Source organism: Chlamydiota bacterium, from assembly GCA_016178055.1.
GTDB lineage: Bacteria > Auribacterota > JACPWU01 > JACPWU01 > JACPWU01 > JACOUC01.
Window position 1 is genome coordinate 57,672 of record JACOUC010000035.1, and the last position, 115,343, is coordinate 173,014.

General features: G+C 42.0%; 120 protein-coding genes (2 of these 120 cut by a window edge). 17 read left to right on the forward strand and 103 right to left on the reverse strand.

The genetic code is table 11. The annotated features are described in order from the left end of the window. From HYS07_04765 to HYS07_05215, 91 genes are all read right to left on the reverse strand, one after another. Window positions 1–805, reverse strand: the 5' portion of a protein-coding gene (locus tag HYS07_04765; protein MBI1870489.1) for a glycosyltransferase family 4 protein. It extends 395 nt beyond the left edge of the window; 805 of the gene's 1,200 nt are visible here — the first part of the coding sequence; it begins with the start codon at window positions 803–805; the stop codon falls past the left edge of the window. A 1-nt stretch (window position 806) separates the two neighbouring features. Further along, window positions 807–2,177, reverse strand: a complete 1,371-nt coding sequence (locus tag HYS07_04770; protein ID MBI1870490.1) for a hypothetical protein — start codon at window positions 2,175–2,177, stop codon at window positions 807–809. A gap of 146 nt (window positions 2,178–2,323) precedes the next feature. Beyond that, window positions 2,324–3,478 (reverse strand): glycosyltransferase, encoded by a 1,155-nt coding sequence (locus HYS07_04775; protein ID MBI1870491.1) that lies wholly within the window; start codon window positions 3,476–3,478, stop codon window positions 2,324–2,326. Then, on the reverse strand, window positions 3,478–4,179 hold the full coding sequence (locus HYS07_04780) for a class I SAM-dependent methyltransferase (GenBank protein ID MBI1870492.1): 702 nt from the start codon (window positions 4,177–4,179) through the stop codon (window positions 3,478–3,480). The genes HYS07_04775 and HYS07_04780 overlap by 1 nt, the downstream gene beginning before the upstream one ends. Further along, entirely contained in the window at window positions 4,166–5,380 is a 1,215-nt protein-coding gene (locus HYS07_04785) for a glycosyltransferase family 4 protein (protein MBI1870493.1), read from the reverse strand. The genes HYS07_04780 and HYS07_04785 overlap by 14 nt, the downstream gene beginning before the upstream one ends. Beyond that, window positions 5,377–6,501 (reverse strand): SGNH/GDSL hydrolase family protein, encoded by a 1,125-nt coding sequence (locus HYS07_04790; protein ID MBI1870494.1) that lies wholly within the window; start codon window positions 6,499–6,501, stop codon window positions 5,377–5,379. Before HYS07_04790 ends, HYS07_04785 begins: the two co-directional genes overlap by 4 nt. Before the next feature lie 12 nt (window positions 6,502–6,513). Further along, window positions 6,514–7,512: a GDP-mannose 4,6-dehydratase gene (locus HYS07_04795; protein ID MBI1870495.1), complete on the reverse strand. Its 999-nt coding sequence runs from the start codon at window positions 7,510–7,512 to the stop codon at window positions 6,514–6,516. Window positions 7,513–7,725: 213 nt separating this feature from the next. Continuing rightward, on the reverse strand, window positions 7,726–8,700 hold the full coding sequence (locus tag HYS07_04800) for a class I SAM-dependent methyltransferase (GenBank protein MBI1870496.1): 975 nt from the start codon (window positions 8,698–8,700) through the stop codon (window positions 7,726–7,728). Then, a complete protein-coding gene (locus tag HYS07_04805; protein MBI1870497.1) occupies window positions 8,697–9,995 on the reverse strand; it encodes a hypothetical protein in 1,299 nt (432 codons plus the stop codon). The genes HYS07_04800 and HYS07_04805 overlap by 4 nt, the downstream gene beginning before the upstream one ends. Continuing rightward, entirely contained in the window at window positions 9,995–11,224 is a 1,230-nt protein-coding gene (locus tag HYS07_04810) for a glycosyltransferase (GenBank protein MBI1870498.1), read from the reverse strand. The genes HYS07_04805 and HYS07_04810 overlap by 1 nt, the downstream gene beginning before the upstream one ends. Before the next feature lie 40 nt (window positions 11,225–11,264). Beyond that, window positions 11,265–12,404 carry an SGNH/GDSL hydrolase family protein gene (locus tag HYS07_04815; protein MBI1870499.1) on the reverse strand — a complete coding sequence of 380 codons (1,140 nt, stop codon included), beginning with the start codon at window positions 12,402–12,404 and terminating at the stop codon, window positions 11,265–11,267. Continuing rightward, window positions 12,401–13,357 carry a glycosyltransferase gene (locus HYS07_04820; GenBank protein MBI1870500.1) on the reverse strand — a complete coding sequence of 319 codons (957 nt, stop codon included), beginning with the start codon at window positions 13,355–13,357 and terminating at the stop codon, window positions 12,401–12,403. The genes HYS07_04815 and HYS07_04820 overlap by 4 nt, the downstream gene beginning before the upstream one ends. A gap of 9 nt (window positions 13,358–13,366) precedes the next feature. Then, the gene (locus HYS07_04825; protein MBI1870501.1) at window positions 13,367–13,816 is read right to left on the reverse strand and encodes a dTDP-4-dehydrorhamnose 3,5-epimerase family protein; all 450 of its coding nucleotides are present in this window, start codon (window positions 13,814–13,816) and stop codon (window positions 13,367–13,369) included. A 4-nt stretch (window positions 13,817–13,820) separates the two neighbouring features. Then, window positions 13,821–14,843: an NAD(P)-dependent oxidoreductase gene (locus HYS07_04830; protein ID MBI1870502.1), complete on the reverse strand. Its 1,023-nt coding sequence runs from the start codon at window positions 14,841–14,843 to the stop codon at window positions 13,821–13,823. Further along, window positions 14,840–15,613 carry a glucose-1-phosphate cytidylyltransferase gene (gene rfbF, locus HYS07_04835; GenBank protein MBI1870503.1) on the reverse strand — a complete coding sequence of 258 codons (774 nt, stop codon included), beginning with the start codon at window positions 15,611–15,613 and terminating at the stop codon, window positions 14,840–14,842. The genes HYS07_04830 and rfbF overlap by 4 nt, the downstream gene beginning before the upstream one ends. Beyond that, window positions 15,610–16,734 carry a DegT/DnrJ/EryC1/StrS family aminotransferase gene (locus HYS07_04840; GenBank protein MBI1870504.1) on the reverse strand — a complete coding sequence of 375 codons (1,125 nt, stop codon included), beginning with the start codon at window positions 16,732–16,734 and terminating at the stop codon, window positions 15,610–15,612. The genes rfbF and HYS07_04840 overlap by 4 nt, the downstream gene beginning before the upstream one ends. A 12-nt stretch (window positions 16,735–16,746) precedes the next feature. Beyond that, the gene (locus HYS07_04845; protein MBI1870505.1) at window positions 16,747–17,901 is read right to left on the reverse strand and encodes a glycosyltransferase family 4 protein; all 1,155 of its coding nucleotides are present in this window, start codon (window positions 17,899–17,901) and stop codon (window positions 16,747–16,749) included. A gap of 2 nt (window positions 17,902–17,903) precedes the next feature. After that, entirely contained in the window at window positions 17,904–18,884 is a 981-nt protein-coding gene (locus HYS07_04850; protein ID MBI1870506.1) for a glycosyltransferase, read from the reverse strand. After that, the gene (locus tag HYS07_04855) at window positions 18,868–19,770 is read right to left on the reverse strand and encodes a class I SAM-dependent methyltransferase (protein MBI1870507.1); all 903 of its coding nucleotides are present in this window, start codon (window positions 19,768–19,770) and stop codon (window positions 18,868–18,870) included. Before HYS07_04855 ends, HYS07_04850 begins: the two co-directional genes overlap by 17 nt. Beyond that, window positions 19,767–21,674 carry a hypothetical protein gene (locus tag HYS07_04860; GenBank protein ID MBI1870508.1) on the reverse strand — a complete coding sequence of 636 codons (1,908 nt, stop codon included), beginning with the start codon at window positions 21,672–21,674 and terminating at the stop codon, window positions 19,767–19,769. Before HYS07_04860 ends, HYS07_04855 begins: the two co-directional genes overlap by 4 nt. Before the next feature lie 4 nt (window positions 21,675–21,678). Beyond that, on the reverse strand, window positions 21,679–22,521 hold the full coding sequence (locus HYS07_04865; protein ID MBI1870509.1) for a class I SAM-dependent methyltransferase: 843 nt from the start codon (window positions 22,519–22,521) through the stop codon (window positions 21,679–21,681). A 17-nt stretch (window positions 22,522–22,538) separates the two neighbouring features. Then, window positions 22,539–23,321, reverse strand: coding sequence for an aldolase (locus HYS07_04870; GenBank protein ID MBI1870510.1), 783 nt, complete (start codon window positions 23,319–23,321; stop codon window positions 22,539–22,541). Then, window positions 23,302–24,102, reverse strand: coding sequence for a 3-deoxy-manno-octulosonate cytidylyltransferase (locus HYS07_04875; protein MBI1870511.1), 801 nt, complete (start codon window positions 24,100–24,102; stop codon window positions 23,302–23,304). Before HYS07_04875 ends, HYS07_04870 begins: the two co-directional genes overlap by 20 nt. 16 nt (window positions 24,103–24,118) lie before the next feature. After that, on the reverse strand, window positions 24,119–25,063 hold the full coding sequence (locus HYS07_04880; protein ID MBI1870512.1) for an NAD-dependent epimerase/dehydratase family protein: 945 nt from the start codon (window positions 25,061–25,063) through the stop codon (window positions 24,119–24,121). Next, complete coding sequence (locus HYS07_04885; protein ID MBI1870513.1) at window positions 25,060–25,896, reverse strand: fumarylacetoacetate hydrolase family protein; 837 nt, start codon at window positions 25,894–25,896, stop codon at window positions 25,060–25,062. Before HYS07_04885 ends, HYS07_04880 begins: the two co-directional genes overlap by 4 nt. A gap of 34 nt (window positions 25,897–25,930) precedes the next feature. Continuing rightward, window positions 25,931–28,015, reverse strand: a complete 2,085-nt coding sequence (locus HYS07_04890) for a hypothetical protein (protein ID MBI1870514.1) — start codon at window positions 28,013–28,015, stop codon at window positions 25,931–25,933. Next, on the reverse strand, window positions 28,005–28,961 hold the full coding sequence (locus HYS07_04895) for a phosphoglycerate dehydrogenase (protein MBI1870515.1): 957 nt from the start codon (window positions 28,959–28,961) through the stop codon (window positions 28,005–28,007). Before HYS07_04895 ends, HYS07_04890 begins: the two co-directional genes overlap by 11 nt. Beyond that, on the reverse strand, window positions 28,958–30,013 hold the full coding sequence (locus tag HYS07_04900) for a 3-dehydroquinate synthase (protein MBI1870516.1): 1,056 nt from the start codon (window positions 30,011–30,013) through the stop codon (window positions 28,958–28,960). Before HYS07_04900 ends, HYS07_04895 begins: the two co-directional genes overlap by 4 nt. Before the next feature lie 4 nt (window positions 30,014–30,017). Beyond that, complete coding sequence (locus tag HYS07_04905; GenBank protein ID MBI1870517.1) at window positions 30,018–30,737, reverse strand: SDR family oxidoreductase; 720 nt, start codon at window positions 30,735–30,737, stop codon at window positions 30,018–30,020. Continuing rightward, window positions 30,713–31,786, reverse strand: coding sequence for a Gfo/Idh/MocA family oxidoreductase (locus tag HYS07_04910; GenBank protein ID MBI1870518.1), 1,074 nt, complete (start codon window positions 31,784–31,786; stop codon window positions 30,713–30,715). The genes HYS07_04905 and HYS07_04910 overlap by 25 nt, the downstream gene beginning before the upstream one ends. After that, on the reverse strand, window positions 31,783–32,565 hold the full coding sequence (gene kdsB, locus HYS07_04915; GenBank protein ID MBI1870519.1) for a 3-deoxy-manno-octulosonate cytidylyltransferase: 783 nt from the start codon (window positions 32,563–32,565) through the stop codon (window positions 31,783–31,785). The genes HYS07_04910 and kdsB overlap by 4 nt, the downstream gene beginning before the upstream one ends. 42 nt (window positions 32,566–32,607) lie before the next feature. Further along, complete coding sequence (locus tag HYS07_04920; GenBank protein MBI1870520.1) at window positions 32,608–33,417, reverse strand: FkbM family methyltransferase; 810 nt, start codon at window positions 33,415–33,417, stop codon at window positions 32,608–32,610. Between the two features lie 73 nt (window positions 33,418–33,490). Next, window positions 33,491–34,285: a 2,4-dihydroxyhept-2-ene-1,7-dioic acid aldolase gene (locus HYS07_04925; protein ID MBI1870521.1), complete on the reverse strand. Its 795-nt coding sequence runs from the start codon at window positions 34,283–34,285 to the stop codon at window positions 33,491–33,493. Window positions 34,286–34,292: 7 nt separating this feature from the next. Next, complete coding sequence (locus HYS07_04930; protein ID MBI1870522.1) at window positions 34,293–36,182, reverse strand: hypothetical protein; 1,890 nt, start codon at window positions 36,180–36,182, stop codon at window positions 34,293–34,295. Further along, window positions 36,183–37,019, reverse strand: coding sequence for an SDR family oxidoreductase (locus HYS07_04935; GenBank protein MBI1870523.1), 837 nt, complete (start codon window positions 37,017–37,019; stop codon window positions 36,183–36,185). It lies immediately after the preceding gene. Window position 37,020: 1 nt separating this feature from the next. Beyond that, a complete protein-coding gene (locus HYS07_04940; GenBank protein ID MBI1870524.1) occupies window positions 37,021–37,794 on the reverse strand; it encodes an SDR family oxidoreductase in 774 nt (257 codons plus the stop codon). Beyond that, a complete protein-coding gene (locus HYS07_04945; protein MBI1870525.1) occupies window positions 37,794–38,636 on the reverse strand; it encodes a TIM barrel protein in 843 nt (280 codons plus the stop codon). Before HYS07_04945 ends, HYS07_04940 begins: the two co-directional genes overlap by 1 nt. After that, window positions 38,636–39,625, reverse strand: coding sequence for an aminotransferase class IV (locus HYS07_04950; protein MBI1870526.1), 990 nt, complete (start codon window positions 39,623–39,625; stop codon window positions 38,636–38,638). The genes HYS07_04945 and HYS07_04950 overlap by 1 nt, the downstream gene beginning before the upstream one ends. Next, entirely contained in the window at window positions 39,622–39,933 is a 312-nt protein-coding gene (locus HYS07_04955; GenBank protein MBI1870527.1) for a hypothetical protein, read from the reverse strand. The genes HYS07_04950 and HYS07_04955 overlap by 4 nt, the downstream gene beginning before the upstream one ends. Next, the gene (locus HYS07_04960; protein ID MBI1870528.1) at window positions 39,930–40,673 is read right to left on the reverse strand and encodes a glycosyltransferase family protein; all 744 of its coding nucleotides are present in this window, start codon (window positions 40,671–40,673) and stop codon (window positions 39,930–39,932) included. The genes HYS07_04955 and HYS07_04960 overlap by 4 nt, the downstream gene beginning before the upstream one ends. 6 nt (window positions 40,674–40,679) lie before the next feature. Beyond that, complete coding sequence (locus HYS07_04965; GenBank protein ID MBI1870529.1) at window positions 40,680–41,618, reverse strand: N-acetylneuraminate synthase family protein; 939 nt, start codon at window positions 41,616–41,618, stop codon at window positions 40,680–40,682. Window positions 41,619–41,641: 23 nt separating this feature from the next. Beyond that, window positions 41,642–43,498, reverse strand: coding sequence for a cobalamin B12-binding domain-containing protein (locus HYS07_04970; protein ID MBI1870530.1), 1,857 nt, complete (start codon window positions 43,496–43,498; stop codon window positions 41,642–41,644). A gap of 1 nt (window position 43,499) precedes the next feature. Then, the gene (locus HYS07_04975; GenBank protein MBI1870531.1) at window positions 43,500–44,627 is read right to left on the reverse strand and encodes a hypothetical protein; all 1,128 of its coding nucleotides are present in this window, start codon (window positions 44,625–44,627) and stop codon (window positions 43,500–43,502) included. A 97-nt stretch (window positions 44,628–44,724) separates the two neighbouring features. Continuing rightward, window positions 44,725–45,765 (reverse strand): zinc-binding dehydrogenase, encoded by a 1,041-nt coding sequence (locus HYS07_04980; GenBank protein ID MBI1870532.1) that lies wholly within the window; start codon window positions 45,763–45,765, stop codon window positions 44,725–44,727. Window positions 45,766–45,847: 82 nt separating this feature from the next. Further along, window positions 45,848–46,507: a class I SAM-dependent methyltransferase gene (locus HYS07_04985; GenBank protein MBI1870533.1), complete on the reverse strand. Its 660-nt coding sequence runs from the start codon at window positions 46,505–46,507 to the stop codon at window positions 45,848–45,850. A gap of 69 nt (window positions 46,508–46,576) precedes the next feature. Next, window positions 46,577–47,632, reverse strand: coding sequence for a DUF1016 domain-containing protein (locus HYS07_04990; GenBank protein ID MBI1870534.1), 1,056 nt, complete (start codon window positions 47,630–47,632; stop codon window positions 46,577–46,579). A 279-nt stretch (window positions 47,633–47,911) separates the two neighbouring features. Beyond that, window positions 47,912–49,720: a thiamine pyrophosphate-binding protein gene (locus tag HYS07_04995; protein MBI1870535.1), complete on the reverse strand. Its 1,809-nt coding sequence runs from the start codon at window positions 49,718–49,720 to the stop codon at window positions 47,912–47,914. Next, window positions 49,707–50,603, reverse strand: coding sequence for an FkbM family methyltransferase (locus HYS07_05000; protein MBI1870536.1), 897 nt, complete (start codon window positions 50,601–50,603; stop codon window positions 49,707–49,709). The genes HYS07_04995 and HYS07_05000 overlap by 14 nt, the downstream gene beginning before the upstream one ends. Then, complete coding sequence (locus HYS07_05005) at window positions 50,593–51,441, reverse strand: SDR family oxidoreductase (protein ID MBI1870537.1); 849 nt, start codon at window positions 51,439–51,441, stop codon at window positions 50,593–50,595. Before HYS07_05005 ends, HYS07_05000 begins: the two co-directional genes overlap by 11 nt. A gap of 25 nt (window positions 51,442–51,466) precedes the next feature. Continuing rightward, entirely contained in the window at window positions 51,467–52,279 is an 813-nt protein-coding gene (locus tag HYS07_05010) for an SDR family oxidoreductase (GenBank protein MBI1870538.1), read from the reverse strand. A gap of 58 nt (window positions 52,280–52,337) precedes the next feature. Continuing rightward, complete coding sequence (locus tag HYS07_05015; GenBank protein ID MBI1870539.1) at window positions 52,338–54,401, reverse strand: radical SAM protein; 2,064 nt, start codon at window positions 54,399–54,401, stop codon at window positions 52,338–52,340. A gap of 12 nt (window positions 54,402–54,413) precedes the next feature. Further along, complete coding sequence (locus HYS07_05020; protein ID MBI1870540.1) at window positions 54,414–55,256, reverse strand: SDR family oxidoreductase; 843 nt, start codon at window positions 55,254–55,256, stop codon at window positions 54,414–54,416. After that, window positions 55,240–55,464, reverse strand: coding sequence for a hypothetical protein (locus HYS07_05025; protein MBI1870541.1), 225 nt, complete (start codon window positions 55,462–55,464; stop codon window positions 55,240–55,242). Before HYS07_05025 ends, HYS07_05020 begins: the two co-directional genes overlap by 17 nt. Then, window positions 55,461–56,273: a hypothetical protein gene (locus HYS07_05030; protein ID MBI1870542.1), complete on the reverse strand. Its 813-nt coding sequence runs from the start codon at window positions 56,271–56,273 to the stop codon at window positions 55,461–55,463. Before HYS07_05030 ends, HYS07_05025 begins: the two co-directional genes overlap by 4 nt. A 274-nt stretch (window positions 56,274–56,547) precedes the next feature. Then, the gene (locus tag HYS07_05035) at window positions 56,548–56,730 is read right to left on the reverse strand and encodes a hypothetical protein (GenBank protein MBI1870543.1); all 183 of its coding nucleotides are present in this window, start codon (window positions 56,728–56,730) and stop codon (window positions 56,548–56,550) included. Then, complete coding sequence (locus HYS07_05040) at window positions 56,727–57,761, reverse strand: DUF1016 domain-containing protein (protein MBI1870544.1); 1,035 nt, start codon at window positions 57,759–57,761, stop codon at window positions 56,727–56,729. The genes HYS07_05035 and HYS07_05040 overlap by 4 nt, the downstream gene beginning before the upstream one ends. Before the next feature lie 162 nt (window positions 57,762–57,923). Next, window positions 57,924–58,070 (reverse strand): hypothetical protein, encoded by a 147-nt coding sequence (locus tag HYS07_05045; GenBank protein ID MBI1870545.1) that lies wholly within the window; start codon window positions 58,068–58,070, stop codon window positions 57,924–57,926. Between the two features lie 7 nt (window positions 58,071–58,077). Next, window positions 58,078–58,593 (reverse strand): GDP-mannose 4,6-dehydratase, encoded by a 516-nt coding sequence (locus HYS07_05050; GenBank protein MBI1870546.1) that lies wholly within the window; start codon window positions 58,591–58,593, stop codon window positions 58,078–58,080. A gap of 2 nt (window positions 58,594–58,595) precedes the next feature. After that, on the reverse strand, window positions 58,596–59,441 hold the full coding sequence (locus HYS07_05055) for an alpha-ketoacid dehydrogenase subunit beta (protein ID MBI1870547.1): 846 nt from the start codon (window positions 59,439–59,441) through the stop codon (window positions 58,596–58,598). Next, window positions 59,434–60,399, reverse strand: a complete 966-nt coding sequence (locus tag HYS07_05060; GenBank protein ID MBI1870548.1) for a thiamine pyrophosphate-dependent dehydrogenase E1 component subunit alpha — start codon at window positions 60,397–60,399, stop codon at window positions 59,434–59,436. Before HYS07_05060 ends, HYS07_05055 begins: the two co-directional genes overlap by 8 nt. Window positions 60,400–60,460: 61 nt before the next feature. After that, on the reverse strand, window positions 60,461–61,450 hold the full coding sequence (locus HYS07_05065) for an SDR family oxidoreductase (GenBank protein MBI1870549.1): 990 nt from the start codon (window positions 61,448–61,450) through the stop codon (window positions 60,461–60,463). Window position 61,451: 1 nt separating this feature from the next. Beyond that, a complete protein-coding gene (locus HYS07_05070) occupies window positions 61,452–61,832 on the reverse strand; it encodes a clan AA aspartic protease (GenBank protein MBI1870550.1) in 381 nt (126 codons plus the stop codon). A gap of 78 nt (window positions 61,833–61,910) precedes the next feature. Then, window positions 61,911–63,443: an adenylyltransferase/cytidyltransferase family protein gene (locus tag HYS07_05075; GenBank protein MBI1870551.1), complete on the reverse strand. Its 1,533-nt coding sequence runs from the start codon at window positions 63,441–63,443 to the stop codon at window positions 61,911–61,913. After that, window positions 63,431–63,832: a HEPN domain-containing protein gene (locus HYS07_05080; protein ID MBI1870552.1), complete on the reverse strand. Its 402-nt coding sequence runs from the start codon at window positions 63,830–63,832 to the stop codon at window positions 63,431–63,433. The genes HYS07_05075 and HYS07_05080 overlap by 13 nt, the downstream gene beginning before the upstream one ends. Beyond that, complete coding sequence (locus HYS07_05085) at window positions 63,829–64,134, reverse strand: nucleotidyltransferase domain-containing protein (protein MBI1870553.1); 306 nt, start codon at window positions 64,132–64,134, stop codon at window positions 63,829–63,831. Before HYS07_05085 ends, HYS07_05080 begins: the two co-directional genes overlap by 4 nt. 62 nt (window positions 64,135–64,196) lie before the next feature. After that, entirely contained in the window at window positions 64,197–65,018 is an 822-nt protein-coding gene (locus tag HYS07_05090; GenBank protein MBI1870554.1) for a GDP-mannose 4,6-dehydratase, read from the reverse strand. Window positions 65,019–65,119: 101 nt separating this feature from the next. Next, a complete protein-coding gene (locus HYS07_05095; GenBank protein MBI1870555.1) occupies window positions 65,120–65,233 on the reverse strand; it encodes an NAD-dependent epimerase/dehydratase family protein in 114 nt (37 codons plus the stop codon). A gap of 1 nt (window position 65,234) precedes the next feature. Continuing rightward, window positions 65,235–66,593 carry an ABC transporter ATP-binding protein gene (locus HYS07_05100; protein MBI1870556.1) on the reverse strand — a complete coding sequence of 453 codons (1,359 nt, stop codon included), beginning with the start codon at window positions 66,591–66,593 and terminating at the stop codon, window positions 65,235–65,237. A 121-nt stretch (window positions 66,594–66,714) separates the two neighbouring features. Beyond that, window positions 66,715–66,942: a hypothetical protein gene (locus HYS07_05105; GenBank protein MBI1870557.1), complete on the reverse strand. Its 228-nt coding sequence runs from the start codon at window positions 66,940–66,942 to the stop codon at window positions 66,715–66,717. Between the two features lie 10 nt (window positions 66,943–66,952). Next, on the reverse strand, window positions 66,953–67,735 hold the full coding sequence (locus HYS07_05110) for a hypothetical protein (GenBank protein MBI1870558.1): 783 nt from the start codon (window positions 67,733–67,735) through the stop codon (window positions 66,953–66,955). Between the two features lie 34 nt (window positions 67,736–67,769). Next, on the reverse strand, window positions 67,770–68,192 hold the full coding sequence (locus HYS07_05115) for a type II toxin-antitoxin system VapC family toxin (protein MBI1870559.1): 423 nt from the start codon (window positions 68,190–68,192) through the stop codon (window positions 67,770–67,772). Next, window positions 68,192–68,425, reverse strand: a complete 234-nt coding sequence (locus HYS07_05120) for a type II toxin-antitoxin system prevent-host-death family antitoxin (GenBank protein MBI1870560.1) — start codon at window positions 68,423–68,425, stop codon at window positions 68,192–68,194. Before HYS07_05120 ends, HYS07_05115 begins: the two co-directional genes overlap by 1 nt. 144 nt (window positions 68,426–68,569) lie before the next feature. Further along, complete coding sequence (locus tag HYS07_05125) at window positions 68,570–68,932, reverse strand: hypothetical protein (protein ID MBI1870561.1); 363 nt, start codon at window positions 68,930–68,932, stop codon at window positions 68,570–68,572. 132 nt (window positions 68,933–69,064) lie between these two features. Continuing rightward, the gene (locus HYS07_05130) at window positions 69,065–69,304 is read right to left on the reverse strand and encodes a DUF2442 domain-containing protein (protein ID MBI1870562.1); all 240 of its coding nucleotides are present in this window, start codon (window positions 69,302–69,304) and stop codon (window positions 69,065–69,067) included. Between the two features lie 2 nt (window positions 69,305–69,306). Further along, a complete protein-coding gene (locus tag HYS07_05135) occupies window positions 69,307–69,411 on the reverse strand; it encodes a DUF4160 domain-containing protein (protein MBI1870563.1) in 105 nt (34 codons plus the stop codon). Window positions 69,412–69,657: 246 nt separating this feature from the next. Beyond that, the gene (locus HYS07_05140; GenBank protein MBI1870564.1) at window positions 69,658–70,512 is read right to left on the reverse strand and encodes an ABC transporter permease; all 855 of its coding nucleotides are present in this window, start codon (window positions 70,510–70,512) and stop codon (window positions 69,658–69,660) included. A gap of 31 nt (window positions 70,513–70,543) precedes the next feature. Then, window positions 70,544–72,949: a DEAD/DEAH box helicase gene (locus tag HYS07_05145; protein ID MBI1870565.1), complete on the reverse strand. Its 2,406-nt coding sequence runs from the start codon at window positions 72,947–72,949 to the stop codon at window positions 70,544–70,546. A 52-nt stretch (window positions 72,950–73,001) separates the two neighbouring features. Beyond that, window positions 73,002–73,592 carry a hypothetical protein gene (locus tag HYS07_05150; GenBank protein ID MBI1870566.1) on the reverse strand — a complete coding sequence of 197 codons (591 nt, stop codon included), beginning with the start codon at window positions 73,590–73,592 and terminating at the stop codon, window positions 73,002–73,004. Between the two features lie 272 nt (window positions 73,593–73,864). After that, window positions 73,865–74,440 (reverse strand): SIS domain-containing protein, encoded by a 576-nt coding sequence (locus HYS07_05155; protein ID MBI1870567.1) that lies wholly within the window; start codon window positions 74,438–74,440, stop codon window positions 73,865–73,867. Window positions 74,441–74,514: 74 nt separating this feature from the next. Beyond that, complete coding sequence (locus HYS07_05160; GenBank protein ID MBI1870568.1) at window positions 74,515–74,970, reverse strand: DUF86 domain-containing protein; 456 nt, start codon at window positions 74,968–74,970, stop codon at window positions 74,515–74,517. Then, a complete protein-coding gene (locus tag HYS07_05165; GenBank protein MBI1870569.1) occupies window positions 74,963–75,376 on the reverse strand; it encodes a nucleotidyltransferase domain-containing protein in 414 nt (137 codons plus the stop codon). Before HYS07_05165 ends, HYS07_05160 begins: the two co-directional genes overlap by 8 nt. Continuing rightward, on the reverse strand, window positions 75,376–76,617 hold the full coding sequence (gene lhgO, locus HYS07_05170) for an L-2-hydroxyglutarate oxidase (GenBank protein MBI1870570.1): 1,242 nt from the start codon (window positions 76,615–76,617) through the stop codon (window positions 75,376–75,378). The genes HYS07_05165 and lhgO overlap by 1 nt, the downstream gene beginning before the upstream one ends. Beyond that, window positions 76,614–77,003, reverse strand: coding sequence for a nucleotidyltransferase substrate binding protein (locus HYS07_05175; protein ID MBI1870571.1), 390 nt, complete (start codon window positions 77,001–77,003; stop codon window positions 76,614–76,616). The genes lhgO and HYS07_05175 overlap by 4 nt, the downstream gene beginning before the upstream one ends. Further along, complete coding sequence (locus tag HYS07_05180; GenBank protein ID MBI1870572.1) at window positions 76,991–77,290, reverse strand: nucleotidyltransferase domain-containing protein; 300 nt, start codon at window positions 77,288–77,290, stop codon at window positions 76,991–76,993. Before HYS07_05180 ends, HYS07_05175 begins: the two co-directional genes overlap by 13 nt. Before the next feature lie 191 nt (window positions 77,291–77,481). Beyond that, the gene (locus HYS07_05185) at window positions 77,482–78,114 is read right to left on the reverse strand and encodes a UpxY family transcription antiterminator (GenBank protein ID MBI1870573.1); all 633 of its coding nucleotides are present in this window, start codon (window positions 78,112–78,114) and stop codon (window positions 77,482–77,484) included. 367 nt (window positions 78,115–78,481) lie between these two features. Further along, on the reverse strand, window positions 78,482–79,693 hold the full coding sequence (locus HYS07_05190; GenBank protein MBI1870574.1) for an ABC transporter permease: 1,212 nt from the start codon (window positions 79,691–79,693) through the stop codon (window positions 78,482–78,484). Window positions 79,694–79,724: 31 nt separating this feature from the next. Then, window positions 79,725–80,459 carry an ABC transporter ATP-binding protein gene (locus tag HYS07_05195; GenBank protein MBI1870575.1) on the reverse strand — a complete coding sequence of 245 codons (735 nt, stop codon included), beginning with the start codon at window positions 80,457–80,459 and terminating at the stop codon, window positions 79,725–79,727. Window positions 80,460–80,540: 81 nt separating this feature from the next. Then, window positions 80,541–81,749, reverse strand: a complete 1,209-nt coding sequence (locus HYS07_05200) for an HlyD family efflux transporter periplasmic adaptor subunit (protein ID MBI1870576.1) — start codon at window positions 81,747–81,749, stop codon at window positions 80,541–80,543. Window positions 81,750–81,866: 117 nt separating this feature from the next. Beyond that, window positions 81,867–82,073 (reverse strand): DUF2281 domain-containing protein, encoded by a 207-nt coding sequence (locus HYS07_05205; protein MBI1870577.1) that lies wholly within the window; start codon window positions 82,071–82,073, stop codon window positions 81,867–81,869. Window positions 82,074–82,599: 526 nt separating this feature from the next. After that, the gene (locus HYS07_05210; GenBank protein MBI1870578.1) at window positions 82,600–83,790 is read right to left on the reverse strand and encodes an FG-GAP repeat protein; all 1,191 of its coding nucleotides are present in this window, start codon (window positions 83,788–83,790) and stop codon (window positions 82,600–82,602) included. A 187-nt stretch (window positions 83,791–83,977) separates the two neighbouring features. Next, window positions 83,978–85,255: a TolC family protein gene (locus HYS07_05215; protein MBI1870579.1), complete on the reverse strand. Its 1,278-nt coding sequence runs from the start codon at window positions 85,253–85,255 to the stop codon at window positions 83,978–83,980. Between the two features lie 223 nt (window positions 85,256–85,478). Between HYS07_05215 and HYS07_05220 the strand changes: the two genes are divergently transcribed. Continuing rightward, window positions 85,479–86,372 (forward strand): complex I NDUFA9 subunit family protein, encoded by an 894-nt coding sequence (locus HYS07_05220; GenBank protein MBI1870580.1) that lies wholly within the window; start codon window positions 85,479–85,481, stop codon window positions 86,370–86,372. Between the two features lie 229 nt (window positions 86,373–86,601). On the opposite strand, the gene HYS07_05225 is transcribed toward HYS07_05220, so the two are convergent. The 4 genes from HYS07_05225 to HYS07_05240 all read right to left on the reverse strand — a co-directional run bounded on the left by HYS07_05225 (window position 86,602) and on the right by HYS07_05240 (window position 90,512). Then, a complete protein-coding gene (locus HYS07_05225; GenBank protein MBI1870581.1) occupies window positions 86,602–88,173 on the reverse strand; it encodes a methylmalonyl-CoA mutase in 1,572 nt (523 codons plus the stop codon). Then, window positions 88,157–89,080: a hypothetical protein gene (locus HYS07_05230; protein MBI1870582.1), complete on the reverse strand. Its 924-nt coding sequence runs from the start codon at window positions 89,078–89,080 to the stop codon at window positions 88,157–88,159. Before HYS07_05230 ends, HYS07_05225 begins: the two co-directional genes overlap by 17 nt. A 107-nt stretch (window positions 89,081–89,187) precedes the next feature. Continuing rightward, a complete protein-coding gene (locus tag HYS07_05235; protein MBI1870583.1) occupies window positions 89,188–89,592 on the reverse strand; it encodes a cobalamin B12-binding domain-containing protein in 405 nt (134 codons plus the stop codon). Next, complete coding sequence (locus HYS07_05240) at window positions 89,574–90,512, reverse strand: tetratricopeptide repeat protein (protein ID MBI1870584.1); 939 nt, start codon at window positions 90,510–90,512, stop codon at window positions 89,574–89,576. The genes HYS07_05235 and HYS07_05240 overlap by 19 nt, the downstream gene beginning before the upstream one ends. A gap of 59 nt (window positions 90,513–90,571) precedes the next feature. Here HYS07_05240 and trmB point away from each other — a divergent pair, with 59 nt between their 5' ends. After that, window positions 90,572–91,243, forward strand: coding sequence for a tRNA (guanosine(46)-N7)-methyltransferase TrmB (trmB, locus tag HYS07_05245; GenBank protein MBI1870585.1), 672 nt, complete (start codon window positions 90,572–90,574; stop codon window positions 91,241–91,243). A gap of 528 nt (window positions 91,244–91,771) precedes the next feature. Beyond that, complete coding sequence (locus tag HYS07_05250) at window positions 91,772–92,014, forward strand: hypothetical protein (protein MBI1870586.1); 243 nt, start codon at window positions 91,772–91,774, stop codon at window positions 92,012–92,014. A gap of 9 nt (window positions 92,015–92,023) precedes the next feature. Here the strand turns inward: HYS07_05250 and HYS07_05255 are convergent, their stop codons facing one another. Both HYS07_05255 and HYS07_05260 read right to left on the reverse strand, forming a co-directional pair. Further along, window positions 92,024–92,674, reverse strand: coding sequence for a hypothetical protein (locus tag HYS07_05255; protein MBI1870587.1), 651 nt, complete (start codon window positions 92,672–92,674; stop codon window positions 92,024–92,026). Between the two features lie 97 nt (window positions 92,675–92,771). Continuing rightward, complete coding sequence (locus HYS07_05260) at window positions 92,772–93,659, reverse strand: hypothetical protein (GenBank protein MBI1870588.1); 888 nt, start codon at window positions 93,657–93,659, stop codon at window positions 92,772–92,774. A gap of 384 nt (window positions 93,660–94,043) precedes the next feature. Here HYS07_05260 and HYS07_05265 point away from each other — a divergent pair, with 384 nt between their 5' ends. From HYS07_05265 to HYS07_05280, 4 genes are all read left to right on the forward strand, one after another. Continuing rightward, window positions 94,044–94,244 (forward strand): cold-shock protein, encoded by a 201-nt coding sequence (locus HYS07_05265; GenBank protein MBI1870589.1) that lies wholly within the window; start codon window positions 94,044–94,046, stop codon window positions 94,242–94,244. Between the two features lie 147 nt (window positions 94,245–94,391). Continuing rightward, window positions 94,392–96,173, forward strand: a complete 1,782-nt coding sequence (locus HYS07_05270) for a phosphoenolpyruvate carboxykinase (GTP) (GenBank protein ID MBI1870590.1) — start codon at window positions 94,392–94,394, stop codon at window positions 96,171–96,173. 79 nt (window positions 96,174–96,252) lie between these two features. Next, complete coding sequence (locus HYS07_05275) at window positions 96,253–96,729, forward strand: transcription elongation factor GreA (GenBank protein MBI1870591.1); 477 nt, start codon at window positions 96,253–96,255, stop codon at window positions 96,727–96,729. Window positions 96,730–96,757: 28 nt separating this feature from the next. Next, complete coding sequence (locus HYS07_05280) at window positions 96,758–97,642, forward strand: hypothetical protein (protein MBI1870592.1); 885 nt, start codon at window positions 96,758–96,760, stop codon at window positions 97,640–97,642. 68 nt (window positions 97,643–97,710) lie between these two features. Here HYS07_05280 and HYS07_05285 read toward each other — a convergent pair whose 3' ends face one another. After that, the gene (locus HYS07_05285) at window positions 97,711–97,989 is read right to left on the reverse strand and encodes an AbrB/MazE/SpoVT family DNA-binding domain-containing protein (protein ID MBI1870593.1); all 279 of its coding nucleotides are present in this window, start codon (window positions 97,987–97,989) and stop codon (window positions 97,711–97,713) included. A gap of 55 nt (window positions 97,990–98,044) precedes the next feature. Further along, window positions 98,045–99,397, reverse strand: coding sequence for a hypothetical protein (locus HYS07_05290; GenBank protein ID MBI1870594.1), 1,353 nt, complete (start codon window positions 99,395–99,397; stop codon window positions 98,045–98,047). 81 nt (window positions 99,398–99,478) lie between these two features. Here HYS07_05290 and HYS07_05295 point away from each other — a divergent pair, with 81 nt between their 5' ends. The 3 genes from HYS07_05295 to HYS07_05305 all read left to right on the forward strand — a co-directional run bounded on the left by HYS07_05295 (window position 99,479) and on the right by HYS07_05305 (window position 103,019). Next, window positions 99,479–100,255, forward strand: coding sequence for a hypothetical protein (locus HYS07_05295; protein ID MBI1870595.1), 777 nt, complete (start codon window positions 99,479–99,481; stop codon window positions 100,253–100,255). 113 nt (window positions 100,256–100,368) lie between these two features. After that, the gene (locus HYS07_05300) at window positions 100,369–101,862 is read left to right on the forward strand and encodes a hypothetical protein (GenBank protein MBI1870596.1); all 1,494 of its coding nucleotides are present in this window, start codon (window positions 100,369–100,371) and stop codon (window positions 101,860–101,862) included. Window positions 101,863–101,915: 53 nt separating this feature from the next. Next, on the forward strand, window positions 101,916–103,019 hold the full coding sequence (locus HYS07_05305) for a hypothetical protein (GenBank protein ID MBI1870597.1): 1,104 nt from the start codon (window positions 101,916–101,918) through the stop codon (window positions 103,017–103,019). A 107-nt stretch (window positions 103,020–103,126) separates the two neighbouring features. Here the strand turns inward: HYS07_05305 and HYS07_05310 are convergent, their stop codons facing one another. Next, entirely contained in the window at window positions 103,127–104,650 is a 1,524-nt protein-coding gene (locus HYS07_05310; protein MBI1870598.1) for a hypothetical protein, read from the reverse strand. A gap of 259 nt (window positions 104,651–104,909) precedes the next feature. On the opposite strand from HYS07_05310, the gene HYS07_05315 reads away from it, so the two are divergent. The 6 genes from HYS07_05315 to HYS07_05340 all read left to right on the forward strand — a co-directional run bounded on the left by HYS07_05315 (window position 104,910) and on the right by HYS07_05340 (window position 112,070). Beyond that, a complete protein-coding gene (locus tag HYS07_05315; GenBank protein MBI1870599.1) occupies window positions 104,910–106,385 on the forward strand; it encodes a hypothetical protein in 1,476 nt (491 codons plus the stop codon). Window positions 106,386–106,451: 66 nt separating this feature from the next. Further along, entirely contained in the window at window positions 106,452–107,600 is a 1,149-nt protein-coding gene (locus HYS07_05320) for an ATP-binding protein (GenBank protein ID MBI1870600.1), read from the forward strand. Window positions 107,601–107,744: 144 nt separating this feature from the next. Continuing rightward, window positions 107,745–107,975, forward strand: coding sequence for a hypothetical protein (locus tag HYS07_05325; GenBank protein ID MBI1870601.1), 231 nt, complete (start codon window positions 107,745–107,747; stop codon window positions 107,973–107,975). Further along, window positions 107,972–108,298, forward strand: a complete 327-nt coding sequence (locus HYS07_05330; protein MBI1870602.1) for a type II toxin-antitoxin system PemK/MazF family toxin — start codon at window positions 107,972–107,974, stop codon at window positions 108,296–108,298. The genes HYS07_05325 and HYS07_05330 overlap by 4 nt, the downstream gene beginning before the upstream one ends. Window positions 108,299–108,334: 36 nt before the next feature. Then, entirely contained in the window at window positions 108,335–109,990 is a 1,656-nt protein-coding gene (locus HYS07_05335) for a nucleotidyltransferase family protein (GenBank protein MBI1870603.1), read from the forward strand. 415 nt (window positions 109,991–110,405) lie between these two features. Further along, the gene (locus HYS07_05340; protein MBI1870604.1) at window positions 110,406–112,070 is read left to right on the forward strand and encodes a nucleotidyltransferase family protein; all 1,665 of its coding nucleotides are present in this window, start codon (window positions 110,406–110,408) and stop codon (window positions 112,068–112,070) included. On the opposite strand, the gene HYS07_05345 is transcribed toward HYS07_05340, so the two are convergent. Then, on the reverse strand, window positions 112,009–113,862 hold the full coding sequence (locus HYS07_05345) for a hypothetical protein (GenBank protein MBI1870605.1): 1,854 nt from the start codon (window positions 113,860–113,862) through the stop codon (window positions 112,009–112,011). The two genes, HYS07_05340 and HYS07_05345, sit on opposite strands and share 62 nt — an antisense overlap. Before the next feature lie 145 nt (window positions 113,863–114,007). Here HYS07_05345 and HYS07_05350 point away from each other — a divergent pair, with 145 nt between their 5' ends. Then, entirely contained in the window at window positions 114,008–114,274 is a 267-nt protein-coding gene (locus HYS07_05350) for a hypothetical protein (GenBank protein MBI1870606.1), read from the forward strand. Window positions 114,275–114,298: 24 nt separating this feature from the next. Here the strand turns inward: HYS07_05350 and HYS07_05355 are convergent, their stop codons facing one another. Together HYS07_05355 and HYS07_05360 are read right to left on the reverse strand one after the other, a co-directional pair. Next, window positions 114,299–115,174 (reverse strand): sulfotransferase domain-containing protein, encoded by an 876-nt coding sequence (locus tag HYS07_05355; protein ID MBI1870607.1) that lies wholly within the window; start codon window positions 115,172–115,174, stop codon window positions 114,299–114,301. 23 nt (window positions 115,175–115,197) lie between these two features. Beyond that, window positions 115,198–115,343, reverse strand: partial view of a hypothetical protein gene (locus HYS07_05360; GenBank protein MBI1870608.1) — the 3' portion only. 778 nt of this gene lie beyond the right edge of the window; the window shows 146 of its 924 coding nt (coding positions 779–924); its start codon lies off the right edge, out of view; its stop codon occupies window positions 115,198–115,200.

Genomic DNA, 115,343 nt, shown 5'->3' on the forward strand with positions numbered 1-115,343 from the left:
TTTTTGACCTTGCAAGTTGTTTTAAATGTGCCACATCATCACCTGTCCCAGGAAAGACAAGTTTCACATCTGAAAATTCTTCGAGGAGCCTTGGAAGAATGTTCATTAAGAAGCGATGCCCCTTCTGCCCCTCTTCGGATCCTTTTCGAGGTGTGATCATACGTCCCACCAGTAAAAGAAATTTTTGACCCATAGGGTAAATCTTTCCATCTACAGCCTCTAGAGAGATAGAATCGCCCGACGGATGAGGAATCACTTCATTCATGGGAAAATCAGGAGAAAGACCCAAAGGACAGGCTCTTCCTTTAAACCGAGCAATTCTTTGCCGCATTTTAGCAAGGGTATAATCAGAGTTTGTAAAAACCATTGAAGCACAGCGAAAAGACCAAGAGTTCATCATTCTCAGCCGCTTCCAACTTTCAGAACCATGAGCAAAAATGACAGTTTTAATTAAACCGGTAAACGCCAGAGGCAACAAAGGAAGAGCTAAACCTACATGATCAAAGCAAATGACAGAGTTGCAAGAGATTGTCGAAAGCAGGCTTTTCGTAAATGCCCACTTATTTCCATCAAAAGATTTAAACACAACCTCTTCTTTTAAAAAAAGAGGACGGTGACACTCTTTTTCTAAAAGACTCAATACCACAAATCGAAGTCCTTGAGCTTTACAGAATTTAACCAAGGCGTGCAATACATTGAGATTTGCTTTTGCGATACCTCCAGATAAACCCTCGGCACCTGTCATCGCAAAAACCAAGCCTGTATTTTTTTCTCTCTTGGGAAAGACGGAAAACAGAAGTGGCACTCTATGGTTCTAGCCCTTGGGAAAGAGCATGTTTCACTCTTGAACCAACAGAATTCAATCTTAGCAAACGATGAAACCAAGACCCTAAAAAAAGCAATAAAGTTCCGTAGGTTAAAAACACAAGTCCCAATCCTCCCAAGAGATACGCAATCTCACCTTCATAACTGGCAAAAGGCTGAAGATAGGCTGTAATAACAGCTGCACAAGCAAATCGATGTGAAGGAGAAAAAACAAAAAAAAGACGATAGGTCAGACCTATTAACAACCCCCAAAAAAACAGAGGAATAAACATTCCGATTTTACCATAATCAACATAAAATTCTGCCATATAAGTTAACCCAATCGATGTTCCACTTTCCTCACCAGCCACCCAGTAACCGGTATATTTTATTACCAACGATGAATTCGAACCCAAGCCAGGTTTATCAGGAAAGAGAAATCTTGGTTTTAATGCATGCTCAATTGCTCGCCATGTAAGACGACCCTGTTCATGAGAAATTACTTTTGGGACATAATCAAGGACTTGGGTAAAAACATATACTCCGGACATTCGCTCAATCAGAGATAGATAGTCTCCTTGAAAATCAAATTGTAATGTACCTTCTTTGACCAATCCTCCCAAAATACCCATTTTTTCAATAGGTTTTACGTGTTCCACTTCCATGCTTAAAGAGCGTCTCCAACTACCTTTAACCCCTCCACCCTGCCAGATAAGACCCAGGGTACATAAAATAACCGCCGCGCCTACAGCCCCTGTAAGTATTTTTTTATTTCTCATCCTCATGATAGGAGTTTTTAGCCAAGGCTTCCATTCTGAGATAAAAACCAAAAAAAGCATAAAAAACAAAGTACTCCAAGCTGATAATAGGGAGCCGGCAGCCGTTGGAAGAAAGAAGAAACTTGCCGCACCTATCCCATAAATATAGCCCTTTCCTTGAGATGCAATTTCAAGAAATAGCAAAACCAAAAAAACACTTCTAAAAGAAAGCATTTGGTCAAAAAGTTGGGTAAGTCCAAAAAATCTGTACGGATTGATCTCAATGAACCAATTTATCACATATAAGAGAATGATAATCCAAAAGATATACTTAATATTATAAGGTTCACTATTCTCCCTTCTGAGGCTGGATTTTCTTGACAGGGTTCTCATTGCTTTAAAAGCCAATCTGATTCCCACCGTCATAACTAAAAAACCTAGCATAGATAAAAATACTGCGCCTTCTACATCCCCAGGATTACTTGCCAAAAATCTTCCCGTGATCAAATAATAGATATACCCTATCATCACGAATAACCACTGATAACCAATACAAAAAGCGAGTACGGGAGACTCATCTTTCTTCCATAAAGCACCTGAACAAAGAAAAAGCATAAAGAAGGAAAACCCCAGGAGGGGGGACCAGAAAAAAACAGCCATCAGCAAACCAATACACAAGCCCCATAGGACAAAAGGCCGCAGGAGAGGATAATCATTTTCCCTCTGTAGATTTCTTTGACTTGATAATAATAAACTTGAATTCATGAAGAAAGAATAGCCCTTTCTACCAAAAGAGCATTCGAAATAATATCAAATTTTTCCTCAGCATATCTTCGGCCTCCTAACCCCATTTTAATTCTTAGAACAGGATCTTTAATGAGTCGAAGAATAGTTTGAGCTATCTGTGAAGGACTTTTTTTTTCAACTAAGAACCCCGTTTGGCCTTCTTCCACTAACTCTATACTCCCCCCAACCCTCGTAGCAATCACGGGCACCTTGTAAGACATTGCTTCTACAATCACATTGGGAGCTGGATCTTCATGTCGAGAGGGTACTACAACCATATCAATACTTTCATAAACACTCTCAACATCTAACATCCTACCCGTGAAAACAATTGAATGCGTCAATCCTAAAGCTTGCACAGACTCGCGCAATTTTCTCTCAAAATCCTTAAAAAGCGCTGTTGCATCCCCCACAATAACAAAGCGGCAGTTGTTCTGTCGATGTAAAACTTCCGTAGCAGCCTCAATAAAATCTTCTATCCCTTTATTGGGGGATAACTGCCCAAGAAAAGCGACAAGGATGTCGTTTGTCGAAAAACCAAATCTATCTCTGAAATTCATTCTGGAAAATTTTTCGGGACTTTGTAAAACCTTCCCATTATATACAACTTTTATTTTCTCTTCACGAACGCCTATCCCTACAAATCCTCTCTTGACAGCCTCAGAATTGGCTATCACATGACTTGATAGTTTATTCACAAATTGTCCCAACATACGATATGGAAAATTTTTTTTTGGAATATCTCCCATGTAAAATACGATTTTTACCTTCCAAAAAAACTCCAACAAAATAGCGGGTAGAAACGCACTTGTGAAAGAGGATAGGCATAAGAACACAATCGATCGACATTTTTTTCCCAAACATATCCGGATAATTCTATACCAGAGCAAAGGCAAATGAGCGAATGCGACCAATGTCCACAAAGGCTTTGCACGACCTAAATATCCAAAGGGGGCATCAAAAGATTCTTGTTCTTCAGATTTCAGCAAAAGACTGACACTTCCATCCTCCCATTTTGAAACCGCATAAAAGGGTTTAATTCTTGGCATATGCTTAAAAGTAAAAATGGCGCGTCTCTCCTTACCATAGGCATAAGCCCCCAATCCCAGAACCAAAACATTTTCCTTCATCAGACCCGAGGTCCTTTGCAAACAGCGATCATTTGGTAAAACTTCTTCGGGTCATCTCCCTCACCAGAATACGGATTATAAAAATATCTTGAGAAAACTTTCATCAATTTCCAACCGATTTTTGTTTCGTAAAGGCGATACCATCCGACAGGGCAAAAATGATGGATCTTGACCGATTCAAAATAGTTCGTTAATAAAGCATTTAGTTCTGGCGGTTGATATTCTTTCACATGTCGTGAATCCCATTTACGGTCTGGGCGATATTGAGGAGTCGTTAAAAGCAGTGTTCCCTCTGCCTTTAAAACACGTCCCAACTCCTGAAGACAAAGATCTGTATTGTCTAAGTGTTCAATCACATCTGAGAGTAAAATAATGTCAAAAGAACGTTTTCCAAACGGCAATTGATAACAACTTCCACGAAGTACAAAACAATGAGAATGAGACCCCAACTTTTTAGCAGCCAAAGCCGCTCCTTCTTTTTCGAATTCAATACCAATCACTCTAGCAGCAAAGCGACTTGCCTGAGCTAAAAGATAGCCGTCCCCGCAGCCTACATCCAATATGCGATTCAAACCCGAAGGAATTCTTTTTAATATAGCTCCGTACCTGGCTTCCAAAGGAGGATTGTAGTTCTTTGAATTTCGATTGCATTCCCTCCAATGATAGTCCCCCATCATTTCATATTTATTAAAGGGGTTCATAAACTTTCCTCGAAAGACAAATGGTCTCCAAAACTTCTTTAAGAGCCTTTGTTGCGGCATCCATTGAGTAATCTGTTATTTTTTGAAGCAGGGATTTTTGAATAAATTGAGAATCGGTCTGCCACGCTTCTTTAATCTCTAAAATCTTACGAGCCAAAACTTCAATCTGACCTAACGGAAAAGTATACCCCGTTTTTCCTTCTTCAATAAGATCAGGCGCACAACCTACTCGATCACTTACGATTGCAGGAATCCCACAAGCAAAGGCTTCATTAACGACAAGCCCCCACGTCTCACCTCCATCCGAGGGAAGCACAAGCACATTGGCCGCTCGGTAAAAAAATGGCATTTCACTTTGATTTTGAAATCCTGCGAAACGGATCTGGTCCGCACAAGGACTGGCCAACTGCTCAAGTGAATCACGCAAAGGGCCATCTCCCACAAGAAGGGCAAATATGTCACGACCTTCAGGACGAGACATAACGCTAAGGCATGCTCGAATAAAATCCGACGCACGTTTCTTAGAAATCATTTTTCCAACAAAAAGACAAACAAAGGCATTTTCTGGAACTTTAAAGCGTTTTCTAATATCTGCCGTTTTAGCTTCCTTTTCTACTCGAAGAGCCGCTTCTCTAAAATAGGCATTATCCACAAAATGAGGCACAAAAAAGAGTTTTTCTTTAGGAACTCCATAATGCGTGAGATATTCTCGATTTCGCTGACCTACATAAAGATGCGCCGATAAACGAGGGAGAAAAAATCTATAAGGAAAATATTTTGTTACTCTCAGTAACATCGAACGATATTCTCCTAGATGAGAATCCCCTCGCATCAGAACAGGGACACCTTTTTTCCAACATGCTAAAATTGTCTGGATGGAACTCTTCCGATTCCAGCCAAATATCAGAAATGCATCGAACTTTTCTCTTCTTACAATATCAAAAATCTCAGGCGTATCACATCCCGAAAAAGAACGAAGAGTCGGCCGACGAGAGACATTCTTCAGCCAACGATAAGGATATCCTTCAAGAAGAGGGACATCCCAGTCAAACTCAACTCCAAAACCTGCTTGTGCTTGTCCCTTTCCATCCTGTCGATGTGCATAAAAAACCTCAATATCCATCCTCTTGGCGAGATGCCAAAACCAGGGTACATAATACTGAATGGGATGGGAAACCAGAATACCCAGACGGTAATTCATGAGACACGATGAACAAGAGATGACAAAACATCACCCACCAATCGAGCTACTATTTCATTCGCTCCTGGAGTCCAGTGTCCACTGTATTTATAATAAATATCTTTCTCTTCAGACTTTAAAAACCTTGCAATTGAAGGGGTTGTTCCATCAACATATAAAATCCCGGCCGTTTTTAAGGACTCCATTTGACGTTGATAAGAGGCCGTCATATCTCCCGAAAATACAACTACAAATTGGGCATTTGTAGATCGCACCTCCGCTGCTAAGCGTTTCACAAGCCTGTCTAAAAGCCTTTCTTGTAAGAATGTTCGCTCATCTAACAGAGAATTTTTATCGGTATAAAAAAAAGCCTGTACAGCCGGAGCGGGACGGTGGGCCCTCGATAAAGTATAAATCCATCTCACCAGATTTGAATTTTTTACCAGCCAATGCAAAATCCTGGAACGTTTCTGAATAGGTTGAGGATAAAATTTTTGATAAGGAGGTGCTATCTGATTAAAAATTCCATTCTCCCAAAAAGTTTTTTTATCTACTGGAACATTTTTCAATATTAATTCATTTTGATCTGTCCATTCAAAATAAGGCTTCTGCCTCCCGTCATTCACAACACTGGCATTATCCACATAGTCATTCTTATAAATCGTTAAGACAACCACATCCGGTTTATATTTACTTGCCAGAGTCTCCCACACCAGCAAGGACTGATCCGTCCCATAGCCTGGGATTCCAAAATTGAGAATATCCCATTGCCCCTGTTGAACAGCCAAAAGATTAGTCAAACGCTCTTCTTCCCGAACAAAACCCCATGCGAATGAATCACCTAAAAATACAATTCTTAATTTTCCACTTGGCTTTTCAAGAACAAATTCTTTATCCCGAAATCCTAAACTGTTGCTTCTGACAGGAATATTTTCAACATCCACGAGATCCATTTGAGTGGAAATATTTGGTTTCATACGCCAACCTAAATTTTCATCATATTGCATCACTTTGAACATGGTGTCCGTATGACGTCCAATCCATATTCCCGATATTCTAAGAAAAATTTCTGCAGTAACAACAAGGAGAAGAAATATCCCGAATACAGTACAAACCATAAATGTTACTTTCTTAAAAAACATAAATTTCATCCCTTAAGCGATGTTTGCATGTAACCCCACCGATTGCTCCCGATGATATTCAATCACTTTTCCAACAATTCCTCTAATGCCAAGTGAGGGTTCATAACCAATAAGATCTTTTACTTTCGTTATATCAGGAACCCGCCTTGGCATATCTTCAAAACCTTCTTCATAGGCCTTGTCGTAAGGAATATGAATAATAGAAGAAGGACTGTCCGTCATTTGCTTTACGAGATGGGCCAAATCATTGATTGAAATCTCTGCACCATTACCTATGTTAAAAATATCTCCAACGGCTTTGGGCTCATTGACAAGACCCACCATTGCGTTAACCACATCCCCTACATAAGTAAAACTACGGGATTGTGTGCCATCACCATAGACCGTGATGGGTTGGCCTGCAATTGCCTGAGTTACAAAAGTGGGTATCACCATGCCATACCTTCCTGTCTGACGAGGACCTGAAGTATTAAAAAGCCTTAAGATGACAACCGGTAATTTTCTTTCTCTCCAATAAGCGAGAGCTAAGAACTCATCAATCGCCTTGGAACAAGCATAACTCCATCTTCCCTTAAAGGTAGGGCCCATCACCAAATCTTGATCTTCTCTAAAAGGAATACGCGTCGATTTTCCGTAAACTTCCGAAGTGGAGGCTACAATCACTTTCTTTTTCTTTTTATCGGCGTGTTTTAGAACAATTTCCGTCCCCTTAACATTTGTCTCAATCGTTTTAACAGGGCTCTCAACGATGCGCTTGACCCCAACAGCAGCAGCCAAGTGATAAACAACATCACACCGGTCAATGAGCTCTGCCAAGAGAGGTTCATTTTCAACCGTATCAATCACATAGTGAAAACCCGATTTGGACTTAAGATGTTCAATATTTAAAATGGTCCCTGTTGAGAGATCATCAATCACATAAACCTGTTCGCCCCTTGACAAAAGCGCTTCGGACAGATGCGACCCAATAAATCCTGCCCCCCCTGTAATTAAAGAACTTCTTGAAATCATTTAAACCCTCCTTTGTTCCGCTCATAAGAAACTTGTCTCAAATTGTCTTTTAAGCATATGCACTTGATTCCCCTAGTAGTCGCCCGATTCATCGGGCAATCCATGCAAGGGGCACACGGCTGCCCCATAAATGGGTCGACTACAAAATTCTTGCTATCTCAAGAGGAATTAAGTGCATATGCCTATTACCTTTTAACCTGTTCCTAAAACACCTTAACAAGCTTCAGCCACCACCGCAAAGGCACCCCCGGTCCTTAAATTCCTAACATGAGGAAGCATTCGCAACAAGGCTGAAAATCCCAAACACGCCAGTAAAGGAGCTCTTAATCGCCTGCTTCGCAATCGATAAATCTGTGCAGCAAGCGAATGGGATTTTTGTGCATCAGCGCAAATTTTTAAATATACATTTCCCTTCACTTTTCTCCAAGAAGAAGGCTCCACCATGATCTTTTGGACAACAAAACCTGCTTCCTTGAGAGCCATCGTTAAACTTTTAGGCGTCCATTTGCAAACGTGATTGGGCGGCATATCTGCACAACCTGTGATGCGTTCCTGACGAATCATGGCATCCCCGTCTGGAACAGTAACAACCAGTTGCCCCCCTGCACACAAAAGCCGACGACAGTCCACTAACATTTTATGAAATTCGGAAACATGTTCAAGCACCTGAAAGAGAGTGATGACCTCAAAAGCCCCTGTCTTCACTTGCATTGCTTCAGAAAGATCACAAAAAACTTTAATACCTATAGTCTCAAGCCGTGACCGATTTACCTCACTTGCTTCTACGCCATAACATTGCCACTCTTTACTTAAATGGGCCAGGAATTTTCCAAAGCCCGCGCCAATGTCCAGAATCGTCCCTCCTTTCCTCAAGAATAACACTTCATGAAGAGCGACATCATAATCCCATCTCCATGCAGGGTAATCCGCCTCCTCGTAAAGAATACTGTAAAAATCCTCATCTCCTCCTACAAACGGATCAGCAAAGGAAAAACCACAATTTCCACATTGTAAAATCCTACACTCTTTTCCATTCCATAACCTACGAATACTTTTTTCTAAACGTCTATTACGATCCGCATCTCTCAGTGCTGAACAAAAATGCGTTGCCGCTTGTGAAGCAGTATATTGATAGAGAATGGAAAAAGAATGGGTATTACATACGGGACATAACATGTCTGATTTCATTTTCGAGATACAACCTTATCAAAAACGTGAGCCAACCAAGCCGTCATTGAGCGGGTTGTATAAGTTTCGAAAGCATCCCAAAGGACAGGAGGTTGATAGCCTTGAGGAAGAGATAATATTGCTTCCAGATGTTCTCGGATTTTTTCGATTTTTCCTTCCGGGGAATCTTGAGAATTAAACGTAACAACATCCCCTGCCCGCGTTTTTTTCAAAATCAAAACTACACTGCTCTCTTCATGAACCACAGCGAGTAAAGGGCGCCTTGCCAGTATACACTGAAAAACTTTTGAAGCTGTATAATGAGGGCGATTAGAGCCGACTAAAAGCAACGCATGCGAATCCAAAAGCAATTGCAAAGCATCCAAATAAGCAATTCTTTGGGGATGCTCATCAACAATATTCTCCAACTCCATTTCACGTGCCAATGGCACTACCTGATGCATATTTTCTGCATTTGCAGCATAAGTCGTTCCTACAAAATGTAATCGGAGACGTTCAAATACTGAGGGTGATTGATCCTTTCCTATTCTTACAGCGGAAAATAATGCTCGTATCGTTGGATACATATCGGGGACACAAGCACCAATGTAGCTAATATGCAAAAGACCATCTTCACAATTAAAAACTTGATTTTTCCGAGGATTTTTACGCAAATAATCAAAATCACCTGCTTCCCCTCCATAAGGCACTTCAGTCGCATCTGAGTCCTTCAACCACGGGTATCGCGCAATAACAAGATCTGTTGTCCCCTTAGATACACCCACAACGTGACCCACCTTTTTCAAAACGATTGGCTCCAAGAAAAGTGAAAACATATAGGAGATCGTACGCTTTAGACGACGCTGTGATTTAGGCAATTTTTTATAAGCATCATTAACCCAGGGATCAATGTAATCAATAACATACGGAATCCCAAACGATTGATAAATCAATCTTCCCAGAACCGCAGGAAGATAGGGAGGAACAGGAATAAAGAGCAAATCTACCTTCTTTTCCCTGCATAACGCCCTGATGATACGCCAGTGATACCATAAACTTCTGATCCCAATATCTCCGATGCCTACTTTTCTTGTTATTCCTGCTGAAAAAGCAGGAGTACGAATAATCTCTAACCCTTTTGGCAACAAGTTCTCGCTTTCAAAATCTACTGACCATTCATAATACTTTGGATCCACTGTTATAACCGTTGGCCGCCAGCCAAATTCTTGCAAATGCTGTGCAAAAAAACGAATACGCAAAGCTGGGGGGTAACCACTGGGTGTAAAATCGGGCCCAATAATAGCAACACGTTTCATCAACCTGCACCACCTTTACCAACCACAAGATCCAGCAATTTGTGTTTTTCACGGTCCCAGCAAAATTGCTTCCGTGCAGCATCCCATGCCGACTGTTGAGCAAGCTTTAAAGATGCCCGATTCTCTTTCCAAAAACGAAGCTTCCCCGCGAGAACCTTCACATTCCCAGCAAGATAAAGAAAACCTGCAGCGGGGATTTTATTCAAGATCTCTTTTTGCCCGGGCGTATCCGTAGCGGCAATGGCTAAACCTGACAATAGATAACCGAAGATTTTATTGCTTACAGTAGAAGAAGTATTCAAGTTTTGGGGTTGTTCTAGAGCCAATCCAACATCATACTCCCCCATTTTTTTAAACAAATCCTCCTGACTTAGAAGTGGCAAAAACTTTAAGGCCTTTTCTACTCTGTGCTGTCTCGCAAGTCCGGCAAGATGCAAACGATAAGAATCACTCACACGACCCTGCAAGAAAAGTTCAACCCCATTTCCCAAATGCCCGATGGCCTCTACGGCTTCTTCAAGTCCTCTCCCGGGTCCCAGCGTTTGTCCAAACCAATATAACTTGAATTCATGCCTGGGTTTTCGCTCATGAGGAGGCAACAGATCCTTGACTAAATTTAGAGAAAAAACATTATAGAGCACGATAGGCGTTTTAATTCCATAAACATCTACTAACCGTCGCCCGATCGTTTCAGAAGGAACTGAAATATAATCACACCGGTTGAGATACCGACGTTCAATCCACCGGACCATTTCTGAAGGATCTGTTCCTCTTTCTGCTAGCAAGTCTTCGAAATCAAAACCCAATCGAGCATTCCATCGCCGGCATGCTGCTGCAGCCACAGGCAATGCTGCTTGTGTATGAGCAATATACCAGTCCGCTGGTTCTGAAAGAGCCCATTTCTTCAACTTTCTCATCCCTTTTACATAACCTCGAAGAATCACTGCTTCATTTTTAAAACCAAAGTTAAACATCCTTTCAGAAATCTTTTTCGATACACTCGTTATCAGCCAACTGATTTTGGAAGTCCCTCGGCGACGAAGATCAACCGCTTTCGAAATCCATTTCCTATTTGAGGTGAGAAGACGATCATATTCATAAAACTCTTCATCCGTCTGTATCCATAATACGCGCACATCATGACCTGCCTCAAAATAGGAATCTGCCTCCCGAAGAGTTCGAGGTTGAAATGAGACATGATACGGGGTGATGAGACAAATGCGGGCCATTCAAAGAGCAACTTCAGAATTCATTGATTTTTCTTCTTTTTCATTTCAGGCTGCGTTTCTCGAGCAAATAATGAGAGAGGGCTTCAGCAATCAAACGATTTCCTTCGGCATTTAAATGAATGTCATTCTGATAAATCATTTTAGAAGGTCTCCTTTGAGAAACAATCGAAGGATAGAGATCGAGACAGGAAAGATGTTTCATATCATCAATCAAAGCACGTCTAAGAGGATAGATGGCCATTTCAAAGTCAGATCGATCTGGAATGACAACCACCAAAAAATCACCCCCATTTTCCCTGACATACGATCTCAATTCTTCTAGCAAAAGCTTCGTCATCCTCCACTCCAACGACTGAGGATTGATCCGCGGGTCACCAGCCAACCCAAATTTTACCGCCACACGGTAGAGAAAAGGATTACCTCTCATAGCATTTGTGAACTTTTGAAAAGCATAGGAGTATCTCAAAAGCCAATTCTTAAATGTTAATTTCTTCCCTTTCTTCTTCTCTTTTAAAGAGGCATGAACCATTTCTTTTTGTTTGGTCCAATCTGTTTGAGGCACGGGTACATTTGTTAAAGTAAGTTTTCCTTCCTCTCCTACAACAAATTGAGGTTTTGGATAACCATAAACGCGGGACATCGAGTTCTCAAACAAATCATTCCAGTAAAAAGCCACGATCACAAGATCAGGAAGATAGTCAACTCCCAACTTCTGATAGAGCAAAAACTCTTGATCCGTTCCATAACCTGTCATTCCAAGATTTAGAACCTCAACTGAAACCTCATGCTCCTTGAGAAGCTGTTCAAGAACATCGGAAAATCTTTCATCCTGTTCCACGCCTGAACCCCATGTTTGAGAATCGCCAAGAATCAGTATCCTTTTTATTCCCGTTTTCTTTTGAGGACTAAACTCTTTTTCTCTGAAACCTAAGGAGTTCAGAGAAACCCAAACCTTATCATGTTTTCCAATTTGATATCCACTGACAGATGGCTTCCCTTTCCATCCTAAAAGTGGATCGTATTCAAAAAACTGAACCTCCTCTTTTTCCTTAAGTACCGAATGGTTTTCTGAAAAGTCATTTGATTTAAAAGCGTTGATTCGCAAAACAACTTCCAAACCTATGAAGAACAAGATGATCCCGATCCAGATAGAAAAAAAACGATAGATAAAAGACTTCATGATGATCGCAAATGATTTTTCAAATACCGAATACCTTTCAACAAAGGAATGGATAGACAATGAGGGCAAATACTTAACAAAAAGCAATGGAGAAATCCCAATTGAAATGGTTTTAATCTCAAACTTAACAAGATATATTTCCTAGCCTCCTCATTGCGTCCCTGATCCAAAAACCAGCGACAAAAAGCAACGTATTCTCTGACCAACAGTTTGCGTACAAGTTTGTTGTAAGTCTTAGGAGAACCATTTTCTGAAACCTCTTTCACCCAATACTCACGGATTTCAATACTCTCACGATGAAGATATTCACGGCTTCCCGTTAAAGAAAGATTCCCATCGTGACTGCGATATTTATAAAGGGGTTCCTCCACATAATCACAAGGGTATTGATACGCTATTTTCAAAAATAAATCGTATTCTTCAGCAGTTCTAAAATTCTGGAAAGGCCCCACTCGATCATAAACCGCTCGTGGAATCATGGCCCCCACAGGGGGAATAAAACAACTCATTAACAGTTGATCAAATATATTCCCTCTATAAATCTTGTGCTTATGAGAATACCGAAGCAGAATTTCTCCCCTTTCATTGATGGTATACCCATCACTATAAACAAGTCCTAACTTGGAATTGAGATGAAAAAGTTTCAGTTGTTTCTCAAGCTTTTTGGGTACCCATAGATCATCACAATCCAAGAAGGCAAGATATTCGCCCTTTGTTTGGATGATTGCAAGATGACGTGCCTGGCCTAATGGGACATTCACCTCCCCTTTGAAATATCGAAAACGGTCGTTGTAACTTTTTGCAATCTCAGCCGTCCCGTCAGTCGAAGCATTGTCCCAAAAAATAATCTCCCAATCCTTGAAGGTCTGCACATAGACACTTTCAATCGCTTCACGAAGAAAGCGCTCGGCGTTATATGCATTCATGATGACGCTGACCGTAGGTTGTACCATTGTATTTTCTTAGCGGTTCACTAACGCCCAATCGTAGGGAATACGCTTCGAGAAGGGGTCCAAACGTTCCATTTCGGTGGGATCATGGGATTCGGTTGCACAATTGGCTACCACGGCAGGAATAACTCCGATACATTTATATCCATTCCAAACTTTAGGAGGAATTTTGATCAAGGCGTAATTGGATTCCCCTACAAAGAGCTCCATCAACTCGCCACGCGTTGGAGAACCTTCTCGATCATCAAACAAGACCAATTTGATCATTCCAACAATAACGGCATAATTTAAAATCACCCGATGGTGAAAATGCCATCCTTTAATGACTCCAGGATAAGCTGTAGAAAAGTAAATTTCTCCAAATTTTACAAAGTGAGGATCACTCGAACGTAACATATGCATAATTTTTCCGCGTTCATCCGGAATTTGCTTCAAGGGATAAACCCACACGCCTTCGATCATCCACTCACCTCCACCGGAGCTCTTTGTCTAATTGTTGGGTTTCTGATAAATGTCGAATCTGATTCAACCGTGTAAATTTTCTCCCCCGAAAATCCCTCTCTTTAAAACCATGCTCTCGATAAACTTCCAAAAGATGTTGAATGCCTTTGTCGAGATCCCACTGAGGTTTCAACTTTGAAACAGACTCAAAACGGTCAAAATTTACACGGTAACTTCGCGAGTCACGATCCGGCTCTACTGCAAATTCAAGAATAGACCCCTTGATATGGTGAGCCACGGATTCTGCTATTTGCCTTACTTGATAGTTATGAGAATTGAAACCAATGTTAAAAATCTTTTCCTTATGTTTTCCGAGCTCAATGGCCAGAAAAAATTCATAGGCCCTCGCTAAATCTTCAACATGAATGAGGGGCCTCCAGGGACTTCCATCACTTAAAATTTTGATTTTACCCAGTGTAAAACCCCATCCCGTAAGATTATTAACAACCAAATCTACTCTCAACTTTGGAGAATAGCCAAACACGGTTGAACATCTCAAAATAATGGGAGAAAAATGCTCATTCGCTAATGCCAAAAGGGCTTTTTCGGACATGACTTTAGATTGAGCATATGCCGTCAGGGGAGCCATGGAAGTATTCTCGTCGACCGACAACTGGTCTGATTTTCCATAAAGACTGCAAGAGGATGCGTAGAGAAAACGCTGAACCCCCGCCTGCTTTGAGAGTTTTGCAAGATTCTCCGTCGCTCGATAGTTATGATCGAGCGTCAGCTCTGTGGAGAGCTGACCCAGAGGATCATTGGACAAGGCAGCCAAATGGACGACCGCATCGATTCCCTCCAAATCCGTAAGCGTTACATCACGAATATCCTTCCGCAATGCGGGACACGAGTCCAAATGTTTTCCCAGCCAGCAGTCCTCATAAAAATAGGAATCTAACCCGCTTACCTCATATCCCTTTTTCTTCAAATGTGAAACAAGAACAGTACCAATATATCCATCATGCCCAGTCACAAGTACACGCATCATGTCTCCCAAATTTTCCAAGGGGCTGTACCACTCTCCCACAATTTTTCCAAAACTTCAAGATCTCGCAGGGTATCTAGACAATACCAAAACCCTTCATGACCATAGGCCATCAATTGTCCATCACGCACAAGATTCTCTAAGGGATCTTGTTCTAAAATCGTCTGATCTCCATGAAGATATTTGAAGACTTCAGGCTCAAATACAAAAAAACCCCCATTAATCCATCCAAGGCTTGTTTGAGGCTTTTCCTTGAAGGAAACAACCTCTGATCCCTTGAGCTGAATCTCACCAAAACGAGCGACAGGATGAACCACTGCCACCGTGGCCAACTTTCCATGAGATCGATGAAAAGCCAACAACTTCCGAATGTCAATATTGGAAACCCCATCTCCATAAGTCATAAAAAAAGTTTCATCTTTTAAATAGGGTTCCAAACGATGTAATCTCCCTCCCGTCAACGAAGCTACACCTGTATCAACCAATGTGACTTTCCAATCTAAGGCGCAAGGCCTCAAAGGTTGTATCTTCCCATCTCCCAAGCAAATCTTAAAATCAGCATCGATAGAACGATAATTGATAAAATATTGTTTGATCATCTCCCCTTTATAACCAAGCGCAAGAACAAAATCATCAAACCCAAAGTGGCTATAGGTTTTCATGATATGCCAAAGAATGGGGTGAGCCCCCACAGTCACCATCGGTTTAGGACGAATCGCCGTTTCCTCACGAAGTCTTGTTCCCATACCTCCACAGAGAATTGCAACGTTCACGATAAAACCTCAACACATTGGAAAGATGAGACGGCCTTAATCACCTGCTGAATTTCCTGATCACTTAAGCAAGAATGAAGCGGTAAGGTAACAATCTCTCGACCCAGCCTATCTGCCATCGGCAACTGTTGATCATTCACCTTGTAGAAAGTATGCCAATGATTCGGAAGATAATGAATCCCTGTTTCAATTTTCTGATCCTGCAAGAACGTTATAAAACGATCTCGACTTTCAGCAGGTACTCGCACAATATACATAAAAGGAGCTGTCACACCATAATCCACCTTAAGTAAACTCAACCATGGAAGATCTCCAAAAGCTGCATCATAACGCAGACAAATCTCTCGACGCCGTGCAATAAATTCATCCAATTTTTTTAATTGTACCATCCCTATTGCTGCATTGATATTAGACAAATGGTAACGATAGCCTTGCATAGGAACATCATAAAACCACTTACGTTCATTGCGATATCGATACTCCGATTCCCGATCTACTCCAAGCAAGCGCATATTACGCAAGCGACTTTCAAGATCATCGTCCGTTGTAGCAATCGCTCCTCCCTCTCCACATGTCATAATCTTCATGGGATCAAAACTGAAGCAAGTGATATCCCCAAAACTTCCAATCTTTTTCTTATGAAAAGTAGAGCCCATGGCATGAGCCGCATCCTCAACGATACGAATACCATAGCGATCCTTCCAAGAAAGTAGGCGATCCATATCGCAGGGCTGACCACAATAGTGCACAGGCATGATTGCTTTGGTTCGAGTCGTTATCTTTCTCTGGGCATCATCTACATCCAAAAGAAGCGTTTCAAGATTGCTCTCACATGAAACAGGCTGAGCACCCGTTGCTGAGACGGCTTGAAATGAAGCAACATAAGTGAGACTTGGAACTAAAACCTCATCTCCAGGCCCAATCCCAAGAGCAACCAAGGAAAGATGCAAGGCACTCGTCCCTGTGTTGACTGCAATTACATTTCTCGCACCCAAATACTGTGCAAGCGCTTCTTCAAATTGCAAAGTAAAATTTCCCATTCCAAGCCAGCCTGCTGAAAAAACCTGATTGACCGCTTGAAGTTCTTCAGCCCCCACTTTTGCCTTTGCAACTTTAATCATCCGTGTGAATCCTTAATTTAAATTCATAATCTTATGATACAATTCCAATCGCTCCACTGCTACTTTTCTCCAGGTCATTCTTTGAACGGTATCGTAGGCATTTCGACGAACTTGCCTAATCAGTTCACGTTGATTGACCAATGATTCTATGAGATCCGCATACACACTTGCTTCATGGCGATGCAAGATAAAGCCATTCTTCCCATTTTCAATGAGCTCGATGGCTGCACCCACCCGCGTTCCAGATAACACAATCACGCCACAGGCCATAGCCTCAACAACCGCTAAACCAAAACTATCCACAACGGATGGAAAGACCATGATGCCACAGCGCATCAGTAACTTCGGCAATTCATTATTATCAAAATAGGGAATAAGGGTGATACGATTTCTGTCCTCTTCAGAAAATTCAGCAAGTATTTCCTTGTCTTTAACTTCTCCGCCTATTCCGGCACAGGTTAAGCGATATCTAGAATTTTTTCTAAAAAGCCTATTCACCAACGGAGGTAATAAATGTACGCCTTTTAATTTTGTCCATCGACCTATAAATATTAAATGAAACATTCTTTGATTGTCATCATTTAAAACCTGTTCCCGATCACACTCAAAAAAACGTTCGTTAACGCCGTGGCATATCACTTTCGTTTTGGCTCTATCGATTCCCAAATAACGCTCTACAAATTTACGCTCTAAGGAATTATGAAACACCACCGCATCAGCCTCTTTTAAGTCTTGCTCAACCTCCCAAAGACGGTACCAACCATGATAAAACTGATACTTCCAACTTGGACTTTCTCCAAAAGAATTGAGAAGTCTTTTCCAAACACGTGAATGGATATGTTCCAACCCATGACTTCTCACAACGCGCTTGACTTTTCGGCCCCTATAAAACCTCATCCATCGACTCGCCACCCAGAAATCGCCTACCGTACTGTCGACCAAGTCAAAAGGGCGTTTCGAATGCTCTTTTAAAAATCTTCTGGCCATAGACCATGGAAAAATGGGCACAAGAAACTTAGGCCACGGCAAAAGATCAAGGATATCCTGAGGAAAACAAAGCGTCACTTCCAACCCTAAGGCTCTCAACTCTTTCGCCAGACGCATATCTGCTCCTCCAGCACCTGAATCAACCACGCGATGATAATGTGAGGGCATAAAAATACGCATATTCATTCATCCATTGCCATCTTCACCGAATGAGATACGCCTATCCACTTTCTTAACCAAGCCCGAAATGCCCTCAATATTTTTAAGCTGTTTCGAGCTAAAGGCAAAGAAAGCCAACTCAAACCATACTTTAAGTATCCTATCTGATAGGGGAAAAATCTAAAACTCCGCAATAAACTTCCTCGAGCCTCTTTCTTTCTCCCTTGCTCCAACAACCAGCTTCCGTATCCAGAATAGGCCCGTGACACTTCTCTCCTAATCCAACATCTTGCCCTCATATCCCCAACTCGACCGAGCCAATATCGCCGAATTTCTATATTTTCCAGATGAAGTTCTTCTCGCATCAATTGTGATAGATTTCCACCATGCCAACGATATTTAAAGAGCGTATCATCCACATAATCAATCTCGTACTGATACGCAACCTTAAGGAATAAATCATACTCTTCGGCTGCCTTAAAAGCACCGAAAGAACCGACCTTCTCAAATACCTCCCTTCTAAGAATTGCACTGACCGGAGGGATAAAACAACGCGCCATAAGTTTTCGAAAAATGTTTCCACGTTCAATAGGATACAGATCAGAATATCGGCTATTGATCTCGCCACTTCCATCAATGATAGTGCCATCGCAATACACCAAGCCTAATTCTGTTCTTTCTCGAAACAGGGCCATCTGCCTCTCAAGTTTTTCTGGCATCCAAAGATCATCGTGATCAATCAACGCAATAAACCTTCCCGAGGAAAGCTCAACCGCTTTGTGACGAGCTTTTCCAAGTCCTTGATTTTGTTGATAATGATAAATGACAGGCCATCCTTGTGAAATATGTCTCTGGATGATCTCCTCTGTACGATCTGTTGATCCATTATTAATCACGACAAGTTCCCAATCTTTATAAGTTTGTGAAAAGACGCTCTGTAGCGTTTCCTCAAGATATTTTTGAGAATTATAACAACAAAGATTAATACTAACGTCGGGAGGCATTTTTTTCTGAAGTTTTCTCAGCAATCGCAAGAATATAGCGACCGCAATCAACATACTGCTTAGCCAATGAGAGCTCTAAATCCATCAGATGAGCCTGTTCTTGAGGAGTTAACTTTGAAGGTTGAGCAATCACGGATAAAGGATCCCCTTCAATTCCTGAAGCAACACCAACCCCGTATAGGCCCTGAATTTGAAAGCCAACGTTTGATAAAAGATGGCGAACGTCCTCAGAGGTTTGCCAACTAAACCACGCCGACCCGTCGCCCCAATGTCCCTCTCGTTGATCACGTACCAATCTCATACCTTGCCGATCTCTTCTACGCACAGAGTAAAGAAGATTAAAATACTGACTCCTGAAAGAAATAAAGAACAAACCTCCTGGACTCAAGACACGGTAAACCTCAGCAATAACCTCTTTATAAGATGGTAAGATAAAAGAAACTTCTGTCATCAATGCAATGTCATAACAATGACGTCGAGCAGATTTTAAGTAAGTGTGGACATCCGACTCGACAAATTCAATATTGTGAATCCCAAGACTCTGAGCGTATTGACGGGCCTTTTGGATGACCGCTGATGTAAAATCAACTCCTATCATCTTACCTTTCACAGCCCATTTAGCCAAAGGAAATGAAAGACGCCCCTGACCACAACCCATATCTAAAAAGCGAGCCGCACCTCCCGAATAACGTCGCTCGCACTCCGGAATAATCCAATGAAGATACTGTTGCAAATAGTAATCCTCATCAGGGGCTGTTATCATATTGTAAACAGTTATTGCCCGCTGTACACCCATTTCATGAAGACTTGCCTTTTCTTCTAAAATACCAGCGACATGACGCAATATTTGAGCCGTCTTAGAAACAACTTTTTGGACTCTTTTCATACGAGCACTTCTTGATAAACCTTTCGAGAAGAGTCTTTAGATTCTAAAAACGCAGAAACCGTTTCTTCATTAAGAGGAGACAGGCATTCTTCTCTCATTCTTTCTGACCATGCATTCAAGCGCTCTTGCTCCTCTTTTGAGAGAGATAATTTCTTGAGCACTTGCTCACGCAATTCCTCTACCGAATATGCAGGTGGATCAAACTCTGAAAACCACTCCAGAGGATTCATATTAAAATCCGTTTCTCGCCCAACGGAAATGACAGGAGTTCCTGTAAGGGCAACCTCAAGGGCAGACGTCGATGCTGAAACGACCGCACATCTAACTTTATCTAACCATTCCTCCATGATGCCTTCTACAAAGACCATATGCCCGGGCAAAGCAAATTCTCTGGACCAAGAAGTAAGACATTCTTTAGAAGTCATCGGATGTGGTTTAAGATAGAATATGATTCCTTCTTTTGCAGAGAAAGCCCTAACCAATTTATGAAGCAATTCATAAGACGCAATATCTTCCAAAGATAGGACAACCAACACCTTCCCATTCACATCAGTCCCATTAACCAAACCCCGAAAGAGATGTAAATATCTCAAAGAAGGACCTACCCGAAGTTTATCTTGAGAGAAACCTTCTGACACCATCAGATTTCGTGTAAATAGAGAGTTGCAAACAATCACATCAGGATAGAACATGGCCCGATCTTCTCCAGATGAGCAAAACAGACAAAGCCAAAGGGGATAAGGTGCAAGATAATGCTGATAACCTACCTGTAACACATGGGGCATAAATTGGCGGAAAGCCAATGATGCAGGTTTTTCAGAAATCATATTTTCAAATGTATCAATAAATATATCGATCTTAATATCTTGAGCACGTAACTTTTTTATAAGGCGATAATGGAGAATAAACTGCGCAGAACTTCGATCAAGACATTGCTCCCGACAGGCCTCTCTAAAAAGGGCCCGCGTATCCATTCCATCAAATATTTTATCTTTGAGAGGCAATGCCACCTGAGAAATAGCAATTCCCATAGCCCAGAGATAATCGCCAAGGGAATAAAAATCTTCAGGAATAATATATTCATTTTTAAATTGCCTAAACCACTGAAACGCATCTTTACGAGATCGTTGAATGTTGGACAAGATCGGCAGATAAGCTACTTCATAACCTTTTTTACAAAGCTCTGTGGGGAGCATTCGAAAATAACGGTCTCGTTTAGAAAGATCAGACACAAAATGCGTTTCATCAACCCATGAACGAATCAAAACGCGGGGACGATCCGTGGACTCCTTCGTACGATCATTCACTTGGCGTGTCTTCCTTGCATCCCTTCTTGCCCTCATACCCTCCCATAAATAATCAAACCACGAAAGCCACATTTGAATACTCCATTTGAGCCAGACCTTGAACCTACCTTCTCGCTTAATAACATAAACTTTATGAACAGCACTTAAAGACCTTTCGAGAGACTGTAAAACCGCTCGGCTCTCCACAACCATCAAGAGTGACTCAGTGGCATGATTTCCATAATCCTCTCCCATCTTCACATAACATATCTTATGATAAAGGGAATCTAACGCTGTATTCTGCTCGGAAACACGCGAGCTTAAAAAGCGCAAGGTGGGATGAGATATTCTCAAACGACCTATCCAATCGAGAAATGGCCTTCTTAATTTCATTGCAATATCTTGGAACACCTTTCCTGAATGAATTCTTTCCAATCCTCTTTGACTGAGCATTTCCTCCCAAAGACACATACGAAAATAATCACGCCCCAGATAAAGCCATTGAGAAGGTAGGTTCCGTTTTTGAATAGACAACGCCTTGAGCCTTTCCAGAGCACGTTCGAGTTTGAATCGAGCAGGGACGAGAAACACGACAGAAGATCTTAAAGGAGATGGCATCAAATTATTTTTTCACCCGGCCAGAAACTCGCCATGCCTCAAAACGATGTTCTTGATTAGCAAAACGATCAGAGCCTAAACTCCTTCTTGTCCCCATATCCGCATCATAATATTTAAAAAAGAGATCATCGCGATAGGAATGCCGATAGCTCGAGGCTAAGTTTTCAAGTTTCTTCCAATGCTTTTCTAAATATTCCTCTGCAGCTCGATAAAAAGGGGTGCCGCGGTTGTCTTCAAATTTAACATCCGATAAACCCATCTTACGCCTCAGCACATTCACAATAAACTCGTTCGTATGAATGAAATCGTATTGTGCATCATCAATCGCCACAACACTTCCATCCCCCAAGAGAAAGTCTACTGCGTTTAACTCCTTGATAATGGTGTTCCAAACATGATCTCCATCGTGAAAGAAGCAATCGATATGGTCGACCATGCCCTTAAGAATGGGAAGTCCTAACTCGTTAGAAACACTATCGTAAGGGATCAAATGCCAGGAGGAACTCATCTCCTTATGGAACATCTGACCCAAAGTTTCTACACAAACTCCTCTGATTTGAGATGCCTTTTCAGGGTTCAAGTCCCATGTATAAACGTGTCCACCATGTTTAAGAGCACTATAGATAAAGACAATCGTACTGGCCCCTACTCCCGTTTCAGCAATCACAAGCTTTCGTCCCTTGAGTTTCGTTTCTTCCGCTAGCGTTTCTGTAATCTTAAACAAGGCTAAAAATTCGCAGTCAGGGATACCGTTTAACCATTTTGGAAGCAATCGCTTAATTGAAATAAGGTATTCTGCCTCATTCTCAATGATTTTTTCCAAAGTCCCCATATAATAGTCATACATAAAACATCTCCTTATTTCTATCTTTGACCCTTCAACAGTTCTTCGTACCAATGACGGGCCGTGTCAAATCCATCCCGTAATATGGCACAGTCGACACGATATGAAATGAATCGAAACCCCGACTCAAAAAGAAATTGCAAATAATTCTTATCCCAAGCAATTGAGCCGGCAACCCTTCTATGGGCCTCAATGAGCTTGACACATTCTTTCACAAGCTTCAGAACTTTAGGATGAGTTAACTCTCCAGGGATACCTACCGCCTGAGAGATATCATAGAGCCCAAGATAAATGAGATCCAGACCCGGCACTTGTGCAATCTCCTCGAGATTCCTAATTCCCTCTTCTCCCTCGACAAGAATTCCTACAAACAACTGATCATTCGCATACCGAAGCTTTGGAGCTAACTCAATATCCGAATAGCCATGGTTACGCGTAAAGGGGGATAGCCCTCGATTACCCTCTGGAAAATATTTAGTTGCCTGAACAATCCTCAAAGCTTCTTGAGCAGTGGACACGTGGGAGACTAAAAGTGCCTTTACCCCAATCTCCAACGCATGAAGAATGGTCAATTCATTTCCTTCTCCAAGGCGGATAATCGGTGTACATCCCGAGGATTCAGTCGCATAGATTTGACTCTCCGCAGTCTCAAAGGACATGGGACCATGCTCCATGTCGATAATCACAAAGTCTAGACCTGCATGGCCAATCGCATTCATGACAGATGGCGAGGCGAGCATAGACCAGGTTCCAAAGACCCGTCCCCCAGCTTTAAGCTTGGTCTTAATTTTGTTTTCTGTCACGATCGCCTGCCAACATTTCTTGTCTTCGACCGGCATAAGAAGGATAAAACTCATCACGCCGCATTGCCCTTTCAGCTTCCTGTCTGTCTGGCTCTGTATCTACGGAAACACTCCGATAAGGGGACTTCGCTGTTCTGACCTTGATCCCATGCTCAACCGCCCGAAGCAATTCAATGGACTCGGCAATTTCGTAAGGGGTCGCAGACATTTCTTGAAAGTCTAGGAGAAACTTTTTCCTGAATGGCATGATGGCAACCTGTTTAAGGCGAGGCCCAATTCTATCCCGTATATTCGATGGAATCGAGCTGCGAGACATGAATAAAATATCTTCCCTCTCGTCCACGACAACCTTCACCTCGTTGGGGTCTAACCACTCCTTCTCATTGGCATCCGCTACCAATGTGAGAATCTGTACCTTGGGGTCGGCGAGGAGGGGAGCAATGGCTAGATCAATCATCCCTGGATGAATCAGAGGTTCATCCCCTTGAACCACAACCACGATGTCGTCATCAGCTAAATTTTGCTTTCTACAAGCCTCTGCCACACGCAGCGCAGGTCTAGAAATCTCCTGATGTGTCATGTATACCTTTCCCCCAAATCCTAGAACAGTCTGGCGAATTGCTTCATCACAGGCAGCGACAAACACATCGTCCACATGTTTCACAAGCAAGCACCGCTTGTAAACATGCTCGATCATGGATATTCCAAGAATTTTCGCCAACGGCTTTCCAGGAAATCGCGAGGAACCCATCCGAACAGGTATGCCAATCACTACTTTCACAGAGTTCCCATTCTTTTTAGACATTCTGCAATTTCCAGTCTTGCCTGACCCAACTGGCCATCTCTGCTAAACCCTCCTCTAATCTCACCGTGGGTTTCCAACCCAAATCCTCTTGAAGCAAAGATGAATCTCCATAGATTCCAAACTGGTCGCGACGTGTTGGATCACCTTGTATGATAGGGTAATTCTCTGAATGTCCAAAAACTTGAATGATCTCTTTCAATAAGTCCGATACATAGGTCTTGCGACCCGTCGAAACATTGTAAACCTTCCCATAAGCTCGCTCATTTCCCACACATCGAACAAAGGCATCCACAATATCTTTGATAAAGACAAAGTCTCGAAAACGCTCTTTCGAGCCGCGTACCAAGATGGGCTCCCCTCGAGCTACATAAGCCATATAAATGCTCACCATACCTTGCTTTAAATTATCCATATCCTGCATCGGTCCATAGACATTAAAAAGACGCAAGCTTGTCGTGTTCACTCCAAAACCCTGATAGATCTGGCAAAGGTATTCGGAGGCAATTTTACCAACCGCATACGGTGAAGGAGGTCGAACGGGACTAGACTCTGTTACAGGAAGCATTGAAGGATCTCCATACACGTTCATCGAGCTGGCAAAGACAAACTGCTTGACCTGATGCTTCAAACACCATTGGAGAAGAAGCAATGTAGAAAAGGCATTGGCCTTAAGATCGAAGACAGGGCGCTCAAACGACAGCTCCTGTCCCACATGAGAAGCCAAATGAAAAACAACATCAACACCCTCTTTTGGAAGCTCTAGAGCTGTGTCCTCATCTGTAAGATCAAGCCACTTGAATACGACTCCGGTAGGAAGATTGCGAATATAACCTGAAGATAGATTATCGACCGCTAGAACAGAGTGTCCGTCCTTTAACAAGCGACGACATAAATGAGAACCGATAAAACCTGCGCCCCCTGTGACAATCACTCTCATCGTGAATCCTTTCGCCGAGATGGTCCAACCACATACTGGCCTTCAAGAGAATCCTCCATACCCGATCTACCCTTCACAAAAAACTGGTTCGTCAATTCTCCCAACCCCTCCACACGTGCCGTGTAGATATCCCCATGCTGGACAAAATGCATCCCCACCGTATCGGGCGGATTCCCTGTCAGAATAACATCCCAAGGCTCAAGGGTGATCCAAGTCGAGAGCCAGGACACAATCTTAGGCCATTGCCAAACCTGTGCACTCGAACGAGCACGCCGAATGACCTCACCATTTTGAATCGCTTCAATCAGGCAGTCAGACGGGTCAAAATCTGTATCGATCCAAGGACCGATCGGACAGAATTGATCCGGACATTTTGATCGAGCGAGATGATGGTCCCGATGATCCACGTTTTCTACGGTCACATCATTTCCAATGGTAAATCCTAAAATTCCTTCTCTCACCTGATTTTCTAAAATATTCTTGAGCGGTTTTTTAATCACGACTGCCAGTTCTGCTTCTCCCCACCAGGGAAGAGCTGGAAACGGGTTTATGACCGCTTCACCAGGACCGCACACACTTGTTGAGGATTTCAAAAAAACAAGAGGTTCGTTCATCATCGACGAATAGCCATCAATCCCTGGAAAATTGATCGCGATGGCTAAAATTTTATTGGGACGACACGGGGCAAGCAACGAAACCAAATCTAAAGTTCCAACTTTTTCCTTCCTTTCTACTTTGACAAGAGGATCTCCTGAAACCCGATAAACGTCAGAGCCTTCTACACATCCATACTCTGGATGACCCTCATTACTTTTGTATCGAACAAGTCTCAAATTTTTACTGTTAAAAAAACTCTTGGATTTTTTTTCATGCAAGTGCTTCTTGAAAAATCTTTTGGGAGGAAGCCTCTTTAGGCTTGACAAATGCAGAGATTGTATCTTCATTGATGGTCGAAAGGCATTCTTTTTTCATCTCTTCGGCCCAAATCTTCAAACGTGTCCGTTCCTCTTCTGAGAAAGATAATTTCTTGAGCACTTGCTTACGCAATTCCTCCACTGAATAAACAGGCGGATCAAATTCCGAAAACCATTCCAGAGGATCCATATTAAAATCTGTTTCACGCCCCACACGAACACACGGTACTGCAGCCAATGCAATTTCAAGAGAAGCGGTCGTAGAGGCAGCAATAACAGCACACGCCGCTCGTGAGAGCCAATCAGAGATTGCCCCTCCTACACAAATCATGTGAGAAGGCAAAGTCTCCATTCCTAGCCCGCATTTCTCATCAGATTTCGTCACGAGAGCGTCGAGTCCGCTTTGGATGCGAGGAAGACGACCGAGGCCATGCGAGGCATACTTTGCAGTATGTTGAGTGTGGCCGACCGAGTCTGCACGGAGAGACGAGGCGGAATCGGCGCTCGCAGTAGAAATGTGATGAGAAATGCGGGCTAACAGAGTGTGGAATCCCTTTTCCGACATCATCGGATGACGTTTCACCCAAAATCGAATCCCCTCGTCTCGTGGGAAAGTGCTGACAAGCTTTAACAAAACTTCCAGGGTCGCCATTCTATCCAAAGATAGAACAACCAGCACGGTATTAGGCTCTGGAGCCTTTTTAGAATCCTTTGAGAAGAAGTGAAGATATCGAAAGGAGGGCCCTACCCGCAATTTACCTGAAGGAAAACCTGCCTTCTGCATCTGAGCAACCATGAATGGAGAATTACAAACAATCACATCTGGATGAGGAGAAATCGTGAGCTCTTTGGGCGTTGTGTATTTTGACATCATGAACGGCTCCATTGCAATATAATGCTCAAACCCTACCGTCATTGTTTTGGGCATCCACTGTCGAAAGGCGATCACTTGAGGCTTTTCATTCAGCATGTTTTCAAACATATCGATAAAGATATCAATGGAGAAACCTTTCTTAGATAATTTCTTGATCAAACGATAATATAAAATGAACTTTACTCCTCCCTTATGGCAAGCCTGGTCACGACAAAATTCTCGAACAAGGGAAGAGATATTTAATCCCTCAAAGGAGTGTTTACCCAAGACCAACCAAGCCTGACGGATGACAACAGAGGCAGCCCAAACGTAATCGAAAATTGAATAAAAATCTTCAGGAATTAAATAGTGTCCTGGGTGGGCATGAAACCATTCGAAGGCACTTCGCAAAGATCTTTGAATTTGCGAGAGCCATGGAATGACGAGCACCTCATAGCCGCGCTTCCTTAGGAGCTCCGCAAGCCCTGAAAAATAACGATCTTGAGGAATATTATTGCTAAAATAGCTTTCGTCAATACACGTATGGATCACAACACGCTTCTGAAAACTTCCGCTTGATGAAGGGAAGCTCTCTCTCTCGCCTGCGTCACGTGCATCTTGTAGAACTTTCCGGGCATTTAAAAGAAACCGTATCCATATCCGGACCCAACGATAAAACCAACGGAATCTCGGAAGGTTTCCCTTTAAGGAACGATGAGGGCAAACACGTTTCCTCAATTCAGGAATATCGGCAAGGGCCCTCAACACAGAATCATGTTCGGCTACGATCAGAATAAGTGAAAAATCACTCTGGGTTTCGTCAAATGCAATGCGTAGATAGCACATCCGATGGAACAATGAATCAATCATGGTATCACGCTCTGCAATCTTGGAACTCCACCAGACAAAAGAATTATTTTTTTCTCCCAATTCGGCAATCCATTCCAAATAAGGTTGTTTCCAGCGTCTCGCAAGCCCTTGAAGTTTGGAGGCATAATTCACACGCTCAAAATTTTCACCTAGCAAGGACTCCCACGCTAGCATCCTCTCGTAATTTCTTCCTAAGTAAATCCACTTCTGTTTCAAGTCCGACGAAGAATGAATGATGCCCAACTTTTCTTTCAACTTTTTGCGTTGAAAATGGTCTAAATCCTCCGCCAAGAACAAATAAATTTTAGATTGCATAGGCCATGATCTCCCGCACAGGTTTTGCAAGTTCAAGTCCCGCAATCGCAGCACGCCCCATTGCTAAAATCCCTTCTTCCGTGCTTCCTCCAATATGAGGAGTCGCAATAAAATTGGGTAGCCGTAACAACTCCGTATCCGTAGGCGGTTCCATTCTAAAAACATCAAAAGCAGCTCCCGCCAAGCGTTCCTCTTTCAACATCATCTTCAGCGCCTCCTCATCTACAAGTCCTCCCCTAGAAGTATTGATAAGAATGGCCGTAGATTTCATAAGAGAAAGTCGCTTTTTATCTAGAATATTTTGCGTCGTTTCAGTCAAAGGAAGATGAAGTGAAACGACATCGGATTGCGTCAAAAGTTTTTCGAGGGAAACATACTGCACTCCAAATTGATGAATAAGATGTGCATCCTCTCGTAAATCATGGCACAAAATCCGGCACTGAAAGGGTTGAAGAAGCTCTATCAAATCCTTTCCCACATAACCACATCCCACAACACCGATGGTACGACCTGTGAGGTATTGTCCTTTCCTCTGCTGCCATTTTCCAGAACGTACCTCTTGATGAAGAAGAGCAAGATGCCTTAACAGAACTAACGTAAAGCCTAGAACGAGTTCCGAAACAGATCTCCGATTAACGCCCGGAGTCCATGAAAGTTCGATTTTGTGTCGCGAAAGCGCCTCAAGATCCAGCCTATCTAATCCCACCCCAAACTTCGAGATCACCTTGAGATCTGGCAAAAAGGAAAGAATCTCTTCTTTCAACACCTCCAGCGCTATAATGGCCTTTACCTGCCCTTTCAAAAAAGACACGAGGGCGTCACCGGAAAGGGAAATTCCCCCATCATTGAAACGCACATGAGAATACTTCTCAGACAGTTCAGCCCTTAAAATCGGATGTTTTGAAAAAGACCGCGAAGTGACCGCAATCGGTGATGGATCTTTCATTGACGCACTCGATGAAAATACTCGGAACAAATGTCGTGAAAACGCTCATCGTTAGATACACCCTTCTTAACGATGCATGCTACGGCATCTGGCAAGATGAGCGTCAAATGAGAATTTGTATTTTTCTTATCTTTCCCCAAGGCATCCAGAAAAGGATTGAATGGAATATCTATATTCTCATACCCTTGATAATTCATTTTTAAAATAGGGTGCACACGATCAAAATGTTCCTGCTTCATATTCCCCAACTGGACAGAGACAAAGTTGGCCATATCCATTCCCATGCTAACAGCAATTCCGTGTGGAATCGCGAAGTCTGTAGCTGATTCAATGGCATGGCCAAAGCTATGTCCATAATTCATAATGTTGCGAATTCCCTGATCAAATTCATCTACTTCAATGATGCGTTGCTTAATCTTTAAAGATTGATAGATGTTTTTTTCCAAAAGGGCACGATCCTTTAAAAGAAAAGGATAATCCGCTGCAATTTGATCAAAGGTGCGGGGACCCTCAATCAGAGAAACCTTAAGCATCTCGCCAATTCCAGATCGTAAATCGCGTTCATCCAGAGAATCAAGGAATCGAAGGCTCACCACAATCTTACGCGGAGGGGTAAAAGTCCCAACAATGTTTTTAATCTTACCGACATTAATAGAGCTCTTAGATCCAATGCAGGAATCAGCCTGAGCCAAAAGTGTTGTAGGGAAAAAATACCAATCGAGGCCCCGCAAGAGAACGGCTGCGAGAAAGCATGTGATATCTTGGATAATACCCCCACCTATGGCAATCAACAAATGTCCGCGCCGAATGTTTTGTCTCACAAGATGTTCAATATAATCACAAAATTGATCCAGTGATTTATTCATCTCCGTTGCGGGTATGAGCAGGATCGAAGGGGATTTTAAAATATGATTTAATTCTTGCGCATACAGACTCGCAACCTTTTCATCCACGATAAAGTGTGTGGAACTTGAAATGAGATCGTTTAAAAATGAAAAGGGATCGTCTTTGAAATGAACCGTATAAGGCCCTCGATGAGACTGGATGGTGATGGGCTCAAACACGTGTAAATCCACCATCGATCACAATATTTTGACCACTGATGTAGGTATTTTCACGACTCACCAACCAGGCGACAAGTTTCGCAACCTCTTCTGGTTTTCCCAATCGTTTCATCGGAACTCGGGATACGATGTCCCTCATCTCACCCTCATCTAAAACTGAGCGCGTAAGCTCTGTATCAATAAAGCCAGGCGAGACGCAATTGGCAAGGATTCCTTCCTGAGCTACCTCAGCCGCAAGGGCCGCCGTCATCCCATCCAGGGCAAACTTGCTGGCAGAATAAGACGCTCGAAACTCCTTGCTGACAATTCCAAAAATAGAGCTCATATTGACAATACGACCCCACTTTTTCTTTCGCATGTAAGGAATAACTGCACGGCATAAAAGAAACGGGGCATGTAAATTGACTGACTGAATCTGATTAAAGTCTGTCCTGTCAATCTTTTCAAAAGAGCTGATTCGATTCATTCCTGCATTGTTGACTAAAATATCGATCGTGAGTTTTGAAATTTCTTTTTCAAAATTTTGAAATGAAATATCGTCAGAAAAATCAACGGCGCGATAGGTACATCCTGACGGAACATCCACATTTAATTTTCTCCCTGTGAAGAAAACGCTTACCCCGGCTGAACATAATTCATCTACAATGGCTCGCCCAATACCACGTGTCCCCCCTGTAACAAGGGCCGTCAAACCTTGGAGAGAATTTTGCACACGAACTCCTCTGAAATGGTATCACTCAATTGATAACGCTCCTTCCATTTAGAATCTGCACAATAAATTCGATAGACCAAATGCATGGTTTTTAAAGCTTCGAGCGACGATCCGTGAATGATCGGTTTATCGTAAAGAATGGCATCTGCAAATTCGAAAATTTCATTTTTCCAGGAATGATCTTGATTGTAGCGCGTCGTCTGTTCACGAGGATCTCCACCATCGTTCTCAGTCGCATAGACCACCGTCATTGTCTCCGCACCGTAACTCTTAGAACCTGACAAAAGACCTGACAAAATAATCGCACCCTGCGAAAGCGTGATTTCCAGACTAAAGCGATGACGCCACTGGGTTGCTGATGAATGAAGAAAAGCAACAATACCATCTTCAGTCCGCATCAAGGCATAGGCATTATCCTCTACATCATGCTTCCAATGGTCATTCGATACAAAACTATAAACATCCTTAAACTCACCTGCAAAAAGGCGCATCATATCAACCATATGAATCCCCTGGTCTAGTAAAATTCCCCCTCCAGCCATGGAACGCTTGGTACGCCAATCTGAGTCGAAGCGGATAATCTTAGACTTCCCATAAACCCCCCTCATGTTCATCACCTTACCCAATTCGCCAGACCGAACAATACCTAAGGCATCATGGACAGAATCGTGATAACGATGATTGAATCCATACTTTAATTTACATTGGGGATGCTGACGTTCACACTGGATCACACGAACAACATCATTTAAATCTCGACCCGGTGGCTTCTCGCAAAAGACATGAAGCCCTCTTTCCAATCCTGCCATCGTGACCTCTGGTGCAACATCATTGGTCATACAAACAAAAAGGGCATCCAAATCCTCCCCCACTAATTGATGATAATTGTTAAAACAACGCACGCCATCTTGAGAAACTCCATCCCCGCTGAAAGTCCGATCACAAACAGCTACCGTTTCTAAATGGGGGTGTTGATCAATAAATTCCCTACGGCGCTTCCCTACAACGCCATAGCCTGCAATTCCAACTTTGAGCTTTCCTTGCTTCATAAAACAGCGGATCCTAGATATCGAGGGAGAAGCAGGTCCTCGGATATGAGTTTTTCAACACGGGCAAGATCTTCAGGCGTATCGACTCCGATAGAAACACCCTCTACAAGAACCATCCTTACAGAATCTCCATATTCGAGGACACGCAACATATCCACCGACTCGATCATTTCTAAAGGAGAAGGAGAAAGTGACACATATTTTGCAAGGTAGCTACGACGAAAGGCAATGAGTCCAAGCTGTTTAAACATCGGAATAGATCGATTCCATTTTTTTCTGGAAGGGATCCGTTCACGGGAAAAATAAAGAGCATTTTGATTTAAGCCCACAACCAACTTCACTACATTGGGGCTACTGAAATCCTCTTCATTGGTAATGGCCGCCATTAAATTGACAACATTCAGTGTTGACTCCTCCTTGAGAGGAGTCATAGCCCGTTCCAGCAACTCAGGCTGCAATAACGGCTCATCCCCTTGAATCATCATGACCCTATCAATCGACTGTCCAGAAAGGGCTTCAATTTTTTCAACAGCTTCCGCCGTTCGTTCGCTTGCACGTTCGTGCTTGTAAGAGGTCATGACACAAGGAGCCCCAATCGATACTGCATAATCCTGAATCGCCTTATCACAGGTCGCAATAAAAACCCCTTCTAAAAGCGAGCAGAGCTTGCTTCGAAAATAAACATGACCAATCATAGGAAGGCCTAGAATTTTTGCTAGGGGTTTTCCAGGAAAGCGTGTGGAAGCCATGCGGGCAGGAATAACACCGATGATTTTCATGATCAGAAAATTCCTAAAGAATTGAAACCCATTCGCGCATTTTTACATGCGTGTAAAAATAATATTTGACATTGATTCTCGTATTAAATGCCTTGATTTAATTCCAAAACCAGCCCCTTCAAGAAATTGCACAAGTCTCTGTCCCTTTGACAAACCCTCGTTTATCTCAACCAACAAGCTTTTAACTTCTGGGTTCGAAAGGGTCTCCTTACCGCCTTCTAAGATTTCTAATTCATGACCGTCCACATCCAATTTAATATAATTGGGAATTGGAAGCAAAAACTCTTGAATAAGATCGTCCAACCTAAATCCCATCAATTTCTGATGCCAAAAAGGGATAAATGGTTTTCCATTTTCATCAACACATTCCCCCAAGCTGTGCAAAGCCCCCCCTGGCTCAATCCCTTCTAGAGAACTATAATTAAATGCCTCTAATCTTGTCTTATTTGAGAGGGCAATTTGCAAGGGCGTAATGCTATCTGAACACTGATTAAGATAAATATTCTTGCAGAGCTGAGAGAAGGATGAAAACCCTGGCTCAAACGAAAAAATCTTTCCATCCCCCCCCATTGACTTCGCTGCAATCAGTGAATACACACCCACATTAGCTCCAATGTCGTAAAAGACCTCTCTTCCTCCTATAAATGTTTCTATCCAATGTACTGTCTCTGGCTCTTTTTTACATGAGTGTAATCGAGTAAAAAATTCATAACCAGATTCAATATCAAGATATATATCCCGTCGGGGGTAATCCATCTTCTGAACAATTTTAAATTTCCCCTTTATCGAAACAGCCGTCCTTGGACTCACCTGACACAGCATCCGAGTCATCCAAGCCCCGGTGTTTTCCACAACCTTTCTATAATGAAAGACGAACTTTTTAAAAATGTTTTTTACGAATTTCCTAAGAAAAGTCATGCGATTTTTAGGTTATTTTCTTCTTCATAAACGCAAGTCCACTCCGACATGTCACATCCAACATTCGAATATCCAAACTATAGGCAAGAAAATGAAAGCCTTCTTTGACACGCCTCTTAAGCTCTTTGGGGTCGGGTTCAATGATATGAATACCTCCCGGTTTTTTCATCTTGGCAGCTACTTGTTTTATTCTTCTAAGAGCCCTTAATACCTTTGGATGAGTAAACTGTCCTGGAACCCCAAGCGAACCGGAAAGATCATAAGGTCCAATCATGTAACCGTTAACCCCAGGAACAGAAAAAATCTCTTCAAGATTTTCAACTGCATCAATATGTTCAATTTGGACAATAACAATTGCCTCATTTTGCAACCACTTTAAATAGTCCTGAAAGCGTGTACCATAGCCCTGTGCACGGGCAAGTCCTACCCCACGTCGCCCCCTAACTGGATAATGTACCGCGCAGACAGCAGCTTCAGCTTGTTCTCTAGAATTGACCATCGGTACAATGACGCCGTGCGCCCCAGCATCCATCACACGCTTAATTTGGTTCGGATCATTCGAAGTCAATCGAACCAAAGGCGTCACACCGCAAAGACCTATCACACGAATCAATTCCTCTGCCTCTCGAATGGTAATCACACTGTGCTCTAAATCCACGGCAAGCCAATCAAACCCTGCTTTTGCCATAATCTCAGCAATTCCAGTATGAGCAAGGGTGATCCAAGAGCCAATAGTAAGCTGGTTTGAAAACAATTTCTGTTTTAAGGATTTTTTTTTGGAACCTATTTTTGTTTTACTCATTTTCTCCCTACATCAATTCAACAAGTTCATTTACGGCCCGCTCTGCGGAGCGCCTATCATCTTTATAAGAACCATATGCGTTAAAAAATTCTCTATCGAGAGGCCGCGGAAGCGCAACCTCAGATTTTCGCAATGCAACTTCTATATCTTTTAGAAATTGTTCCTTAGTTTCAGAAAAAACAACACGTTTTTTTAATTGTTTAACCGCCTTGGGATCAAATTGAATAAAAGGATTTCCCGAAAAGACAATCACTTTTTTATCCGTCAAAAGAGATTGCAAAAGGGTTGTGCTTGGACAGTCGATAATAAATAAGTCCCCTAATTTCAACATTTCTGAAAAGCTAATCGAACGAATGATCACACAATTTGATATCTTTTCTCTTCGAAGCCACTCGTCAACAGGATGATAGACGCGATCTCCTGAATGAAATTTAGCTAGAACGTAAACATCTTGGAATTTGCTACAAACACGTATAACTTCTTGTTGCAAACGCCAGTACCAAATATCAGGGTAAGAATGATGTGTAAAATATCGCGTCTGCCCCATAAGATTTGTATTGACATAAATGACAATTTTTTTGTTTTTTGGCAAGTTTGAAGCGATCTCGCTAAGAACTTTTGAATTTAAATCGGCTTCATTCTTACTTAAAACATCCAGAGAAATCGAACCCACAGGGATAATCTTCGCTCTTCTTTTTTCGCTCGCTCGATATGCTGAGGGAGTAGCCTCTCTCAAAGAATCACGGACACCTTCTCCATAGCAGAAAAAGTAGTTCGCTGCATACAAATCATGATGTTCAATAATAGGGTAGTCCACATATCCATACATTCCTCCGTGCTGATAGCAAACCACAGGGATTTTCAAAAAATGCCCGGCGATAGCGCATGCGATTTGTCCCACTTCAGCATATTGACTGCCCAAAATAACAGCTTTGCTTCCATGAGGAATCTTTTTAGAAATCGTATCGGTCATTGTAAGACATCGAGGTATAACAAAGGTAATAAAGTGTTTAAGACGTGTCTCAACAATCGAAAAGTAATTCTTGTTTCCCACTGTGAAAAAAGACTTGAAATTTTCATCCTTTGATAACCTCTCCCAAAGAAGATGGCAAAGTTGTAGCGTGTCCCTCTGAGGTAAATCTCCTCTAACTCCGCTCAAGAGATCTTTTAAATTTATCACCTTTCCTGTCCCCCGCTTTAACCATAATTCTCCAAGGGGCTTACTATCTGCATAGAGATCTGTCAGAATGAGAGATGGCATTCCATTGAATGAAAAATTCATATCTGATGAGATATTTTCCCATCGTCTTGACAAGCTGGCCAAACCTTTTAACCCCGTGCGAAAAGTCGAACGCAAGCGCCGAAACGGTGCAAGAGCTGTTGAAAACGCAGTATAAGTGCAGTTTAGGTCCTTTAAAAAAAGAGGTAACAAACGCGATGAAAGAGATTCGTCACGGAAAAATAAATTATCTTCGATCCGGTCGGGACGTGTATCAAAAAAAAGAACTCGTGTAGGTTTTAATTCTAACAATGCCCGACAAATTCTAAGTTCGTAATTCAAAACAGCATCGAAGAGAACCTTAAGATAAAAAAAGAAAAAATGTGAAGAAAATGCCTTTCCACATCGATAATCGGAAAGGATTGAACGCTTCAAGGAGCTATCCAAATAATCACAAAACGCCTGCACACGTTCATAGTTACGTAAACCCATTTCAATAAGTTCTGTCTCATCATGAAAGTCATCAATGATGTGATATGCTAAACCAAGCTTTTCAGCAGCATAATCCGCCTCTGGGGTTAAAGCTACGTATGTTGGCTTTAAATAATTTTGAGCACTATACCGTAGGAGAAACTTCAACTGATCCTGCGTCTCAAAAAATGCAACGATAGCCGACATTTACCAACAGGTCCTTCCACCATCTATCGTAAGAAGAGATCCCGTCATATAGCTCGACGCATCTGAAACGAGAAAGACAATGGCTGCCTTATATTCATCTTGGCTCGCCATGTGACCTAACGGAATAAGCTCAGAAAGACGCTTCACGAATCCCTCATCTTGTTGATCATAAACCCCACCGGGGCATAAGGCATTCACGCACACACCTCGATCGGCCCAATAGGTCGCCAAATAACGGGTTAACCCGAGAAGTCCTGATTTGACCACAGAGTAACTCACAGGCTTCACGGGTTGTTCATTTTCAGGGGAGCCGGGCCGACGATAAATTCTTTGATCAGGACCAATCAAAGCAAGATCAGAAGCAATGTTAAGAATAACGCCCTTACCTCTTCTTGCCATTTCAGTTCCAATGATCCGGCTACATAGAAATGCACCTGTAAGCCCTACCGCTATGTCTTGATTCCAAATCTCTAGTGGAAAATTTTCTAACCTAGACCCCTGAAATTTAGAATGATCTTTGGACTCAACTTTTGGATTATTTGCGGCATTATTAACCAAAATATCAATTCGTTTAAATGTACTTATAATTTTTTTGAGCGCACTGGAAATCTGCATTTCTTGAGAAATATCGACGGCTAAACCCATTGCTGGGACATGGTATTTTTTTTCTAATTCTTTTGCGCAAGCTTTTGTCTTCTCTAGATCCAAATCGAAAAGAACAGGCACCCCACCCATTTCTGCGATGGCCTCGGCATGTTTAAACCCAAGCAAACCCGTGCCGCCCGTAATCACAGCAACACGACTTGTTAAATCAAAAGCCTGTTTCACAGATTTCATTTCAAATAACCCGCGTTTGTCCACCGTCTACAACCAGACAAGCCCCTGTTATAAAGGAAGCTCTTTCAGATGCCAGAAATGTAACTGCATCGGCAATTTCTTCGGCTCTACCGAAACGTTGCAAGGGAACTTCTGTGTTGATATATTGCTCAAAAAAATCTTTTCGTTCGGCGAGCTTGGCCTCCCAAGTCCCACCCGGAAACAGGATATTTCCAGGAGAAACGGCATTCACACGCACTCCCTGAGAGCCTACCATGCGAGATAAATTTTTCATTGCACTGTGAAGGGCCGCCTTTGCTGCACTGTAGGGAATAGGGGCAGGAATAGCTTCATTTCCAGCAATAGAGCTGATGAAAATTAAATTACCACGGCTTTGAATTAAATGGGGAAGGGCAGATTTTGCAAACGCCATTCCCCCTAACAAATTTACATTCAACATCTGTTGCCACTCGTCCCTAGATAAATCCCAACCACTTTTACCTACGCCGCTTCCTATATTTGCAATAGCAATATCAATTCTTCCAAATTTTTCACACGTATTTTGAAGAACACGATGAATCTCTGCCTCGAGGGTCATATCTGCACAAAAGGAAGCAACACGATGAGAACGTCCCTTTTTCACGAGGAACGACTCCGCATTTTTTACATTTTTTTCATCGCGGCCAGTCAGAATGACTTGAGCTTCTTCTTCTAAAAATGCCTCTGCAATAGCAAGCCCAATTCCGCGGCTGGACCCTGCAATCAATACAACTTTATTTTTTAATCCAAGATCCATTAGGTTCTAGACATCACAAAGCCAAGATGCCTTTCTACAAATTGGCGATTCTGTTTCGCTAACTCCATCTCGCCTACCTCGAGATTGCGCGCTGCTTGCAAGATAAACGGCCCTTGGAATCCGGCTCCCTGAATCAACCGAAAGCAGGTTGGAAAATCAGCATGGCCACTTCCTAAGAGTACCGTTCCTCCCCCCAAAAGGCGGTCTTTGACATGAACACTTCCCAGCCAAGAACCTAAGAGTGAAAGTTCTTCTGAGGGGTCATGTCCTAAAGAGGCCGCGTTTCCAATATCATAATTCATTTTGATCCATTGGAAAGAAACGCGCTCAAGAAGCTTCAACAAGGTTTGGGGAGATAAATCTGTCTCCAGATGTAGCTCTACTTTTTTTTCTTTTAAAAGAGGAAGAAGCCCCTTTAAAATAATGACTAAACTCTCTAAGGCCTCAGGAGATTTAAGGGAAGAGGCATCCACAAAAGGTAAAACCATATAGCGGACTTGTAAGGCATTGGCTCGACTGATTAATCCTTTTAAATGTTCAACAACTTTAGGCTGACTCCTTCCATCGGATAAAATTAAATGCTGTGTCATGTAGTGATCAGCACAGATAGACCAAACTTGAACTCCAGACTTCTGAATTAACTTTTTAATTTCATGAATACCTTCTGGAGTCCTTAAAGGATTTTCACTTTCCGTCTCATATTCATAAATCCATTCGATACAAGCGAGACCCGCTTCTTGAGCCTTAAAAAATTCATTACGCCAAGTATGGACGGGAAAAGACTGAATACGCCCATCACGAGGGGGAGAAAGTCGACCTTGCATAATTCCAATCGGATTCATTATTTCTGCTTAAATGCGTAAGGGGATGGAGCATTTGAAACTTTTTCTCCCCTTTGGGCATCCCATTTTTTGATTTGACCAACAATATCTACACCTACATTCTCACTCCACGCATTCAAAAGTTTCTTTGTCATATTCCCCATTTTCCCATCTCCAATTTTTGTACCATTTAAAGATGTCACGGGAAGAAGGCAAAAAGGAGTTCCTGTCATGAAAGCTTCGTCTGCCGTCATCACATCATAAGGCTCAATATTTTTTTCAACGGACTTTAACCCTAATTGACAAGCCAGTTCAGAGAGAACATAAGCTCGACTAATCCCTCTTAAAATATTGCGTCCCTCCGGGGTTACAAGAACCCCATCCTTTACGATAAAAAAGTTATCCCCTGTCCCCTCTGCGATAAAACCATCTGGATCTAAAAGTAAAGCCCAATTGTTTTCACCTTCACATTGAGAAACTTCAATATTGGCCATCATATAATGAAGCCGACTTCTATTCTTAACCTTGGGTTCCAAGAGAGAAGCCGGAATGGCCCGCTGAGAAGGAATAACTGCATTGATTCCCTTATCAAAAAGAACCCCCATCCCAGCAACCGTCCAACGAAGTGGAAAATCTGCAATGATCACATTTGCACCCCGAGGAAGGCCTACGATACCTTCATAAATAGAAAGAGTACCTCGAGAAACATCAATCAACAAACGATGTTCATCGTCGTGGGAGAAAACAGATTCATTCGCTTCGATGGTCTTATAAATAGCCTTTTCCATATCATCCAAAGACATCTTCAAAGGAATTCGGACAAATTTGATGGAGGCGTATAATCTTTCTAAATGTTCTCGAAGCTTGAATTGTTTCTTATTAAAGGACCGAGTCATTTCAAAAACCATGTCCCCGAACATTAAAGCCGAATCATAGATAGAAAGTTTCGCCTCAGCTTCAGGAACAAACTCACCATTCAAATAAACCACCCTTCCTTTGCCATTGTTCATGGATTCATCCCCTCTCGACACATCCAGTCGCTTAAATTAAGAGCCTTATCATCAATATAAAGATCTGCTGTGGGCTTTCCCATATAAAGTTGGTGATAAGTTACTTTCCACTTTCGAAGCTGCTCCTCTGTCAGGGGACGCCAATTTATTCCCGTTGTTGCGCCTCGTGCCGTATAAAGAAGGACTGTGTGCCCTTCTTGATAAATCTGATTCACTCGCGTGATCACAGAATAGATCGGCTCTGCCTTTTCATATTCTCCATCCGTATTCGTGCACAAAGTTCCATCAATGTCGAAACAATAAATCACACGCGTTCCTTCTTAAAAATTTCATCATACCACTGGACAATGTCCACAATGTTAAAATGGGGATGACGCGGGTACAAGTATTCATAAAGCTCTTTCATAAAGACGTACTCGTCCCATGTGTTTACATCTAAGACAAGATCCGGTCGCCGAAATGCAAGGGGGCATTGAACCGTTCCGACCCGATAACGTTTATCCATCGCTTTTTGTGTTTTATAATCAAAAAAATTCAAATGCGGATGTTCTCTTTTGTAAAAATCTTGAACCTCTTTCCAAACGGTTTCTAAGGCCTCAAAGTTAAACACCTCCGCCCCAATTCCATCAGGATAACCATTTCCAAATACAGGGGCAAGGTTTGAGGAAAAATCGCTTTGGCCAGTCAGATGATAATCGACGATGCGATCGATTTCTCCAGGCTCTGGAACAGGATTATCTGCGGGAAGACGAACAATCACTTGGGCTTCGTATTCCTTTGCTGCCTGGTAATAGCGATCGACTAAATCATTTTCAGAACCTCGAAAGGATTTCACTCGATAAGTTTCAGCAAGCGTTTGAAGAACATCATCCTCTGCCTTTTCAGTCGTAGCCAAGACAATCTCATCCATACTTTTACAACGCTTTACACGCTCTAAAACGCGTCCGACCAAAGGAGCACCCGCCAAATCCAACATAGATTTCCCCGGCAAACGCGTGGAACCCATCCGGGCTTGCAGAATCAAGACAACTCTAGGTTTTTGGATCATTATTCTTTAAACTTTTTGAGGCTTAGGAGCCGCGGAAGGTTTCTCTCCATTAGAAGGTGTCCAGTATCTCAATTTCTTTGCATTGGCAAGTTCCGAGGAGAGAACGCGCTTAATTCCATCTCCCATGACCGTTGGAATGGTGCGAACATAACCGACCATCATTTCTAATCCTCTCTTCTCCAATGAAGCGGCTTGATCACTCCCATACATCGCCCGATCCAGCGTGATATGACGTTCAATCGCCACAGCGCCCATCATGGCAGCAAGGACACCTGGAACCATGGTCACTTCATGACCACTGTATCCAACAGGGCATTGATATTTTTTTCTTAATTCAACAATACATTTTAAATTCAGCGCCTCCTCAGGAACTGGATAGGCAGAAATACAATGCATAAGGACAAAAGGACAATCATAATTTCTAAAAATCTCAACCGCCCGATCAATGTCCTCGTAAGTGCTCATCCCTGTCGAAATAAAGGTGAGTTTTTTCTCCTGAGCAACCGCTTCTAAAAGATCCAGATGCGTCATCATAGGAGATGCAATTTTGTTATATTTAAGATTGTATTGCCGCATAAAATGCTGGCTCTCAACATCCCAGGCAGAAGCAAACCACTCGATTCCAAATTTCTTACAATAAGCGTCAATCTCATCATATTCTCTTTTTCCAAACTCTAAGCCTTCCTTTTGCGCTCTTTGTGTTTTCCCCCACGGACTTTCTCGAGGTGAATCTAAAACCTCTTTGGAATAAACAATATCTATCGTGCGCTTCTGAAATTTTACCGCGTCACAACCTGCCTCTTTAGCCATATCGATTAATTGCTTGGTAATCCCTAAATCTCCATTGTGGTTAATACCAATTTCGCCAATAATAAATACATGTTTAGCAATGGGCCAAGGGTTTTCTTGAATCAGGTCGCTTAAAAACTGAAAACCGTTATTCATTTGTCCCTCCCTGAATAAATATTCTACCGCCCCTCACGTAGAGGCTGCATGGATTGTTCATTAACAGATGTCGCAACTTGACCAACCTCTTGCATAATCTTACGTAATGACTTATTGATCTCTTGCGATTTTTTCCTTTTGAACTTCATGATGTGGAGGCATCTGATCTGAAAAAATTCACTCAAACGGAGAATAAACACCTTTTTAGGAAGCCTTAGAAATTCTGATCTCAACAACTGATACCAAATAATAAACGTTCTAAAACGGTATAAATAAACAAGGGCAGGATAGTACCAATAGCCTGTTGAAAAGTTAAAATAACCCCCTCTGGAATAGTCGTCCGATGACACCTTGTCTTGAACCTTCAGCTTTTTCCAATTCTGAAACTTGCTAGGCCAAAAAAACTTCAACATCAATGGATATAAGAAATCATTCATAAATCCTTTTACACTCAAACGAACCATGTTGTTATATTTTAAATAATGAGCCATCACTTCAAAAACCAATCTGCGCCTCCAAGACTGGACAGTAAAATAATCGGTGTCTGTAAAATTCAAGAATTTGGTATCATCACGGGCGTCGACATTAGAAATGAGCATCAAATATTTTTCTTCATCTTCAAGCGTTTTACCCAGGAATCCTTTCACCCTTGCGTTTTCATAAACAGGCGTTCCAGGCAAAGCTTGAATGTAATTACAACTGATCCTATTCTGAGGATACTCTGGTAAAAATTGTGTGACTGATTTCATAAAATCAGTGGTTTCAGAAATCGTCTGCGGAGTTTCACCCGGCATCGCCAAAACCAATTGATAAGTTGTATAAATTCCCGCCTCGAATGTCCAGCGAGCCGCATGATAATTCATATCCACTGTTGCTCCCTTCTCCATCACTTTGAGAATGGTTGGGCTCCCCGTTTCCATCCCATAATATACCGCCACACACCCGCTTTTTTTCAACCTCTTAAGTAAATCCAAATCCACGGAACGAACTCTCACTCCTGAGACAATGTATAAAATATCTAGCGACTGAACCAATTCTATCAATTCATCCAGCGCTCGTCTGTCTGATCCAAAATTCTCATCGGCAAAATTGATAAAACCCACATTGTATCGATCCATAAGATACTTAATTCTGGAGATAATTTTTCCAGGCGGAAAATGGCGATACCCCTTATCCCAACGGTGACAAAAGGTACATCGAGCAACACAACCTTTCGCAGAGAGGACATTGCCCATTTTCTTCCCATGGCGATGACTCTCTCGGCTCCGAGGATCCCGCGCAAAATCCTCCCTCCTTGTAAGAGGGTCCTTCACAAAATTATCAATTTTTGAAAACTTTTCTAGAATAGTATAGTCAGGATCAAATAACTGGTCGGCAGCAATCGCCGTCTCATAACCCGTAAAAATAAAATCTCCTTTCCTATCTAAAAAAGAGATTCCTTTAATTTGCCGAAGTGTTAAATCATCAAATGATGTACCTCGATTCTCAATATATCGCATGAGATTCACAATGACTTTCTCGCCTTCCCCAATGACACAAAAATCTACTCCACATAATCGATGAAGGATTTCTGCACTTGCGGCAAGATTACCACCGACAACAATCGTTACGTTAGGAACAACTTTGCGCAAGGCCTTCGCAAGTCTTTTAGTATACTCATAGGCGGTTGAAACCACAGCGCTGATACCAACCACGTCGGGTTGCTGCTCTTCAAAAAATCTAACCACTTCATCAAACGTTGGCCTTAACCCATCAATATCATAGAAATAGATATCATGATAACCATGGGATTGAAGAGATTGAATAATGGCCATCGAACCAAAAGGAGGATAATCCGTCGGAACAGGGCGAATGGGAGTTGTACAAATTGTGATTTTCATTTTAAACCTGAGAATGGGCCATCATCAGTGATGGATCAGTAGATCTGAAATAATTTGGAACGAGCTTTCCCCTACTTTCAAGCATATGAAACATCATGTCAAATTGCTGTTGAATAAAGGGCGCATCGCCCTTCGTCCCGAAAATTTTTTGATATTGACTCGCCCATGGAAATTGTAAATCGGGTGTCATTCCGTACAGTTCGATATTCAATTGAGCACTAAAATATTCGTTGTCAAAGCCAAACATCAAATAAGGGGTATCCTCAAGGTATATAGGCACTGCCGATCCAATGCACTGTCCCATGATTAAAGACGCTCTTTGGGTGAGTGCAACCCGATATTTTGTTGACATCGTCGCCTCCACGGACACCTCGATCTTTTCCCTCAAATCTTCAGGGATGGATACAGGATTCCAAAAATCATTCACAAGAAAGAACTTTACATTGTACTGATTCAATACCTTTCGCATAAAACTAAACCAAGTTGGCAAATCCGTGTTTCGACCAGGATGAGTCTTTGAATTCCGAATAAAAATAACAACAGGAATGAGGGGATAACTTCTCTCAAGAAAATATTTTTCTGCCCACTCTAAGAGAACTTGACTCGATTGAAACTTTGGCACATAGCCCGTGCTTCGATAATAATCAGAAACAGTCTTCAAATGGCTCGCTTTCCGAGGTCTATAGACAAATCCATTCTCTGGATAGATCTGATGGGAATGCCGCACCCTTTGATAAAACGACAAAAATTTCATGCGGTCATCAAATATCACAAGCGTACTGACGCTTCTAAGAAGGTCTGCACATTCCGCTAAATTCATAATCCAATTTCTAAAAGTCGCTTCATTAACTTCGGGTTGATCTCCTCGATGTTTTTTATCACGGTCAGCAACAAGAACAACATCCATGTAGAAAAGAGAACGTTTGACTCTGGCCATTTCACTACTCGCAAGAAATTCGGCAACACTATGATCGTAAGGATTCCCCGCAAAATCATAAATTGCTAACAGGGAATTTTTGTAGGCCCGTCCTGACCTAAAAAAACAACTCGTATTTTTAAGACAATTCTTAAGAGAATCAAAGGAACCTTTTACACGTTGCTTAACCTTAGAGTAAGTTATCCTTTTCAAAGAGGGACTCCTCCTTCTATTGAACAACAAGAACATCATTATTTAATTTATTGTCATTGTACATCATCAAAGGCAATCGCTCCACACTCACCTTAAATCAATCCTCCATCTTAATCATGATACGCCCTGCATTTCCTTGTTCCAACTCTTTCAATGCTTGATTAATATCCTGAAGTCCATATTCATGCGTAATCATGCTCTTTAAGGGCAAATCTCCTGATAAAAAAAGGTTTGCGTAAAAAGGAATATCCTCATCTGTCTGGGCAGAGCCACCCCAAGAACCCAATATTTTTTTACCCTTAATTAAATCCATGGGATCAATCAAAATCAAATCACCTTGAGATAAGTTACCCGCAATGACACAGATTCCTCCCTGGTCTCTTACAGATCGGAAAGCAGCCTCCATCGCCTGTTTTTTCCCCGAAGCTTCTATCGCATAATCCACACCCAATCCATTCGTCATATTGAGGATTTCAATTGCCACATCGCAAGACATTCCATTAATCGTGTGAGTTGCACCCAATTGTTTCGCTTGTTTTAATTTATGATCAAAAATATCGACCGCAATAATTTTATGAGCCTTAACAAAAGAAGCCGCCATCAAAGCACTCAAGCCCACTCCTCCAATACCAAAAATAGCAACGCTCTCTCCCTCAGAAATCTTGGCCACTTTCAAAACGATTCCTGCACCCGTGGGAATCGCACAACCCAGAAGAGCAGCCTCTCGCAACGGCATAGAATCCAAAATAGGCGTAAGACGATTCTCGCAAGTAATGGTCCGCCTCATAAAGGTGCTAATTGCCCCAGAATTAACAGGACCTTCATCACTCTGGTAAACCATCGAGGGGACATCCTTCCCTTTACCTTTAATCCAAGAAAGAACCACTCGATCGCCAGGTTTCACCTTCACAACATCGGAGCCCACTTCCAAAACTGTTCCAGAGCCCTCATGACCTAGGGTGTGAGGAAGAAAACGATCCGGTCCTCGTTTACCTAAAACTTCTAGAAGTTGACTGTGGCAAATACTGCTATATGCAACATCCACAAGAACCTGTCCGGATTTAAGACTGGGTATCGTGACAGGAATAAGCTGCAGAGGTTTGCAAACTTCGAAAAGAACAGCTGCTTGGGTTTTCATAAGAATGGGTGAGTGGTTACTGATATCTCTACTTATTATTCATACCCCTCACTCATAACCTCTCACCCCTCACCAAATAATATTATTCCGCAATAAACCAATAATAATCGCCTGTATATCCGACTTCCTGAAAGAGTTTCTTCCAATCATTCACATGCATCATGGTTTCAGCGGTCAAAACCCATTTGTAAAGTTGTTCTTGCTCTTTTTCATTTCTCCAAGCATCCATGGTGATATAGCTGTGGCCACGGCTGACCCTCTGAATTTCTCTAAGGGCCTTCTTCAAAGGCTCAAGAGAAAGGTTGTGGATAGAATTGATAGAGATTACGAGATCAAAGCTTTTATCTGGAAAGGGTAAGCTTTCTGCACTCGCTACTTTAAGAAATGGTTTCACTGTAGGTATGGCGTGTTCAATGGCATATTCGCTCACGTCCACCCCTGCAACTTGGCATTCAGGCATGAGCTCTCTAAAATCATGCAACAAAAATCCCTTTGCACATCCAATGTCTAAAACAGCAGCATTCTCTGGCAAACGATAATGATCGCGAAATCGTTTTGCGATATCTTTCCAACGCCCATCATATTTATAGCCTCCATATCCCATCACACGAGGACCATCAAAAAACTCCCGACCAAATTGTTTAGCAATTCGGATAATTTCGGAAGTTTTCTCTTTGGCCCTTTGATCGTAATCACGAAGAGCTTTAGGGTGAGAATTTAAAAGATTAATTTCTGCCATCACGAAGGGCAATCCCTAATCCAAATAAACAATGCGCCATGGGTTCATACCCGGTATGAACGACTTCATCATTCATGACTTCTTCGCCTTTTCTACACCTTTGCTGAGCTCTTTTTCAAGCTCCTTAATCGCTGGAAAGCTTGATTTCAATTTCTTCGGCAACGCATGCGTTAATTTATACTCTGATACCCCAATGGGTTTATGGATATCACTCATGGCATATTCTGCAACCAACTTATCCCGCCTCTTACAAAGTAGAAGGCCGATTGTTGGGAGGTCCCCAACTTTACGCAACTGACTGTCCATCGCCTTGATATAAAAATTAAGTTTGCCAGCAAACTCCGGTTCGAAGTCCCCTGTTTTCAGTTCAACCACAACATAGCAATGCAAGCGAGTATGATAAAAAAGAAGATCTATAAAAAACTCTCGGTCCCCCACTTGAACAGGAATTTGCCTGCCGATAAAAGCAAAACCGGCACCCAACTCCAGAAGAAAGCTCGTAAGATGATCTATGAGCTTATGTTCAAGCTCTCGCTCGCTAGAATCTGTAGACATGTTCAAAAAGTCAAAGATATAGGGATCCTTCAATGTTTGTTGAGCAAGATCGCCTTGGGGTTTAGGCAGCGTTAAATGAAAATTGCTAACGGCTTTCCCTTCCCGTTCAAAAAGACCGCTCTCTATCTGATGAACAAGAACGTTACGACTCCAATTATGCCTGATCGTGCCCTGCACGTAAAACATAGCTTCACAGACGTCTTTGCATTTAGAGATAATGGCAATGTTATGTCCCCAGGGGATAGAGGTAATTTGGCCAACAACTTGTTGGCTAATTTGCTCTTCTTGGCTGTAAAATAAGTGCCACTGTTTGATATACTTTAAATTACTAAGTGAAAATCCTTTCATATCAGAAAATTCTGCCATCAAGTCCTTGCTGAGCCGAGGCAATAGACCCTCTCCCCATTTTACGCTTTTTTGCCTGACAACAATATCCACGCCCATATCCCAATAAAGCTTTAACAGTTCAGTGTTTACACTGATCGCAGCTTTAATCTGAGCACTGCGGACTCTCTTCTTAATATCCGAAAGCCAGGACTTGTATTCCTCGTCGCTCGTCAAATAATCTTTCATATTCTTAATGTCACAACCATCATCGCTTTTTACGCATACAATCCAACACCGATGCCAAATAAATAATGGGCCATGGGATAATATCCTGTATGAACGACTTCATCGCCCATCATACCTATAGCCTCCGTATCCCATGATCCGAGGACCATCGAAAAATTCTGGTCCAAACTGTTTCGCAATTCGAATAATTTCTGGGGTCTTTTCCTTAACCCTTTGATCGTAATCCCGAAGGGTTTTAGGTTGGGAGTTTAAAAAATCAATTTCTGACATTTGAAATTTCTATTTGACACGAGACGATTCCACAGAAAAATCTTTTAAGGATATTTCCATGGGTTGAATCGTCATATTTTCAAGAAATTCTTTTCTTTCCAATAACGGATCTGCATCCTCATTGGGTCTCCCAAACTTCACTTGAGGAACGACTCTTTCTTTGGAAGCAATTTCAACATTACAAAATACAGGACCTTTCGTCCTCAAAACCTCTTTAATACCATCTTCTAGTTGTTGAGTGCTAGAAAGGCAAACTGTCTTGTATCCATAAGCTTGTGCCACCTTTAAAAAATCAGGAAAAGCCAATCCTCCTTCAATAGAGGAGGCAAAATAATTTCCTTCTAACCATTGATCCTGAGTTTGCTGAATCATGCTATAACCATGATTATTGATTAAAAAGATTTTAATGGGCAGTTGATAACGTAAAACGGTTGATAGCTCTTGGATATTCATTTGCAAACTTCCATCTCCTGTCACACAAATTACAGATTTTTTTCCAAGCGCTAGAGAACCTCCTATGCTTGCTGGCAAAGCCCAACCCATCGCTGTATTATTGCAATCATGATATAACCTTTGATCTGCTTTAAAATCAAATGCCTGCATCATCCAAGCTACAGCACAACCTGTATCTACAAACAAGGCGCTTCCTTTCTCGCAAGCTTGAGAAAGAGCTTTTACGAAAACATATGGATTAATTTCTTTTTGCCGATAATACTCGTCAGGACAAATAGGATACTTTTCTTTCCAGAAAGCAATTTGCTCTCTCCATGACGAGATATCACTTTTAGAGAAATTGACCATGTGCTGATTCAATTGTAATAAAAAATCCTTAGCATTTGCATGGATGAGTTGTTCTATTTTCAACCCAAACCTTTCAAATTTTTTTAATTCACTCAGATCAATATCGACAACTATTTTTTTGGCTGCCCTCGCAAAACTATAAGGAGGGCTTCCTGTGGCTTTTGTATCTAAACGCGTTCCTATCGCTAAAATTAAATCTGCATTTTGGACAGCAAAATTAGCGTATCGAGTCCCATGGGTTCCAAAGGTACCGATTAAAAAAGGATAATCTGATTCAAAGAGATCTGCCATCGCCCATGTAGGAGCAACTGGGAAACCGAATTGCTCTACTAAATTTTTTGCTTCTTCCTCAGCTTTGGCCAAACGAACCCCCCATCCTAAAATAACCACAGGACGCTTGGCTTCTTTTAAAAGCTGCAGGCATTGATCGATATTAAAATTAGATTTTCTAGGAGCTTTTCCCTGATCCAAAACAAAAGGCTCAAGTAACGCTGGATTAATTTCCTCCCTTTGAATATTGTCGGGAATATCAATCACCACAGGTCCGGGTCGATCTGATTTTGCAATATGGCAGGCTTTTCCCAATTCATATCTTATTTTCATTGCATCGAGAATCTGTACAGCATATTTTGTGACGGATTTATAAATACCAATCGTATCTGTTTCTTGAAAACCCATTTGTCGAACACCCGTATCTTTTTTCATTCTAAATGTCGAAACCTGACCTGTAATATAAATGACAGGTACAGAGTCATAATAGGCACAGCAAACTCCGGTCAGCATATTGGTAGCGCCAGGGCCACTTGTTGAAATGGCCGCTCCTAAATTCCCCGTAAGGCGAGAATACCCATCAGCCGCCATGGCTCCTGCCTGTTCATGCTGAGGACAAATAAATTCAATACCTTCGGTTTCTGCAAGAGCATGAATGAGATGAAGGGAGGCGCCACCAGAAACAGCAAAAACATGGCGAATGCCCTGTTGGGCTAAAAATCTTGCGACATAATCAGAGAGCTTCATGCCAAGGCATCTCCAATTTAGATGTGATAAAAAGTGTTCCCTCACGATAACTGGTTGGCATGTCATCTACATGGCTCACCCGTTTCCAACCCGTTTTTTGAGAAAAAAGACGAACACCCGTTTTTTGGAAATGTTCATAAATAGCCGTTGCATTGTTTGGATTACCCACTTCAATGAGACCATCTGTATTTGCCCAATGATCCCGATGGGTCCCCAACAGAACTTCTTTCTCGTGTCCTTCAATGTCTAATTTAACTAAATCAGCCCAGGAAAGAAGGGCATTCATGGCTTCAACCTTCACAGGAAATCTTTCAAGCTCGCCATAAGGATGAGCTTTCGCACCCGCCAGATGACTCCCGGTTGTATTTCCTAACACCCTCACAAATTCCATCTCTCCCGCTTGAGTCGAAACAGCTGTATTAAAGGCGTGAATATTCGAACAATGATTAAAGTCTAAATTTCTTTTAAAAATTTCAAAATGCTTGGGATCCGGTTCATAGGCATGCACTTCAAATCCACATTTGCTTAAGATGATGGAATGAAGTCCAATATTGGCCCCAATATCAAGAACCCGTCGATAAGAACGACGATGCATCCAATAAAAACTAAAAATAATCAACTCATCCAGATCAAACAAATTGAGAGAATCAACCGCGCCCATGTTATGGTAAGGAAAGGTTAAACTTCCAAAAGGTTTAAAATCTACAGGAACTCCATCATTATTTAGAAAAAGATTTTCTATTTCACGACGCGCAATCTTCTTGAAAAAAGAATACAACGATGAGCCGGGTGCATGAAGAGCGCTCAAAGAAGGCAATGTTAACAAGAGTTCTTCAAGAACGAAAGTCGAAGAGACATTGACCGCCTGTAGACTAGGAGCCATTTTTCAAAACCCAATCATTGCCAAACCTTCTTAATTTATACATATGCGGCTCTTCTGTTAGTTTCTTGGCCAAAATCTCATTCCCCCACGGATCATAAACCACACTAAAATTGCGGCCGCTGACTACTTCCCGAGGAGAATCCACCAACCAATCACAACAAGCGACGATCCTTTCGAAAGAAGTACACTCATCGCTCGCCAATTTATCAAGAGTCTTCTGGTAACTAGGACCTGCTCGTACACCCGCTTTCAAAGTTGATTCATGGATCTTGGTTTTAACCCAACCAGGTCCCACAATGACAAAACGGCAATCTGGAATCTCAGCATCCAAAAGTTCACACATCTTGATCAAAGCAATTTTAGAAACCGTGTACGCCGAATAATTGACAGTCGCATTGTTGGTCCCACCCCCTGCAAAAAAAAGAACGCAAGAACCTAATTTCGAATCGACTCGACGGGTTGGAAGAAGTTCGCGAACGATTCTCATCGGACCTGTAAAATTGATCTTCAAAGATTCTTCCCATTCATCAAAATTGCACTCCTGAAAAGCACTTACAGGATCTTGAGTCCCGGGACATAGGACCAACGCATCCCATTGGGGACAAAGGGCTCGAAGATTCACACAAGCATCCAATATCGATCTCTGATTTGAGAGATCGCAACGACCCATTTTCATGCCCCAACTGCTTAACTCCTCAACAGCCTGAGATTCTGTCCGATAGGTTCCAAACAAATTCCAGCCCCTCTCTATCCATGATCTGCCGATAGCACTTCCAATATCACTGGACGCAGATATGATAATAGCTGAACTTCCAACACTCTCTCCTCTCACAAACATATTAAACTCCCTATCAACCAAAGAGTTAAAAGGCTGATCGGTGTTTCCCCCCATTGACATGAAAACACGAGCCAGTAATCCATGCAGATTTATCAGAAGCAAGGAATGTAACTAAACCCGCTACGTCGTCCCCTTGACCTATTCTACCCAAGGGAATTCTGGCCGCACCCTGAGCATCTATCTTGATTCTAGCATTGATGAGAGAAATTTCTTCCTCGTAAGCAACCTGTTTGGCTAATTGATCTCTTCCATCAGAATGCACCTGCCCCACACAAATAACATTGACCAAAACACCGTCACTTCCTAACAAATTAGCCAAGTGCTTACTCAAATTAATCACCGCTGCCTTGCTTGCACAATAATGAGGGATTAAAAGACCAGGTTCTACCCCTGAAATGGACGCTATATTAATAATACGTCCCACTTTTGATTTTTTGAGCCACGGCAAGGCCTGCTGTACAAAGTGAACCACTGTCATCACATTCAGATCAAATGCGGATATCCAATCATCACGGTTTAAGTCATAAAATTTTGTTATTTTATTTACCCCACCAACGTTATTAACAAGAATATCTAGCCTGCCGAATCTCTGAATCGCATCCCCAACAACTCGCTGCACAGATTGAGGATCCGTAGCATCAGCAGCCACAGCAAAAGCTTTTCCTGGAAGTCTTTCAAATTCTTGCACAGTCGCCTCGAGCACGACAGGATCACGAGCTGTCAAAACAACATCTGCACCTTCCTGAGCAAGGGACTGAGCAATAGCTTTACCAATGCCTTTGCTGCTTCCCGTGATAAGAGCCACTCGACCCGTCAAAGTTAAGTGAGTGTTTTCCATCCACCTTCCTTAAGTGTTGAACTGTCACAAATTGAAGCCCACGAAAGCTGAAAGGGCATCAACCCAAGGGGAAAGACCCAAGGCTTGCCACAATATCTTCCGCAGCTGGAACAACTTCTCGAAACAATCGTTTGATAGGTGATACTCGCATCAAAATTCGACTCATTCCATCTAACGATGTGCCGTACTGTTTAACATATCCTTCTATCAAAGTCTTTTGCTTATCCGTGTGCGCAAAGAGAAAGTTGCAAGGTTTATCCAGTAAATAAAGAGAGGGATCCACATTGTAGTTTTGTTCCCCAATGGCTGAAAAATCAAAATGAAGAAGACGATTAAACCGTCTTTCTGCATTAGTCAAATCTACTTTTCTAAGCAAGCCATATTCTTTCAATTCTTCCAAATACAGTTCTTTAATCTCATCCAGACGCTCAGACTCTTTGAGCATCGTTTTCATGATCGCAAACAATGCGTTATGCAAATCAACCTGCAAATTTAAAAATGCTACGGCCTTACCATTGGACATTTCATTGGTACTACTTTCACTGCTGAAAAAGGCATCCATGTTTTCACGCACATAAGCTGCTAGATCTTCTCGCCTATCCCAGAGGCGGCTGATTGTCTCGGCACGAAACGAATCATACAAATGAATCAACCCCTCAGTGAAAGACCGCCGCGTGTTGTGAAAACGCATGATGAAATCAAACCAGGGAAAGCCTGCCCATTTACATAACCCCCATAACTCGGCAAAAGTCCTCCCATTGTGCACAATTTCTACCGTGAGATCTAATTCTCGACATTCAATATACTCTTCAAAACTCAAACTATGAGTCTGAATACAAATTTCTTCAGATTCAACAGAGCTGAAAATTTCATCTTGAAAATCATATTTACCAAAAGACCGCGGCATGATGCGATATTTCGTCTTCATCGCATATTGGTTTCGAGTTTTGGGAGTGTTAAGTTCAGTTTGAGGAAGCATAATAAGCTGATACATTCTCAAAACTCCTAGATTGGCTTCTACCACATCGCGTAGAGAGTGCATGTGTTTTTCCATCGTATCCCCTGGCAAACCTAAAATAATTTCAGAATAAGTGTCCGCACTCGTTTTATTAGCCTGCTGAGCCATGGTACTTAGGGCATCCAGAGAAATATTAGATCGCTGAATATTGCTGAGCACCGTTTGATCCGTAGATTGTAACGATGCAGCAATATTCAGCGCACCATTGAGCATAGATGCAACTTCGATCACGTGTTCCTTCCGGTTCTTTCCAGTTGAGACAACCACTCGCTGTGGCCAACCATATTTATCCTGGATAGAGGCAATGATGCCTGCCTTTGCTTTGTCCTCTTTATACATTCCAAAATTAGCATCTGTAAGGTATAAATCAGGGACACTCCCAACACGCTGCGCAATGTACTCTAGCTCATCCTTTAAATCAATTCTTTGTGCAACTTTAGAATAATAGGATGACCCTTCAGAACAAAACGTACAAGTAAAGGGGCAACCCCGTGTTGTGTGAACCATGGGTGATAAAACTTGATCGAAAAACTTATCCATCAACCCCATCAAGTATGGAGAGGACAATTCCCCCAAATCTTTGATTCTGGGAAGCATTTCTCCAATCATCATCTTGCCATTAGACCAATAATGACAGTTGGGAAGTAGCCTCTGATCCCGTTTTAAGGCGAGTACATCATAATTTACCTCGTGCAATGCTTTAACCAGCTCAATCATTGCCAATTCACCTTCCTTGACAACATAAAAGTCAAGAAGCGGAAACCGATTCCAAAATGCCAGCATTTCTTCTTCTGTCAGACCATAATTAGGACCTCCAAACACAATCACGGTATCTGGAAAACTTTTCTTTATGCGGCTTGCATATTGATAAGACAAGTCACAGTTCCACGAGTAGTTTGTAAAACCAGCGATTCGAGGCATACGCCGCCGAAGAGAACGAGACAAATCTTGAGGATATTTAAAAACTTCCACCTCGACAATCTCAGGCAGGCTTCTTAGCAATTGCGCCCCAATCAAACCACCCGCCAAGGGATGTACATTGGATGAAATAACCGATCCAGTATGCGTAAGATCTGATAAATAGATTAGAGTCTTTGCAATCATAAGAATTTCTCCTTAAATTGGGACCGAGCTCTCATCATGTCTCTTCTGAAAATGAAGCATCAAACTAAATTGTTCCTGCACAGACATTCCACCATCCATCACAATACATTGACCAGAAATATAGGATGCGTTGGGTGAACAAAGAAACAGCGCCGCATGAGCAACATCATCAGAACGCCCTGGCTGTCCCATCGGATGGCAAAATTCAACCAGTTCTCGATAACCTTGATTGTCATCTTGCCTATAACGATCAAGATCTTCATCCCGAATAATAACGCCAGGCAATAATGCATTAACTCGAACACCTTCTGCACCTCCTCGAACAGCAAAATAGCGAGTCATCTGAGTCAATCCCACTTTCGCAATTTGATAGACAGGAGAAACTTCACGTGCAGAAAGCAGTCCTGTGATTGAACTGATGTTAACAATGCTTCCCCCGCCATTTTTTGCCATTGTAGAAATAGCTGCCTGAGACGCAAAGAACGCAGCCCGAAGATTAACAGCCATTTCGAGATCCCAACTTTCTTCATCATCCGATTTGTCCCGAGAACGGACAGCCCTTGCATTATTCACCAAAACATCAATCTTTCCATAACTCCTGACAATCTGACGAATCATCTCTTGTGGTGTCCCCTTCTCACTTAAATCAACTTTCAAAAACGTAGAAGAGAGCTTTCGATCACGTAAATCTGTTACGGTTGTATGTCCCTCTTTATCATTGAGATCGCAGACAATAACCATCGCGCCTTTTTGAGCAAATGCATTAACAATGTTTTTACCAATACCTCGTGCGCCTCCTGTAACAGCAACTATTTTCCCTTCAAAAAGAGATAGAGAATCAGGCGTGATGGACATATTCCAAGGGCTCCTTTACAATTTGATCCCAATATTTTTCTATCCAGGCAACAACACCTCCAACACCTTCATTCAAAGAGATTTTATTTGACCATCCTAATGTCTTTCTCGCCTTCGTCGAATCAATCACATAAGCTTGATCTTGTCCCAAGCGCTCCGGTGCAACAACCGTAACATCCTCAAAAGATTTTCCTAAAACAAATGTCACGCAACCATTCGTGGGGGCTTATTTCCAGGAACAAGAAGCCTATTATTTTTTTTTAAAACCTTCAATTCATCAATGATAGGCGCCCAATAGATACGATCCCTTCTTCGTGATTCTTCTATTTCCAATGCCATTTCTTGAGAAGCCTCTTTAAGATGTACCGCTTTTCTATGATCCTGTAGCAATGCTTGTAAACACAGAGATAAGCATTTTCTAGAAAGATGTGCACCTATTGTTTTAGCTGTTTCATCCGACTGAAGGTAATCAAGTATATCCTCAACCTCAAAACTATTTTTTAATATCCATTTCCAGTCATTCATTTTCAATTTTCTTTCAGAAAGATTCCTGGATTCGATTCGAACAAGATTTGAAATGATCGGGTAGTCTTCCAAACGTCTCGTTTTTTTTATTTCCACCAAATCTCTTATTGCAACTACAGGAATTTTGCCCCAATCTGTCATTGGGTATTTTACACGCTTGAAAGAATCATCATAATCCCCAACCCGAGGGGCTACTCCCATAACATCCAAAAACCAAAAAGGAATATTTTTGTCTTCATCTGGAATCTGAAAATGAAAACCATGCCCTTGAGAGATCCATTTCATTGAAATGGGCGGCGTTAATTTGTATATCACTGCACCCACACTTCCAAGCACCTTTAGAAATCTGTTCCAGTTCTCTTTCACTGGTTGAACCCACAGATCAATATCTTCTGAAAAGGTGGCGGCTCCATAAATCACAGAAGCCTGCCCGCTAATCAACATATAAGAAACGCCTGAAATATTAAGGTCTTGGAAAAATCTTTTTATCATGGATTTCCTCTATGTTTTTGAGTCTTAGGCGAAGCGCACAAGAACGGCGAAGCCTTCCTCGAGCCGTCATTTTCTGCCAAGCAGTTCTCTGAAATGTCCCAATAAGCGATTCATTAAGGTATATCATTTTTCTCATGTTTTGAATTACTCGTCCCTGCTTTAATTTACGAGACAGTGTTTCGTGAATTGAAGCAATTCTGGATAACACCCAAAGGTTTAAGACGACTCTTATCCACCGCCACTCCTTTTCGGCTTCTTATCCCGTCAAGACCGATCAAAGTGCTTCATGAATGATGGGGTCCATTGACTTACTAAGTTTCGCCAGCATCCAAAGGTCTTTAGAAGTGGCGACCGAATTAACGCGAATGTTTCCAAATTCCAATGTTTCGGACAGCAGTTGGGTTCTTAAGAAGAAAATATATTTGGCACGGTCATAGGGCTGTTTAAAATCCATCAATTTTTCATCTCCTCTAGAAGCTGGCTTTTCAGTTCTTTTTCAGGAGGTAAAATTTTCTTAAGATCTGATGGAATTTTATTTGTTAAATGATATTGAGACACACCCATAGGGTTCTTAACACTTCGAAGGGCATATTCTACAACGATATTTTTCTTCTCGGCGCAAAGGATAATACCAATGGAAGGATTTTCATCTTTGAAACGCACTTTATCATTCAATAAATGAAGATAAAAATCCATTTTCCCTGCATATTCAGGCTGAAATTTTCCTGTTTTCAGCTCAATGGCAACAAGGCATTTGAGCTTTCGGTTAAAGAAAAGCAAATCTATGAAATATTCTTCCCCGTCTATCTCAAGCCGGTATTGATTACCGATAAATGAAAACCCGGCACCAAGCTCAAGAATAAAATGTTTCATTTTTTCAATAAGCCGTTTTTCAAGCTCCCGCTCCACAAAAGGTCTGGTTATCCCAAGAAAATCAAGGTTGTAGACGCTTTTAAGTGATTCATCGGCCTGTTCTGCCAAATATGCTGGTAAAACTTTCTCGTAATTGTGTTGTTTTTTCTTCAAGTGGAGTCGATAGGCATCAGCTTTGATTTGATTCAAAAGAACATTTCTTGACCATCCTAATTTGGATGATTCGTTAATATAATATTCCCGTTCTTTGAGATCCTTAATTTTCTGCATAATAAGAATATTATGACCCCATGGAATTTCTGGCACAAGCTGTGCCAGTTTTACATCATCCTTGTATTCAAGATAAAACATTCGCATCCGCCATAGATTATCCGGTGAAAAGCCTTCCAAACTTGGATACTCACGGTTAAGGTCATGGGATAATTGTTCAACAACCCTTTGCCCCCATTTATATTTTTCCTGGCGCTCAACAATGCTCTTGCCAATATCCCAGTATAGTTTAATAAGATCTTTATTAATCGAGCGTGCGGAACCAATGCGGGCAGAAACAATGCGTGATTTGATTTCATGCAGGAATTGACCATAGGCTTTTGAAGTGATCTCGCCAGATTTCATTCAAATACTCCTTGATTTCCCATAAATGCGAAGGTACATTCGTCCTTCACCCCCAGATGTTTCGTCCAGCTAATTTCTTCAACCAGTGGTTGGAGATTTGCGTTTTTTTGACATGCATCATCTCCTGCTTCAGACACATCACTCATAATCAGATTTTTGAAATTAGGGCTTGTGAACATAATCCAAAGGCTCCTTCGTAACTTGATCCCAAAATTGATCAATCCAATTCACAACCCCTTTAAGACCTTCTTCGAGAGAAATTCTTGAAGACCACCCTAAAGTTTTCCTCACTTTTGTCGAATCAATCACATAAGCTTTATCTTGTCCCAAAGGCAGCGTAGGGAGTCGAGGGATTCATGGGAGAAGTCTCTGTCACATTCCCCTCACAGGTTCCATAAACCTCGGGAGAAGAAATATGTACATATCGCTTCAAATATTTCTTATCTTTGAGATGATGAATTAATTGCGCCAAGGCCACGGTATTGGTCTGAAACCAATGATGAGGATTTTCCCAACTTGGAGCCACTTCGCTTTGCGCTGCAAAATTAACGATGTATTCTGGCTGAAACTGATCCAAAGTTTCTAAAATACGCGACATGTCTTTATTAAAATCCAATTGATGAAATTTAAAATTCCCATTTACAGAGTGGCGTTTATAGGGCAAAAAAAGCTCCGTCTTTTCTGGAGAACGGCTCGCCCCCATCACTTCGAAACGCCCTTCCTCTAAAAGCAAATCTATAAAATCACTTCCAGAGAAAGAATTGCTTCCAAGGACTGCAACCTTTTGTCTTCTGTGTTCTGTCTTCTGTATTCTGTCTTCTGTATTCTGCATTTTTAAAAAGGCCCTCGAAACGCAGGATCTGGAACATCCAAATGAATCGCCGAGAACGGAATCTCCTCTTCAAGATGATCTCTTTGAAACATTTCACGTGTTGCTGCAACCATCTCAGTGGCTCGGGGATAAAATCGTTTTGCGAGAGTGGGCGTCGTAGGAGTGGGGACATCTGGAAGGGCAACGCGTTTTGGAGCACATTTGAGTTCGTTCATGGCTTTTTCAGCAACCAAGGCAATAATCTCTGCAGAAGCTCCAAAAGATTTCCAGCTCGTATCTGCAACAATTAATCGTCCTGTTTTCCGCACTATATTGTGCAGCCATCGATGCTCAATAAAAATGACAGGATTATTGTCCTCAATGCTTGAAATCAAAAGGCCCTTTGCATCATAAGGAGTGACCGGCATGACCACTTTCAAACCTGGCACATGTGCAAACCAAGACTGAAGGCTTTGTGAATGCTGAGGCCCTTGCCCCCAACCTCGACCTATAATTAAGCGAACTACCAAGGGAACATGGGCTTCGCCTCCAAACATGTAATGCCATTTAGCGGCCTGATTCACCATTGGCTCCATGGCAAGCATGGCAAAATCAATTCGCTGATGCGTTAGAATCGGTCTCATCCCCACAAGGGCTGAACCGATCGCAACGCCCGTCATCCCATTTTCTGAAACGGGCATATCCATCACACGCCCATTTCCAAACTTTTCTTGTAGGCCTGAAGTCGTCCCAAAAATACCTTTCGGATCCGGCACTCCCAATCCCATGATATAAACGCTCGGATTGCTCTCCATGCAAAGCGTGGTCGCTTCGCGAATGGCTTCAAAAAATTTAAGTTCTCTAGGCATAGACATTCTCATAAAGCGCTGATTCTTCTGGAAAAGGACTTTGTTTAGCAAATTGAACCGATCCTTCTACCTCATCATCAATCAATTTTGCCATTTGATTTAATTCTTCTTCCGTAATACTGTTTTCGTTTAGTAATTTTTTTCGGAAATTTTCAAGAGGACATTTCTTTTTCCAAATTTCAAATTCTTCAGGCGTTCGATAACCCAAGTCATTGTCAAAATTTGGACCGCAATGCTCGCGCCAGCGGTAGGTCGTAAACTCAAGAAAAGAGGGGCCTTTGCCTTCACGTGCCTTCTGAATGGCTTTTTGGGCAAGCGTAAAAACCGCCACGACATCATTGCCATCCGCTTTATGGCTTTCAATGCCGTACCCGCACACCAGTTCAAAAACTTCACGATTTTCGGGCTGGCGAACTTCCAGAGGCGAATAGACAGAATATAAATTATTTTCACAAATAAAAATCACCGGCAGTTTTTTCAAAACAGCAAAATTAATACTCTCATGAAACACACCTTCTTCAGTCGCCGCCTCTCCAAAGAAAACCGTGGTCACACGAGATTCTTTTTTCATTTGAGTCCCCAAGGCGGCTCCAACCCCAATAGGAATCGTACTTCCCACAATGGGCGTAGACCCCAGAAAACCAACTGAAAGATCAATCAAATGCATGGACCCGCCCTTACCTTTTGAGCAGCCCGTCCCCTTTCCATAAAGCTCCGCCATCATTTTTCTAAGATCCCCACCCTTAGCTAAATAATGGCCGTGAGCACGATGACCGCTCATCGCATAATCTCCCTGGGTCAACGCCTGACAAACACCGACAGCAACGGCTTCCTGACCAATACAAAGATGTATCGGACAACGCATTTCCTGTTCTGGATAAAGCTCCGCAATCTTTTCCTCGATTTTGCGAATGCGGAGCATTTGGTAGTATAGTTTTTTTAGAATTTGGACTTCCATAGGGTAATAAGAGTGAGTGGTTATTGGTGAGAGGTACTTTTACCACTCACCACTCTACCCCTCACCTCAACTGCATTTTTTGCATGGTCTTAATATTGTAGTAGCGTGGGTCCGTCATAGAATCAGGAATTTTGTTTGCTTGAAATGCTTCAACCAAATCTCTCACCGCATCCTCAATCGTATGCTTTGGAATAAATCCCAATTCTCTTTTAATTTTTTCTGAAGAAACATGGTAAGACCGATTGTCGTCCGTAGGTGTTGTCACCACCTTTACATCTTGGCCCACAATTTTCTTCACCATTTGAGCAATGTCCATCACCTTGCGGTTGTCATAACCTGCGTTAAAAATTTTTCCATCTATTTTTTCATCCGGCCATTCTAAAGACTTCACATAGAGGTCTGTCATGTCTTCAATATGAATATTAGGACGAAGTTGATCCCCTCCAAAAACCTTAATCACCCGATTCGTAAAGGCATGATTGGTTAAAATATTTACGGTTAAATCTAAACGTAAACGCGGAGAATAGCCACAAACCGTTGCGGGTCTTAAAATCAAGGTGACAAAATCTTTTGTTCTCTCTTTGAGCAAAACCTCTTCGCACAACGCCTTATATTTTGAATAATCCGTGAGGGGCATGAGAGGTAAATCCTCTGTTACATCTCCTTCTTTAATTCCATAAACGCTGGAAGAAGAAGCATAAACAAATCGCTTCACGCCACTTTCTTTAGCAATTTTGACAAGATGAACAAAGGCATCATAATTGATGGATTTTCCTAAAGCGGGATCCAATTCAAAACTGGGGTCGTTGGAGATACAAGCCAAATGAATCAGGGCATCTGCGCCTGGCACTGTCTTCTTCAAAAGAGCCTGATCTCTGATATCTCCCTTGATGATTTCTAGATTAGAATGATTTTTGACAGAATCAAAAACATGATCTCCATAGATGAAAAGATCAATCACTTTAACACGATACCCCCTGCCTAAAAGCTTAGGAACAAGAACCGACCCCACGTATCCGGCACCGCCTGTGATATAAACTGTTTGGATCATACTATTTCACTAACGCGTGAGGAAAATTTGGACTTTCCGGGTTAACCACAAGCTTGCGATGAGCGGGGGATACGATTAAATCCATATCCTCCATGGGCACAGCTCCCAACAGAACTTCATCACCTATCACAAGGGCCCCAACAAAACAATTACGATTCTCAAATATTACCTCTACAGGTCCAACATACGAAACCAGATGCCGTTTTCCGTCAGCAGTCGTCACTTCCCTTTTGTTATTTTCCTCGAGCTTCAACTGCAACGCAACATGTTCCGGAATACAAAGCGTTAAGGCGCCTGTATCCACCATGGCCTTTGTTAATACCACCTTTAACTTTGGCAACCGTGGATTTTTAAGTTGAATTTCTGCATGGATATAACCCATAGTATCCCCTTCTCAGACAGACCAATTCTACCATTTATCCAAAAAACTTCGAATCTTTTCGGATAAAAGAGATGAACGTTATTTCAAAAGGGTTTCCATACTTTTCAGGAGTCCAATCTTCGAAATGGCCAGCCCTGTCCCCATGACACCCACCTTTTCAGCCGCCGCAAGATTACCGAGCAGCAAGGAAAGATCGGTAGGAAGGCCTCCTCCAAAGCAGGCAGACGTAATCCCGAGCAACGTGTCTCCAGCCCCAATACGGTCCACCACTTTATTTGCAAAGGGTGGACAACTTAAGAAACCCTCTTCTTCCCGATAAGCCAAAGCCCCTTTCACACCTCTGGTCATGACAACGGTTTCACATCCCATCCGGCGATAAAGTTGTTCAACCAGAACTTTTTCATCCTTGGTTCGTGTTCTATATTCATGACGCAATTCCCCCTCGTGAATACAAACATAATCTGCTCGGGGATATTTTGAAATGGTGTGATAACCAATGTTAGAAGCATTTACCTGAGTATTAACAGCTAAAAATTTTTTCTCCTTCATTAAAAACTCTACAATCTTCTCTGAAATTAAGCCATGCCCATAGTCTGCCACAATGATAAGGTCATGATCTGGTAAATGCTGCTTCAATTTTGAGAGAAGAACATCTTCTTCATCACTTGTGATCAGTTCATCATTGATTTCATAAACTCCGAAAAGCTTAGACTTCGTATAAGCATCCACATAACGCGTTTTCACAAGAGTCGGGGAATTGGATTTTGTGATGCAATCTAGATGAACATTGGGTTTCAGATGATTTAAAACAAAATCGTTTCGATCTCGAGTATTGCCCTCATAACTCGCAATGGTGATTTTCTGGCAAAAATCTGACAGGTGATTCGCGATCGCTAACACGCCCCCTGCATAAGCCTCTGTTTGAAGTTTTTGCATGACCAGCATCGGTTCTTTTGCAGACTTCCCAATGGCATTACAAAAAACATATTCATCTATAATGGCTTCACCGATTAAAAGAACTCTAAGACTGGATAATTGGCTCAAATATTCTCTAATGGCCTGGGAAGAATATTTCCCTTTGATCCGATCGAGATACTCCATTTGCTCTCTCGTATAAAGGGGAAAATGCTGATTTAAAAGAGCTGACGAGCTAAACGTAACATCATTCGTATACCGAATTTCTCCATTCACAAAGCGTACCGACTCCTCTTCGAGGCCAATCATCCCCGTCACATCCTTTTGATGATCGCGATAGTCAGGCCCCTTTACATAAATATGAGGCTTCAAACACCGAATCGTTTCCACTGCGGTAGGCCATTCGTTGATGGCCACGTGATCAACAACATCTAAACTGGCGATCATTTCTGCGCGATGGTCCTGCGTAAAAACCGGGCGCATCGGACCCCTATTCACAAATCGGTCAGGCGTTAACGTGACCACCAAAATATCTCCCATGGCCTTGGCCTCTTTAAAATATCGCAGATGTCCCACATGTAATAAATCAAAGACTCCATGGCAGTGAACGATTTTTTTATCTTGCAAACGAAGGGCTTCAAGCTCTTGCGCTAAAACATCAAGGGTTTTAATTTTTCCATCTTTCAGTTGTAACATAAACTTATCCACGGAGATGATCTTGAATACAATCTGCAATTTTCGAAACAATCTTCATGCATTGGATACAAACCCTCTCGTCTGGCTCGAAGTTTGGAAGGACACTGCTGAGAGGATATTTTGATGGAAGATAAATCGAAATCTAGTAAATCACATTCATCTTCGGAAACAACTATTTCTTTTCCTGCTTTTCTAAGCAACATTATTAATTCATGTATGTTATGAGTCTTCTTTAAACCCATCGACAATTCTATACACAACGCCTTGAGATATTTTTCTGAAGATTGTTGTAAGTTTTGAAGACAGGGGTTGTAAAGATGGCTTTTAAGCAATATCTTTGCTGCCTCAAGATTCTCTTCAGCATATTTGGAGCCAATCATGAGTTTCATCGTTCATAGACAATCTCCCCCCTATTTATTTCCGATAAAAAGAAATCATTTTGTACATGGGGTCTTACCGGGATGATGTCTACAGCGATTTTAAGAAGCACAGGACGTATTTGCTTTCTATATTTTAAAGCTAGTTGTAGATATGATTTGTTGCTGCTTTGAAATATTGCTACATCCATGTCATGCGGATTTTCTGATTTTAAAAATGAACCAAATATAACAATACGCTGAATCTCTTTGTCGGATGAAAGACAGGAAACAAGTTCTTTCGTCAATTCTTTTTTTAAAGGGGCCGTAAACATATTTTTCTAATCCACGTTTGCCAAAAATTACTCCATTCTCCTAAAACAAACTTCCTAATCTGTTAACCCAGATGCTTAAACCAATCTTTCGTCGCAACTTCAATAGAATCTTTATCCCAGAGCGGGGCATCCCGCCACGCGTCAATGTGATCCAGCATGATGCGAACACCCTTTTGAAAGGAAACTTTGGGTTGCCAGTGTAAAATCCGCTTTATTTTATTGATATCCGCAAAGGTACAATTGGGTTCTCCAGGTCGTTTGGGAATATGAATCACATCCCCGCCCAATAATTCTACCAACTCGTTCACACGATAAGTATTCCCAGACCCCACATTAAAAATCTCGCCTGACACATTTGATTCGGCTGCCCGAAGAAGTGCATCCGCTACATCCGTGACAAAAGTAAAATCTCTGGTTTGATTACCATCTCCCACAACGGTGAAGGGTTTCCCCGCTAATTTCTGGGCCAGAAAAACACCAAAAACCGCCCCATAAGTTCCTGTTGTCCTAGACCGAGGACCATACACATTAAAAAATCGAAGAGAAACGGCAGGCATCTTGTAAGTCTTCTCCCAGTGAAGCACATATTGTTCACCCAAATATTTGGTTAAAGCATAAGGGTACATCGGTCGAATCGGCGCCGTTTCTGGCGTAGGATATTGATCGGGAATTCCATAACAAGAAGAAGAAGCTACGTAGATAAAGCGTTTGACACCTGACAAGCGTGCTGCCTCTAAAACGGAGACTGTTCCATCGACATTTGATCGATGATATTTGAGAGGTTCTTGAATTGAAGGGACAATATCAGCCAAGGCAGCTAAATGAAAAACCCAGTCTATGTTTTGAAATAAAGGCCTTATGTCAATCACATTTTCGACACCCATTTTATAAATCTTTAGCCCGCATTTCTCATCAGATTTCGTCGCGAGAGCGCCGAGTCCGCTTTGGATGCGAGGAAGACGACCGAGGCCATGCGAGGCATACTTTACAGTATGTTGAGCGTGGCCGACCGAGTCTGACGAAGCAGACGAGGCGGAAGCAGACGTTCGACCAGATGACTTCCGATAAAACCAGCTCCTCCTGTAACCAAGCAACGCATCTTAATAAACTCCCTCAACAGCTGTTCTCTCACCGAGAAAATCTGTACTCCAAGCTAGACGAGGTCGAACAGTACCACACCATCTCCCATAATATTCTTTCCTCATTTCACCTGTATCGTGAACATTAAATGACAGAACATAATCTTGAAGAATTTGTGTATCCGAAATCCCTTTACCAATAATGGCCGCAATACTATAGAGTCCTTCATTTAAAAAATTACCGGGTATGATACATACAGTCTGAAACAGACCCACCGGATAAGGTTGTCCGCTCCATGGGTCTTCGGTCAATGAAATGGATCTATGATTACTAGAAGAAAGAACGTAAGTTCCGACCGGATCTCGTAGCCAAATTGCTGCATACAATTTTGTTTGCGATTTCAAATTCCAATAGGTAATCTCAATTCGAATTTCCTTCGATATATCTACATCTGCCGTAGGTCCTTCCACCCCATCCTGAAAAATTCGTACTGAATGAAGACGAACAAGGTCATTCCCGGGAGCATTCGCAACATCTGGCCAAACCATCTCTCCTCCTAAAGAGCGAGCCACGGCCAGATACTCCTGAACAACTTCAGCGGCAGATCCATTTTTAACCACTTCTCCTTCTTTTAAGAGAAGAGCTCTCGGGCACAAATTCATAATGCTCGGCATATTGTGAGATACAATCACAACCGTGCGCCCCTCTTTCGCAACATCCCCCATTTTTCCCAAACACTTCTTCTGAAATTCGGCGTCGCCAACAGCAAGAACCTCATCCACCAAAAGCACCTCAGGCTCCAGATGTGCCGCAACAGCAAACGCTAACCGCACATACATTCCGCTTGAATAGCGTTTGACAGGCGTATCGATAAACTTCTCCACTTCAGCAAAAGCAACAATTTCATCAAATTTTCTTCGAATTTCGATTCGTTTCATCCCCATGATCGCGCCATTGAGAAAAATATTTTCTCGCCCCGTAAGCTCTGGATGGAAGCCCGTCCCCACTTCCAAGAGGCTTCGAACACGACCGTGAATTTCCGCCCTGCCCTCTGTGGGCTCTGTAATGCGGGAAAGAATTTTGAGGAGCGTACTTTTCCCGGCGCCATTGCGACCAATGACACCAACGACCTCGCCTTGCTTGATTTCAAAAGAGACATCTTTCAACGCCCAAATTTCATTATCGTTCAAAGGTTCAAAGGTTGAAGAGTTCAAAGATTTTCCAAAGTTCTGTAATCTTCTGATCTTCGAGTTGGCGAAACGAAAAGGGGCTGTAGCAAGCTGCGTTAAACGATCGCGAAAACTATAGTAACACTCCCGCTCCCCAATTTTGTAGAGCTTCCCTACATTTTCAACCCGAATGGCGATGTTGTCAGACATAAGTTATTGTTAAAAGTCTAGGAATACTTTTCACTTCGAAACTAACTCTCGAATCGTTTTAGCCTTGATTCTGCCCAATCTGGGTATTTGCATTAACTCTTCCTCTGTTGTAAGAGCAATGTCATATTTCTTCGTCAGAATATCCCCTATGCCAGCATCGTTCTCTCGAAAATCCATTCTGATATTCAACGGCAAATACCCCATGAGAGTATGAATTCTTATCGTATTCATTTGTTAATTGTGCTTGCTCTAGCCACATATCCCAATAGGCAAAGAGCTCTTCCTCCGATAAATTGCGCAAATCAAGATCTTCTTCACTTAAGAATTCGTCTTTTATTTTTTCCATCATCAAATCCTCCTCAAACTGAAAACGGCAGCACCCCAGATGCCCGAGTTGCAATTAGATGATGCGCTTCAAGAAGAGGATATCCTCGCACCTCTTTCTCCACTTGAATCCACATCTTTGACCATTCCTCAGCCGCTTTCATGTAGGCCTCTAGTCGCGCTTCATTTGCATGAATAAGATGTCGTTTCTCCTCATCAAGTGCTTGTTCAAGAGCTAACCTGCCTTGCGAAATTTTACCCAGGAGAGGGCGTTCGATTACAAGCTCTAACAAAATTTCAGGATGTTTTGCTGCAAGCATCATAATATCTCTTGCACTCCTTGAGTAAAGCATTTGATCCTTTGCACTGGAGAGCATCCGAGCCAGTTCCCCAATCACAGCATAATCCTTCTCCCGATTCGTCTCTTTTATTTCTATCAAGGTCTTAATATCCACAAAAGGAATATCCTTTCCTTCTTGTTCTACCCATAGTCTATCCAAAGCAACTTGGGGTATTCTCGGGGGACGCGTAACAAAATCCGTCCTTACTCGTAAATTGTTATAGCCAAATTCCAGATGAGAACTCCAACCACCCGATAGCCATCGAACATCCAAGGGTGCTCCAAATCGGTATTGTGCCCCATACTGGGACAAAACTTGCAAAACATGCCCCAGGGTCTCAAGTTCTTCTTTGAGTATCCAATCACCATCCTTACTCATCACAGCAAGATGGTGTAACACGACGGCCTGACCCGAGGAAAGAACTGCCCGCAGTTTTCCTTCATTAAATCGTTCCGTCAATTCAACATAGATATTCATTTACACCCCATCCACAAAAAATCGGTCCATCTTTTCAAACTTCCAAGAACACCGTCTTAATCCCCAATGCATTTGCGGATTTTGAAAAGGCCCGGTCTGCGGTCAAGGGGGTTAAATCTTCTGACACGGCAACGGCCAAATGCAGCGCATCGAAACTTCTCAGAGGCGTGCTAAACTCTCCAAGCCAATCCCTGGCCAGCCGATAATGGTGAGTCTCAATGGCAACCTTCAAATAAAAACTTCCCTCAGCATGAGAAAGATATCTTGCAAGAACTCGCCTGCCATCTGTGGACTGCATTTGTCCTTCACGAATCTTTCTGGACACCGCTGAAAATAATTCTACCTCCGTCAAAGGGCTGATGACAGATTGTCCCCTCATGAGATAATGTTCCACTTTATCGCTCAAAGCTTCAGGGCAATAGTAGGCGACCAAAACGCTCGTATCGATATAAAACATTAACAGCGTTCCTCACCTCTGGCTCGAATCACAAGAGAACTTAAGGATTCACCCTTCATGCGAATCGTCGAGCGAAACGCCTTTAGACTTGGCAGATGCCGAACTCCTCTTTGAGGAGGAATGAGACGAGCCACCTCCTTACCATGACGAAGAATACTCACCTCATCCCCTTCCTGAACCCGGTTTAGCAAGGAAGCAAACTGATTCCTCGCCTCTTTAACATTGATATTCACGATTGTCCTCCTCTCCAACTATGTACACAATAAGAGTACACTATTCTGAAGAGGATGTAAAGCAAATTAAACCCATGTTCTCTTACACTACATCCGCAAAAAAACGCTCCGTTCCTTTCTGATATTCAAAATGTGGTACCTCCCCTACACCGCGAGTGTCGTCGTTGCAACAAATCGATGCGCAATATTATCTACCATGACCCCAAAACCTTCTAACGTACGCACTCCAAGAAGATGCATATCCCCCTTTTCAGCAAAGACAACTTCGTCAATGGTTTCAAAGCCCTCAACACGCAAAACCGCATAGCCCACTTCTCTTTCGACAAGTTGCTTGGTTGCCGTTTGAAAACTTCGTTTTCGAAGAGGTAAAACCCCTATTCCCATCAGGACCTCTGCCGGTAACCAGGTCAGCTCTGAGCCTGTATCTACGAGCACCTCAAGAGGCAAGGTGCTCTTTTTCAAATCAGATGGATGAAGCGCAATCACATTGACTTTAAATATACTCATACACAGACCTCCCTCACCAGCATTTTAGCATGTATCAGATTCCTGGACTCGATTTAGCAAAGAAGCAAATTGACCCCATTTTTTACACCACATCCGCAAAAAATAGTTCTTTTCTTCTAAAGTAAGACATATTTATCTTTGCACCTTGTCATGAAGAAACTCAGGAGCCAGATCCAAACCATTTTCCCAAACGATGGTATCCATTTCTACTTTAAACTTCTTAAACCTCTTTTCATCTTTTAACTCCTTGACGATCGACCTATGATCATGATGAACCATCTCATGCAAATCCACAATCCCCTCGATTTTATCATTAAAAAAAACCCTTATTTTAAAATTCTCTACATATTCTGCCTTGACAACCCAATACATTTTTATGCCCTCCTAAACCAATTGTATTGAACATGAAAATGGGGAGGAGAATGATCATTGAAGTACATACAAATAACCATCCCAAGAAACCTGCTTATTTCTGGCATCTCATACCCTCTTCTATAATTTTATTTTAGGCATATGCACTTGACTTAAAGATGTCGTCCATTTGTAGTCACCCCATTTATGGGGCCATGCATGGATTGCCCGATAAATCGGGCGACTACGCTTGACGGATCAAGAATACTTGAGTCAAGTGTATATGCCTTTTTTATTTTAATAAAACAATCCCTGTTTTCACCAAGTTTCGCCTTTGTCCATTCATGCTATTGATCCTGAGCACTCGCCTATCCTTACACCACATCCGCAAAAAAGCGCTCCGTCCTACGAAAATAAAAAAGTCCGCCCACAAAAATAATAACGGCCACAGCAACAGAAATTCCTAAAGAGCCCCAATGAATGGGTTGATGTGCGAGGAAACAGGCCCGATGGGCCTCGATTAAACCACTCATGGGATTGAGCATCAAAAGCCAGCGATATTTTTCTGGCACCATTGAAGCGGGATAAATGACCGGCGTTGCGAAGAGCATCAACTGAATAAAAAAGGGAAGCGCATATTGAATGTCCCGATATTTCACATTAAGCGCGGAAAGCCAAAGCCCCCACCCTGTCGCAGCGATCATCGAGAAGAAAACAATCGCGGGGAGCATGAGAAAAGACACACTGGGAGGAAAGCCGTAGTAAAACATCATGCCCAGGAGAATAACCACCGCAATGGCATAGTCCATCAATCCCGAAAGAGTGGCTGAAAGAGGGATCACAAGTCGTGGGAAATACACCTTGGTCAAGAGATTTGAACTCCCCACGAGACTCGCCCCTGAGTGAGAGAGGGCTCCTGAAAAATAAGTCCAAAGAAGAAGCCCTGAATAAGAAAAAATAGGATAAGGAACGCCATCCGAGGGAAGGCGGGCAATTTTTCCAAAGAAAATGGTGAATACGACCATGCTAAAGAAAGGTTGGATAATCGCCCAAAGAGCCCCCAAAACCGTTTGCTTATACCTGACCTTGATATCCCGCCAGGTCAGAAAATAGAGAAGCTCCCTAAAATCCCACAAGGCCTTCCAATCAATGGGAACCCATCCCTTGGAAGAACGAATGATGATTTTGGGAATAGAAGAAACCGATGAAGCTGATATTTCCTGAGCCATTATTCTCTTTTCATCTTTTTGAATTCATGATCTATTTCTTGAGCGCCTCTGCCAGAACATTCCAAACGTGGTTCAATTTGTTCAAAACTTCCTCATTAGGAAGCGGAATTTTTAAAATAGGCCGCCCGGTGTTCTGATCCTTTTCAACAAAAGATGAAAAAGAAGTTGATCCCGAAGAAGATTTTGAAATGACGTCTCTCAATTTTTCGAGCAGTGTAACACCCGCCGTCATCAGTTCATGCATGGGTTGAAGGGGCGCCTCAGCTCCCTCGGATTCTTGTTCCTCTCTTTCAAACTCTGAACCGGTGTCTTGCGTGACCTCTTTAGGCTCAAGCTTGGGGGCGACCCCAGAAGAAGACTTTGCCACAAGCTCCACCGTCTTCATAAAGCGCTTAAACCTGTCTTCTCCCATAAAGACCTCGCTTTGACCCCCATCCAAAACCCCTTCGAAAAGGGATCTCTTAAATTTGAGAAGTTTCAGCAACTCCTCTTCAATGGTCCCTGAAGAGATAAAGTGAACCACATGAACAGGTTTCTTTTGCCCCAGCCGATGAACCCTCGCGATACGCTGCTCCAAAACAGCCGGGTTCCAGGGACAATCCAAATTGATGACCATGGAGGCACATTGTAGATTGAGCCCCACACCCCCTGCGTCTGTGGAGAGAAACACTCTTGCCTTAGGATCGTGATGAAACCGGTGCAAGAGATCCTTGCGCTGCCGACTCGGCACCCCGCCATGCAAAGATTCAAATCCAACTCCAATCTCTTCGAGTCGTTCCGCTACCAAACGCGTCATCCTTTCCCACTGACTGAAGATCACGACCTTTTCTTCCTCTCGCTCAAATACCTCTTTTAGAAATGTCATCATCTCATCAATTTTAGGCCCTTTGCGAGTCTTCTCATCCAAAATAAACGTGTTATTACTCACCATGCGCATGGAATTGAGGCAAATCATCAAGATCTGCCGATCCTTTTCAGACAAAAATTTAAACCGCCGCCATTTGTTGACCAAACGACAAACGGTCTCGTAATTTTCCTGATGAATTTTCCATTGTTCTTCTGTGACCGGAACAAAAAAATGCTTCTCGATTCGGGGCGGCAACTGCTCAAGCACCTCTTTTTTGTGACGACGGATGAGAATAGAAGAGAGGCTCGAGCCAATTTCATGCAAGGACCGGTAGCCCACCACCTTTCCATTTTCATCCAAAACTTGATGCTTCTCCAAAAATCGAAAGAGCGGCCCCAATTTAAAACGATCCACAAATTCCACAATCGAGTGAAGTTCTTCAAGACGGTTCTCCAGAGGCGTTCCCGTAAGAACAAGCGCATAAGGAGATGCGATTCTCTTAATATTTCGAGCCGTTCTGGTTTTCCAATTTTTAATGCGCTGGGCCTCATCCAAAATCACCAAATCCGGGGAAAATTTTTGAATAACCTCTAAATCATTTTGAACCGCATGATAGGTCGCGATCTTAAAAAATTCAGGCCCCAAATATTGCTCTCTTCTCTTAAGAAAAGATCCCTCAATGGCGCATGCGGACCGCGTTGTAAACTTTTCTATCTCCGAGAGCCATTGATACTTTAAAGACGTTGGGCAAATGACAAGAACCTTCTCAATCCCAAATTCTTTCGCCATCAACTCGGCTGCCCCCATCGCTTGAATCGTCTTCCCTAACCCCATGTCATCCGCGATCAGGGCACGGCCTGCCTTTGCCGCAAAGAGAATGCCTTCCTTCTGATAGGGATAAAGCGAGGTCTTAAGAAGCGCATCCAAACGAGGGTCATGAACCCCTTGTGAATACCGCTCCTCTATCAAACGCCGTCTGCGACGATCCTCCCTCATCTCAACAATAAATTGAAACGCATCAGAGTAACAGCGGAATTGCGGATCGAGTCTTAGTACCGCCTCCAGGAATTTTTCGAAGTGATCGTAGGCCTGGGGGAGAAGGACATGATTCTCATCAAAATATCCTGAGGCGAGCTTCTTCAAAGAATCGATCTGGCGAAGTCCTATCCTCAAGACAACTTTCCTTTCCATCCCATACCTCAAAGAGATAGAAGAATAAGACGGCGTAAAACCCTGCTTAAAAATGGCAGAGGCCCCGCGCTTTCTTTTGAGCTGATGAAGCGTGTACTCAATATGCTTACAGGTGCCCAACGTATTGATTTTAAAATCGGGGCAGGAACAATAATTAAGACCGATCTTTTCGCTTCGAATCGCGACCTTGTAAACTTTTTGATTTTGAGGATTCGTCACCTCAAAATCAGAAAAGACAGGATGCCCATTGAGATTCTTAACCTTGAAATTCTGATCCAACGCATACTGCCGCCGCAAGGCCTTCTGCCAATCCTCATAAGAGAGATTGGCCGGCTTAAAATAATAGGGGACTCTTTCTGATGACGTGATACGAGATTTCTTAGATTTTTTAGCGATCATAAAACACCCCTGCTATCAATAGTCAACACACCCTGAGAATATAAATTCTTATTTAAACACCCAACCCCGCTTCGCAAAATGCCTTTTCAAGCAAATCATCTACCTTAAGTTTTTTTGCCCAATCTCTAAGATAAGGGACCTGAAGTTCTTTACCTTGCACCTTCATCACACCGAGAACATCCGACCACTGACGATCTGAAATTCTACCCGACATGTTATACCATTCTAGCTTATTAAGAATAACATCCTCAGCGGAGGCAAAATAGCACTCTAACCCGCCAGATTCCTGTCCCAAAACATCTTTTTCTTTTCTTCGAAAAGCCTCATAATCGTATTCACGGTCCTTTAAAATAAAAATATCTATCTTCATCATTGTTTGCAAATGTATCAGGTTAAATGAAGACCTGTTTTGAATAGCCTCGACCATGGATTCTTCCGAAATATAGTATTGATCTGATAAGCGCTTAATTAAAGGTTGAATCTGTGCCTTGCAAATGTTAGCTACTAGATCAATATCTAGGGTCGTACGTGGCACACCACAAACAGAACTAGCCACTGAACCCCCTATTTGATAAGAAACATCCAACGCCTCAAAAGCAGTGATCACGTTTCGAAGCGCCAAAAGAATATCCGAATTATCCATGTTTGGCTATTTGCTGATATCGCTTCACACGTTCGGATAATTCGGGGCCATAATTCAACGACAGAAAAAGAAGATTCCTTTCCTCCGATGCCATCTCGGGATTCCGTCTGGCGATCGCTCTTCTGGAAAGTTGATTTATGAAATGAGTCAAAGAACACATGATTTCAAAACGACGAGGCCTTCCAGCCTCCCGCAAAAGCTTGATCTGCACCCTCTCTGCGTCAGGACTCGTATCGGTAAATTTCAAATTTGTAGCCTATTTTTTAATCCTTTCAAAATTCTCTCCCCCCTTTCTCACTCAAAAGCACCGTTTCCCGATCGGATGAATATTCAGCTTTTCCAATGATAAGATCGACAACAGCCAAAAGCCAAAGCTGATGAATTGTTTCGACAATATTATAGGCCTTACTCCCAACCCATAAATTGATATCCCCCAACTGCCTTAAGGGATTATCAGGCTCAAATCCTGAAAGCGTTATAATTTTTCCACATTGCTTTTGACGAGCCGCTTGACAACCATTTAAAATATTCTTAGATCGTCCGCTGGAAGAAATCACAATTAAAGTATCGCCAGGTTCGCCATAAAAATAGACCGCCTTTTCCACCCAGCGTTCATAGCCGTAATCATTTGAGAAGCAAGTAATGAGTCCCGCCTCATTAAAATTGATACACCGTACACCTGCACTTTTCGTGAGATCAACGCTCAAATGCCCTGCAATTCCGGCGCTTCCGCCATTTCCCGCGACCATCACCTTCTTCCCAGCCCGCTGAGTCTCTTCCAAAACTTCTTTTATCGAAACAAGAGTATCTAAAACCTCAAACCCTGGGACCAAGGAGGCAGCGGCCATCTCAAAATATTTTTCTAAGAAGATGCGAGGTTCACCTGGAGTGAACACCCTTTCTTTTTTTTCGGACACTGGACTCACTTCCTTCTTTTAACCTTCTTAGCAAGAACTTTTTCTGAAACGCAATAATGCTTCAAGAGAGTCTTAGTAAAATCTTCCAAATCCTTCAAATGGTTCTGAAGAATTTTTTTTAATATGTCAACATTCAACTCCTGATATTGATGAACAGCAATATTGCGAAATCCAACCATCGCTTGAAGATGCTTCGATAAAGAAGCATCGATTATTTTACCCTCGGCAAGAAATTTAAACTGATCTTTAAGGCTGGTTGGCATCCCGAGTTTTTCTTCCGAGACAACATGGGCCGCCAAATCCATGGCGGCTTGAATGGCCCTTTGCAAATTCAAAACGAAAGCGTCCTGAATCATCATGTCATCCAATTTAGAAGCCTTTAATCCTGTCATCTCGACAATACGCTTCAAACAACGATGAACAATGGCCGATTTTTCTAAAATGATGTCTGCGTCAATCATAAATGCTCCATTTCACCAACGCCTTTTCAACAGGGAGGCGAACTTGTTTTAAATCAAAATACTCATTCAAAGCCCTGATGAAAAATTCCTGAGCGATCCGCGGCTTCTTGACCATTAAACACTTTCCGTATTTAATGACCTGATGCTTCAAAATGGGTGAAACCTCATCCAAATTAACCAAGTCCACATCTCGATTAAACTTTTCTGAAAGCTCCATCTTCATTTGAACGAGCTCTCTATACGATGGATCCTTTCCCCTCTCGTACAAAAGGCCCATATCAATATCACTCCAACGATTCTGCTGACTTTTAGCAAAAGAACCATAGAGATAGACGGCCACAAGATGCGTACGCGGACGCCTTTTGAAATAAACTGAAACCTCCTTTTCAATCTTTTCGGAATTCATCACGCCGCCGCCTCTTGCCGGGGATATCTCCAATAAAGCCCATCGGCAATTCCTTTCGAAAGCCATTGGGCAAAAGGAAGCGCCGAGGTCATTCCGGGAGAGACCACATTCAAGAGATGAATGGAACGGCGAGTCGTTTCAACTACCAAATCATCTTGAAATTGGCCGTCCGATCGAATGAGCTGGGCCCGAATTCCAACTCTTTTGGCTAAAGTTAAATCTTCTAATCGAAGTCCATCCACTAGTCGGCTTGCCTCTTTTAAAAAATGTTTTTTGCTGCACGAATTTTTTAATTCACTCCAAGCGACCTCCCTTAAGAGGCGATTTGTTCGAAGGGCCTTCCAAAGTCCGCGATGAAAAATCATTTGAGAAAAATCTTTCAAATTAAAACTCCATTTACTGTAGGCCTCTCTTCCAAAGGCTGGAACGGCATTGGGCCCAATGAGAATCGAACCTGCAATAGTTTTAGTGAGATGAACTCCCAAAAAAGGAAATTCAGGATTGGGAACGGGATAAATCATGGAATTGATAATGGAGACGCTTTTTCCTCCCACTACAAAGTACTCCCCTCGAAAAGGATTAATCATATATTCCCGACCCACCTTCATTAAGTGGGCCAAGCGATCGGCATGAAGGCCCGCACAATTAATCAACAATTGAGCCTGATACGTCCATCGATTTGTTGAAACCTTAACCTCGTCTTTTCTTTCCTTAATGTGCATCACTTCTTCCCCAAATCCAAAACCAACCCCCAACCGCTCGGCATCGTCACGCAAGGCTTGGGCAAATTTTACTGAATCGACAATGGCGCCCGTAGGGGAAAAAAGGGCCGCAAGACCCTTGACATTGGGCTCACGACGACGTACTTCTTCGATGGAGAGGATTTCAATTCCAGGAACCCCATTTTTATCTCCCTTCGCCTTTAATTGATGAAGACTAGGGAGCTCCTCCTCGCGGGTTGCAACCACATAAGTTCCCACCTCTTCACAAGGAATCTGTCTTTCCTTGCAATAAGCCCGAGTCTGACGATTTCCATCCACACAAAGCTGGGCCTTTAATGTACCGGGCTTTTGATTAAATCCAGAATGAATGACACCGCTATTGCGCCCGCTGGTATGAAAGGCAACGCCATTTTCTTTTTCCAAGACGAGCACGCGATCAAAACGCCGCCCTAATTCTTTTGCGAGAGAACACCCCACAATCCCTCCCCCCACAATAAGAATGTCATAGAGACGGTTCACAAACGACTCTCTAAAAGATTCAGTAATCTTTTCATCAAAGGGGCATAAATTTTAACATCTTTATAAATCTCTTCTGCTATATTTTCATCGTAAGTATGTGAAGTTTTATTTCTACTATCTGTCATCTTCAATAAGAGTTCTGTGTCTTCAGCCGTGGTAAGCCCCGCTGAAAAAACTTCTCTGAAACATGATTTAGGCGAGTTAGTCTCACTCCCTTCTTTCTCTCTGAGATAAGACCGCATCAATTTCCAAAACACTTCGAAGGTATACTCAAATCTCTGAATGGTTGCGTCTCTCACAATGACGGAGTAGCGCTCTTTGAGAATCGCTTCTAAAGTCTTGAACGCTTTTTTAGCACTCTGATACTTTAAATCTAATTCTTCCATATCACGGCATCCTTCATGACTGCTCTCTTAAACCGCGGAGAGGCCTCTTTCAAATTCACAACATCCACTTTGTAAGGAATCGTTGACTCTTCAATTTTCTCCCTCAGAAGAAAAATCTTTATCTCCTGCTTCCCCTTTGGAATAATCCCAATATCCACATCCGAAGTTGCGTGATGTGTTCCTCTTGCTCGTGAGCCATATAGAACAACCTTGGCATCCTCCCCTTTGAAAAAATCAGTGACCATCTCTCTGAGACGAACCAGATATTTGTCTTCCTTTAAACTCATAGTCTCTCCCTCTGAAGACACAGAGCTCCGCCCTTTCAGTCACATCTTTTTTCCTGAATGTGACCTAGCATTTTTTTCAACGTTTTATCTTGTGCTTCCAAAAATTCCTAATGCTATTGCGAAGGAGACATTTTAAGTTTTACATTGTCCGACAAGATTTTTGATGTTTGATTTTTGGATTTTCATTATTTTCATATCATCTCAATATTTGCTTCATCAATCTCGATCGATATGGACTTCATAATGAGATCAAATGAAACCACCAAACGACAATTTTTATCCTTTCTCACCACAAAACCTTCTACCCCTTTAAAGGGACCCGACTTCACTCGAACAGGCTCTCCAACTTTTAAATAGGGAAAGGGGTCGATTCGAATCTCCTCTTCAACAAATTTTTGAATCGCCAAAATCTCTGCCTCAGGAACTTGAACAGCAATCTCATCTCTATCTCCAACAAAACGAACAGCTCCTTTGGTATTTAAAATTTTATCGCGATTGATAAAAGGAAAGTGAACAAAAATGTAACTTCTAAATAGAGGTTCTTCAATGATGATTCTCCGATCCGACCATTGCTTTTTGATTTTGCGCAGAGGAAGAAAACATTCAATCCCCTTTTTTTGCAATTCTTGACTCAGAAATTTCTCATGACGGGACCGTGTATAAAGCGCATACCAAAAAGGGGTAAACCACATCGGGTCAAGATCCAAATCAGAAAAATTATAATCGAAAATCTCCTCGCGGGAAGATAAAACTCGAGATGAAGGGACTTCTAATACCGACCCATTAGGCAACTCTTGAAAACGTTCTTGAATCAGAGAATCCATCTGACTCCAAACTAATTTGATTTAACCCAGAATTTGCAATAGGCCGCGGAATTCGACGCAAGATCTTGGCCACCTTGGCCTTCAGAAAGCCTCGACAGACATCTGTCAATGTATGCCTACGTTTCCCCCTTCGGGGACCTTGTCTTCAGGCCAATCTGGCTCAAGCTCTTGCTCTTGAGTTCTCGCGTCTATTGCAAAATCTGGGTTTAGTTAAAAGCGCACCATCCAAATCAAAATCGGGACCATTTCCAAAGAGTATCAGAGTATTCTTGGTAGAATGATATGTCCAGCTTATTACTAAAAATAATCCAACGGAGTGTAACAAAAAATGAATCTCCCTTTCAAATGATTTCGAATTTTTTTATAACTAAAGATACGAAAGGGCCTCGCAAGGATCTAAACGGGACGCCTTGGAGGCTGGATAAAGGCCAAAGATCAGTCCCATCCAAAGGGTAAAATGAAGGGCTGCCCCCACGGTATTCCAAGAAAATACGGCCTCCCACCTCTCAGTCCCTGGAAGCCACACATTCAAAGACCATGCCACAGAATCTCCCACCCAAATCCCTAACAAAATTCCAATTCCGGCCCCCATAAAAGTCAAAAAGAGTGACTCAAATATAAATTGAAACAAAATATCCCACGATGTTGCGCCCACAGCCTTGCGAAGACCAATTTCTTTCACCCGCTCTGCAACTGAAACTAAAAGAACATTCATCATCCCAATTCCCCCAATCAAAAGACTCACAAAAGCAATGGCCCCGAGCGCCCATTGAAAAGCTCGCGTCATTCGACTTTTCTGTGAAAGAAGGGCCTCCTGATTCCAAATCTCGATATCTTGACGATTTAAAAGACGTCGCGTTTGATCCATCACTTGTTGCGTTAAATCGGACTCCTGGGCCCGAATCCATATCCCTTGAATTTCCCGAAAATGCCCTTGAATCTCCTGTAAAGAAGAAAGAGGCATTAAAATCTGATGATCAAAATCGACCCCGACCGTTCTGCCCTTTTTCTCCAAGACCCCAACAATTTGAAAACTTCCTTCCCAGATATGAAGAATTTGCCTTAACGGGTTCTGAGAGTGAAAAAGTTCTCTTGCCAAATCTGAACCGATAACGACTACTCTCTTCTGATTTTCCAAATCTTGATCCGCCAAAAATCGGCCCGATGCCATTTTTAATTCCCGCACTATTTGATAAGAGGATGTCACCCCTTCCACGGTCATGGCCCGATCCACATTCTCGATTCTCATCAATAAAGCCGAACTTAAAGTTGGGGCATAAGCTGAAATCCCTTTCAATTGAGACAGGCGTTCACCCTCGGCTTCAGTCAAGGGCAAATAGTCTAAATGTCCTCCCTCTTGCAAAGTGGGACGAGCCGATACATAAATCAAATTGGCCCCCATGGACTCAACCGTTTTCATGATTTTACGCCGTGTTCCCTCCCCAATCGCCAAGGTCACCAAAAGAGCCAATATTCCAAAAACAATTCCAATAATGCTTAAAATCGACCTCAATTTATGAGACAAAAGCATTTGGCAAGAAACTTTGAAATTGTCCCTAAACATCATAAAAAATGTCATGATACGGATTCCCCTGAATCATTTTATCCACCTATTTTTCCATTCTTCCATCTCTTAAATAGATCTTCCGCTCGGCCTCATGGGCAATGGAAGCATCGTGTGTCACCAGGACAAGCGTTACGCCCTTTTGATGAAAGGTCTTTAACACTTCCAAAATCTCTTTTCCCGTCTGGCTGTCCAAATTTCCAGTGGGTTCATCCGCTAAGATCAGGGAAGGAGAACTGACCAAGGCCCGCGCAATCGCAACTCTCTGGCACTCTCCTCCTGATAATTGTCTTGGAAAATGATCCTGTCGATCAAGAAGGTTCACTTTCTCCAGAGCCTCCAACGCTCTTGCCCTTCTTGTTTTGAACCCTACATGCTGATAAATCAAGGGGAGCTCAACATTTTCTAAAGCTGAAAGAGTCGGCAACAAATGAAAGGATTGAAAAACAAAACCTATTTTCTGACTCCGAAGAGAGGCCAACTTTTTCTCTCCTAATGAAGAAATATTTTCACCTCTAAAAACAACCGCTCCTTCACTCGGACGGGCCAGAAATCCTAAAATATGAAGAAGCGTACTTTTTCCAGATCCACTCGGCCCTAAAACAGAAATAAATTCTCCATCATAAACCTCAAGGGTAATACTTTTAAGCGCTTCCACCTTTTTCTGAGCTAGAAAAAAGGTTTTGGAAACCGCTTTTAAAGAAACCAGAACTGAACGAGGAGGTTTTTTTGAAATAGGCTTCGACAGGGTAGAAAATTCTTTTAGAATGGCTGTTTGCATACAATTATAATACCCCTTTTAATTCCCCTTTGAACTAAAAGGGAAGATTCTTTTCTTATAATACTTAATCTAATGAACTCCTTAATTTTGATTTTTGACTTTTGATATTTGATTTTCTTCACTAGGGAGCACCACTTCTTCCCCCTCTTTCAGCCCCTCAACAATCTCAATCTGTACATCATCGCTCATTCCAGTTTTAATGGGTCTAAACTCTTTTTTGCTATTCTTCAGGGTCCAAACGCCTGTCTCCTCGGCCTTACGAACCACAAACTGAATAGGTAAGGTCAGAACGTGAATTCGCTCATCCCTTAAAATTTCATAATCAGCTCCAACCCCTAGACGAACCGGGCCTTCTATTTGTTTCTCCAGAGAAAGTTGAACTGAGAATTTACGTGTATTGGCAAAGCTTTTTGCAACCAGAGAAACCTCCGTCACTTTGGCCTCCCGTCTTTCGCTCTCTCCTAAAAGCTTGACCCAGGCCGTGTCTCCCTTTTTAATTTTATGAACATCCCCCTCATAAACCTCGCTCTGAACAACCCAAGGGTCCTCAGTATTGACCAAATTGACAATTCCATCCCCCAGAGAAAGCGTATCCCCTTCCTTTTTCAAAATATCCACCACCCAAGCATCAAAAGAGGCCTTCACTTCATGTCCCTTCCATTGCTCCTTAAGATGCTTCCATTCCGATCTCATTTTATAAAGCTCGGCCTTTTTTAAGGCAATCTCTTGAGGTGAGGGCCCCTTGGAAAACGTCTCATACCTTTTAACCGCTAAAGTAGCCTCTCGCTCGGCCGTCTCAAATTTATTTTCAAACTCATCTAAACTTTTTTTAGAAATAAACCCTTTTTCATAAAGCTCTTTCTCATCGTGAAATTCCTTTTTTGTTTCCTCGGATGACCGCTCGGCTTTTTCTAAAGCCTCTTTGGCTTCGAATAAAGAAGTATTTTCTGAAGGGGATTGAACACGTTTTAACTCCGCTTTAGCTTGTTCAATCTTTGCCTTCAGAAGCCTCATATCCTGGCTAAAACCCTCATTTTTAATTTTAAAAAGGAGTACATCTTTATGAAGCGTTTGTCCTTTTTCACAATAGACCTTTTCTAAAATGCCGGGGAAACTGGCCTTTAACGAAATCACATCCTTTGCATCCAAAATACCGACCCCACGAACCACTTGACGAATATCTCCATAGATGACTTGTCCCTTGATTAAATCTGAGACCGGTTCATGAAAAGATTGAGAAATCCAAAATCCCGAAATGCCAAGAACACCAATGGGAAGAATCCACCACATGACTTTAACGGGTCTCATTGTCATTAGGAAAACCACATCACTTATTTTTAATCCAATTAGAAATGGAAGACTTTAGCTCGTTAGATTTGAGAGGAAATCATACAAATCAACCAGTCATCATAAACGCCTGGAAGTTTTCTCTGAATAAAGAAAGGGTTCTTCCTCCATCCCCCTCAGTGCTTGAGAGAGGGCGAGGTTACTCCACAAATTATTATTTTCCATTTCTGTCTTACTCTCCAAATACTCGACAAAGTCAAGTATTTCAGCTTGAAGAGGTTCGGGTAAGTGTCGAACATGTTCTGTAATCTTCTCGCTAACAGTCATAAGCGTCCCCTTCCACAGCAATTCCAACGATCTTTCGAGATCATCGTGTGCGATGAAAGTTCTCTCCATCATGCTTTTTCTGTAGTCGCCCGATTTATCCCCCCACCCCATATGGATGACTGGCCTTTCCTGATGAGATTTGGTTTACTCATTATGAAGGGTTCAACCAAAAAACAGCAGCTAAAAAAAGAAAGGAACAGTCACCCATCCATTCTAATCCAGTTGTTATCTTTAGCACGTTCGTAAGCTTATGACTCGTGCATTGATCGCTAAACAATCCCGCCACCTTCGATAGATTGGGTGGGGGGATAAATCGGACAATTCATGCAACAGCCCCATAAATGGGGCGACTACAAAATGAGCCTCACTCCCATATCAAAGGCTATCATAAAAACAGATTCATTTCAATTCCCTGAATGATATTGCTACTCAGGTATTGGGAGTCGCTCAAAGAAATGAGTTTCCCAGATTTTTCTGGGAAACTCATTGGAGCTTTTCAAAAACACTCAACTAAAGTGAGCAAGGTCTATTCCTCTAACTCAACAATATAGGCCGCCCCATTTGGGATATCATTTGGGTAGGTAGAAGCACCAATGATTGCCCTTGTGCCCCTTATCTCGACTGCTTCTCCAAAATATCCCTCATCAGAACCTCCGTCATAAGTATTTTCCTCTACCCACTGACCCTCTACCAAACGATAGAGGTAAACCAATTGGGAATTAGAATTAGGGACTCCCACAAGCATCCTATTTCCACTCATCGAAATGCTTTGTCCAAAGGATCCATCTTCTGACAACTCCTGAACAAGGCTCCATGCAGTCTCATCCCAATTATAAATATAGACTTTACCCTCAGAAAACTCTCCTATAGCAATGACGTTACCAGAAATTCCAGTGGCATATCCACAGTTTGTGAAAGTCTTTTGAGTCTCTGGATAAACCGAAGCTGTTTGCAACCATCGCGTCGCGGTCCTCGTAAAAATGTATGCACCTCCATAGTAGTTATTTATAAAAGGATTTCCTACAACCATCTTTTTCCCACTAAAGCAAACGTTATACCTTCCCAAACGATCACTATTGTCTGAATCATCATCTTTTGCCTTGATTTTTTGATAAGAAACCCAACTTCCATTTTTAGAGCGTTTGTACGCATAAATGGAGCCTTCATTGGTATCATAGTTGGCACTGACCATGGCCTGATCTCCATCCAAGAAAAGAGGCGCTCCATACTCTTGGTAATTGGATTGCCCCGTAACCAGTTTTTGAACATTTTTCCACTCCCCTTCCGAAATTCGTTCATAGACATAAACGGCACCTTCGTTGTAAGCCGTTGGATCCCCTTCATAGGAAATATCCTCAGCATAAGCTCCTACAAATAGGGTCGATCCGCTGACTGAGACGGAAGACCCAAAATACTGATATTGTTGCTTAACTTCAGGAGGAACCAGCTTTGTGACAAGCATCCAAGACCCATCAGCCTGTTTTTCGTAAACGTAAGCAGCTCCAACACTTAAAAGTCCATCTTGAATATCATAAGGTGCCCCCACAACTGCATAATTCTTATCAATAGAGACTGTTGCTCCAAAGCTATTATTATAATCCACGTCCTGTGCTTGTAGCTTATAGGCTGGATATTCTGACGCCTCGGCATATACCTCTATCGTTAAAGCTAAAAAAAAAGCCATCATAATCTTTCCCATCCATTTGTTTATTTTCATAAATATCCCCTTTCTTAATGGTAAAGACACCTAAAAGATGAAGAAAGTAAAAAAATCGTTTCAATGTCCAGACTTTGACACTTGAAAAAAATAATGTCTTCATAATCAAGAAATTACAGAAACAGACTGTTTTTGTGCCAGCAGGTTTTTCATAACTTCTGTTAGTTTTAGCACCTTGGGAGGGATTTTAATGCGATCCCACACCCACCCCTTTTGCCAAACGAGCCTTGGCCTTCCACACCTCTAATCTCAGGGCGAGAAGACGAAGCTCTGATCTTTTTAAATTTAACTGAGCCTCTTCCCATTCATAAGGGGAAAGCCGGTCCTTTTTAAATTCTGCTTCAGCTTTTCCAACTTCCTCTTGAATAAAATTCTTTTCCTGCATCCCCGATTCTAAGTTAACTTTGGCATTCATCCATTCGTCATACGCCTCTTCAACTTCCTCACTCACTCTTCTCTTCGCCTCCTTCCATTGAAATTGCGCTTTCCTTTCAGCCATTTCGGCAAGAGAAATCTGTAATTTGATCTCCCCCCCATCATACAAAGGATAACGCGCAATCACTCCGGTGCGAAATTGAAACGAATCCCCCTCCCTTTCTAAATCATCCAAGGCAAAGGCATTTCCCGCAAAAAGATCGAGTCGAGGCCAACGCCCGAGTTTGGCGACCTTAACCGCCTTTCGACTTAAGTCCCATTGAATCTCGGCCTCTCGAATTTCAACCCGATGAAGAAGAGCTTTATCGATCAAGACCTCCTTCGAAAGAGGATTTTGTTCCTCTTCTCCAAGGGGATTATCAATCCCTTCCATATCCGAAAGGTCAGAACGCTCTTTTAATTTCTGGAGCAGCTTCTGATATTCTCTTTTTAATTTTTCTAGCAAATTTTTATGATCAAAAAATTGAACTTGAGTTTTGAGAAAATCAGCCCGCCTTAACCTTTCTTGCCTCAATTCGACCTGAGCCTTTTCCCGCGTCTTTTCAATTAATTGAAACTCCTCCAACTGAAGGTTAAGCTCCGCCTCTTTTTGCAGGGCCTCACAAATTAGAACCTTCATCTGATAAGCCAGCTCAAGCTCACGACTCTGTCGATGGAGCCTCGAAATTTCAACCTGGGCCTTGGCCTGCTCAATGCGATAAGTCACCCATCCATTCTGAAAAAAATTCCAATCCAAAATGAGATTGGACCCCGCATTGCGATCCAATTCAAAACTTCCCAGAGAAAAAAGGTCAACCCCTAAATTTCCCTGTAGGGAGAGCTTGGGCCAATAGGCCGTTTTTGCCACCTTCAATTCCTCTTGGGCCCTTTCAATATCCTCATCCATTAATTTTAAGTCTTGAGAAACCTTAATAGATCGATCCACCAATTCATCCATTCCATAAAATTTTGCATGGGCCGAATAAGTTAAAACAGAAAGAAAAGCAAGCACGGCAAAACTTGAGGAAAGAAAAACTTTAGAAAATTTCACTTCAAAATCCTCATCATTAAGAAAGTGGATAACCTGAAGTTTTGAGTCTATCAAAAACAGAACCCATGCACATTATATAAAAAGATTGAGAATAGATTTAATGGATAATTGACAATTGAAAATGGATAATTTTTGAATTGATTTTACCTTTATTATCAATTGTCAATTTTTTTCTCAATTGTCTATTGTCAATTTTTAATGAAATCATGCTAGAATAAAAACTATGATCCTTCTTACAGGCTCAACAGGATTTTTAGGACAAAACCTTTTACCTCACCTTAAAGAAAAGGGTTATGCTGTCCGATGCCTCATTCGCCAAAACTCCTCGACCGAATGCCTCAAAAATTTTTGCGAAGACAAAGTCATTGGCGATATTTTGGATGAATCCTCGCTCAAATATTCTATGCGAGGAATTGACACCGTCATTCACTTGGCAGGAATCCGAATGGAAATAGGAAATGTCAACTTCGAATCCATCTTCTATTTGGGCACACGTCATATCGTCGATGTTGCAAAAGCAGCCGGCGTCAAGCGATTCATTTTCTTAAGCACCTTTGGCGCTCGACCCAAGGCGAAAAGCCGATTCCATCATTATAAATGGCTTGCTGAGGAATACCTCAAACACAGCGGTCTTAAATACACCGTATTGCGCCCTACGATCATTTATGGTCCTCACGACCATTTTGTAACAAAATGGATGAGAAAACTGAAAAACCTGCCCATCGTCCCCATCCTCGGACGAGGGAAAAATCTGATTCAACCGATTGGTGTTGAAGATGTTATTCAGTGTATTCTCAAAAGCTTAACAGACCCTACAAAAGAAGGAATCACTTATGAATTGGCAGGACCCGATCGCCTGAGCTTTAGAGAAATTGTGCGCCAGATTGGAATTTTTATCGGTCACAAACGAAAACTTTTCCACTGGCCGCTTTCTCTGGTGAAATTTTTTGCTCATCTGAGCGAATTCCTTCTTCCCCATCCCCCCTTCACACGAGACGAGCTTTGGCGCTGGATGGAAGACCGCACCTCGGATCATCACAAAATTGAAAAGGAATTCCAAATCAAACTAACCCCTTTTAAAGAGGGATTAAAGCAGTATTTTGGACCAAAATTATAGAAAATGATCTAAATGGCATGATTTATTATATATTTAACTCATTTTATTAAAGATACTTATAAAAATAATGATGATTCTGTTGACCATACTCCACAAATGGCGTACAAATATGGAGTAAGGTCTATAAGCACAATGTAAAACTTAAAACGTCTTCCTTGCAATAGCATTAGAAATTTTGGATTTTAAGTTGTCATTTTACATTTTGACTTTTGAATTTTAAATTATTATTTCACTCATGATATTCCCCAAACACATCTTTAAGCATCCGAATCATTTCACCCAATGTGGCACGAGCCTCAATCGCCTCCATAAAAATGGGAATCAGATTTTCTTTGGACTGGGCCCCCCGGCGAATCTGATCCAGCGCTTTCTGAACGACCTGAGCGGATCTCGATTTTTTCAATTGACGCAAACGGGCCTTTTGAATTTTTTCCACAGAGGGATCAACCTTTAAAATACTCATTTTGGAGGCCTTTCCCTCTTTGAAACGATTGACCCCTACAATCACCCGCTCTTCTTTTTCAACTTGTTTTTGATATTGAAAAGAACTCTCCGCAATTTCTTTTTGAAACCAACCTTGACGAATCCCCTCTTCCACGCCTCCCAGTTCTTTGATGTCATCCAAAATGCATTTTACTTTTTCTTCAATTTTGTTGGTCAAAGATTCCAGATAATACGATCCGCCCAAAGGATCAGTCACCCAAGGAATATTGCTCTCATGGGCAATGATCTGTTGCGTTCGAAGCGCAATTTTTACAGCCTTTTGGGTTGGAAGGGCCAAGGCTTCATCCATAGAATTCGTATGAAGCGACTGGGTTCCTCCAAGAACCGCCGCTAGGGCTTGAAGGGTGGTTCGCATCATATTATTCTCGGGCTGAACGGATGTGAGGCTGCATCCTGCCGTCTGAACATGAAGTCTCATGAGCAATGTTTTTTCATTTTTGGCCCCGAATTCCTCTTTTAAAATTTTGGCCCACATCCGCCGCGCCGCTCTGAATTTCGCAATCTCTTCAAAAAAATCATTATGAGAATTTAAGAAAAAACTCAACCGATGCGCAAATTGATCGACCTTTAAACCCCGCTCAAGTCCTAACTCCACATATCGTTTAGCATCGGCAAGCGTAAAAGCCAATTCTTGAACAGCCGTTGCCCCCGCCTCTCGAATATGGTATCCACTGATCGAAATCGGGTACCAACGAGGCACCTCTTTTACAGCAAACTCGATCATGTCCCCAATCAATCGAAGCGCTGGTTTGACCGGGAAAATATAAGTATTTTGAGCCATATATTCTTTTAAAATATCGTTTTGAATCGTCCCCCGTAACCTGCGCCAAGAAACCCCCTTTTTTCGAGTCACACAAAGAAACATCGCCCAAATAATGGAGGCGGGGGCATTCACCGTCATCGAAGTCGAGATTTGATCAAGGCTAATTCCCTTAAAAAGCTCTTCCATATCCTCAATGGAGTCAATCGCAACCCCATCTTTTCCAACTTCACCATGGGATTGGGGGTCATCAGAATCCAATCCCAAAAGGGTCGGTAAATCAAACGCAATGGAAAGCCCTGTTTGCCCACTCTTTAAAAGGTATTTCAATCTTTGATTGGAGTCCTTGGAAGAACCAAATCCAGAAAACTGGCGCATGGTCCAGAATTGAGTACGATATCCAGATGAAGAGATGCCACGGGTGTAAGGATATTCTCCCGGAAACTCCTGAGGCGAAGGAGGTTCACCAGGATCATAAAAAAGCTTCAGAGGAATCCCCGAATAACTTGTGATTTTCCCTTCATTTTCCATTTCCATGAAAGACCTCTTCTAAAATTCTTTGTGCCCCTTCATAAGGATTTTGAAATTTTCGCGAGGGATGTTCCACTTGATTCAATCGATCCCAGACCATTGAAAGGGCCCAAAGTTTCATTTCTAAATTTTGATGTTCTTGACGCTTTCTTTCCCAAACCCCGTTCACCCTTAAAAAATGATGATGCTTTTCAATGGCCTCAAAAAGAGGCTCAACTCCTTCGCCCTTTAAAGATTCAGTCATGAGAACGGGTCTTTTCCATTTTTCAGAGTCCTGATGACTTTTAAGCTCCTCGATCAAAGCAGTCTCTAATGCCTTTGCACCGGATCGATCAGATTTATTAATGACAAAAATATCCGCCCATTCGATCAATCCCCGTTTCATCATCTGGATTTCGTCACCCGATTCGGGAGAAAGGACCAAAATTGTGGTATCAGCCAAATGTTGAATCACCCAATCAGATTGACCCATCCCCTGCGTCTCCATTAGAACACAACCAAATCCAAAGCTTCCAAACGCCCGAGCCATGATTTGGGCGCTTAAGTAACCTGAAAAAGGATTTTTGCGAGGGGCAAAACTTCTGAAAAAAACTCTTGGATGAAGCCCTTTTTTGAGGCGTATCCGGTCTCCCAAAAAAGCGCCTCCAGAAACTGAACTCCGGGGATCCATGGCAATCACGCCTAAATACTGATCCCGTGTCAAAGGGGTCACTAAATAAGCAAGTAAGCTGCTCTTTCCCACACCCGTGGCCCCGGTCAAAGCAATGGTATAAATCTGGGAATCCGTCTCATAAATCTTCGAAAGAAGCTGTGGATCTTCCTGTGAACGCTCGATCAATGTTAAGATACGAGACATAGCTCGCTCATCTCCAGCTAGAGCTTCCTTAAACCAGGATTTCCAAGAGGTCATCATAAACCTTTGTTTACTTATGGATAAAAACTAGTCAACAGTCGACAGTCAACGGTCGACAAATTTTAAGGAAGCATTTTTTCTATGGACTGTTGACCGTGGACTCGTCCTCACATTAACTTTTCCTTCAAATAATTCACAATATCTTCTGTCGAAGTATCTGGGCCCCAGAGTTTATTCACCCCCTTTTTTTCAAGAAGTTGAATATCCTCAGGGCAAATAATTCCTCCTCCGATCAAGAGAACATCCTCAAGCTTCATCTTGCGACGCAATTTCAAAAGCTCTGAAAAAAGCGTCATGTGAGCCCCCGAAAGAAGGCTAATGCCAATCACATCCACTCCCTCCTGCAATGCAGCTTCCATAATGGCCTCGGGGGTCTGTTTAATCCCTGTATAAATCACATCCATACCTGCATCCCTCAAAGCCCGGGCAATGACCTTAATCCCTCGATCATGCCCATCTAATCCGACCTTAGCCAAAAGAACCTTGATAGAACTTATATTTTTTCCAGACATTGCCTCATCCTCTCCTGATTGAGCAAAGCGGCCGATCGATTACGCTCTAAAATCGGCCATGTTTTTCTCCGATCTTTTAAAAACTCAATTCCTTCACTATAAATTTCAACAGCCCTTTTATAATCTGTGTTTTTAAAGTATTGATTCCCCCACTCCACATAAAGCGCGGCAATGATCCTTTCCAAATCAGGAAAGTGAGGATCCAGTTCATACGCCTTTAAATAAAAGGGTAACGCCTCTTCCATACGATTTTGACGAATCCAATCCATCCCCCGATTATAATAAATAACAGCGATTAACCTTGAGCCCTCTACAGGTCTTTTCCCTTTCCAAGTTTGCACCTTAGAATCATAAACAAATTCATTGACTGTTGAATCCTTCACCCAAAAACCTAATGGAATCGTCGTTTGAACCTCAAAAAATTTCCGAGGCCTTCCCGGATCCAAAACTGCAGCATCCAAGTGGGTAGGAATTTCTAACCCGACGGTTTTGATATGAAATCGTTCGCACAAAATATTAAAAAGTAAAGTTGCCGATACACAGTTAAAAAGCCCCTGATCCAATGTCTTTTGAATTTCAGTGGCGCTAGCGTCATATTTCTTAAAAACGGTTTGATGGAGAAACACCAAAATAAATTCTGCCCGATCGAGCAAAGGTAATTTTTTAAAAGGAAGAGAAAGTGCAATTCTATTGTAGAGAGCATCAATCTTCTGGTGATAAAGAGGTAACTCTCTTTGACTCACCCCTGAAGCAATGAGGGCCGCTTGCTCCAAACTCAGGCGGCCAAGTTTCTGGTAACGTACATCTTCAAAGAGGGTATTTTCCAAAGAGCCTTTTGAAAATGTTAAATCTAAAGCCTCTCCCCAAAGAGGAGGGACAAGGGAAAGAAGGAGCGCTAAGCTCACCCAAAACTTAGGCATGGTTTTTATCTTTTTATCACGTCCTGATTTAATTAGAATGAATCCCATCTTGATTGTCAATGAATTATAAAAATATCAAAAATCAAAGATCAAAAATCAAAATTGTGGTAGAAATTAATGAAAAAATTATGGGATCCCTGACCGAGCATGTTCTACTTGACTACACCTCCATTCGCAACTTCAAAAGCTGGAAGGAGCTATTTAAGAATCCTCAGCCTCTTAAAGTGGATATTGGATGCGGAAAAGATGATGCACTCATCGAACGTGCACTTCATGAGCCCCATTTTAATTTTATTGGAATTGAAAATGACTCTGGAATCGCTTATCGCTTTGAGAAAAAAATTCGCCGCAGCAAAGCCACCAATCTTCTCCTGGTTCTTTTTGATGCCCATTTTGTGATTGAAAAGATGTTTGATAATGAAAGTGTTGAACTCTTCTCCATGCAATTTCCAGATCCCTGGCCTAAAAAACGTCATCACAAAAGGCGAGTTCTAACGTCCCCTTTTGTTAAAATTCTTCGAGATAAATTAAGAGAAAATGGCGAATTTTTCGTGGCCACCGACGTTCAAGCTGTTTCAGAACTGGCTCTTGAAGTTGTGAATATCTGTGGGGGTTTCAAACGCATTACCCAAGGGGAACTTAAAAGTCATCCCTTTCATACCCTTTATGAAAAAAAATTCTTAAGCCATGGATTGCCCATTCACTATTTAAAATTTAAAAAGATAGACTAGGGACCACAGACCACAGACTAGAGACTACACAGTCTGTGGTCCGTAGTCCGTAGTCCGTGGTCTGTGTTAGTGACGCTTCTCAGGTTTATAAACTTGAATGGGCCGAGCACTTCTGCCACTGGATTGGGGGGCAATACCAGAAAACAGAGGGCTCAGCCCATTTAATAACAAAGGTCGCTCGACCTTAAAATTTATTCTTTTCTACGAAAAATTTTCCATTCACGTGCATTCGTCTTTTCCATCACATTCAACGCCGCAAAAAGCATTCCAAAAAAAGCAACTAAATCGATCGGTATCATTTTTTTACCCTTTCAATCTTGACGATTGCTTATAAAAGCATCTTCCATGCCAAACAACTTTTATTTCAGTAAAATAAATATAACTTATTCTCTTGGAATAAATTAAAAACTTCTTGAAAATAAAAGAAAGGGAGCCTATATTTGGAGTTGTTACAAAATGAATCATTGCTGAGAAAAAGAATATGATTTTTTGTAGCAAACATCTTACGGGAAAGGGAAAATTTAAACTATGCGTCCTCAAAAGAAAGCTCTATTGGTCGGCGTAGGCTTTGACCATAAGGACAAGCACGTTCGGATTACGAAAGGTGATAATTTTGCGCTTCTTGGAGGATCGGAAAAGACACATGCCTCTATGCAAGAAAAAGCCATGTCATTTAACGAGCAATTGGATAAACGAAGAAAGAAACTTGAGGATATTTCCCGAGAAGAATTTGAAGATATTGCCCAGGATATTGGACTGATTAAAAATTAATTTGCTTTTTTAATTTTTAGAAGGCTCTTCCTTTTTCGTAAATTTTTTCAAATCATCAAAATGAATCGCTCTAACCCATAAATCCATTGTTTTTGAGTCTTCAACCCCTAATCCTTTCAAACGCACCATCATATCGCCATAAAATAAAGTCAACTCGATCTCTTTATATTGAACGTTGACTGTTTTAACGCCCTGAAATTCTCCCTGCTGATAGACCTCCATTTTTTGACCCGAAGAATTCTTTTCCTCTATTTTCGCGAAAAAGGGATTCGAAAGCATTTCCGATTCGGCCTTCGCAATTTGCACAATATGAGGAACATTCGAAACGGATATTTTTATTTGTTGAGGAGGTTCTAATTTTTTAAAACCAACTTCGACAGAAAAAACCCGTGGTGAGACAAGATCAAAAAGTTTTCCTCCCTCTACATCAGAAGAAGATTCTATTTTTTCCCATCCTTCTAAAGATTGAGGAAGCAGTTTTTCCACTTCTTGAGATATAAACATCTTGATATTCCGAAGCGCTTGATCTAAATAATCGGCACTCTTCACATAGTCTTTCGCCTCATAAGCTTGACGAGCTTGATCTATGGCGTCAGTGACCGGGTCCGCCTGTAATAAACCCTGAAAAAGAAAAATAAAAAGCACTGCAATATATTTCATAACGTCTCCTTATTTAATGAGGGTCCCTCATATTTTACCAGAAAACGTAGAGTATTCTTAAAAACAAAAAATGATGCTCTTTCTTTTTAATCCGCTACTATGGCATCAATTCTAAAATAATGTGATAAGGGTCACAAGGCGTTAAACACTTTTCGATAAAAAGAGGAGCCTCTTCCCCCCAGGCCATAAAAAGAGCTGGGTTTCGAGTATGAGAGCGCGTTGAAAGATCTTCGAAATTTCCATGATCGCTGATGATGAGCATTGTGGTTTGCTCCAAAGTAATCGATAAAAGAATAGTTTCCAAAAATTCTTCTACTTTTCTTAGCTCATGACACGCCCGATTCATATCTTGAGCATGACCTGCAAGATCTGTGAGAAAAAATTCAAATAGGAGAAAGTCACTTTCTGAACTTGCCTTCACCAAAATCTGGCCTGATTCAGCTGGGGTCAACAAAGGCGCCTCGAAACCCTGGTCACGAAAAACTTCATTGGTCAGATCATGACAAATAGACTTTCTTTGAAAAAGATCCTCTTGAGAATGGCATTCAAGACCTGCTGCAAGTGCTGAAACCGTTGAACAGGAAGCCCGTTTTAATTTTTGATCATTTGTTTTCTCAAAAAAAGGGGGACGATAGGTATTTAAAAAATCAACCTGATATCCTCTTTCTTTTAATTTTTTTAGAATTGATTTTTCGAGCAAAATTTTCTTCAATTTCTGATTAGGGAAACCGTTTAGATGATACCCTAGAAGATGAGCCCCATTTTCTCCCGTAAAAATCGCTGTCTGGCCCGTGGCGCTCTGAGGCAGGCCTGAAATTCCAAGACTCGCATCCAGCCCCTTATAAAAGCCTCCAAAAGGAAGTGATAATCGGTCTTCATCCTGAAAAACATCAAAAAAGTGTTTCTCGGAATAAAAACATGGATTGATTTCAGGGTTTTTAAACCCCATTCCCATTCCGTCAATAAAAAATAAGATGAATTTCATAACTGTCACTCAGTCCACAGTCAATGGTCCACAGTCAACAGATTAGAGACAACAACTTCAGGAATTTTCTATCTGTCCTCGTTGTCTGTCATCTGTCTTCTGTTGTCCGTTGTCCATTCTCTGTGGACTGTGGTCCGTTAACTGTCGACTAAATATTATCCCATAACTTCTTGCCGCCGTGAAAAAAACGTTGACATTTTATTGAGTTTTAAGATATTTTTGGTCTTATAGAAAGAGTTGCGAAGTGGAGTGAAGAATAATATTTTGAGTGATTGTAAATTTTTGATTCAAGATCAGTGTGGTTTAATGTAACCGCAAAAACCCAGGCGATGAGGGTTTGTGCGGTTTTTTTTGTTGATGATTGCAAACATAAGGAGGTTTCAAGTGGCTCGTGGTAAAGTGAAGTGGTTTAGCGACAAGAAGGGTTTTGGATTTATTGCTAAGGATGATGGTGGAGATGTTTTCGTTCATCATACCGCAATCCAAGGGGGTGGATTTAAGACCCTTGCCGAAGGACAAGAAGTTGAATTTGAGGTCGTTGAAGGCGAAAAAGGACTTCAGGCAAGAAACGTCGTTAAACTTTAGAATTCTACCAACATCTATAACCTATAAGCGATAAGTTTTTGATGATTTTTTTACTTATAGCTTGTTTTATTCCCATCCTTTGAACTTTCCGTTCATGGAAGATGGTTAAAAATCGTTAGAACAGGTTAGCGCATGAAGTCTATCTCCATGGATGAAAAACAAGAAACAAATTCCTTTTTGACTGCCTGGGTCAAAGAGGTTGCCCAGCTTTGTAAACCTGATCAAATCTACTGGTGCAATGGTTCAGAAAAAGAGCGCGAGGAGCTGACTCAAAGAGCCATTGAGATTGGAGATCTTGAAGAACTCAATCCATCCAAACTTCCGGGCTGTTATCTTCACCGCTCTGTCTTAAATGATGTGGCCCGCACCGAAGAGCTCACATTCATTTCGACCTCCCAAAAGGAAGAGGCCGGTCCTACGAATCATTGGATGAGCCCTCAAGAAGCCTATCTCAAATTGGGATCTATTTTCGATGGCTCGATGAAGGGACGTACGATGTATGTGATCCCCTTTATCATGGGGCCTATCCATTCTCCTTTTAGTAAAGTAGGGGTTCAAATTACCGATAGCCTTTACGTCGTTCTCAACATGAGAATCATGACCCGTATGGGCCGTGTTGCATTGAATCGATTAGGAAATTCTAAAGATTTTACGCGATGCCTCCACGGCAAAGCCGATTTAGATATTAAAAGACGATTTATTTGCCATTTCCCCGAAGACAATACGATATGGAGTGTGGGATCAGGTTATGGGGGCAACGCCCTGCTCGGGAAAAAATGTTTAGCCCTTCGTATTGGAAGTTTTTTGGGAAAAAGAGAGAACTGGCTGGCCGAACACATGCTCATCATGGGGGTTGAAAACCCTCAAGGAGAAATTACTTACGTCGCAGCTGCATTTCCAAGTCAGTGCGGAAAAACAAATCTCGCCATGATGGTGCCTCCCTTTTCCCAAAAAGGATATAAGATTTGGACGGTGGGGGATGATATTGCATGGTTAAACATTGGCCCTGATGGACGTTTGTGGGCCATTAATCCAGAGGCAGGTTTTTTTGGTGTTCTCCCTGGAACAAGTAGTAAATCTAATCCCAATGCCTTAAAAACCATTCAAAAAAATACCATTTTCACAAATGTTCTCAAAAAAATAGATGGCACTGTTTGGTGGGAAGGACTTGATGGAGAACCCCCTCTTGAGGGAATAGACTGGAGAGGACAACCTTGGACTCCAGCTTCAGGCGAAAAAGGGGCACATCCCAATAGTCGTTTTACTGCACCAGCCACTCAATGCCCTTCAATAAGTCCAGAATGGGAAAGCCCCAGAGGAGTTCCGATCAGCGCCATTATTTTTGGAGGGCGCCGTGCAAAATTAGCTCCCCTTGTTTTTCAATCCCTCAGTTGGCAACACGGCGTTTTTCTAGGCGCCTCCATGGCATCCGAGACAACAGCCGCTGCCACAGGAAAAGTTGGAGTCGTTCGACATGACCCCATGGCAATGCTTCCTTTTTGCGGTTATAACATGGGAGATTATTTTTCTCATTGGCTTTCCATGGGAAAAAAGATGAAAAATCCACCTAAGATTTTTCATGTCAATTGGTTTAAAACTGATGATCATGGAAAATTTTTATGGCCCGGCTATGGAGACAATTTAAGGGTCGTCCGATGGATTGTTGATCGATGTCAAGGAATAGGAAAGGCTACGCGAACCCCCATCGGAGATATTCCAACTTCTGATGCCATTGACATCACCGATCTTTCCCTTTCACAAAAAACCCTTCAAACCCTATTTGAAATTGATCCTCAAACGTGGTTAGAAGAAATAAAAGAATTAAAACAATTCTTCGAAAAATTTGAAAACCACTTTCCCGAAGATCTTATGGACGAGTTGAAAAACCTTGAGGGGAGACTAAAAGATAGTTCAAAGTTTAAGGTTTAAAGTTCAAAAAATATTGGCTTACTGTTAAATCTTTCGGTTACAATAGCATCCTATACCTAATCCATTTAGGAGTAAAACCATGCCTAATTACATGACCAAAAAAACCCATGAGAAGCTTCATGAACGATTGAGGTACCTCACCCGAGTTGAAAGCGTTGAACTGTCGAAGGAAATTGCCATTGCCCGTGAAAAAGGGGATTTAAAAGAAAATGCAGAATATGAAATGGCCAAACAGAAACAGGCCTTGGTCATGACTGAAATTGGAGAGTTGAAACAAAAGCTCGTGGATGTTCAATTCATCGAGGACTTGCGGGTCCCTGGAGATCGCGTGAGCATTGGAACGGTGGTCCAAATTAAAAATGAGACGGATCAAGAAGATTATACTTATACCATTTTAGGGGTTGAAGATTCGGATGCGGATAATGGCATTATCTCATTTCAATCCCCCATTGCTCGAGGACTCATGGGTCAAACGACCCAACAGCAAGTAGAAGTCAAGCTGCCCAGTGGCACTAAAAAAATAAAAATTATTTCTGTTAAGCCCTATGGTAAATAATCAGAAATATTTTTTTTCTGGTTTTTGTTTGTTCGTTTTAGTTTTTGAATGTCTTACTCGTCTCTCCCTAGCCCAGACTTCACAAACGGTTGATACCGCCCAGCAGCAACAGCTCCTCCGTTATTACCAGGGAATGTATGAACTCAAAGCTGATTATAAATTGGATGGAAAAATTGGCCGGATTCAAGAAAAACTGAACAAGGCCTATGGAACAAACTTCCGAGTGATCCCAGGTGAGACCGGCCGTGCTGCAATGTCCTTTGGAAGAGGAATTATTGTCCTTGATCTTTCCATCTCGGGAGCCTACGACGAAGAGACGATCGCGGGCCTCTTAAGCCATGAGTGGGCTCATGAATATTTGGGACACATTTATACCTTTCAATACGGCTATCTTGAGACGGGTGCCAACCCTTATGTGCGATTTGATGCTCAGAGAAAAATTGAATTAGAAGCGGATTGTGTCGGCGTCAAACATTTGATCAAAGCAGGCTATTCTCCTATAGGATTTATTAAACTCATTATTGAAAAAGGGGATGTCGAGGCCTTTAAACATCCCAATTTGCGCATGTATTATCCTCCTCAAATGCGGCTTCAAGCCATTTACGAATGCGCATCAGAACTCGATCCTGAATCTCGCCAGAAAATCGAAACCCATTTAAATCTCCCCCAAAACCAAGCTCAGAAGCATGTCCCCTGTACCCACAAAATTCCTTGTATCCACATCCAATCTTGTCAACATACGATTCCCTGTCAACATCAATGTCAGGACATTTATACTGGGAAACGAATCCCCTGCCATCTCTATGACACCCAGCATCAATATGACACTCAACACGAATATGACACCGAGCATGAATTTGATTTGGAGGAGAATACCAGCAAGTTTCATAACAACTTGCTAAGGGGTTTTTAGAATATCGTGAGTTCCAATCTTCCTTAAGAAAACTCCGTCCTCGTCCCACTCAAAAGTAATTCGATAGTTCATATAAACACTTTAAAGTGTTTCTTCATCTCAGAAACGTCCTTAAAGGACCTGATTCTGTTTAGCTTCTTATCCTTCTCAACTTCCTTCTCCCCCTTTTGCCATTCTTTAGTCCAGAACCAAGCCTGGTCTTCGTCAATTAATCTCTTTTGCTGAAGCACAATCTTATGCCTCTCCCTTGAAAAATCCAACAGAGAACCCACCTGAAGGTTAAAAAATTTTCGAATCTCCGCCGGGATGGTAATTTGGAAGTTTCGGGTGATCTTTGTTATGAACATACGCCTCTCCTTCTAAATTACTATTAATAGTAAATAACTTTTTAACGTCAATCTTTTACTCGTTTTTCTCCCCCGTATTGGGATTAGGTAAAGATTGTGCATCCATCATGGGAATATTTTTGGGGAATTGAACATTTTTCCCACCGCCTCCCAAACGGTCTGGACGCAAGACCCTAAAGCTTTGCTCGATTTCGGCCAGGGTCATTTTTACCTCATCCCATCTGGAAAGAGTGGCATAGCGCAACGTCATGACGCCGGAAAAACTATTCCCTTGAGAAACAACGGCGCCCCTTAAAATCCCTTTTTTGAGGCCAGACCCACTCGCATTAAAAGTCACTTCTCTTTCGGCAACCTTCCAGCGCTGACCTAAGGGATCGATGAATTCAGGGTATTCCCGCTCTGAGAGAGTATCAATGGAATTAATCCGCGTTTGATGAATTTCAAAAATTTTTAAAAGTTCCTGAGCGGTAGGATTGCCAGGAAGATAGATAAAAAAATTAACAAGGAATCCATCCGCTTCATCCTCAGAGACCACCTCAAGATTGTATTCTGTTTCTTTTACATTCCAATTTTTGGGATAAGAAATTTTAAAAACCTGACCTTGATAGAGATTCATCGGCTTACTCTGAAAACTTTTAAAACTCGCTGAAACTGCCTCAAGGGTTGGCCGTAACATTTCCCATTCTTCTTGTGGTGCCCATACCGACTGGTAAATGCCCTTTAAATTTTTCTGAATGGCTTTAACTTGCCCTTGAATTTTTACACCACTTACAGAACCTTCAAGTTCGGCCGTCACTTGGTCGGATATTTCTTTGAGGCCGTTCACTGAAAAATGGGCGTTTAGATTTTGCAAGGCTTTCGCTTGAATTTGAAACTGCGTTTGGAAAAAATCTAAGAGCTTTATCCCCTCTATTAATAAAATAGGCCGAATCAGTATCGCTGCAGAAGCCATAGGATCTCTGCGCACTAAAATTTGCCCCAAATCAACGGCTATTTGCCAACCTTCCGGAACACGCATCGAAAATCCTAAATACCGATTCTCATAGATTCTCATGGGAAGAACTGAAGAACTTCCTGACATGACTGGATGAACACCAGAAACTTCGACAGGAAGCACCTCTGGATGGATGGGTATCTTTCTCCCATCGGGCAGTTCTATTATTTCTCCATGCATTTGCTGAAGAGAAACATTTTGATTCCCTTGAAACTTTTGAAGAGGAGATTTTGCATGCCTTTGTAAAAGAAAATTGAAAAACATTCCCAAGCTGACTAAAGCGATGAAAAAAATTCCCAGAAAGACTTTTTCTTTCAAATTCCAACGACGAATCTGAGTCAACAAGGATTCCGAAAAATCGGATGGCGAATCATGAGATAGATGATGAGAAGTATTTTTTAGGGAGGTAGCCATTTTTATTTTACAGACCTCCTAAGGTGTATTATACTTTAGAAAAAGCCATTAATCAAATTTGGAACACGTGCGAGTTAGGCCATGAAAAAATTTCTTTTCCTAACCATCATTCTTCTAGATTGTTCCATCCATAACTTCATTTTTGCTCAATATGCAGGTCCTCCTAATTTTGGTACAAATTTGTCCTCAGGCCTGACCTATACCCATCCTCAAGGGATTTTTACGCTTCAATTTCCTCAAGGTTGGATCCAAACCCAACTCACAGATCTAAGACAGGCTGCTTATTTTATTGATGTTCAAGGAGGAGTAATCCTGGCCGAGGCAGCCATTTATCTGGAGACGATTCCCCAAACAGTCACTCCTCAAGTATATGCCATTGCAGTCGAGCAAAATACACTGCGCAACACACTCAATTATCAAAGAGGCCTTGAGAATACGTTAACTCTCAATGGACAAATCGTCGCTCATCGTCAATTTACATACGGGGTGAATCTCCAGGGCCAAATGAAAACAGTTTGGGCCGAACACTATTATTTTGTTTCAGGCAATATTTCAGGCAATATGGGAATTGTACTCCATTTTGCAACCTATCCCCAGACTGCCGCTCAACTTAAACTCCAACTAGATGAAATCGTAAAAAGTTTCAGAGTCTTCGGCCCAAACACAACACAAAATTTTCAGCCGTCCCAGGGACAAGTTCAAGCCCCCGTTATGCCCCATTTTATGTTAAATCAGCCAACCGCTTTGGGAACTCAACTGCTCCCTCAAACCTCTTCACCTCTTTCAAACTCAATGCCCTCAAAACCTGGGGGCAATAATGATGGAAATTCAAAAATCAAAGATCAAAAATCAAAATGACAGATTAAAATCCAAAATGCATCTTATGTCTAGTCTTGTGAAAAATTTTGATTTTTGATTTGTCACTTTGCATTTCGATTTTTGGATTTTGATTTTATGACAACAAAGGTCATATGCTCCAAAAAAAGTGGCTGTATTTATTACTGATCGTGCTCTTCACAAATGAAGCGGGTCTCATTGCCGAAAATAATCCTGCGAATGGCTTTGTCTATGAAGACCCTGAAGGCCGCTTTACGCTGGGTTTTCTGGCAGGATGGATCCAAGGGCATGCCTCGCAAAATCAGCAAGCCTATTTTTCTTACTGCGAAAATGGAATCACTCTTGCGGAAGTCATTATTTATTCCTATCTCCTTCCCCATGCCATGAACGAAAACGACCTCCAAGCCGAAATCGAAGAGAATTCTTTTTATCGTGCCAACACAGCCACCCCTTACCTCAACGATGCCATTAAAGATTTTGGATTTTTTACAGCCGCCATTTCTGAATATAGTTACGTGGCCGCAAATCAATCGCATATTCGATTTCTTCAATACTATTTTATCCATGCCTATACAGGAACAGGGATTGTGATCCGACTTTCAGCCCTTGAAAAATCCTGGCCTGAGATGGAAAAAAAATTTAAAGAAATGATGAAAAATTTTAAGCCAGCCATTTCCCATATTTCTTTAGAGCCTGGAGGAAAAAATTCCTACGTAAATTTAGTTCAGTCCACCCCATCACTTTCCCTAACACAATTGGCTCAGCAAAATTTGAATTCCGTTCAACCTCCTCCCATTTTAACGAATCCAGAACGGTTCATGCCGCAATATCCATGGAAAATTCCAGAGGTCCCGACCCCCTATGACAAAAATCTCTGGAATAAGACCACGGCGATGAAAAACATCGCCAAAAATGATCCTTCACTGCAAGCCCTGGTCCCCATCCTCGAGCAAAAAGAAAAGGAGTATGAAGCTAGGGTCAAAATGGCTGAAGCACAAAAGCAAAAAGCTCCCCCAACTCAAAATACGACGACTCCAACCCAAACGCAAGGAAATGAGCTCCCATCCGGTTCAGCCATCACCAGTGTTCTCACCACACAAGGACCCGCAGATTTTACAGGGAATATTTATGGAAGAATGGAAGCGACCCTTCCCCCCCAAGAAAAAGAGGCCCTAACTCGTGCTCGCAATCTTGGCCTTGAAAAATGGGAAGATCCCCTGCATCGATTCTCTCTCCTTTATCCGAAAGATTGGACCCGAAATCAGAAAGGCGAGTGGTATCTTTCCTTTGATGGACCGGGCAGCACACAATTTTTGATTCTTGCATTGATGGACCATCAGGCCACAATAGATTTTTTCCAATCTTCGGTCAAGGGCCGAACCCCATTAGAAAGAAAAGAGTGTCCTCTCAAGAGAGCTCATGGGACTTTGAAAGCAACGCTCACCACTTTCCCCTCAAAAACGGAAGACTCAAAAGTGGAATTGATCATGACGGCCCTCTTACCAGAGGAAGGGAATCTTTTTTTTCTGATTTCCATACCTAAGTTAATGTATGAAGATGAAAAAGATAAAGCAATGATTCAACAACTCATCAATGCCATGATCGAGGGAATTGAATTGAAGGGATAAATAATAAAAACAATTAAAAGTGAAAAATGAAAAATATAAAAACTATAAAAACAATGAAGACAACAATCAAAAAGATTTCCTTGTTGGTGTTTTTGTTGGCCATGACTTCTCGTTTAGCCTTGAGTCAAGTGGAACAAGGCCTTTCTTATCGGCATCCCGATGGAAGTATTTTCTTGCAATTTCCTGTCGGATGGGTTCAAAGCTCACCCACCAGCCCCGTTCAGTCCGCTTATTTTGTCTATCGACAGGGACGAACACCCATTGCTGAAACCATTATTTTTATTGAACCCTTGGTCCAAGCGGTGGATGCCCAAATTTATGCCATGGGGGCAGAACAGAATTCACTCAAGACGCTTGCAAGCTATCAAAAGTCTGGAGAAAGAGCCATTTCGCTCAACGGACAAAATGGAATTTGGAGACAATTCAGTTTTAATCAAACGGCTCAAGGAACGAATCAAATATTGGCCTGCGAGGAATACTATTTTGTGGTTGGAAATGCAGCTTATACCTTTCATTTTGGAACCTATCCTCAATTTTTTAATCCAATGAAAATTCAATTTGATCAAATCATACAAAGTTCCCGCATCGTTGCCGTAGGCCCTCTTCCCCCGATGAGTACAGCCTCTCAATCAACCGCTTATCCCCTGGTCTCACAAACAGTCCCCAATCCCGTGATGACGCCTCAAGCTAAAATTGACCTTCCTCCCCTTTCTCCTCAAGAAGGTCATATTCCTTCTTCTCTGGCAGGAGTGGCCCTGTACCCTCTTAAATCTTATACGGACCCTCATGGGAAATTTTCGATTCTTGTCCCTGCCTCTTGGATGACGATAGAAACAGCCAGTGGAATGCTCAGTGTCTCTGGAACCGGTTATGCCTTGACCTTAGAAATTCTTCCAGGCCCAGAAACGGCAGAGGCCATGCAAACGGTCATCACCCATGGAAAACAAATTATTTCCCAAGGAGACTGGTCGCTCACATCCCTCAAGGGAGTCGAAACTATTTTTAAGGATAAAGACCCTTCAGGAATTCCAGTGATTGAAATGCTTGTCGTGGTGAAAGAAAAAAGCATGACCTTCAGTTTCATTGCCCCTGAAAATGAATATGAGAATTCAAAAAAAGTGAGAGAGGAGATATTCAATAGTTTAAAGCTGAATTAACTTTGCTATGAAAATAAGTCTATCGTCAACCCAGCCTCGACTCGCCCTAACCCGAATTTCTCATCACATTTCTACTGCTCTTTGCCAATTCCGCTTGGGCAATTTTTTCACTCCGCAATCACATCGCTGGGATCGTTCGGATTGATATACCCGCCGCGGCCGGGGTCATAGTCTTGGGGAGTGACCCAGACCTGTCCTCCTGTTTTAGCAGATTCCCGGTAGCCACCTCCTTGCATGTATTCTGACCAATGACCTTCAGCCCTAGCTTCCGCCTCATTTTTGGCCTCCCAACTTTCCATCACACTCGAGGTATCCGCCGGGTGATTCGTTGGAAGCACCATGCTTTGCGCTCCTCCCCCCATCTTTTCCGGATGAAGAACTTTAAAACTTTTCTCAATGGCTTCAAGCATTGGAGACACTTCCTCCCATCTTTGAATAGGGGCTTGCCGAACTGAAACCATCCCGGAAAAACAAATCATTTGCCGAAGAATTCCAGAGGTGATCACCGATCGAAAATGTTCTCCCTTCCAATCGTACTCCATTTCACGGCCGCCAATCTGCCAAGATTGACCCAGGGCATCTTTGAAAGCAGGATAATTCTTTTGCTGTAAAATCAACCCATTTTGGATCTGAAGCTGATGAAGATTCCAATCCATAAAATGAAAAGGATCAGGATTCCCGGGGACATACATGAGAATGGCAATGCTGACGGCCGTCTGATCCGTCGCATCAACAACATCAATCCCATTTTGAGTCTCGCTCACTTGCCAACCTTCAGGATAATAAATCTGAAACACATTGCCCTGATACAATTTTAAGGGCTCACCTTGAAAACTTTTAAAACTTTCTGAAACGACTTGAAGCACTTGTTTCAACGAAGGAAAGTCTGCAATAGGGGCCCAGAACGCTCGATAATTTCCACGACGACCCTCGACGGTGGCTTGAACCATCCCTTGAATCTGGACTCCCTGAAGAACACCTTGAAACTGGCCTTTGGCACTCTTTCCCCTTTCTTCAACATTCTCTAAAGAAAGACTCCCTTGATGATTTTTGTAAATCCCTTCATAAATGGAAAAACTCATCTTTAGAAATTGCAGGGCATTCATGTCCTCTTTCAAAATAACGGGATAAACGATTACACCGGTCAGGGCTTGAGGATCTTTCTTCACCAATATTTTCCCCTGAGTCGCATTGAGATGCCAATTTTCTGGAATGCGAATGGAAAAACCCATAAAATGATCTTGATAAACCTTCATGGGAAGAGCTAAGGGTTTAATTCCGTTTGCGTCAGAGGAATTGGATAGTGCCCCATCCATTTTTATTTGAGAAATTTTTTTAACGGGAATTTTTGTTCCATCAGGAAGTTCTACGTAGTCTGTCGCGTTTTGAAAAGCGAGCGGTAAGGTTTCTTGAGAAGGAGTTTGAACAGAGGGTGGCTCGGTTAAGGCAGATGTTTTTAGATTTTGAGATGGATCGGCATGAGAATTATGAATCGGAGTCTGTTTCGAACATTTAAATGAAAAAATAAATCCTAAAATCAAAACGAGTAAAACAATCCCGCCTACAATTATTTTCTCTTGGAGCTTCCAAGATCGAATTTGGGAAAAAACCGCTCGATGAGAGAAGAGCATAGAAGTCCTCCCTGGCCTCCTTAAAATTTAACACTGATTGAGCCTCACCACAAAAATAAAAAAAACACCCCCTCCCCTTCCGAATCCAAATTTCATGTTGTATATTGTTTTTTAGATCTCTTAGATCTCATAGAAAGGACTTGTCATGAAAAAATTCCTTACAAAAAGCCTTTTTTTTATCATTCTCCTTAATTTTTCCGCTTTTTACATTTTTGGACAATATCAGCAGGCAAACTCATTTAACGATCCCCAAGGGCGAATGAGCTTACAATTAGGCCCGGGATGGCTTCAAATGCAAAACCAATCGGCTGGAGAACTTGCACACTACGCCTATGCCCAAAATGGAATCGCCGTGGCTGAACTGAGCATTGCTTCTGAAACGCTGCCCATAGTCCTTACACCGGCTCAATATGCCCAAGCCATTGAACAAAATGTGTTAAGTTCTCTCCCTCAATATCAGAAGCTTCAAGATCAACCTGTGAACATTGCAGGGGCACAGGCCCATTACTATCGATTCACCCTTCTCAAAGACACCCAAATGGGCAAAGTCCAAATGGCCGCTGAGCAATATTTTATGGTCCTTGGAAACTCCGGTTACCTCATCACCATCATGGTCCTTCCTCAACAATTTCAAGCTGTAAAACCGATCTTAGATCAAGTGATTCAAAGCATTCAGTGGGGACAAAGTGCACCCTCTGGACAAAATTTTCAAGCACCTATTCAGTATCCGGCTCCAAATTCTTCTCCAATACCAGTTGGATCTCAGAGCCCTCAAAACATGACAGCCCCTCCCATGACAAGCACTTACGGGTCTATGGTCCAAAATAATCCTTATCCCCCAATGAATTCCACCAATCCCTACGGCCAAAACTATTCTCAGAATCCTCAAGATTTAAACGCCATGTACGAACAATTTCAAAAACAGCAACAGCAAATGATGCAGCAGTACATGCAGCAGTATATGCAGCAATCTGCACAACAAATGAACCAGGCCGGACAAACGCAAGCGGGTCAAAATCCATACGCCATGCCGAATACAGACATGAATGCTTTGGTCCAACAACAAATGCAGCTGGCAACCTTGACACCGCCGCCTCTAGCCCCATCAACTCAATCTCAGCCGTTAATGAATCCGCAAACGATTCCAACTTATCCCATAGCCAATCAGAATCAGGCGCCTGCAAATACGAATTTAACCAATCCGACTCAAAATTATCCGCCTGTGGGGTCCGCAGTGGGAAATGCCCCGACGCCTTTGGAAACGCAGGGCCTCCAGAACCAGGCCAATGTCTCCGTGTCTCCTTATAAGGCACCTCTTGTACAAAGTCCTCCTCTTAAACCCTTTCAGGATCCCAAACAACGCTTTTCAATCGGAATCCCTGAAAATTTTTCTCCAGCAGAAAACCCAGCTGGAGCGCGTTTCACCGGTCCTCAATCGAGAGAAATTACGGTGGTAGAAATGGATGCCCCCGATGAGGCTCTCAATTCTCTCACCAAGGATAAAGAGGTTTTGGAAAGACGGGATGCCCAAGTTCGTTCAGGAGAAAAAATCATTACTGGAAAATTAATGATTTATTATTCGATCAATCCCCAAACGAAACAGAAATTTGTTGTGACAGCCTTGGCTGTCCCTCAAGGGAAACTTCTTTTCATGGTCATCGCCTTAGAAGAAACCTTTGTTAATGATTCGCAAATGCTCGTGGATGTGATCAGAAGTATTAATGTGCGAACGTAAGATTAATAGCTATAATTAGCATTATAAGTGTTGATTTTCTTAAATATCAGCATTAGTATTGCTGTTATGAGCTTTAATCGTATCCTCCATCTTCCACAATTATTAGAAAAAAAATCCTTTTTCCTATTTGGTTCACGTTCCACTGGAAAGAGTTATCTTATTCGTGAACAACTTGGGAATGCACTTGTTCTGGATCTTCTCAGGACAGAACTTTATTTTCGTCTTTCAAACCGCCCATCAGAACTCGAGGCTCTGATTGAAGGTGCGTCCCAGAGAGCTAATGTAGTTGTGATTGATGAAGTTCAGAAAATCCCTCAACTTTTGGACGAAGTTCATCGCCTGATTGAAGAAAAGAATATTATATTTCTGCTCACAGGGAGCAGTGCCAGAAAACTAAAACGAGGACAAGCTAATCTGCTTGCAGGCCGCGCTTGGACGGCCTATCTTTTTCCTTTATGCTGGCCCGAAATTAAAAATTTTGATCTGAATCGTTATCTTCGTTATGGGGGACTACCCAATGTCTATCAAAACCCGTTTCCTGAAGAGGAGCTGGATGCTTATGTTCAAACGTTTCTGAAAGAAGAAATTTTAGTGGAAGGGCTCATCCGTAAGCTTCCTCCTTTTTCAAGGTTCTTGAAAGCAGCCGCTCTTTCAACGGGTCAGCCACTCAACTTGACGCAGATTGCGAGTGACTGTCAGGTTCCCGCTTCTACCGTACGGGAACATTACTCTATTCTTGAAGACACATTGGTTGGATTTTTTTTGGAACCTTGGACTCGATCCCAAAAAAGAAAGGCTGCTCAAACCGCTAAATTCTACTTTTTCGACCCAGGGGTAACACACACCCTAACAGGAACAAAGACGCTAGATCGCAACTCAAATCTTTATGGGGCTAGTTTTGAACAGTTTATTGGGATGGAACTACGAGCCTATTTGAGTTATCGAAGAATTAAAGAGCCCTTGTCCTTTTGGCGTTCTCTTCATGGCTATGAAGTGGATTTTGTTGTGGGAGATCACACGGCTATCGAGGTTAAAGATACGCAACGCGTTTCACAGTATGACATGAAGGGACTTAAAGCGTTGAAAGAAGAGGCTGTTTTTAAAGAATATTATCTCATCAGTCAAGACCCTATTGAGATGAAAAAAGATGGAGTGACAGTGATTTATTGGGAAAATTTTCTTAAAAAATTGTGGGAAGATCAATTGTTCGTTTGATGATGAACACATGCTGGTTTTCATCGCTTGCTTCAATCTGTAGACCGATGGCGGGTCGATTTCCATCTTGTGAAAAATGTTCTGGACTTTTTTCATCATTTCATACTACCATGGTAGCATAAAAATCAAGACCTCTATAATACGATGAAAATCAAAACATCTATAACACTATCGAAAGACCTGTTCAAAATGATCAACCAGATGTTGGGGGAAGATCACAACCGTTCGGAGTTAATTGAACAAGCTCTGAGGGAATACCTTGCTCACCAAAAACAAAAGATTCAAGATGCAAAAGACTTGGAAATTTTAAATAAAAAAGCTTCCCATCTCAATGAAGAAGCCAAAGATGTACTTACCTACCAGGTAAAGATGTGAAACGTGGCGATCTTTATCGTGTTTACAAAGCTTCTTCTTTTGATCCCAAAAAATTTCGTGTTTTTGTGATTGTAAGTCGCCAAATTCTTATCGATTCAAAATTTAATACCGTTATTTGTGCACCTATCTATAGTTCATACGATGGGTTATCAACTCAGATTAAAGTGGGCATTGTTGAAGGATTGAAGCATGAAAGTGGCATTCATTGCGATGAGTTGATTAGTCTTCCAAAATCATCCCTGACCCATTTTGTAGGTTCTTTATCTGAATCAAAAATAGAGGAGCTTCAGGAGGCCCTAAAAGCAGCACTTGAATTAAAGTAACTCGAATAAAGCAATTTCTTTGCTATAGTAACACCCATGATACCCAATCGCGTCGAAGAAGAACTACTCATCTCTTGCACACCCATAAAAATAACTCCTGAAAAAATGAAACGGATCGAAACACTGCTGCACGGAAAAATAGATTGGAATTATTTTCTTCAGATCCTATTTCAACACAGGCTAACCTCGCGGGTCTACCAATCCTTCAAAAAAAATTTTATTTCAGATGTACCGCCCCCCATTCTTGCCGAGCTTTATGAAAATGTTCAAATAGAAGCTCGACGTGCTCTTTCTATGGTTCGTGAACTCATCGGTCTCCTCAATTTATTTAAGGAACAGAATATCTCAAGTATTCCCTACAAAGGCCCTGTTTTAGCAATGGCGCTTTATGGAGACGTTTTATTACGGCCCTATATGGATTTAGATATTTTGATTCGCAAGGAAGATGTTTCTAAAGCAAGGACTATTTTAGAATCTCAAGGCTACAAACCCCGTCTTCATCTGAATCTCCAACAGCAGAAGTGGTTGCTCCAATATGATTGTGAAGAGACTTTTTCAAAGGAGGGCCTTCATGTCGATCTTCATTGGGAAATTGATTTACCCCATCTTTCTTTCTCAAAATTAAATGATCAAAACTTATGGGAGAATTTAAAAGAGATGGATTTTGGAGGGAAAACAATTCATGTCTTCTCCCCCGAGAACCTACTTCTTATTCTTTGCTTCCACGGAGCGAAACATGCCTGGAGTCGACTTCATTGGATTTGTGATTTAGCGTCCCTGATTCATCAACATCCGCAAATGAACTGGGAAGCCGTTGTCAAGAGGACCACGACGTTGAAAGGAGAAAGGATGCTCTCCATCGGGCTTGGCCTGGCTCTAGATTTGTACGCTCTCCACTTGCCCATAGAGGTGATTCAAAAAATCAAAACCAATTCACATGTAATGTTTCTTATTACAAAAATTAGAAAAAGACTTTTCCAAAAAAGAAAGTCATGGCCAAGGCTCGGCAATGAACTCATCTATCTTAGAATCATGGAAGGGGTCGGTAATCGCCTTCGTCACTCTCTAAGACATGTAAGGCCTACCCCTGCCGAATGGATGATGATTCCGCTTCCTGAATTTCTTTATCTACTTTATTATCTGGTCAGACCGATTCGATTAATCACAAAACATATTTATCGATTTTTTTATAAGCCTCCAAATTTAGATTTGTCTCTATTTGTACCCACATCTCCCTTTGCCGTTGATCGAATGCTGAAACTTGCTCAAGTCGTCCCCCAAGACGTTGTTTATGATCTGGGCTGCGGAGAGGGTCGTATGGTGGTGATGGCTGCAAAGAAGTATGGCGTGCGTGGAATAGGCATAGACAAAGATCCCAAACGCATTAGAGAAGCGAAGAACAATGCACGTCGGGAAGGAGTAGAACATCTCGTTAAATTTGTGAAACAAGATGCAAAAATAGCCGATGTATCTTCCGCAACGCTTCTCATGCTCAATTTACCCTCGACTGCCTATCCCAAATTGAAACCGCTATTTGAAGAACTCAAACCAGGTACAAGAATTGTAACAAGGACCCTTTACATCAATCACTTGTCGCCTCTGAAAACAGAGACATTTAAAGATCATGAAAAATTTACCCACGTTATTTATCTTTATCAGGTTCCTGAAAAAAAGGTTGATTTGGCCTTTTAAGCGCTCCTCAGTGGAGACATTTTGGATTTCCCTTAAAGGGAAAGGAGGGGTGGTTGCTGGTCGCTTTTCGATCCGAGCAAATGCATGAGGTTCTACCGGTAACACATGGGAAAAGATACACAACCACAGCGTGGTTTTACTAAATTCAAACCTATCACGGAAGATAGGCGTTAACTCTCATCGTTTGGTTTCGTGCCTCCATCCGGAGGCATCCCCGTAGTCATATTTTCTGTCGAAGTCAATTTAATGACTTCAAGTAAGGGAGGGGTCCATGGTTTCTTACTTTGATTTTTGATATTTTTATTTTTGATCACAAAATCATTTCTCTCACAATTTCAACATCATCATTGTTCTATATGATACTTATTCTATATATTAAAATAAAGCGAAATTTTACTAAAGCTGGGTGTAAAAAATGAGTTGCGTTTTTCGTTTTGAGGAAGAGCTTCTCATCTGTTGTGCTCAAGGGAATATCTCTTCTCAAAAAAGAGAGAGAGTATTCACTTTGCTCCAAGGAAAAATCGATTGGCATTATTTCTACGAAATCATGTCTCGTCATCGATTGAAACCGATCCTCTATCAAAATTTTGATCGCTATTTTTCTCAATCCGTCTCTCAACCCTTTTTCGCTGAGCTTTATGAACAAGTTCAATCGAATCTCAGGCAATCGCTTTTAATCACCCAGTCATTGATCCAAATTTTAAATGGGTTCAAGGAAAAACGGATTTTCGCTCTTTGCTATGATGGTCCCGCATTGGCAGAGATGATTTATAAAAATTTTAGCCTGCAACACTCAACAGACTTAAATATTTTTATTCATCGATCCGATGTATTAAAGGCCCAAGCACTGTTAGAAGCTCAAGGGTACGCTCCTCGATTTAAGCCCAAGAAACAAAAAAATGATCTTATTTGCCATCGTTGTCAAGAAACTTTGACCGGCCATGGAATTTTTGTACACCTTCATTGGGCCATTGAACCTAACTCTTTCTTATTCCCAGATGAAGATACGAATCAGCGTTTATGGGAAAATCCAGAATCGGTATCTTTAGGTGGAACCCCCTTACAGACTTTCTCCCCTGAAAATTGGATTCTTATTCTTTGCCTTCATGGAGCGAAACACGGTTGGAGACAGTTGAATACAATAGGTGACATCGCAGCACTCATTGAAGTGTATCCCTGTTTAAATTGGAAGGAAGTTTTAGAAAAGGCTTGTCAACTCCACAAAAAAAGGATATTGCTTCTGGGTCTTTACTTAGCAATGAATTTATTCGAAGCCCCTATTCCCCAAGAAATCATCCAGAAAATTGAAAAAGATGTTAGAGTGAAATTTTTGGCAGAAAAGGTCAGGGGAAAACTTTTTCAGAAACGTCGTACCGGATCAAGATTTTTAGATGATTTCTTTTTTCTTCGCACCTTAGAAAGTTATCGGGATAAAATTCGTTTTTGTCTCAATTATGCTAGGCCAACTCCTCTAGAGTGGCGTCTTTTCAGTGTTCCAAGGGGCTTATATTTCATTTACTATTTTGTTCGGCCGATCCGCCTAATCATCAAATATTTTATTCGATTGTTCAAGCATCCTCTAAAACGTGATCTGGCTATTTTTGTCCCCACATCTTTGTCAGCAGTAGATCGAATGCTTGAGTTGGCAGCCATAGGCCCGAACGATATTGTTTACGATTTAGGTTGTGGCGATGGACGGATGGTCATTCGAGCCGCCCAGAAATGTGGGGCACGGGGAATCGGAATCGATATCGATTCAAAACTTGTTTGTCAGGCTCAAGAAAAAGCCCGTGAGGAGGGGGTGGATCCTCTGGTGAAATTTTCAAGAGCGGATGTCAAGAAGGCATTGATCCAGGATGCAACGGTGGTCATGTTATCCCTCCCTTCCTCCGCTTATCCTAAACTGAAGACTCTTCTTCAGAATCAACTTCGTCAAGGAACACGAATCGTAACGCGTCGATTGTTTATGGATGATTTTCCCATGATTAAACAAGAATCCTTTTGGGATAGCTCTGGCATCAGGCACACCCTTTATCTCTATCATGTGATAACAAATCATCCAGATAAGAGCATAAACTGATACAAGTCATATAGTGACATGCGTACTCAATCATCATCTCCGTTGTTAACTGATTTAATTCGATATGAGGCCGTGCCTTCCACCTATCCAAAATTTTAGAATAATCATAAAAATCCCAGACCATGGGTAAATTCTTCCACTGTTGGAGGTTTGCGAGCCATTTTGAATGATGAAAGTTATAGAGTAGAAACCAATCGGCCGCCTGTTCTCCCCGATGAATATTCAAACAAATTTCTTCAGGAACCCAACCGGCCAATCCTTCGCGGACCAGCAAACGGCGCTCTACTTTATCATTGCCTTTTCGATAAACCCACGGTGGGATGTTGTAACAAAATCGGATGAGATCTAGGTTGCGCGTAGGATCTAATAGTTCTATGCCATATCTAAGGGCCATCGGCATGCTGGAACTTTGACGGGGAGCTCCCCAGACTCCACTCAACATCCAATAATGGGGATTGATCAAGCACCCACTCTTTCGACGCAAAATCCGTCGTGCTCTAGAAGAACGAATAAACCGAGTTTGATGTGGGTTTGAAGGATCTTCAAAAAGCCCTTGGGGATTGAACCACGCCCTCGCCCAGGCTGAAAGTCTTGGTCGAAGACGTTGAAATAGGGACCCCTCGCCTCCCCAGGAAATAGTCCCATTTCCTCCATCTCCACTTAATAGAACACGACCCTGATTGGTTAAGGTGCGATCAAAAGAAGCCAGGTACCAATCCATATTAGACACATTTCGAATGGGCTGATCAATATGAGGATAAAACGTTTTTAAAAAATCAAAGATATCGGTTTCTGGAGATGACTGATAGATATCATGTTGAATATTTGAATATTTTTTCAATACCTTTTCAATGAGGGAAAGTTCGTGATAATACCAGCCTGGGTTATAGCTCGGGCCTTCCAGGCCTACTGGAATGGAGGTAAAGCCGTGGAGCAAACGGTTTTTCCCCCCTAGAAGACGGGCTGCCACGCAGGCGATAGAGGTAGAGTCTAAACCACCACTGATATGGGCATGAACCGGGAAATCCGTACGTAGACAACTGCGAACGGCCCTTTCAAAAAGTTCTCGGAAGTGTTCATAATAATCTTCTCGGGTCCGATAACGAATGGGTGCTCGATCTTTTTTTAAAGACCAATAAGATCCAGCATGGAATTCGTTGCCTTTTAAATAAAGGTATCCCGCACGAGGAAGTTTCTGAACTTCTCGATAGCAAGTTTCTGTCAAGGGCATCGCATCTAACGCAAAATGGGCAAATAAATTTTGATTAATAGAGAGAGAATCACAGAGGATTCGAAAGGGACTAAAATAATTGGCAAAGATCAAATATCGATTCTTTTGATAAGTAAAGAAACACGGTCGAGTTGAAAAGGGGTCGACGGCAATAAACCACTCATTCTTCGCCTGATCCCAGATGGCAAAAAGATAATGACCTTTTAAATGGTGAACACAATCTCGTCCCCATTTTAAATAGGATAATAAGATCAGCTTACAATCGGCTGACTGTTGAGCTTCATGAGATGATAATGCTAATTCAAGGATCAGGTCTTCACGATGGGTTAAATAGACCTGGGAGAGGATTAGAGATTTGGATGAGGGATGTTCATAAGGCATGAGACCCCAAGAACATTCTGGAGTCACAAACCGCTGTGTTGAGATGAGACCCACTGAACCTTTTACCCAAATGGTTTGATGATCTGGCGTCCATTTAGGAGTTTTAAAGATACACCGAATCAGATCTTCACGATGAACGGGTTTACCATCTAATTGAATGACACCTAGTAATGCATTCATAAGATAAATCCAACCTTAAATAGTGTGAACAGGCGCAGAAATACTTTTCGTTTATATCATGTTCCTAACAGGCCGCTTCAGCCAGAATAACTTCAAAGACTTCGACCGCTCTGCCATGATTCTTCTGACTCAACGAAAATTATTCATGGAGATCGACTATGAAGCAAGGTCGGGCGTGACAAACTATCCAGAATCCGTCTCACTCGAGGTGGCCCGTCCCGGTCGACTCAATCTTGTTGTATGGCAACAAGATCTTATTTTCGACGATATTCTCATCCGTAGTACGGAATCTCTCAATTGGGTGACACCTGCAACATCGGTTGAGCCACAGGATAAGACCATTCTGTCAACCGGTTCAGAGTGGATACAATCTATTCCCATGCAAGTTAAAAAACATTCTAGAAAAATTTGATGATATCAGAATAAGTCCGCTACTCTAGAAGACCGGGAAACCCCGTTGATCAAGGTAGTCAAATCGCTGCATAACGCTCCCATGTGCATCCAGCAGGCGATCGATTTGTCCCTGATTGAGAATTTCTCGATAACTTCCTACTTGTCCTTTACGAAAAAATGTCTTGGCCGTTTTAGGCCTTTCTCTAAAACCAGACTCCTGTTCTTGATTTTGCAAGCGAGAAAATCGACATGATTCCAGTGCTTCTTTAACTTGCGCCTGATCATATTCTGTCAACCCCAAAAACTTCACAGCTGAATAAAAAGTAAAAAGAGAATTATTCAACATATCTTCATAACGAATCAGATGAACTTTCATTTTAGCTTCATCCACCCAGCTCAATACATGCTGGCTCCAGCTGAGTAAACGTTGCCTGCATGGAATTTCAAAAAAGGTGTTTCCGCGAGCAAAGCCATAGGTTGTATCATTCATTTTGTCAATCATATCCTCTCTATTTTCCACTCCACGCAAGTGGGCAAAGGACACCGCCACGTCGAGGGGATTGCGGATGAAATACAGGGCGATTTGATGGGTGAAGTGCCCTAAGAGGGGACTTCCATCAGATCGATAGGTGTACGCATCGTGCGTTCTGAAAAATCGGTTTTTCTCGGTAATATTTTGTTGCCACGACTCATATAACTCAGCACGACGCTGATCTATTTCTTCATGGGTCAGAAAATGTGTATCAATACCGTAAGCGTCATCAAATATAGCGTGAGTACTTGCCGGAGGGGCCAATAGCTCATTTAACTGAATGGCGTCATCCTCAGGGTTGAGGAGGGCCGTCAGAAATGCTCTAAACCAGGTATTTCCTGATCTTGGATAAGAGGCTAACCAGACCAGTGGAAGGGATATGGGCATTGAAATTCTCCAGTTAATATTGTTTAAACCTCTTGCGGGATATATTCTAAAAAGATTGAATTCAACTCTTTCCAAACAAGATCCAAAGGTTGTTGACCTACCCATCGTGTAAGATGATACAGAGAGACTTGATTTGCCAATTTCATTAGCAATCTCTGATATATTTTTT

Coding starts and splice junctions, on each gene's coding strand:
- HYS07_05355 (MBI1870607.1), bottom strand. CDS start 115,174: ATGCCCATATCCCTTCCACTGGTCTGGTTAGCCTCTTATCCAAGATCA.
- HYS07_05160 (MBI1870568.1), bottom strand. CDS start 74,970: ATGATTGACGCAGACATCATTTTAGAAAAATCGGCCATTGTTCATCGT.
- HYS07_04820 (MBI1870500.1), bottom strand. CDS start 13,357: ATGGTACAACCTACGGTCAGCGTCATCATGAATGCATATAACGCCGAG.
- HYS07_04860 (MBI1870508.1), bottom strand. CDS start 21,674: ATGCCATCTCCTTTAAGATCTTCTGTCGTGTTTCTCGTCCCTGCTCGA.
- HYS07_04895 (MBI1870515.1), bottom strand. CDS start 28,961: ATGAAAGATCCATCACCGATTGCGGTCACTTCGCGGTCTTTTTCAAAA.
- HYS07_04950 (MBI1870526.1), bottom strand. CDS start 39,625: ATGAACAATGGCAAAGGAAGGGTGGTTTATTTGAATGGTGAGTTTGTT.
- HYS07_05295 (MBI1870595.1), top strand. CDS start 99,479: ATGAAAAAATTTCTTTTCCTAACCATCATTCTTCTAGATTGTTCCATC.
- HYS07_05105 (MBI1870557.1), bottom strand. CDS start 66,942: ATGATGGAAAAAATAAAAGACGAATTCTTAAGTGAAGAAGATCTTGAT.
- HYS07_05115 (MBI1870559.1), bottom strand. CDS start 68,192: ATGTTTTATATCGATACGAGCGTTTTGGTCGCCTACTATTGCCCTGAA.
- HYS07_05335 (MBI1870603.1), top strand. CDS start 108,335: ATGATACCCAATCGCGTCGAAGAAGAACTACTCATCTCTTGCACACCC.
- HYS07_05000 (MBI1870536.1), bottom strand. CDS start 50,603: ATGGCTCCTAGTCTACAGGCGGTCAATGTCTCTTCGACTTTCGTTCTT.
- HYS07_05030 (MBI1870542.1), bottom strand. CDS start 56,273: ATGATAAAAAGATTTTTCCAAGACCTTAATATTTCAGGCGTTTCTTAT.
- HYS07_05255 (MBI1870587.1), bottom strand. CDS start 92,674: ATGAAATATATTGCAGTGCTTTTTATTTTTCTTTTTCAGGGTTTATTA.
- HYS07_05010 (MBI1870538.1), bottom strand. CDS start 52,279: ATGGAAAACACTCACTTAACTTTGACGGGTCGAGTGGCTCTTATCACG.
- HYS07_05310 (MBI1870598.1), bottom strand. CDS start 104,650: ATGCTCTTCTCTCATCGAGCGGTTTTTTCCCAAATTCGATCTTGGAAG.
- HYS07_04805 (MBI1870497.1), bottom strand. CDS start 9,995: ATGAAACGTGTTGCTATTATTGGGCCCGATTTTACACCCAGTGGTTAC.
- HYS07_05070 (MBI1870550.1), bottom strand. CDS start 61,832: ATGGGTTATATCCATGCAGAAATTCAACTTAAAAATCCACGGTTGCCA.
- HYS07_05290 (MBI1870594.1), bottom strand. CDS start 99,397: ATGGCTACCTCCCTAAAAAATACTTCTCATCATCTATCTCATGATTCG.
- HYS07_04990 (MBI1870534.1), bottom strand. CDS start 47,632: ATGAAAGATTATTTGACGAGCGACGAGGAATACAAGTCCTGGCTTTCG.
- HYS07_04980 (MBI1870532.1), bottom strand. CDS start 45,765: ATGAAAACCCAAGCAGCTGTTCTTTTCGAAGTTTGCAAACCTCTGCAG.
- HYS07_05075 (MBI1870551.1), bottom strand. CDS start 63,443: ATGTTACAACTGAAAGATGGAAAAATTAAAACCCTTGATGTTTTAGCG.
- HYS07_05250 (MBI1870586.1), top strand. CDS start 91,772: ATGCGTCCTCAAAAGAAAGCTCTATTGGTCGGCGTAGGCTTTGACCAT.
- HYS07_05055 (MBI1870547.1), bottom strand. CDS start 59,441: ATGCCTAGAGAACTTAAATTTTTTGAAGCCATTCGCGAAGCGACCACG.
- HYS07_05040 (MBI1870544.1), bottom strand. CDS start 57,761: ATGAAATCTGGCGAGATCACTTCAAAAGCCTATGGTCAATTCCTGCAT.
- HYS07_05205 (MBI1870577.1), bottom strand. CDS start 82,073: ATGACTGTTAGCGAGAAGATTACAGAACATGTTCGACACTTACCCGAA.
- HYS07_04845 (MBI1870505.1), bottom strand. CDS start 17,901: ATGCGTATTTTTATGCCCTCACATTATCATCGCGTGGTTGATTCAGGT.
- HYS07_05325 (MBI1870601.1), top strand. CDS start 107,745: ATGAAAATCAAAACATCTATAACACTATCGAAAGACCTGTTCAAAATG.
- HYS07_04970 (MBI1870530.1), bottom strand. CDS start 43,498: ATGAAAATCACAATTTGTACAACTCCCATTCGCCCTGTTCCGACGGAT.
- HYS07_05185 (MBI1870573.1), bottom strand. CDS start 78,114: ATGGATTCTCTGATTCAAGAACGTTTTCAAGAGTTGCCTAATGGGTCG.
- HYS07_04810 (MBI1870498.1), bottom strand. CDS start 11,224: ATGGCCCGCATTTGTCTCATCACCCCGTATCATGTCTCATTTCAACCT.
- HYS07_05150 (MBI1870566.1), bottom strand. CDS start 73,592: ATGGATAATTCGGATATTCTTTTGGCGCTTCGAAACGTGATCACTGCT.
- HYS07_04840 (MBI1870504.1), bottom strand. CDS start 16,734: ATGATTAAAGTTGCAAAGGCAAAAGTGGGGGCTGAAGAACTTCAAGCG.
- HYS07_04825 (MBI1870501.1), bottom strand. CDS start 13,816: ATGATCGAAGGCGTGTGGGTTTATCCCTTGAAGCAAATTCCGGATGAA.
- HYS07_05110 (MBI1870558.1), bottom strand. CDS start 67,735: ATGAATATCTATGTTGAATTGACGGAACGATTTAATGAAGGAAAACTG.
- HYS07_04815 (MBI1870499.1), bottom strand. CDS start 12,404: ATGAAGTCTTTTATCTATCGTTTTTTTTCTATCTGGATCGGGATCATC.
- HYS07_05095 (MBI1870555.1), bottom strand. CDS start 65,233: ATGCGTTGCTTGGTTACAGGAGGAGCTGGTTTTATCGGAAGTCATCTG.
- HYS07_04945 (MBI1870525.1), bottom strand. CDS start 38,636: ATGAATCCGATTGGAATTATGCAAGGTCGACTTTCTCCCCCTCGTGAT.
- HYS07_04995 (MBI1870535.1), bottom strand. CDS start 49,720: ATGAAGCTCTCTGATTATGTCGCAAGATTTTTAGCCCAACAGGGCATT.
- HYS07_04790 (MBI1870494.1), bottom strand. CDS start 6,501: ATGTTTTTTAAGAAAGTAACATTTATGGTTTGTACTGTATTCGGGATA.
- HYS07_05195 (MBI1870575.1), bottom strand. CDS start 80,459: ATGCAAACAGCCATTCTAAAAGAATTTTCTACCCTGTCGAAGCCTATT.
- HYS07_05085 (MBI1870553.1), bottom strand. CDS start 64,134: ATGTTTACGGCCCCTTTAAAAAAAGAATTGACGAAAGAACTTGTTTCC.
- HYS07_05175 (MBI1870571.1), bottom strand. CDS start 77,003: ATGGAAGAATTAGATTTAAAGTATCAGAGTGCTAAAAAAGCGTTCAAG.
- HYS07_04785 (MBI1870493.1), bottom strand. CDS start 5,380: ATGAATTACCGTCTGGGTATTCTGGTTTCCCATCCCATTCAGTATTAT.
- HYS07_05235 (MBI1870583.1), bottom strand. CDS start 89,592: ATGTCTGGAAAAAATATAAGTTCTATCAAGGTTCTTTTGGCTAAGGTC.
- HYS07_05240 (MBI1870584.1), bottom strand. CDS start 90,512: ATGCCTAAGTTTTGGGTGAGCTTAGCGCTCCTTCTTTCCCTTGTCCCT.
- HYS07_05190 (MBI1870574.1), bottom strand. CDS start 79,693: ATGACATTTTTTATGATGTTTAGGGACAATTTCAAAGTTTCTTGCCAA.
- HYS07_05135 (MBI1870563.1), bottom strand. CDS start 69,411: ATGCCAGAAATAAGCAGGTTTCTTGGGATGGTTATTTGTATGTACTTC.
- HYS07_05200 (MBI1870576.1), bottom strand. CDS start 81,749: ATGTGGTGGATTCTTCCCATTGGTGTTCTTGGCATTTCGGGATTTTGG.
- HYS07_05350 (MBI1870606.1), top strand. CDS start 114,008: ATGGAGATCGACTATGAAGCAAGGTCGGGCGTGACAAACTATCCAGAA.
- HYS07_04880 (MBI1870512.1), bottom strand. CDS start 25,063: ATGAGAGTGATTGTCACAGGGGGCGCAGGTTTTATCGGTTCTCATTTA.
- HYS07_05315 (MBI1870599.1), top strand. CDS start 104,910: ATGAGCTTACAATTAGGCCCGGGATGGCTTCAAATGCAAAACCAATCG.
- HYS07_05270 (MBI1870590.1), top strand. CDS start 94,392: ATGGATGAAAAACAAGAAACAAATTCCTTTTTGACTGCCTGGGTCAAA.
- HYS07_04930 (MBI1870522.1), bottom strand. CDS start 36,182: ATGTCGGCTATCGTTGCATTTTTTGAGACGCAGGATCAGTTGAAGTTT.
- HYS07_04935 (MBI1870523.1), bottom strand. CDS start 37,019: ATGAAATCTGTGAAACAGGCTTTTGATTTAACAAGTCGTGTTGCTGTG.
- HYS07_04795 (MBI1870495.1), bottom strand. CDS start 7,512: ATGATTTCAAGAAGTTCTTTAATTACAGGGGGGGCAGGATTTATTGGG.
- HYS07_05020 (MBI1870540.1), bottom strand. CDS start 55,256: ATGTCCATCACGCCTGATTCTCTATCTCTTTTTGAAGGGAAAATAGTT.
- HYS07_05080 (MBI1870552.1), bottom strand. CDS start 63,832: ATGAAACTCATGATTGGCTCCAAATATGCTGAAGAGAATCTTGAGGCA.
- HYS07_04850 (MBI1870506.1), bottom strand. CDS start 18,884: ATGCCTCCCGACGTTAGTATTAATCTTTGTTGTTATAATTCTCAAAAA.
- HYS07_04780 (MBI1870492.1), bottom strand. CDS start 4,179: ATGAACCCCTTTAATAAATATGAAATGATGGGGGACTATCATTGGAGG.
- HYS07_05275 (MBI1870591.1), top strand. CDS start 96,253: ATGCCTAATTACATGACCAAAAAAACCCATGAGAAGCTTCATGAACGA.
- HYS07_05050 (MBI1870546.1), bottom strand. CDS start 58,593: ATGCAGAATACAGAAGACAGAATACAGAAGACAGAACACAGAAGACAA.
- kdsB (MBI1870519.1), bottom strand. CDS start 32,565: ATGAAAATCATCGGTGTTATTCCTGCCCGCATGGCTTCCACACGCTTT.
- HYS07_05015 (MBI1870539.1), bottom strand. CDS start 54,401: ATGATTGCAAAGACTCTAATCTATTTATCAGATCTTACGCATACTGGA.
- HYS07_05300 (MBI1870596.1), top strand. CDS start 100,369: ATGCTCCAAAAAAAGTGGCTGTATTTATTACTGATCGTGCTCTTCACA.
- trmB (MBI1870585.1), top strand. CDS start 90,572: ATGAATTATAAAAATATCAAAAATCAAAGATCAAAAATCAAAATTGTG.
- HYS07_05145 (MBI1870565.1), bottom strand. CDS start 72,949: ATGATCGCTAAAAAATCTAAGAAATCTCGTATCACGTCATCAGAAAGA.
- HYS07_04855 (MBI1870507.1), bottom strand. CDS start 19,770: ATGAAAAGAGTCCAAAAAGTTGTTTCTAAGACGGCTCAAATATTGCGT.
- HYS07_05005 (MBI1870537.1), bottom strand. CDS start 51,441: ATGTTTGTGAGAGGAGAGAGTGTTGGAAGTTCAGCTATTATCATATCT.
- HYS07_05220 (MBI1870580.1), top strand. CDS start 85,479: ATGATCCTTCTTACAGGCTCAACAGGATTTTTAGGACAAAACCTTTTA.
- HYS07_04865 (MBI1870509.1), bottom strand. CDS start 22,521: ATGTATGACTATTATATGGGGACTTTGGAAAAAATCATTGAGAATGAG.
- HYS07_05065 (MBI1870549.1), bottom strand. CDS start 61,450: ATGATCCAAACAGTTTATATCACAGGCGGTGCCGGATACGTGGGGTCG.
- HYS07_04890 (MBI1870514.1), bottom strand. CDS start 28,015: ATGCAATCTAAAATTTATTTGTTCTTGGCGGAGGATTTAGACCATTTT.
- HYS07_05285 (MBI1870593.1), bottom strand. CDS start 97,989: ATGTTCATAACAAAGATCACCCGAAACTTCCAAATTACCATCCCGGCG.
- HYS07_05060 (MBI1870548.1), bottom strand. CDS start 60,399: ATGGAAGTCCAAATTCTAAAAAAACTATACTACCAAATGCTCCGCATT.
- HYS07_05125 (MBI1870561.1), bottom strand. CDS start 68,932: ATGAGTATATTTAAAGTCAATGTGATTGCGCTTCATCCATCTGATTTG.
- HYS07_04940 (MBI1870524.1), bottom strand. CDS start 37,794: ATGGATCTTGGATTAAAAAATAAAGTTGTATTGATTGCAGGGTCCAGC.
- HYS07_04800 (MBI1870496.1), bottom strand. CDS start 8,700: ATGAAATCAGACATGTTATGTCCCGTATGTAATACCCATTCTTTTTCC.
- HYS07_05140 (MBI1870564.1), bottom strand. CDS start 70,512: ATGGCTCAGGAAATATCAGCTTCATCGGTTTCTTCTATTCCCAAAATC.
- HYS07_05305 (MBI1870597.1), top strand. CDS start 101,916: ATGAAGACAACAATCAAAAAGATTTCCTTGTTGGTGTTTTTGTTGGCC.
- HYS07_05340 (MBI1870604.1), top strand. CDS start 110,406: ATGAGTTGCGTTTTTCGTTTTGAGGAAGAGCTTCTCATCTGTTGTGCT.
- HYS07_05345 (MBI1870605.1), bottom strand. CDS start 113,862: ATGAATGCATTACTAGGTGTCATTCAATTAGATGGTAAACCCGTTCAT.
- HYS07_04770 (MBI1870490.1), bottom strand. CDS start 2,177: ATGCTTTTTCTTTGTTCAGGTGCTTTATGGAAGAAAGATGAGTCTCCC.
- HYS07_05165 (MBI1870569.1), bottom strand. CDS start 75,376: ATGAATTCCGAAAAGATTGAAAAGGAGGTTTCAGTTTATTTCAAAAGG.
- HYS07_05230 (MBI1870582.1), bottom strand. CDS start 89,080: ATGATGACCTCTTGGAAATCCTGGTTTAAGGAAGCTCTAGCTGGAGAT.
- HYS07_04965 (MBI1870529.1), bottom strand. CDS start 41,618: ATGAATAACGGTTTTCAGTTTTTAAGCGACCTGATTCAAGAAAACCCT.
- HYS07_05090 (MBI1870554.1), bottom strand. CDS start 65,018: ATGGGTGTCGAAAATGTGATTGACATAAGGCCTTTATTTCAAAACATA.
- HYS07_05130 (MBI1870562.1), bottom strand. CDS start 69,304: ATGTATTGGGTTGTCAAGGCAGAATATGTAGAGAATTTTAAAATAAGG.
- HYS07_05100 (MBI1870556.1), bottom strand. CDS start 66,593: ATGTCTGACAACATCGCCATTCGGGTTGAAAATGTAGGGAAGCTCTAC.
- HYS07_04925 (MBI1870521.1), bottom strand. CDS start 34,285: ATGAGTAAAACAAAAATAGGTTCCAAAAAAAAATCCTTAAAACAGAAA.
- HYS07_05225 (MBI1870581.1), bottom strand. CDS start 88,173: ATGGAAATGGAAAATGAAGGGAAAATCACAAGTTATTCGGGGATTCCT.
- HYS07_04960 (MBI1870528.1), bottom strand. CDS start 40,673: ATGATCCAAAAACCTAGAGTTGTCTTGATTCTGCAAGCCCGGATGGGT.
- HYS07_05260 (MBI1870588.1), bottom strand. CDS start 93,659: ATGAAATTCATCTTATTTTTTATTGACGGAATGGGAATGGGGTTTAAA.
- HYS07_05180 (MBI1870572.1), bottom strand. CDS start 77,290: ATGAGTTTAAAGGAAGACAAATATCTGGTTCGTCTCAGAGAGATGGTC.
- HYS07_05155 (MBI1870567.1), bottom strand. CDS start 74,440: ATGGCCGCTGCCTCCTTGGTCCCAGGGTTTGAGGTTTTAGATACTCTT.
- HYS07_05320 (MBI1870600.1), top strand. CDS start 106,452: ATGAGCTTTAATCGTATCCTCCATCTTCCACAATTATTAGAAAAAAAA.
- HYS07_04910 (MBI1870518.1), bottom strand. CDS start 31,786: ATGAAGCAAGGAAAGCTCAAAGTTGGAATTGCAGGCTATGGCGTTGTA.
- HYS07_05210 (MBI1870578.1), bottom strand. CDS start 83,790: ATGAAAATAAACAAATGGATGGGAAAGATTATGATGGCTTTTTTTTTA.
- HYS07_04775 (MBI1870491.1), bottom strand. CDS start 3,478: ATGAAGGAAAATGTTTTGGTTCTGGGATTGGGGGCTTATGCCTATGGT.
- HYS07_04830 (MBI1870502.1), bottom strand. CDS start 14,843: ATGATGCGTGTACTTGTGACTGGGCATGATGGATATATTGGTACTGTT.